We start from the raw sequence: 115,343 nt of genomic DNA, 5'->3' as shown, positions 1-115,343 counted from the left end.
ATGCACAAACACACCAAATCCATGACAACCAAACAATCCGGCGGGGGGCAATCGAACGTGTCTATCGGGAAAGATCAAGGCACATCACAACCATTCCGATTTCGGCCATGTCGGTACTGAAAGGGATTTCGCCCAGCGCCCTGAACAATTTAGGGCCAAAGGAAAAATGCCCAGAAGAGTTGGGTGTCAGCCTGCGCCAAAAAAGCAAAGCCCCGGAGGTTCGCGGCTCCAGGGCTTCTATTTTCGCCTCCATCCCTAAACGGCTGGCGAACGTGGTCGCAGATTATCAGCGGCCCCCGGATGTTTCACTACGACTATTGGCGATAGTGTTCGATCGGCAGCACGCGGGGGAGGGCGGAATGATTTCTGCAACCTTATGCGCCCCATGATCGGCGCGGGCTCCAACGCATTCAAAAGTGCCTTGGTGCGGTAATTATTAGAATCTAACGTATTGTTTTAAAAAGTTACTTTGGACTCCTGGAAGCCAGTGAACGTTACTGGCGATTCCAGGGTTCGAATCCTGCCGTACACCTTTTATTAAGGCGTTGACCCGAGTGAGAGGTTCGCCAACGTGACGAGTCCACTCGCCGCGTTACCCGATAATGTTCGAGGGGCGAAGCACCCGATGTTGCGCTGCTGATCCGGTTTGCTTTTCCAAAGCTGGGAGCCAATCTAAGCGATTAACTGCTGAACAGACCTCGCCAGGGTTGCGACATGTGCAGCCCCCGGCGAACTCGGGGATCAGCACGAAAGGCTTCGCTCAGTCGCTATGCTCGCTCCTCATTCGTATTAGCCATTTCACGACTTCGAACCACATTACGCTCAGCGCGACGATGCCAAATGCGAAAAGCAGCAGTACTGGCGCGGGTGTCACGAATGAGAACAGCTGGGTAACCGGCGGAAAAAACAGCGCTATCGCCAACATGGCCAACGTTGCGAAAGCGATCCAACTGAGCTGGGTGCCAAACGCGCCAGGCCCCACCCAGCGCGTGCGGCCCCATGACTTATTGGTATGGATCAGGGCGAGGTTGGCCAGCGCCAGGACGACGAAGGTCAGTGTTCTCGCAAGCTCATCTTGCTCCGACGCAACCGGCGCAAAGAACCTCATACTTGCATACGTCGCGAGAAGCAGTATCAGTAAGCCAATGCCTTGGCAGAGGCCGCGTATCATCACTGCGCTGTCGAACAACTGTTGCTCCTTTCGACGTGGAGGAGCCTTCATCGCATCCGGCTCAAGCGGTTCGGCCTCGAACACGACCGAGCAGGCGGGATCGATGATCAGTTGCAAGAACAAAATGTGCGCCGGCATCAGCACCATCGGCCAGCCGAAAAGCACTGGAAGCATCGATAGGCCGACGATCGGCACGTGTACGGCCACCACAAACACAATCGCCTTGCGCAAGTTGGCGAAAATGCGGCGGCCATAGCGCACGGCGGTCACCAACGACTCGAAATCATCATTGAGCAAAACCAGCGCGGCCGCCTCGCGTGCGACCTCGGTGCCACGCGCACCCATCGCAACGCCAATATCGGCTGCCTTCAGTGCAGGCGCGTCGTTGACACCGTCGCCGGTCATGGCGACGACATCACCCTGTGCACGGAACGCGCGTACCAGGCGCAGTTTCTGCTCTGGCTGAACACGGCAGAAGATCTGCGTGGTGATCAGTCGTGCAGCCAGCTCAGAATCGTTCAGCGTGGACAGTTCGGTTCCAGTGATCACCGGCGCATCGGTGCCCAGCCCGGCCTGCCTGGCGACCGACATCGCTGTGGCCGGGTGGTCGCCCGTCATCATCACCACACGGATGCCGGCGGCTCGGCACTCGGCAATAGCCTGCGGCACATCTGGACGAATCGGATCTTCGAGCCCGACCAATCCTAGAAACCTGAAGTCGAAGTCGTGCTGTAAACCGGGCAATACCTCGGCGGCGAAGGTCGCCTGTGCGACGCCGAGAACGCGAAGCCCGTCTGCCGCCATCGCCAGCACCTGAGCCGCAATGCGCGCGCTGCGAACGGGATCCATATGGCACAAATCGACGATTGCCTCGGGCGCTCCCTTTGCAGCAATGAGTCGCTCTCGTTGATTCGGCGATTGCCACACCCGCGACATTGCCAGCATCTGAGGTGACAAGGGATAGTCGTCGATCAGCGTCCAGTCGGCGTGAAGGTGCTCGGTGAGCGCCAGCAGGCTCTGCCCGGTCTCGCCGATGGCCGACTCCATCGGGTCGAAAGCATGGCGGTGGCTGGCGAGAACCGCGTACTCAAGCACACCATGGAGTGCCTCCTGCAAAGGCGTGCCGCCGTCAGTACCATCTCTGGCGACTTCATACTCAGCCTCCTCGGACCAAAGGCGCCTGACCGTCATTCTGTTAGCCGTCAGCGTACCGGTCTTGTCGACGCATAAGACGGTGGTCGCACCGAGCAATTCGACGGCAGGGATGCTACGCGCTAACACCTTCTCACGGGCGAGTCGCCAGGCGCCGAGGCCTAGAAAGAGCGTCAGTACAACCGGCAACTCCTCCGGTAGGATTGCCATCGCCAGCGTCAGGCCCGCCAGCATCCCATGCAGCCAGTCACCGCGCAGCAGCCCGAAAGCGATAGCGAGCGCCGCCGCCAGCGCCAGGCCTATGACAGCGACCCGCTTGACCACACGACGCGTTTGCTGTTGTGTCGGGGTGGGTTCCACCTCGATGTCCGCCAGTGACTGGCCAATCCGGCCCAGCGCACTGCGCTCGCCGGTGGCGGTGACACGTCCCTGGGCGGTGCCGCACGTGACCAATGTGCCTGAAAATGCCTGCGCAAGGGTCGCATTCATTGGCGGCGGCGCTGGATCACCAAGTGTATGAGACTGCGGCGCGACCAGCTTGCTGACTGGCATGGATTCTCCGGTCAGCAAGGACTCATCAATTGATAGGTTGGCGCATGTTGTCAGTTGCAGGTCAGCGGGTACGCGATCACCTTCAGCCAGCATTACAACATCGCCAACGACCAGGTCCCGCGAGGGAACGCTGCACTCTTTACCTTCCCTTAGCACTTTAGCCCTTGGGCTGGAGAGGTCCCGCAACGCATTCAGGGAGCGTTCACTGCGCCGCTGTTGGACAAAGCTGATGCTCATCACGACGAAGACAAAGCCCAGCAACATCAGGGCTTCCTGGACATCGCCCAGCACCATATACAAAGCGCCGCACGCGACCAGCAGGAGAAACATCGGCTCGAAGGCCACGTCACACATCAGGCGCAAGGCGCTGCGTCGGCGGGAGGCGGGGAGTTCGTTCGGCCCGTCCTGCGCCAGACGTTGCTGCACCTGCGCCTCGCACAAACCCTCAAGCGGCGTCTGCGAACCTGAATGAGGTAGCTCAGCGTTCACAGCGCGGCCGTTATGAGTGGGTGATCGTGACTCGAATCAAGGGGGGGCAATGGGGCAATGTGTGTCATCAGGTTCTGTACCCCCATGGCGCTGCGATACCTGCAGGCTGGCTCTATAGCAATGTGATGCCCTGCCTCGAGGCTTGTAGTCGTATCGACCTCGAGGCATGCGTCTAAGACCATCATGTAATCCGTCCTACAGGTACGCTAGCACAACGTTGCTTTAAATATTGCGGCATTCGCCGCTCTCGATAAGGGAGCTCCAAGAACGCCTGAATCAGTTCGGCCCTTTGCGGATATCCAGGCTCAGAGCGTGCCGTTTTCATCGTGCAGTTGGGACTTTAGATGTATGCGAAACATCGATGTCCAGCTCATTTCACGCGTCCGGCTGTCTTGTATAAACCTGAATTGTTACAGAAATGGAAAATTACTTTCACGGGAAACGAGGTCATTCCATCGGCGGGAAAGTGTTATAAGTTTTTCACCTTAGGCTCTGCCCTGTACTAAAAATAAACCGTTATAAAACGGTACCTTGCGCTGCGCAGTCAATGCGTTGCGACTTAGAAACCTTCTCATCTGCCATCGACTTATGACTCTTCGCTTTTGACGGCCTGACTTCAGGGGAGACCCTGCTGACTGTGCGTTGAGAGACGAGGCAGCTCTATTAAAAACAGGGGAACAAACAATGTCTTTTAAGTGGAATTTGGTGGCGCTGACGGTCTCGCTGGGTGTTAGTCAACTAGCGTCAGCCGCGGGTGTGGAGGACCAAGCGACTGCCAAGGGGTTTGTTGAAGGCAGTAGTTTGAACCTGCTGCTTCGCAACTTTTATTTTGATCGTGACGGTAAGAATTCGGCGGGCGACAAACAGGATTGGTTGCAGGTGATGCAAGGCAACTTCTCCTCCGGCTTCACCCAAGGCACCATCGGTTTTGGTGTAGATGCTTACGGATACTGGGGCGTGAAGCTGGACGGTGGCAAAGGCAATGCAGGCTCTGGCAACTTGCCGGTCGACAGCAACGGCCGGCCGGAGAATGACTTCAGTAGTGCAGGCGCGTCGATCAAGGCACGGTTCTCCAAGACTGAGCTGCATTATGGCAACTTGCAGCCCAACAACCCGGTCCTGGCCACGGCGGGTACTCGCGCCACGCCTCAAACGGCGACTGGCTTCAACCTGTTGAGCAGCGAAATTGAAGGGTTGAACCTCGACGCCGGGCACTTCACCAGCAGTAACGGTCCGACCACGACCAACAATAGCCACGAATTGTATGCCGGTTATGCCAACATACCGGCCAAGAGCATTGACTACCTCGGTGGCAAGTACACGCTGACCGATAACTTGTCCATGAGCGTGTTTGCCTCGGACCTCAAGGACGTCTGGCATCAATACTACGGTAATGCCAACTACACGATTCCGTTCACTGCCGATCAATCATTGAACCTGGACTTCAACATCTACCGCACCACCGACTCCGGCCAGTCCAAAGCCGGCTCCATCAACAACACCACTTGGTCGTTGGCGGCGGCGTACTCTTTCCTGAGTGCTCATACCGTCACACTGGCGTTCCAGAAGGTTCACGGCGACACGCCGTTCGACTATGTGGCCGTGGGTAATAACAAGTCGGGTGATCTGGCCGACTCCATCTTCCTGGCCAACTCGGTTCAATATTCTGACTTTAACGGCCCAGGCGAAAAGTCCTGGCAGGCCCGTTACGACTTGAACATGGCGACTTATGGCGTGCCAGGGCTGAGTTTTATGACGCGCTACCTCAACGGTGACAATATCGACGGCACGCACATGCCGGTCGGCAGCGCCTACCGTGCCTATGGTTATGGTGCTGACGGCAAGCACCATGAAACCAACTTTGAAGCCAAATACGTGGTACAGAGCGGCCCAGTCAAAGACTTGTCGATGCGCGTGCGTCAAGCCTGGCACCGCGGTAACGCTGATCAGGCGGAAGGGGATTACAACGAAACCCGTCTGATCGTGGATTACCCAATCTCGATTTTCTAAGCGGACGATCGCCGGTCAAGCCCGGAAGACGCAACGCATTGACGGCCAGTTTCAGTTCTGCTGAAACTGGCCGTTTTGTTTGTATAAAGCGCTTGATGTCTGGGCTTTGCACGGCAAGGTTGAGGTCGCCGATTTTGGCGCCTGAACCTGTGGATCGTTGCGCGGTTGTGTTGGTTCGGGTGCCGACCGACCCTGAGGTCGCTTTGGTCTGCCCCATTGCGGCTGGTCTGCTACCAGCATCATTGTTTAACAATTAATGTGAAAATAATGCAATAGAACGAGTTGAGAGTACTTCCCATACTTAAGCAACTTAGTTGGTTTTGAATCGCGTGGAGTGTGAAAATAGTGTGATATTGATGTGAAGGGATTGCGTACTTGTAAGTGTGTTTGCGAAGAAAGCCGATAAGGCAAAAGCAATCTGTAGATTTGAATGAAAATGTCTTTTGCTCTATGTCTTTAGATGGGCTGTTGAAGGGGGCGGTGGGCACCGGTTGATAGATGGTTTATTCAGCCAGGCCAGGTTTATCTCTTCAGTTTCAACCCATTTTGCGCCAGGGTTTCGAGTGCAGGTCTTGAATCCTATACAGCAACCGTCGTTGTCGATCAAAACGTAATGTTTATAACGGTAATGTGGCGCGAATAGACCAAAACAGAACGCCATGATCGGGAACCTCATTCAAAATAGCTAAGTATATTTTGCAGTTTAGATCCGATACCTCAGGGATGTAACGATCTGGCAGGCTGCAGGCTCATCAATTTTATGTTTTTGTTAATTGTATTCAATCTCGTTTCTGCTGGTTCAAGCGATAGGTGATGCCGGCGTCACTTCGGTCGTTGAACCGGCGTTGAGCGCCAGAGTCCCCATTTCAATCTAAACAGCAGACGTCTGAAAGGAAGCGGTATTTCAGCGTATGGGCTTTGCAGAGCGTGATTTTAAATATTGAAAGTCACTTATTTTGTATTTTTGACTAAGCCACTCGGTACTAGATCCTGATTGGGTAATCCTGCCGATCGCGATACGGCATAGGGTGCTCGAAGTTGTGTCTTTGCGAAACGCATTAACATGCACTGGGGGCTTCTCATGTCATTCCGGGTTTTCTGTTGCCCAATCCTGCACTTTTTCGGATTTTTCGGATCTATCTCTATCCCAGCCATACTCATACTGCGTGTGGACATAAGAACTAGACCTGGTGCCGATGGATCATACGTTCCCGCCTCTTACCTGCCGATGGATGAACCGCCCGCGCTGGCTCGTCCTCGTGTTTCTGCTCTGCACCACCGCCTGCAGCCAGCAACAGGGGCGCGATATCGCCAGGCAATTCAGCAATGGCAAGCCTGATGAGTTTCTCCAGACCAGCGTCGACCGCATGGCCACCCTCGGCATGCGCGATAACCTGCAAAGCCTGTATTTGCTGATGAACAAGCTGTACCTGCGCAACCCCAACCAGTGGCGGCAGTCGGGTTACCTGGACGCGGTGAGCGCGGCGCGGGAAATCCGTTCGGCCATCGAAAACCGTCAACCGCTGCCCGCCCTGGGGGATCGTCGCGATCTGGCGGCCCTGAGTTACTCCTTGAGCCCCGAGTTTCGCGGCGATCGGGTCGGGGCGTTTATCTATGCGATTGGCAGCATGCTGGTGACTGCACATGGCGGGCGCACCCGGTTCTATATCTCTGACACGATCAACCCGCAATTCGTCAGCAACGCGGCGCGCAATATCGAAAAGGCCACCTGGCTGCTCAGCCAGCGTCAGGATGCCAATGGCGTGCTGCTGCTGTTTTCCAACGAGATCTCGGAGGAGGGCAGCAACCTCAGTTTCGCCGTCGAGTTCGGCAAGATCGTCGCGCGGCTCGACCTGCTGACCCAGATGCTCGATGAGCGCTACCGACGCATTGGCGTCAATTACGCGCAAAGCCTGTTGCTGATGAATTTTCTGCCGGTGCAGTGAGCGTTAGGACCGTTGAGTGCGGTGTTTCCGTTTCCTCTGTAGGAAGTGCCCTATCTTGCACTGCACTGCTTGAAACGCCCATCTGTCGGCAATAGCCTCGGACTTTTCTTAAATATGAGGCCCTACCTTGGGTAAGCGAAAAACGGTTTGGCCCACGGATCGCGAAATCCGCCTGCGATTTATCCTGTTTGCGGTGATTGACGCCGCGAGTGCGCAAGGCGTTTCTGCCGAGCTGTTGTTACCGGCACACAAACTGCTGCAGGAGTCGCCGACCGAAGCGCAATTTCGCGACGCCCTCAACAGCATTCTGACGACCGACGAAATGTACGGGTTCCGCTTTCCGGCGGGGTCGGAGGCGGATGACTTCATGCGCGCGCTGGCGTCCGCCGCGGGCTAGGAGACAGGTAGTTTTTTCAGGGGCCGGGAAGGCTCTGCGCCGTGAATAAGGCGTGACCTGGCGAGCGTCCCGGTCTTCCCATCACAGTTCGCGTGCGAGGCCTTGCCTTCACGCCCCCGCATTCCAAGGACTCGCCCCATGTTGCTGCGCCAACCCCCGCTGCTTTTTGCTGCCCTGACCCTCAGTTCCCTTGTGCAGGCCGAAGACCTGCAACTGGCGCCGGTCGAAGTCACCACCAGCGAAGCCAGCGCGGCTGAAGTGGCGCAGGCGCAGCTCAAGCGCGTGCCCGGCGGCACCAATTACATCGACATGGGCAGCGTGCAACAGGGGCGGGTGAGCACCAACGAGGACGTGTTCAAGTATCAGGCCGGGGTGTACGCCAAGGCGGCAAATAATGAAGGCGTCAAACTCTCGATCCGTGGCTCGGGCCTCAACCGCAGCCCCGGCGCCCATGCTTCCGGGTTGTACGAGACGCTCGACGGTTTGCCGCTGACAGGCCCCGGCGGTACGCCCTATGAACTCAAGGACCCCTTGTGGCAAAGCCGCGTCGAGGTGCTGCGCGGTGCCAACGGTTTTGATCAGGGCGCGCTGGCCCTGGGTGGGGCGGTCAATTACGTGACCCACACCGGCTACGACGCGCCCAAGCTGCAAGTGCGCTACGAAGCGGGCAGTCGTGGTTATGCCCAGCGCGAGATCAGTTCGGGCCAGGTGCTGGGGGATGCCGACTATTACATCAGCCTCACCGATTCCGAATCCGACGGCTATCAGCAGCAGAGCGCCGGCACGGGCAAGGGCGTCGCGGCCAACTTCGGCTACCGTTTCAACCCGAACCTGGAGACGCGCTTTTACTTGCGCTACCGCGAAACCACCAACGACACGCCAGGCAAGCTCACGCGCTACCAGATCAGCCATGATCCGCGTGCCGCCAACAGCCTCAACGCCGCCCGCGATTCAAAACGCCTGCAACCGGGCTCCACCTGGATCGCCAACAAGACCACGTTGCAGCTCGACGACAACGCGCGGCTCGAAGTCGGCCTGGCCTATCACGACTACCCGATGGACCTGCGCGAGGGCACCAATCGCCTGAAAGTCGCCTACACCGATATCAGCGGCACGCTGAACTACATTCGCCAGGACACCCTGTTCGGTCACGACAGTAAAACCACGATCGGCCTGCGCACCACCCAGGCGATGCCCAACAATGGCGCGTCGGAATACGTGCGAATTCCTGTCGGCAATACCGCAGGCTATGCCCCCGGCACCAAGACCCGCGACTACAGCTACCTGGGCTCCGACACGGTGCTGCATATCGGCAACGACCTGGAACTGGTCCCGGACCTGTGGCTGACCACCGGCCTGGCCGCGATCTACACCCGCCGCGAAACCCAGGTGACCTATCCCGACGGCCAGGCGCCGCTCAGTCAACATGACTGGGACTATGCGCCGCGCATCGGCCTGCGCTATGACTTCACCCCGCAATTGCAGGTGTACGGCAACCTGAGCCGCTCGGTCGAGCCGCCGCATGCCTGGTCGATGATTTGGGGTTCCAACAAATACTTCGGGCCGGGCAGCGGCCCGGCCACCGGCCTGCAACGCGAAGGTGTGAGTTTGAAAAACCAGACCGCCACCACCCTGGAAGTCGGCGGCCGTGGTGACGCGTGGTTCGGCCAATGGGACCTGGCACTGTACCGCTCGGAAGTGCGCCACGAGTTGCTCACCGTTGAAACCCAGGCCCAGACCCCCACCAGCAACGCGATCCTCGCCGAGGCCAACGCCAGCCCCACGGTTCACCAAGGTGTCGAACTGAGCCTGCTCAGTCCGCTGTGGGACGGCGGCGGCAGCGGTAAGCTCGCCCTGCGCCAGGCTTACACCTTCAGCGACTTCCACTACCGCAACGACGACCGCTTCGGCGACAACACCTTGCCGGGCATTCCCAAGCACTACTACCAGGCACAGTTGCGCTACAGCCATCCGACCGGTTTCTACACCAGTCTCAACACCGAGCATTCCTCGCGGGTGGCGGTGGATTACGCCAATTCCTACTACGCGGCGGCCTATACCTTACTCGGCGCCACGTTCGGCTACGACGCCCCGCAGCAGGACTGGCAAGCCTGGGTCGACCTGCGCAACCTGACCAACCGCCGCTACGCCAACACCGTCACCCCGGGTTATGACGACAAGGGCCTGGACGCCGCCCGCTCCACGCCCGGGGACGGTCGGGGCATCTACACCGGCGTGTCGTGGAGCTGGCGCTGAGACACCGACAACAGGCGCTCGACTTGCGCGTGCTCCCACGTACTCATCAATGCCACTGGGTTGGTGCCATAGCGTTGCCAGCTGTCCAATGAGCCATGCCGTCCATCGGGTGAGCGGCAGTGCTGGCACCCCACCAGCACCGTACCTTGGGTCAGCAGCACCATCCGCCAGCCGTCGGTTTCCACGCTCACCGTGTCATCCGCTGCCGCGCAGGCGCTGATGACCCGCGTTTCCAGGGCCATATCCTTGAGCACTTGATAAGCCTCCCGTGCAGAAACGGTGGCGGCGGTTGCGGTCATCGGCGGTGTCCTCGTGATGGAGCGGCGCAGTGTCGCGTGCGGGCGAGGCGGTTTCAAGCCTGAGGGCAGCGGTCGATTGCTGCCCGGGTTTCAGTCATTGCCTTGGCGCAGGCGCTTGTACAGGGTGTTGCGGCTCACGCCGAGTTCCCGCGCCAGGTGGGAAATATTCCCGCCTGCCGCTTTCAAGCGCCGCGTCAGGTCAATGCTGTCCTCCAGAGGCGCGCTGTCGGGCAGCGGCGCCGTCACGTTCAGATCGACGAAGAAGTCGTCCGGCAGATGCTCCGGGCGGATCGGCTGCTCCTCGGCCATGGCCAACGCCACCTGCAACACACTGCTGACCTGGCGCAAATTGCCCGGCCACGGGTGCTGCTCGAACAACGCCAGCACCTCGGCGCTCAGCCCGGCCCATTGCTTCGGTTCGCGGTGTTGCTGCCACAGTTGTTGGAACAACGCCCGCTTGTCAGTGCGCTCGCGCAGCGGCGGCAACTCCAGGGTCAGCCCGCCAATGCGGTAGTACAAATCCTCACGGAAGCGCCCGGCCTGCACCTGCTCGCGTAGCACATGGTTGGTGGCGGAGATGATGCGCAAATCCACCGGGAACAACTCGCTGCTGCCCACCGGTTGCACGCAGCGTTCCTGTAAGACCCGCAGCAAGCGGGCCTGGGTCGGCAGTGGCATATCACCGATCTCGTCGAGAAACAGCGTGCCCTTGTCGGCCTTGCGGATCAGGCCGACGCTGCCTTTTTGATTGGCGCCGGTGAAGGCGCCTTTTTCGTAGCCGAACAGTTCCGATTCCACCAGCTCAGCGGGAATCGCCGCACAGTTCACCGCGATAAAGGCCTGTTGGCTGCGCGAACTGGCCTGGTGCAGGGCTTTGACGAACACCTCTTTGCCCACGCCGGTTTCACCGTGGATCAGCAGCGGAATGTCCTTTTCCAGCAGGCGCTCGGCCTGGCGCACAGCTTTTTCCACGCGCACATCGCCAAAATGCAGGGTCTTGAGGCTGATCGGTGCGGCTTGCGGCGGCGCCGGTTCGCTGAAAACCCGCGCGTGTACCGGCATCTGCTTGGGCCGCTTCAATAAACACTGGAAGCGATTGCGGCCGGCCGCCTGCAAGGAGAACGGCAAACCCTCCGGCTGATTCAGTAACTCCAGCATCGACACCTTGAACAAGCGGTCGATCATCACCCGCGACAGGCTGATGCCCAGCAGGTTGTCGGCGCGGCGGTTGGCCGATAACACCTGGCCGCTTTCATCAAAGATCAGCAAGCCCGCCCATTGGCTGTCGAGGTTGTTCAGCCCGGTGTTGAAGGTCAGCTGGAAATGCTCGCCGCGAAACAGGTTGAGGATCAGCCGGTTTTCCACGGTCTGGCTCATCATCTTGACCATGCCCAGGGTGTGAGAGGGCGGCAGGTAGCTGTCGCTGGACACGTCCAGCACCGCGATGATTTCGCGCTGGGCGTCGAAGATCGGCGCCGCCGAACCGGTCATGAAGCGATTGGCCTTGAGGAAGTGTTCATCGTGTTCGATATGCACCGCCTGGGCACAGGCCAGCGCGGTGCCGATGGCATTGGTGCCGCTGGAACGCTCCATCCAGCTGGCGCCGGGGCTGAAACCACGGGCCAACTTGGGGTCGATAAAGCGCTGGGTGCCCCACGACGTCAAAACCTGGCCCTGGTTGTCGGCCAGCATGATCAGGCAGTTGGAGTTGCTCAGGATGTTCTCGTAGTAAGGCAACACTTCCTGGTGGGTGGTCTGCACCAGGGAATGCTGGCTCTCCAGCAATTGGCTGATGCTCTCGGCGGGCAGTTGGTCAAAGCTGGGTGGGCTCTGGTGGTCCAGGCCGAATGCGCGGCAGCGGCGCCAGGACTCCTGGATGAGGGTGTCGTGAGTCAGCGGTTCGGCCATGGAGACCTTCTTTTTATTGTTTTTGGGTCTTGCGCAATCTAACGGATGTCACCCGGTCGATGTGGGAGGGGGCAAGTCGAATCGTCGCACCGCCCCTCCCGCATGTGTTCTGCGTTGTTCAGTCAATCGGGTTCAAACAGTGTTGTTCAGAACTGTTCATTGTCAACCCGCTGAGTGTTCAGTTGTTCAGTCCGAATTGTTCATTTTTGTTCGCTCCCGAACCTCGCTTTCAGGGCATTTCCTTGTGGATCAAGCACCTGCTGCGGTTGGCACGAAACTCGCTGTGACCACTGGCCAGATTCATTCCAATAATAAAAAAGGGCGTGTCATGTCATTGACCCTGGAACATGTCTCCCGCGTCATCGAAGGCCAGACCTGGATCGACGACGCCAACCTGCGTTTCGAGGCCGGCTCCTTCAATGTGCTGCTCGGTCGCACCCTGTCCGGCAAGACCAGCCTGATGCGCCTGATGGCCGGCCTGGACAAGCCCGACAGCGGCCGCATCCTGATGAACGGCGTGGATGTCACCGCTAAACCGGTGCGCCTGCGCAACGTGTCGATGGTGTATCAACAGTTCATCAACTACCCGACCATGACCGTGTTCGAGAACATCGCCTCGCCGTTGCGCCAGGCCGGTGTGTCCAACGAGATGATCCAGAGCAAGGTGCTGGAAACCGCGAAGATGCTGCGCATCGAGAAGTTCCTCAAGCGCCACCCGCTGGAGCTGTCCGGCGGCCAACAGCAACGCACGGCGATGGCCCGCGCGTTGGTGAAGGATGCCGAACTGATCCTGTTCGATGAGCCGTTGGTGAACCTGGACTACAAACTGCGCGAAGAGCTGCGTCAGGAAATGCGCGAGCTGTTCAAGGCCCGCCACACCATTGCGATTTACGCCACCACCGAGCCCAACGAAGCGCTGGCACTCGGCGGCACCACCACCATCCTCCACGAAGGCCGGGTGATCCAGAGCGGCAAGGCGGCCGAGGTCTATCACCAGCCGCAGACCGTATTGGCCGCCGAGTTGTTTTCCGAACCGCCGATCAACCTGATGCCGGGCAGCATCCGCGGCAATGAAGTGAGCTTCGCCAATTTCGTACACTTCCCACTCAATGTTGACCTGCGTCCCATCGGCGAGGGCGAGTTCCGCTTTGGCGTGCGCCCCAGCCATATCAGCCTGGTGCCCAGCAACGACGACGACCTCGAACTGGCGGTGACCGTGGAAGTCGCCGAGATCAGCGGCTCGGAAACCTTCCTGCATGTGCGCAGCGAGCATTTCCTGCTGGTGCTGCACTTGCCGGGGGTGCATGAGTACGACGTCGACGCGCCGATCCGTGTGTATATCCCCACCCATAAACTGTTTGTGTTCGATGGCCAGGGCCGCTTGGTCCAGGCCCCCGGACGCCGTGTCGCGAGGGTTGCCTGATGGCTGAGATCCATTTGCAGAACCTGGCGCACAGCTACAGCCCTACGCCGACAGGTCCCGAGGACTACGCCATTCGGGAAATGAACCACGTATGGGAGCAGGGCGGCGCCTACGCCTTGCTCGGGCCTTCGGGCTGCGGCAAATCAACCCTGCTCAATATCATCTCCGGCCTGCTCAGCCCGTCCGAAGGGCACGTGCTGTTCGACCATAAAGTGGTCAACGAGCTGACCCCGGAAAAACGCAACATCGCCCAGGTGTTCCAGTTCCCGGTGGTGTACGACACCATGACGGTATTCGACAACCTGGCTTTCCCGTTGCGTAACCAGGGCATGGCCGAGGCGAAAATTCACAGCAAGGTGCAGGAAATTGCCGAAGTCCTCGACCTGCAAAGCCTGCTGAGCAAAAAGGCACGCAACCTCACCGCCGACGAAAAACAGAAAGTCTCCATGGGCCGGGGCCTGGTGCGCGACGACGTCTCGGCGATCCTGTTCGATGAACCGCTGACGGTGATCGACCCGCACCTCAAATGGAAACTGCGGCGCAAGCTCAAGCAGATCCACGAGCAGTTCAATATCACCATGGTCTACGTGACCCACGACCAGCTGGAAGCCTCGACCTTCGCCGACAAGATCGCGGTGATGTACGGCGGGCAAATTGTGCAATTCGGCACGCCGCGGGAGTTGTTCGAGCGGCCGAGCCATACGTTTGTCGGCTATTTCATCGGCAGCCCTGGGATGAATCTGATCGAAGTGCAGGCCGAGGCCGGCGGAGTGCGCTTTGCCGACACCCATCTGCGGTTGTCCGAGGCCGTGCAGCAACGCCTTGCCGACACGGCCTACACGACCTTGCAGGTGGGGATCCGCCCGGAATTCATTCATGTGTGGGATGAGCATAATCCTGACGCACTGCAAGCCGACGTCACCCATATTGAGGACCTCGGCACCTACAAGATCCTGACCCTGAACCTGGACGGCGCCACCCTGAAAGTGCGTCTGGCCGAAGACAAACCGGTGCCCGAAGGCACCGCCTCTATCAGCTTCCCCGCGCAGTGGCTGATGCTCTACGCCGACGATTACCTGCTGGAGGTGCGGCCATGAACAAGGTGCAGAACAACAAGGCCTGGTGGTTGGTGTTGCCGGTGTTCCTGCTGGTGGCATTCAGTGCGGTGATCCCGATGATGACGGTGGTCAACTACTCGGTGCAGGACATTTTCGACCAGTCCAGCCGCTATTTCGTCGGCGCCGACTGGTACAAACAGGTGCTGCTCGACCCGCGTCTGCACGACTCGCTGCTGCGCCAGTTCATCTACTCGGCGTGCGTGCTGCTGATCGAAATCCCGCTGGGCATCGCCATCGCCCTGACCATGCCGACCAAGGGCCGCTGGTCGTCGCTGGTGCTGATCATCCTCGCCATTCCGTTGCTGATTCCGTGGAACGTGGTGGGCACCATCTGGCAGATTTTCGGCCGCGCCGATATCGGCCTGCTCGGCTCTACCCTCAATGCGATGGGCATCAGCTACAACTATGCGGCCAACACCATGGACGCTTGGGTCACGGTGCTGGTGATGGATGTCTGGCACTGGACCTCCCTGGTGGCGCTGCTGTGCTACTCGGGGCTGCGCGCTATTCCAGATGTGTACTACCAGGCGGCGCGTATCGATCGGGCGTCGGCCTGGGCGGTTTTCCGACATATCCAGCTGCCGAAGATGAAAAGTGTGCTGCTGATCGCGGTGATGCTGCGCTTCATGGACAGTTTCATGATCTACACCGAGCCCTTCGTACTGACCGGTGGCGGGCCGGGTAACGCCACCACGTTCCTCAGCCAGACGCTGACCCAGATGGCTGTCGGCCAATTCGACCTAGGCCCGGCCGCGGCGTTTTCCCTGGTGTACTTCCTGATCATCCTGTTGGTGTCCTGGCTGTTCTACACCGCCATGACCCATTCCGACGCCAACCGCTGAGGCCACCAACATGAGCAAGCGCAAAGTCATACCGCTGCTGATCTACATCCTGTTCCTGCTGGTGCCGATCTACTGGCTGCTGAACATGTCCTTCAAAAGCAATACCGAAATCCTCGGTGGGCTGACGCTGTTTCCGCAGGATTTCACCCTGGCCAACTACAAGGTGATCTTCACTGACCCGAGTTGGTACACCGGCTATCTCAACTCGTTGTACTACGTGAGCCTGAACACGCTGATCTCCTTGAGCGTGGCGCTGCCGGCGGCGTATGCGTTCTCGCGCTATCGCTTCCTGGGCGACAAGCACCTGTTTTTCTGGCTGCTGACCAACCGCATGGCGCCGCCGGCGGTGTTTCTGTTGCCGTTTTTCCAGCTGTATTCGTCCATCGGCCTGTTCGACACGCATATCGCGGTGGCCCTGGCGCACTGCCTGTTCAACGTGCCATTGGCGGTGTGGATTCTTGAAGGCTTCATGTCGGGTGTGCCCAAGGAAATCGACGAAACCGCCTACATTGACGGCTACTCCTTCCCCAAGTTCTTTGTGAAGATTTTTATCCCATTGATCGGCTCCGGTATCGGCGTGACGGCGTTTTTCTGCTTCATGTTTTCCTGGGTCGAACTGCTGCTCGCACGCACCCTGACTTCGGTCAATGCCAAGCCCATCGCGGCGGTGATGACCCGCACCGTCTCGGCGTCGGGGATCGACTGGGGCGTACTGGCGGCGGCGGGGGTGTTGACCATCCTGCCCGGCATGCTGGTGATCTGGTTTGTACGCAACCACGTGGCCAAGGGCTTTGCCCTCGGCCGGGTCTGAGGAGTCGATGATGGAATGGATGGCCTGGACCACCCCCACTGCGCTGTTCTTTGGCGGTATCGCCCTGATTCTGGCGGGCATGACCACTTGGGAATTGCGCGCGCCGAGTATCCCTCGGCGCGGGTTTCTGCCGATCAGCACCACCCGTGGTGATCGTTTGTTTATCGGTCTTCTCGGTAGCGCCTACCTGCACCTGCTGGTGATCGGCGTAACCGACTGGAGCATCTGGGTGGCGTCCGCGCTCTCCCTTGTATGGCTGTTGTGTGTGATGCGTTGGGGCTAGTGCGGATGCCTCTATTCCCTGTAGGAGCGAGCTTGCTCGCGAAATTCGTCAACGATAACGCGGCGTTTCTGGGCGTGCGCGGTGTCTGGGCGTTTTTCGCGAGCAAGCTCGCTCCTACAAGGGGTGTGTGGTGTTTGTAGTCCCTTTTGAAATCAACCAGGAGGTCTCTATGTTCGATAAAAACAATAAGCTGCGACATAGCATTTCATTGGCCGCCGTATTGGCCCTCAGCGGTTTGAGTGCCACGGCCTGGGCCGATGCGTATGAAGAGGCGGCGAAAAAATGGATCGGCAGCGAGTTCAAGCCGTCGACCCTCACGGCCGACCAGCAGCTCGAGGAACTCAAGTGGTTCATTAAGGCCGCCGAACCGTTCCGTGGGATGAAGATCAACGTGGTGTCGGAAACCCTCACCACCCATGAGTACGAATCCAAGGTGCTGGCCAAGGCCTTCAGTGAAATCACCGGTATCAAGCTGACCCACGACCTGCTGCAGGAAGGCGATGTGGTGGAAAAGCTGCAAACCCAGATGCAGTCCGACAAGAACATCTATGACGGCTGGGTCAACGATTCCGACCTGATCGGTACGCACTTTCGCTACGGCAAAACCGAATCCATCACCGACCTGATGGCCAACGAAGGCAAGGACTTCACCTCGCCGACCCTGGATATCAAGGACTTTATCGGTATCTCCTTCACCACCGCGCCGGACGGCAAGATCTACCAGTTACCCGACCAGCAATTCGCCAACCTGTACTGGTTCCGCGCTGACTGGTTCGAGCGGCCGGAGCTGAAAGCCAAGTTCAAGGAAAAATACGGCTACGACCTCGGCGTGCCGGTGAACTGGTCGGCCTATGAAGACATCGCCAAGTTCTTCAGCGAGGACGTCAAGCAAATCGACGGCAAGCGCATCTATGGGCATATGGACTACGGCAAGAAAGACCCGTCCCTCGGCTGGCGCTTCACCGATGCCTGGTTCTCCATGGCTGGTGGCGGCGACAAGGGTTTGCCCAACGGTTTGCCGGTGGACGAGTGGGGCATTCGCGTCGAGGACTGCCACCCGGTGGGCTCCAGCGTCACCCGGGGCGGCGACACCAACGGCCCGGCTGCGGTGTTCGCCACGCAAAAATACGTGGACTGGATGAAAGCCTACGCACCGCCGGAAGCGGCGGGCATGACCTTCTCCGAATCCGGCCCGGTGCCGTCCCAGGGCAACATCGCCCAGCAGATCTTCTGGTACACCGCGTTCACGGCCGACATGACCAAGCCGGGCCTGCCCGTGGTCAACGCCGACGGCACGCCGAAATGGCGTATGGCGCCGTCGCCCGTCGGGCCTTATTGGGAAAAGGGCATGAAGAAGGGTTATCAGGACGTGGGTTCCTGGACCTTCCTCAAGTCGACGCCTGAGAAGCAGAAGCTCGCGGCCTGGCTGTACGCGCAGTTCGTCACCTCGAAAACCGTGTCGCTGAAGAAAACCATCGTCGGCCTGACGCCGATCCGTGAGTCGGACATCAATTCCCAGGCCATGACCGACCTGGCGCCGAAGCTTGGCGGCCTGGTGGAGTTCTACCGCAGCCCGGCCCGGGTCGAGTGGACCCCGACCGGCACCAACGTGCCGGACTATCCACGCCTGGCGCAATTGTGGTGGAGCAACATTGCGGCGGCGGCCAGCGGCGAGAAAACCCCGCAACAGGCGCTCGACAACCTGGCCAAGGAGCAAGACGCGATCATGACGCGCCTGGAGCGCTCCAAAGTGCAACCGGTGTGCGGTCCGAAAATGAACCCGGAACGTGACGCCCAATACTGGTTCGACCAGCCCGGCGCGCCGAAGCCGAAACTGGCCAACGAGAAACCCAAAGGCGAAACCGTGGCCTACGGCGACCTGCTCAAGCAGTGGGAGGCGGCGCGTAAATAATCAGTTCAGGCAAACGCGGTAAGCACTGTAGGAGGGGGCGTGCCCCCGATAGCGGTGGTTCAGTCAATACATGTATCGACTGGCGCAATCGGGGGCAAACCCCCTCCCACATTTTGATCTTCATCTGCCAGGGGAATCTGCCGGTTCCCCGACAAACCGTTTGGCCAGAAAGCCATACAACAGATACCCGAACGCCAGCACCAGCATCGCGCCAAACACCGCCTCTTCACCACAGGCATAAATTGCATACAGCGAATACCCCACAGACACCAGCACCACCAGCGTATTGCGCGCCTGCACCGTTGCGCTGGCGTGTGCCTTGTACATCATCACCATCAGGCCGGTGAGGGCGGTCACGTAGGGCAGCAGGTTGGTCACCACGGCCAGGTTCACCAGTTTGCTGAACTGCGCGCTGGCGCTGGGCGAGATGGTCGACAAGGCAATCAGGCTTTGCAGCGTGGCACACGCCAGCAGCCCCAGCACCGGTGCATTCGCGGCGCTGATGCGGCTGAAAAAACGCGGAAACAGGCGTTGGTCCGCCGACATCTTGGCTGTTTGCGCCAGGGTGAATTGCCAGCCCAGCAACGAGCCGATACAGGCCACCACCGCCAACGCCATGATCAGCTTGCCGACCCAGGGGCTGAACATCTGTGCGTAAACCAGTGCGAACGGTGCGGAGGACGCCGCCAGTTCGGCATTGGGCACGATGCCCTGGATCACCGCAGTCGACAGCACGTACACCACCGCCACCCCAAGCGTGCCGAGCAGGCAGGCCAGGGGCACGGTGCGGTTGGGGTTCTCCACCGCGTCGTAGCCTTGGGCGGCCGACTCCATGCCAAGAAACGCCCACAGGGTCAGAGGAATACTCGCACTGACGGCGTCCCACAGGTGCCGTTGGTGTGGGTTCCAGGCGGCCGTGAACACCTCGGGCTTGAAATAGAACCAACCGATCACGCAGAGCCCCGCCACTGGAATGATCACGCCCCATACCGTGACCACTCCGATGCGCCCGGTGATGCGCGGGCCGCCGAAGTTGGCCACGGTGGTCAGCCAGATCAGCGCCAGGCTGCCGACGAACAACGGCCCCGGCCCGCTGCCCAGCCACGGAATGAACGACGACAAATAACCCACCGCCGAAATCGCAATCGCCACATTGGCAATGATCAGCGACAGAAAATACAGAAACGAACACAGGAAAAACCCCGACTTGCCGTGGGCCTCCTCGGTATACGCCGACATCCCACCGCTGCGGGTACAGAACAGCCCGCATTGAGCGAAGCCGTAGGCGATCGCCATCGAACCGAGCGCAGTGACGACCCACGACAGCAGCGAAATCGCGCCCAGTTGCGCCATGCTGGCCGGCAACATGATGATCCCCGAGCCCATCATGTTGATCGCTACCAGGGTGGTCAGGCCCAACAGGCTCATCTTCTTGCTTGGTGCGGCCATCCGGAACTCCTTGTGATCAACGCAAAACCTGAACTGTGCTTTCGCTGCGCCAACCCTGCGCGGCGGCAGTCGGGCGACATCGTCACGCGCAGGATGCCCGTCTCGGTGCGACGGTGTTCGGCTTTGGTGGTGAAGGCGCGTTATTCGATCGAGCGGCTATTCATCGAGGGCCATGCTGATCCCACTGATGAAACTTGCGCAAGGAAAAAGCCGAAATAGGCAGAATTGGCGTAGGGACAGCGGCGTCCCAGGGTAGGACGCTCGCTACTGTGCTCACTCAACGGTTCGATTTATCACCCCGACGCCTGAGCCGCACATTCAAGGGCGGCTCAAAGGGAGGGATCAGGCCATGGCCTGCGGTTGGATGCGCAGTTCGCCCTCGACATCCTTGGCCAACCCACTGGCCAGAAACAACGGGGCGAGGCGCTTGTGCAGCTGTGGCTCGACAAACTCTTTCACCGTCGGCAATGCCAGCACACCACTGAGCGGCAACTCCGCCTTGGTGTACGACAGCCACGCCTTTTTCAACATCAACAGCACATCGCTGCCGGCCGTCGAGGCAAAGCGGCGGTGGGTGGGTTTGGTGTCGAGGTTGAAGGTGTGCTGGAACTCATAGCCGGTTTCCTCCCCGCCAGCGGCAGCACAGCGCACGCAGGTGCAGGGGCCGTCGCCGAATGCGTTGCGCAGGTAGGCGTTGAAGTCCATCACGGGTTTGAGTGACAGACGCTTATCCACCTCGAACAGGTCCCCGGTCATTTTTTCGTCAGTGTTCAACGTCCAATTCCTTGCTGGTAGGCGGCTTTTCAAAGCGCGGCACAATAGCAGCCAAGCACGGTTTTGGGGACTATTTGCATCACATTAGCGCCGGACGCCGGCTTGCCGGCCGCGGTGTTGACCCTGCCAACACTGTGGTCGCCGGCAAGCCAGATGATGGGCAAGAATGAAATTCTTACAAGCTACCATCAGCCGGCGCCCGCTCGTGCTGGTATGAATTGCTTGGGTTTAAAGGTGAATTGTTGGTGGAGCGCATGCTCGATCTACCGAGATACGCTATGTTTTTTGCGATGACTACATCTATACGAGTTAGTCAACTAAACTACGCGAAATTTCGTCGGTGACGATTTTCCCAGCGCTACCTTAAGGAGCTTTCGTGGCCCTCTATCTCTCTCACCTTCAGTTCAGCAATATCCGGGGTTTCAAAAATTTCTCCTTGTCGTTCGATGCTGGAAAGAAGCACCGGCAATGGACCATCTTGATAGGCGATAACGGTCACGGTAAGACCACCATACTGCGCGCTATTGCCCTAGGGCTGGGCGACGAGGTGACTTCTAGCGAACTGTTAGCGCTCCTACCCGGCCAATTCATCCGAATGAATAAAAGAGGGACCTATACCTCGTCGAGCGAGATTATTGTCACTTTGCGGGACAGCGAATCGAAGCAGCTCATCACCATCACCACGGAGTTGAAATTAGACGAGCACGGTGGTGTCCGCATCAGTAAAAATGTAAACGAGTCTGCATTCAAATGGAGCGATATATTTGTCTGCGGTTACGGCTCCAATCGAGGAATTGGTGGCCGAATGCACAGTCAATATGCCTTACGAAACTCTCTGCTAACACTGTTCAATGACAGGGCGGGACTCTTGGAGCCGGAGTCAATACTCCGGGATTTTGCACTCATGGCTGCCCAGCGAAAAAGGGGAACAGATGATCCAATGAAAGAGATGAAGAGCTATCTCTGGAAATTGTGGGGGCTCAACCCGAATCACGCCTTGGACATATCCGCGGAGCAGGTAGTCATACACGGCCCTTGGGGCGGAATGCCATTTCATGCTCTGGGCGATGGTTATAGGGGTACCGGTAGTTGGCTATTAGACCTCATGGGAAACTGCGTCAAAGCTGGCCGCTGGAATTCTCCACAAAAACTGGCCGGCATTGTGCTGCTCGACGAGATGGACGAACACCTGCATCCCAAATGGCAACGAACACTGGTTCCCACATTGCGGCGCCTTTTGCCCAATATTCAGTTCATCACCACTACCCATTCCCCATTGGCAATCGTCAATACACGACCCGGTGAGCTGTTTGCGACTCGGCTGCACAATGCAGTAGCGGAACTAATTCCTGACTCGTTACCGTCGCCTGACGGTCGTGGCGCCAATGAGCTTCTTCTCGGCGAATGGTTTGGATTAACGTCGACACTAGATAGCGCTAGCGAGAAACTGCTAAAGCGCTATCGTGATGCTTTCCAAAACGGAGATCAGAAACTACTAGAGGAGCTGGAACCCAAGGTTCGCCAGCGCATAAAGTCGTTCCTCCCATCTCAATTGGACAATAAAGCGCAAGAAGATTTGGATAAACGACAGCGCTCCCAGGTCGATTCACTGACTCCAGAGCAAGAAAAAAAGCTGGTTGCACAGGCTGCGCGCAAGCGACTCGATACGCTGAGAAAATCGAAATGATTGGCCTGAAAGGAAGGCATCCAAAGGCGCCTGCCAGCCTTGAAAGCCTTAGCAAACCAACCGCTAAAGCTCTTCTGGCCCGCGCTAAAAATATTCCCATCCCGATATTCAAAGAACAGGACTTCCCGAACTATTGGGGTAGACATAAGCATCACTTTATTCGGCCACAATACAACGGTAAGTGTGCCTATTGCGAAACTCCGATAGTTTCTGGAAGTCCGGGTGACGTGGAACACTTCCGCCCTAAGGCTTATTGCCAAAGCCTAGGTCCCGCCAAAAGCCGTGACGATTATGGCGGTCAACCTCCTGGTAGGGTAAACGCGGGGCCTGCAACCGAGGGATATTGGTGGCTGGCATATAAATGGAGCAACTATCTCCTGTGCTGTAACCGCTGCAATTCCAGCTGGAAGAAAAACCAGTTCCCTGTAGCGGCGAACAGATCGCGCCACGGCCAAAAACTATCCGCAGAAGGAGCGTTGCTCATCAACCCTTTCGTCGTAGACCCTGAACCTCATTTTCAGTTTGATGCAGTAACAGGGCAAATTCGAGGATTGACCCCACGAGGTGTGGCTACAATCGACGTTTGCGGGCTGGACCGCCGCTCGCTCGAGATACAGCGGGCGACCAAAGGGGCCAAACTGAACAAACGATATCGCGAATATCTTGGGGCCTTGGATCAGGGCAACGTTCTTGCGCAAAACAACGCAATGAGAGCCTTGATAGATGAATGCCGCAGCAAAGAACCATTTGCTGCAGTCGCGCGATACTTCGTCAAGCAACACCTAAAGATAAGCTATTACGATTTATTGGAAATGAAGCGAAAGCGACTGATCTAAGAAGTATTTCGATATCCCGCATGTGCAACGAGAGCCTAGAGTGAGCATCCCGTAGTCTCCCGTTGATAAATTGGTATGAGAATCCAACTGAGTTACGGCAAGCCCGCCGCCATCCTCAATCGGCGGAAAACTTCAAGATGGTGCGCTGGGTGTAGGTCTGCCCGGGGTCCAAGCGTGTCGAGGCAAACGTCGGTTGGTTCGGCGCATCGGGAAAGTGCTGGGTCTCCAGTGTGAAACCGCTCCAATGCAGGTAGGTTTTGCCTGCCTTGCCCTTCACCGAGCCATCGAGGAAGTTGCTGGTATAGAACTGCACCCCAGGTTCCGTGGTGTAGAGCTGCAGACGGCGGCCGGAGGCGGGGTCGTACACGTCGGCGGCGAGTTGCTTGATGTCGCCTTGGGTATCCAGCGCCCAGTTGAAGTCAAACCCGCCCTGTTTCGGCTCGGCGAATTTGAGTTGCGGATGCGCGTCCTTGATGTGCTGGCCGATGGCGGTGGGCTGGAGAAAGTCCATCGGCGTGCCCTTGACCGGTGCCACTTCGCCGGTGGGAATCAAGGTGGCATTCACCGGCGTGTAGTGGCTGGCGTGCAAGGTCGCCACCTGCTTGAGGATGTCGCCGTTGCCCGCGCCGGCGAGGTTGAAATAGCTGTGGTTGGTGAGGTTGAGCACCGTCGGTTTGTCGGTGGTGGCCTTGTAGTCGATGTGCAATTCGTTGTTGTCGTTGAGCCGATAGGTGACTTCGGTGGTCAGGTTGCCGGGAAAGCCCATCTCGCCGTCCTTGGACAGGTAGGTCAGGGTCACGCCGACCGAATCCTTGTCCTTGACGGGCTTGGCTTGCCACACGCGCTTGTCGAAGCCCTGGGCGCCGCCATGCAGCGAATTGGGACCGTCGTTGAGCGGCACCTGATAACGCTTGCCGTCGAGCTCGAACGCACCGCCGGCCAGGCGATTGCCGAAGCGGCCAATGGTCGCGCCAAAAAACGCCGTACCGCGCTGATAGCCCTGCACATCATCGAAGCCGAGCACCACGTCCTCGACCTTGCCGTGCTTGTCCGGCACTTTCAGCGCCTGCAACACGCCGCCATAGGTGATGACCGTGGCTTGCATGCCATGGCTGTTGCGCAATATGTACTGCTCGACAGCGGTGCCGTCGTTGGTTTTCCCGAAGGGTTTGTGTTCACTGGACAGACCGGCGGCCTGCGCGCCACCGCTGGCGATCAGCATGGACAAGGCGAGGCCGGACAACAGGTATCGAGGGTGCTTCATGGTCGAACTTCCTTTTGTTGTTTTGAGTGGAATAGTTCTACTAATGTGCGATATTTTGTCGGTGAGGCCGCAAATTTATAGCCTTAAACGCCGATTTCGTAAAATAAAATAAGACTAATTGATCGAGGCAACCTTGATATGAGTACTGAACAGGCCGTTTATCCCGACCTCAAGGGCAAGACCGTATTGATTTCCGGAGGCGCTTCGGGGATCGGCGAATTCATGGTGCGAGCCTTCGCCGGGCAGGGGGCCAAGGTGGCGTTCGTCGACCGCGCGCAAGGCCAGGGCGAGCGCCTGGCCGCGTTGTTGAGTGCCCAGGGGCACACCGTCGAGTTCGGTCACTGCGATATCACCGACGAGATTGCCTACAAGGCCGCGATTGCGCGCTTCGAATACGCCCTGGGGCCGATCACCGTGTTGGTGAACAATGCCGCCAACGACGTGCGTCATACCCTGGAGGAAGTTGATTCGGAGACGTTCGACAAGCTGATCGCGGTCAACCTCAAGCACGCCTTTTTTGCCGCCAAGGCTGTGGTGCCGATGATGAAACGTGCGGGTGGCGGTTCGATCATCAACCTGGGCTCCGTTGGCTGGATGATGGCCTCCGCCGGCTACCCGGTGTACGCCGCCAGCAAGGCCGCCGCCCACGGCATGACGCGGGCGCTGGCGCGTGAGCTGGGCCCGGACCGTATCCGCGTCAATACGCTGGTGCCGGGTTGGGTGATGACCGAAAAACAATTGACGATGTGGGTCGACGACGCCGCCAAGGAACTGATCAGCCGCAGCCAGTGCCTGCCTGGCAGCGTATTGCCGGAACACATCGCCAGCATGGCGCTGTTTCTCGCCTCGCAGGCGTCAGCGATGTGTTCGGCGCAGAACTTCATTGTCGATGGCGGCTGGGTGTAGCTCCGGTCACTCGATGGGGTAGCGCTTGAAGGCCGGGTGCTGCTCCAGGCGTTCGGCGTGGCGTTGCACATGGGGGAACGCATCCGCCTTGACCACCGAGGCCACGGTGAACTGGCTGAAGGACCAGGCGACCGCCACCGTCAGCGAGGCCTGGGTCAGCGCTTCGCTGTCGGCCTGGCTCAGGTGTTTGTCCAGCAGCGTATACGCGGCCAGCAATTGCCCGCTGACGCGGTCGAGCCACGGCGCATGCTGCTTCTCGGCCGGCCGCAGGTTGTGTTCATAGACGATCTGCACGCTTTTCTCACAGGCCGCCAGGGCCAGCCCGAGCAACTGCAAGTCCTTGGCGCGTGCCGCGGGGGGCTGCGGCAGCAGCTTTCTGTCAGCTGGCGCGAGGGTTTCGAGGTAATCCAGGATCAGGCTGGAGTCCATCAACACGGTCCCATCGTCCAACACCAGGGTGGGCGCCTTGACCACGGGGTTGATCCGCGCGAATGCGTTGTAGGTGCTGAACACGGACAAGGGCTCATGCACAAAATCCACCCCGTACAGTTCCAGGGAAATGGCCACGCGACGTACATAAGGCGAGTCCAGCATGCCGACCAGTTTCATAAAGCCTCCTTGGTAATGGGTAGTTGGCAGGATTGGTTAATTTAGGTAACTTTAAAGCGGCTGTAGGTCCTGCAATATCGATTATTTTTACCGTAAAAGGTTAGCTTAGCTTACATGAACGCATTTCCTCCCTTGACCTGCCTGCGCAGCTTCGAAGCCACCTCGCGATTGGGCAGCGTGACTTTGGCGGCGAGGGAACTGCACGTCACCCACTCAGCCATCAGCCAGCAGATCAAAGTGCTGGAAGAACTCGTCGGTCTGGCCCTGTTCGTGCGCGAAGGTCGCGGCCTGCGGGTGAGCGAAGACGGGCGCCTGTACGCCTTGCAGATTCGCAAGGCGCTGGGAGATATCGCCGAAGCCACGCGCTTGATCCAGGCCCAACCCAAGACCGATGAACTGGTGGTCGCGGTGCTGCCCTCGTTCGGCTGCTCCTGGCTGGTCCCACGCCTGCCGACGTTCCAGGCGTTGTACCCGCATATCCGCATTCGCTTGCAAGCCAGCCTGAGCATTTCCAACCTGCATCAGGAATCGGTCGATATCGGCATCCGCATGGGCGAGGGCGATTGGGACGGCGTGGAGCAGCGGCTGTTGTTTCACGATGAAGTGATCGCCGTGGCCGCGCCTCATTTCAATCACGGGCAGTTGCCGCAGACACCAGAGCAGATCGTCGACAGCCCGGTCATCCATAGCACCGAGTCCTGGCTGCCATGGTGCGAGGCGGCGGGCGTCGAGATGTCCGGCGAGCACGCCGGCTTATGCAGCAATGACTCCAACCTGATCCTGGAGGCGGTGCGCCTGGGGCAGGGCATCGCCCTGGAGCGGCGCAGCCTGGTGCAGGACGCCATCGCCCGTGGCGAACTGGTGCAGCTCGGCGATATCAGTGTGCCCTACGCGTATCCCTACTGGCTGGTCTGGCCGCCCCGCGAAGGTTCGCACACCAAGCAGCAGGCGTTTTCCCAGTGGTTGTTCAAGGAAGTGGACAGCTACCTGGGGCAATTGAAAGGCGTTACCGATAAGTGTCCACCCAGCGCTCAAGGATGAAGGCTGGGTTGTGACGCAACCCCAACCTTTGGTTTAGTCTGGGTCGATTCGTTGACCTCAAGCACATCAGGAGTCGTGAGCATGACCGAATACGTACCCCCCAAGGTCTGGACCTGGGACACCGAAAGTGGCGGCACATTCGCCAGTATCAACCGGCCCATCGCCGGGGCGACCCACGACAAGGTACTGCCGGTCGGCAAGCACCCGCTGCAGCTGTACTCGCTGGCCACGCCCAATGGGCAGAAAGTCACGATCCTGCTCGAAGAGCTGCTGGCCCTCGGGCATACCGGCGCGGAATACGACGCCTGGCTGATCAAGATCGGCGACGGCGACCAGTTCGGCAGCGGCTTTGTCGCGGTGAACCCGAACTCGAAAATCCCCGCCTTGCTCGACCGCAGCGGCGCCACGCCGATTCGCGTATTCGAGTCCGGCGCGATCCTGCAGTACCTGGCGGAGAAATTCGGGGCGTTCTTCCCGACCGAACCTGCGGCCCGCGCCGAGTGCCTGTCGTGGCTGTTCTGGCAGATGGGCAGCGCGCCGTACCTGGGCGGTGGCTTCGGGCATTTCTACGCCTATGCGCCGAGCAAGATGGAGTACCCGATCAACCGCTTTGCCATGGAAACCAAGCGCCAACTGGATGTGCTCGACAAGCGCCTGGCCGTGAGCGAGTACATTGCCGGTGACGACTACACCATCGCCGACATCGCCATCTGGCCCTGGTACGGCGGCCTGGTCAAAGGCCGCCTGTATGACGCGGCGCAGTTCCTTTCGGTGCAGGATTACAAACATGTGCTGCGCTGGGCCGATGCAATCGAGGCGCGCCCGGCGGTGCAGCGTGGACGACGGGTCAACCGGGTGTCCGGGCCGCTCGAAGAGCAACTGCCGGAGCGGCACGATGCGCGCGATTTCGAGCGCTGAGGTCGATGAGGCTCAGCTCAACAACCCGGTGCTGACCGCCACGATCAGGAAGATCCCCAGCAGCGCGCGGTAGATCACGAACGGCCAGGTGGAGAACCGCTCCAGGAACTTCATCAGGCCCCAGATCGCGAAGAACGCCGAGACGCTGGCGACTACCAGGCCAAACAGCAAGTGCGGCCAGGCATGCACCGGCATATCGGCGTGCAGCAGCACCCACAGCTCCTTCAAGCCGGCGAGGGCGATCGCCGGCAGGCCCAGCAGAAAGGAGAAACGCGCAGCCTCTTCACGCTTGAAATTGAGGAACAGCGCGGCGGTCAGTGTGGAGCCGGAGCGCGAGACCCCGGGAATCAAGGCGCCAATCTGTGCGATACCGACGATCAACGCATCGCGCAGGCGCATTTCGCTCACCTCCCGTGTATGCCGCGCACGCAGTTCGGCCGCCGCCAGCAACACTGCCATCACCACGCAGGCGATGCCGATCACCATCAGCCCGCGCAGCGGCGAGTTACAGGCATTCAAGGTCGACGACAACGCCAGGCCGGCAATGCAGATCGGAATGGTCGCCAGCACAATCGCCACCGCCAGCTTGAACCACTGATTGTTGTAGTCACCCTGGCGCACCGCGCCAATGCTGCCGGTGACCACCTGGCGCACATCGCGCCAGAAGTAACTGACCACCGCCGCCAGCGCCGCCAGTTGCATCGCCGCCGAAAACGCCGAGCCCGGGTCTTGCCAGCCGAGCAGGGCGGGGACCACACGCATATGGGCGGTGGACGACACCGGCAACAATTCGGTAATGCCCTGGATCACGCCCAGGATGAAAATCTGCAGGTAATCCAGGGAGGCGAAGCCCACATCCAGGCCGGCGGAACAGACGTTGGTCAAAGTACATGTCCTTGAGAAAAAAGAGGCAGCCGGCGAAGTTTATTCGAAATGTTTCGAAGGTTCGGACGGGGCGGCAGCTATTTGCAATCGGTTCAGCAAGTAGAAAGGTTCATGCCGCTATTGGACTGGGGCAGCGTTTTGTGAACAATGGCGCCCTGCGTTTTTTCACCGAGAGCCTCATGCCTGAAACCACCGTCGAATTGATCCAGACCGGCCCGGAAGCGTCCGAGCTGATCCGCAATCTGTACCAGTACTACGCCTATGAGTCCTCGGACTGGGAGCAGGAAGATGTCGAGGCGGACGGCCGTTTCTACATCCATGACGAACACCTGAACCGCTATTGGCACGACCCGCAGTGGAGCGCCAACCTGCTGCTGGTCGACGGTTATATCGCCGGCTTCCTGCTGATCGAAGGCAGTGAATTGCCGGGCATCGATGCCCTGGAACTGGCCGACCTGTTCATCCTCAAGCGCTACCGGCGAAAGGGCATCGGCAGCGCGATCGCCACCCAGGTGCTATGCAGCGGCGCGGCCAACTGGCTGGTGCGCTTCTATGACCAGGATGAAGTGTCCCAGGCGTTCTGGCGCACCGTGCTGGATAACCTGCCACGCCCGGTGCAGACCCTCGAACTGGACGATGATCCGCAACTGACCAGTTACCTGATCACGCGGGCGTCGTTGCACTAAACGCTGCGCTCGCTGAAAAAAGCCTGCTGCATGGCCTGGGGCGGCTGCCCGAAGGCACGCAGAAACGCCTGGCGCATGCGCTCGCGGTCGCCGAAGCCGGTTTCGCGGGCGACCACCTCGACCGGGTGGCGGCTGGTTTCCATCATCGCCCGCGCCGCTTCCACCCGCAGGGATTCGATGGCCTTGGCCGGTGTCTGCCCGGTTTCTTCGCGAAACACCCGGCTGAACTGGCGCGGGCTGAGCCGTGCGACATCGGCCAGGGCTTCCACCGACAGGTCGTGGGTCAGGTTCTCGCGGGCATAGGCCAGGGCCAGTTGGATTCGGTCGGATTTGGGGTCCAATTCCAGCAACGCCGATAACTGCGACTGTTCGCTGCCCCGACGCTGGGCAATCACCAGCTTGCGCGCGATACGCCGGGCGAGGTCGCTGCCCAGGTCGTTCTCCACCATTGCCAGCGCCAGGTCGACCCCAGCGCTCATGCCGGCGCCGGTCCAGATCTGGCCGTCGACGATGAACAGTTTGTCTTCTTCCAACTGAATATCCGGGTAGCGCTTGCGAAACGCCGGTGCGTGAATCCAGTGAGTGGTGGTGCGCTTGCCCGCCAATAACCCGGCCTCGGCCAGCACGAAGATGCCCATGCACAGCGAGGCGACACGCCGCGATTGAGCGGACGCGGCCTTGACCAGCGCCAGCAGGTTGGCCTCCGGCAGGCGAAATTCCAGGTAGCCGCTGACGATCAGGGTGTCATAGCCCTGCGGCCGGATCGGTGTGGTGTTCACCGAGAACCCCTGGGACGTCATCACCGCGCCGCCGCTTTCCGACACCAGGTGAAACTCGTAGGCCGGCTCGCCGCGCAGCAGGTTCGCGCACTCGAACACCGAGCCCAGGCTGAGGCTCAGGGACTGGAAGTTCGGGTAAACCATCAGCGCAACGCTATGCATCGCCATACTCCAACGCGGGCGGGAGGGGCGATTGTCGGCGCGTGCCGGGAAAACGGCAACCGGGTTCGGCGCATGTCCGCAATCCTTGCGGATATGACATTGTGGGCGCCCGGCCCGGCTCCTAACATTCACCCCATGCACTAGACGACTGGTCTAATCGGACGGAGTGAAGCATGCACAGCGCCAGCAAAAGTCCACGGCAGACCATTCTCGACGCGGCGCAATCGATTGTCGGCGCCAAAGGGTTTTCTGCGGTGGGGTTGAACGAAATCCTGCAAGCCGCCGATGTGCCCAAAGGTTCGTTCTATCACTACTTCCACTCCAAAGATGCATTCGGTGTGGTATTGCTCGACCACTACTTCGATCACTACGTAGAGGGCATGACGCAACTGTTCGAGCAGCCCGGGTTGTCCCCGCGCGCCAAGTTGATGCGCTATTGGCAAGGCTGGATCGACAACCAGACCGGCTGCACCAACGCGGGCAAATGCCTTGCCGTCAAACTCGGTGCGGAAGTGTCAGACCTTTCAGAACCCATGCGCTTGGCCCTGGATCGCGGCACGTCGAGGACCATCGCCTTGCTTGCCGGCGCGATCGGGCGCGGCGTCGAGGACGGTTCGCTGACAGTGGCGCAAGCCCCGCAAAGCCTGGCCCGGAGCCTGTATGCGTTATGGCTGGGGAGCAGCGTCATGAGCAAGATCACCCGTACATCCGCGCCGTTTGATCAGGCGCTGCTGCTGACCCGACAGCTGTTGGGTTGCCCTGACACACACTGACCTTAACCCTATCGAGGCACTGGAACATGAAAGTATTAATGGTACTGACCTCTCACGACCAGCTGGGCGATACCGGGCGCAAGACCGGTTTCTGGCTCGAAGAATTTGCCGCACCGTACTACGTGTTCAAGGACGCCGGCGCCGATGTGGTGCTGGCGTCCCCGGCCGGCGGCCAGCCGCCACTGGACCCGGCGAGCGATCAAGCGGATGCGCAGACCGAACAGACCCGCCGCTTTGCCGCCGACCCGGCCGCGCAGCAGGCCCTGGCCAACACCGTCAAGCTGGACACGATCAACACCGCCGACTTCGACACCGTGTTCTATCCAGGTGGCCACGGCCCACTGTGGGACCTGGCGGAGTCGCCGGTGTCCATCGCCCTGATCGAGGCGTTCGAGCGGGCCGGCAAGCCCATCGGTTTTGTCTGCCACGCACCGGGTGCCTTGCGCCACGTCAAGGCGGTCAATGGTGAGCCGCTGGTCAAGGGCCGTCGCGTCACTGGCTTTTCCAACGCGGAAGAAGCCGCGGTCGGCCTGACCGATGTGGTGCCGTTCCTGATCGAAAACGATTTCAAGGCACTGGGCGGCAAGTATGAGAAGGGCGCCGATTGGCAATCCTTTGTGCTTGAAGACGGTTTGCTGGTCACCGGGCAGAACCCTGCCAGTTCCAGCGCTGTTGCCAAGGCCCTGCTGAAGCTCACCGCATAAGTTAATCAACGGTTTTAAACCTGCATGGATTGGCGGCTCTCAAGAGCCGCCAACGGTTTCGCTCGTCCTGAATTTGGAATCTTTCAAATGACCCACAGTGTTTTAAGTACCCCGATAAAACTCGGGCATCGCACCTTGGCCAACCGCGTCGTCCTGCCACCGCTGACGCGTCAACGCAGCGCGCAACCCGGCGATGTCGCCACCGAGCTGATGGCCGAGTATTACCGTCAACGCGCCTCGGCCGGTTTCATGGTCAGCGAGGGCACCCAGATCGAGCCGCGTGGCCAGGGTTACGCCTGGACGCCGGGCATCTACACCCCGGCGCAGATCGACGGTTGGCGCACCGTCACCGACGCGGTGCATGCCGAAGGCGGGGTGATCTTCGCCCAGCTCTGGCATGTGGGCCGGGTGTCCCACAATGCGTTGCAGCCTGACGGCGCCGCGCCCGTCGCACCGTCCGCGCTGCAGGCGGAACAGGCGAAGGCGTTCATCGCCACCGGGCCTGGCCAGGGTGAACTGGTCCAACCGCCCGTGCCCCGGGCCTTGACCACCCTTGAGGTCAAGGCATTGGTCGGGCACTACGCACAGGCGGCACGCAATGCGTTGGACGCCGGGTTTGACGGGGTGGAGATCCATGCGGCCAACGGTTACCTGGTCAACCAGTTCATCTCGGCCCACGCCAACCAGCGCGACGACGAGTACGGTGGTTCGCTGCACAACCGTCTGCGTTTTTTGCGGGAGATTGTCGAGGCTGTGAGCCAGGTGGTCTGCCCGCAGCGCCTGGGCGTGCGCTTTTCGCCGTTGTTCAGCGGCACCGATCAGGACCGCGTGTACATCGGCCTGGTGGAAGACGACCCGCACCACACCTACCTGGAAGCGATCAAGGTGCTGCAAGCGGCGGGCATCGCCTATGTCTCGATTGCCGAAGCCGACTGGGACAACGCCCCCGACCTGCCCGACACGTTCCGTCAGGCCGTGCGTGACACCTTTACCGGGCGGATTATCTACGCCGGGCGTTACACCGCCGAGCGCGGTGCGCGGTTGGTCGACGCGGGGTTGGCCGACCTGATTGCGTTCGGGCGGCCCTTCATTGCCAACCCGGACTTACCGCAACGGCTCTTCAATGGCTGGCCGTTGAATCCGCTGCGGGCGGAGGGGATGTATGGTGGCAATGAAGTGGGCTATATCGATTACCCGGTGCATGCCCAATAGGTCATTTCTTGTGCGAGCTGTCGGGCCCTGCCAAGGCCCGACAGTGACGGCATCAGGCGTCACGCCACCTGCAACACAATCTTGCCGATATGATCCCCACCTTCCATCCGGGCATGGGCCTGGGCGGCGTCGGTGTAGGCGTAGACCTTGTCGATGATCGGCAGGCAACGCCCGGCGGCCAGCACAGGCCATACCTGTTCGCGCAGCTGTTCGGCGATCATGGCCTTTTCCTCGCGGGTGCGGGGGCGCAACAGTGAACCGGTTATCACCGCGCGTTTGCCGAGGATGGTCAGCAGGTCGACGTCATGCGCCTTGCCGCCGCCGAGAAAGCCGAGCATGACCAGGTGACCGTCCATGGCCAGGGCCTTGAGGTTATTGTTCAGGTACGAGGCCCCCATGATGTCGAGGATTACATCAACCCCCTGATCGGCGGTCTTCTGCGCGATGACGTCGGCGAAGTCCTGCTCGCGGTAGTTGATCGGTTCGGCGCCCAGCTTGGCGATGGCGGCGCATTTGTCGGCGCTGCCGGCGGTGGCGAAGGCCTCGATACCGAATTCGCGGCAGAGCATCAGCGCGGTGGTGCCGATGCCACTGGTGCCGCCGTGGATCAACACGCGCTGGCCTTTATGCGCGCCAGCGAGGCCGAACAGGTTGGACCACACGGTGAAGAACGTTTCCGGCACGGCGGCGGCTTGAATCCAGTCCATGCCCTCGGGGATCGGCAACGCCTGGCTGGCGGGCACCGCGCAAAACTGGGCATAGCCGCCGCCATTGGTCAGGGCACACACCTTGTCGCCAATGGCGTATGCGCTGACGCCGTCGCCGAGCGCCACCACTTCACCGGCCACTTCCAGCCCCGGAATCAGGCTCATGCCGGGTTTCAGCGGGTACTTGCCGGCGCGTTGCAAGGCGTCCGGGCGATTGACCCCGGCCGCCTGCACACGGATCAGGATCTCGCCGGGGCCCGCCACCGGTACGGCGACCCGCCGCGGTTGCAGGACGTCGGGGCCGCCGGGCTGGGTGATTTCGATCAGGGTCATTTCGTGCGGGAGCGTCATTCGAGAGTTCCTGTGGCGATGAGCGTATGGGTTGGGACCGCCTCTGACGGGCGGCGGTTCAGCAGGATCATGCCCAGTTCCAGCAGCAGCGCGACCACGATGGCCCCGGCCGCGATCATGAACAACAGGGCATGCTGGCCGCCGCTGCCGTTGAACAGCGCCGAGTAGGCAAAGCCTGCCAGCGCCTGGAACGTGGCGAAAGATACCGTAGCGCGGCTCCAGGCGAGCTGTTGATGGTGATGGTTGGGCACCAGCTCATGAACCCGCGCCAATGCCAGCGGCACGATACCCGGCGGGAACGAACCGAGGATCACCGCCAGCAGCGCCAACGCGGTGAACGAACTGGAGATCGGCAGCAGGCCGACCGCAATCGCCTGCACCGCCAGCACCAGGCGGATGCTCAGGCGCGCACCGAGCTTGTCGGCGAGAAATCCATACGTGACCGGGCCGACAATCGCCCCCAGGCCGTACATAACCCAGATCATCGCCCCGACGTGCGGCCCGGCCCCCAGGCCACGGGCGACGTAGTCCACCAGGAACACCATGGCTGGCACCAGCCCGGCGGCCATGAACGCGTATTGCCCAAACAGCAGGTATACGCCCGGCGGGGTCGCGACGGATGCGTTGGCTTGCGGTGCCGCTTCATGCAGGGTGCCCGAAGGCCAGCCGAACCAGCTCGCTGCCGTCAATACCAGCGCCAACAGGCCCAGGCCGAACCACGTCTGTTGCAAACCCAGGCTCAACAACGGCGGCACAATCGTCCCGGAGCCTGCAATGCCCAGGCCGATGCCGAGGAAGATCGCGCCGCTGGCCAGGCCCCGACGCGCCGCGGGTACGTGGGGCAACACCGTCGCCGCCACCAGCACCATGATCGCGCCCCCGGCGATGCCCGACAGCAGGCGCCAGGCGAAGAACCAGAGCAACGACAAGGGAAAGCCACAGGCAAAGAACGCCAGGGTCACGGCCACCATCATCAGCCGCAAGGCGGCCGTGTTCGAGGTGCGCCGGGCGAGGGGCCGTCCGATCAGTGCGCCGACCAGGTAGCCCACCAGGTTGGCGGCGCCGAGGTACACCACGTCACTGGCGGCAAACCAGTGAGCCTGGATCAGCGAGGGGATCAGCGGGGTATAGGCGAAGCGCGCCAGGCCGATGCTGACCAGGCTGGCGCACAGGCCGGCGAAGATCGGTAACCACAGTGCGCGGCGGGGCGGGGTGTGAGTGTCGGGCATGACGGCGGTCCTGAGGGTTTTCTCTGGCGCTCAGCATAGCCCCGTTGCATGATGCAATAACGCTGCGAGTATGCGGCGCATCGATGCATATATGCAGCATAAGGAGAGGGCATGAATTGGGACGATGCACGGGTCTTCCTGGCGGTGTGCCGCGAGTCGACCTTACGTGGCGCGGCGCGGGTGCTGGGGGTCGACCAGGCCACCGTCGGCCGACGGATCAACGCGCTGGAAAAGTCCTTGAGCGCCACCCTGTTCCTGCGCACCTCCGAAGGCTACGCGCTGACCGCCGTCGGCGAAGCCGCCCTGCGCAGCGTGGAAAAAATGGAGCGCTCGGCCCTCGAGCTGGAGCGCCAGATACAAGGCTTGGACGAACGCCTGACCGGCACCGTGCGGGTCAGTACCACCGACTCGTTGGCCATCGATTTCCTGATCCCGGCGATTGCCCGCTTGCACGAGCAGCACCCCGACGTGCGCGTGCATCTGGACGCGTCCACCCAGTTTCTCAGCCTGGCCAAGCGCGAAACCGACATCGCCGTGCGTAACATGCGCCCGGACAGCCCTGACCTGATCGCGCGGCGTATCGCACGTTGGCCGGTTGGGTTGTTTGCCTCCCAGGCTTATATCGACCGCCACGGCGCACCGGAGCCCGGCAGCCTGTTCGAAGGCCATGATCTGGTGGTGTACCACGCCTATCTGCAGAGCCAGAAGGACATGACCCTGGTCTGCGAACCCCTGGGCCGCGGCCGCATCGCGGCCACCCTGAGCTCCGGCCTGCTGGTGCGCCGTTCCATTGCCGCCGGCATCGGTATCGGTGAAATGCCGGTGTGTACCGGCGAACGCGACGGGCTGGTGCGTCTCTGGCCGGAGCGCACTCGGCCGATGCCTTACGACGTCTGGCTGGTGACCCACGCCGACCTGCGCCACACCGCGCGGGTGCGGGTGGTGATCGATGAAATCGTCGCGGGGTTTGCCGGCACCGGGGACTGAGGTCAGCACACGCTTGCAAGCTCGCCGGCATCTTTGCGCACACAATCGGCGGCAGTCATCTCACGGACAGGTCGCTTATGAACGAATCAAGAAATCAGGATGTGGGTCTGCTGTTTCTGCGGGTCAGCGGCGCACTGTTTCTGTGTTGGGTGCATGGCATGCCCAAACTGCTCAATTACAGCGAGCAATTGAAACTGATCGAAGACCCGTTTCACCTCGGCGCTCACGTTACGTTGCTGCTGGCGATTGGCGCCGAAGTGCTGTGCCCGCTGTTGATCATCGCCGGGGTGCTGGTGCGCCTGGCCTGCCTGCCGATCCTCGCGGTGCTGTTGATCGCGATGCTGGTGGTGCACCCGGAGTGGACGTTGCTGGAAGGGCAGTTCGGCTGGCTGCTGTTGATCATTTTCACCAGCGTGCTGATCGCCGGGCCGGGTCGCTTCACCCTCGGTCAGCGTTTTGCCTGAGCAAAAAAAGGCCGGGCAAGCCCGGCCAAATAAGGAGAGCGGGGTCTAAGCGGTTCAGCGGTTCAGGAACGCCAGCAGGTCTTCGTTCAATGCCTGGGCGTGGGTCACTGCAAACCCGTGCGGCGCGTCTTTGTAGACCTTCAGCTCGGCACCCTTGATCATCTCGGCCGCTACCTTGCCGGTGGTTTCGAACGGTACGATCTGGTCGCCATCGCCGTGGATCACCAGGGTCGGCACGTCGATCTTGGCCATGTCCGGGCGGAAGTCGGTCTCGGAGAAGGCGGTGACGCAATCCACGGTCGACTTGAGCGATGCCAGCAGGGCGATCTGCAGGGTTTGCGTCAGTACGCCGGCGGAGACTTTCTGACCTTTGTTGATGCCGAAGAACGGCAGGTTGAAATCAGCAATGAACTGCGCCCGATCCTTCAGCAGGCCGGCCTTGATACCGTCGAACACATCGGTGGGCACACCCTGCGGGTAGTCCGGTTTCTGACCGAACAGCGGCGTCACCGCGCCCAGCAGCACCAGGCCGGTGACACGGGCACTGCCGTGGCGGGCGATGTAGCGCGCGACGTCGCCGCCACCCATGGAAAAGCCGACCAGGGTTACGTCCTTGAGGTCCAGGTGTTCGATCAGTTGGGCGATATCGTCGGCAAAGGTGTTGTAGTCGTTACCGCTCCACGGCTGATCCGAGCGCCCGAAACCCCGGCGGTCAAACGCAATGGTGCGAAAGCCGCGGCTGCTCAGGTATTCCATCTGGTATTCCCACATGTCGGCATCCAGCGGCCAGCCATGGCTGAACAACACGGGTTTACCGCTGCCCCAGTCCTTGAAGTAGATCTGGGTACCGTCTTTGGCAACGAATGTGCTCATGGAAAACTCCTTGGTTGAGGAACGAAAAACGTCAGGATCACTATTGCCCCAAACCGGGCAACGGGCTTGTATGGGTGTGCTTGCTTGGGTTCACCAACTGAACTTGAGCTCTACCCCCAAATAATTACTGTCGTCGCCTCCGGCATCGCGCAAGGTCCGGCCGACTGCGTAATGCACCGCTTCAACCGCGCCGCTGAGGTTTGGCGTAAATACATAGTCGGTACGCAGTTGAGCGTAAGCGCCGGTCCAGCGATCACCCTGGCCTGCGGTGCCGGCGACCGGCAAGTTCGGCTGGGTGTAGACCGCGTCGCTGGTGGTCTGCCGCCAGAGCAGGCCGACGGCGGTCTGCACGCTCAGCTTGTCGACAGGCTGAACGGTGATCGAGGGCTTGACGTGAATCAGGTTGCTGTAGCCCGTATAGCCCGCCAGGGAAAAATAGTAGCCGTTGGGAAACAGCGGGTTGAAAGTGCCGAGGGTGCCGTCGCCGGCTTTACGGTCGCCCGAGGCAATATCCAATTGCAGGCCGATGCGTGGTTTCCACGCCAGGCTATCGAAGGTGTATCCGGTGCGGCTGCCGCCGGCCCAGGCGCGAATGTCCTTGTGGCCTACCGAGCCGCTTTGCAGCATGGCTTCGATGTCCCAGTCGAAACCCTGGGCCGCCCCGCCCAGGCGTGCGTCGACGAAATGCCGGGTTTCATCGCCGTCCGCATCCAGATAGTGCGCGGCGCTGCGCTCATACACGCCGTAGTAGGCTGACAGTTCATTCTTGCCGCCTACCAGTCGCTCGACCCGCAGCATATGAAAGCGCGCATCGCTGTTGGATGTGTCGTCGAAGTGCCGCCCGTCCTGATACTGCACCGGCTGGCTGGCGATGCCGATAAAGCGCCACTGACGGGTCTCCCAGTCGGCCCACAGCGCATCAAAGGATTGCCGCACATTCGGGCCGTCCCGCGACGAGATGAAACGCTGCAAGTCAAAGGCAAAGTCCTGGCGGCCGATACGGCTCTTGAAGGTGCCGGCGTCGAAGGTGTTGATGTATTCGGCGAAGGCCAGGCGCAGGTCCACGCGGTTCTGATCGGCGCCGCCGATCGTGGTCTTGTCGTAGGCCCGCACATCTTCGAGTTGGGTGAACACACGCCAGTTTTCATTCAAGTGCAGGTCAGCATGGACCTGGAAGCGTTGGAGCAAGTAGCTATCACGGGCCACATTGTGTACGCCAAAACCGCTGGCATCGTTCATCTCGAAGCGCTCGCGCAATGTTGCGCCGAGGGACAGGTAGGTGAATGGGTTGGCGCTGGACAGCGGGAGGTACTTCAAGCTGTCCAGTGGCTGCGTGCGCAGCGCCGGATCGCTGAGTACGGACCAGTCTTCCTGCCAGCGGTTGGTCTTGATCGCCGGTCGCGTGGCCAACTCGTCTGCATGGCCACTGCTGGCGAGCAGCGGCCACAGCACAGCCAGGCCCCAGCCGGTGCGTCGAGTCATTGGCATGGGCTCAGTGCACCGTATTGAGCTGGTGAATTTCCGCGATATAGCCGCCCGGGAATTCAACCAGCGCGCTGCGCCGGTTTTTACTGGTGAAGGCCGGCACCAGCACTTTGGCACCCGAGCCGGTGGCTTTACCGAGCGTGGCGGTCAGGTCCGCCACTTGGTAGCCGGTGGTTTCATGCCCAAACGGGTAGGGCAGTTGGCCGTTAGTGACCAGCACCGTCATGCGTCCGAACGGCGATTCGATCTCGACGCGCCGGTAGGTGCCGCTGACCTGGCCCACGTCGACCGCGGATGCGTGCTTGTCATCGGCCAACACCTTGCCATGGGAGAAGCCCAGGAACGACCGGATGAACGTGTCGGCCCGATCGGCGGAGAGGTAAACGCGGTTTTCCGGTAGGGTCTGGAACGCCGCGTAGTCTGGGGTCTTGGTGTGCCAGTAGAGTTGCATGTTCACACCACCTGGCCATTGGATCACCGCGTCCCGGCCAATCGGGTCGGGAAAATCGCTGACGATCACCGCCGCACCGTTGTCCCGGGCGGCTTTGAGCGCTGCGTCCATGTCCTTGACCAGATAGCCGTTGCGCTCCTGGCCGAACGGATGCGGGATGGGGGTGGTGAAGCCAAACAGCGACACCGTGCCTGCTGGCGTCTGCAGCAACTGCGAGGTGGTGCTGCTGGGCACCGGCAGCACATTCACCACCACCTGGGGCGTGCTCCTGCCGCCGAAAGTGGCGAGGAAGCTCTGGGTGAAACGGTCCACATCGGCCGGGGCGACGTACACATGGCTCGTGTCATATTGCGGTGCCACGGCGACCGCTGGCGTCGCCGCAAAGGCGCAGTTCATCATGGCGCCGGTCAACAGCGTCAATGCCAGCGATACCGTTCTCACTTTTTTGTACATGCCTACTCTCCCGCCTTTTTGGAAAGTCAGGAGATTAGGGGGTAGGGCAGCCAAGCGAATTGTATGGGCGTGCTCGGTTGAGCGGTTCAGCCTTGATGGCCTGTCAGAGGTTCAAGGCCGTTGCGGTTTGACCGACGTCCCGAACGTATTGCCCATGCGAATGCTGGTCGCCGCCGGGGTGGACAGTCCCACCTGATTCGGCGGCCGCTTCTGCACCGGTACGTTCTGCGCCTCGCGGTTTTTCTGCGCCGCCTTGGCCGCGTCCGCGTTGTTGCCCATCTGCTGGCCCAGGCAGCCATAGTCGGGAGCCTTATAGCCATCCACCGTCACCTCGGTGCAGCCTTTGGCGGCGGTTTCGGCGTGGGCGAGCAGGGGCAGCGCGGTACACAGCAACAGGCTGGCGAGGGTGGGGAGTCGCTTCATGGGGCCTCCTGGCGGGCCTGGGGAATTGGGCCGATAAGGCTTGAAAGTGTAGTGCAGCGGGTTTCCCATCACCGTGATGTTTTTTTTGCTATCACCGTAACATCAGGTTCATAAACTGGCCTCAGGATGACGGTTTTCAAGGACACGTCGGCCGTGCAGCGATGCAGAGCGGGGGGTGAACAGTGGGGCTTGCGGCGCGCCATCGGTGCCCTGGCCTTGCTGTTGCTGCTGGCGCTGGGTACCCCGGCGAGGGCAGAGCCGCCGCTGTTGATACTGGACCTGCCGGCACAAGATCTGGAACACGCACTGCAAGCGTACAGCCGCGCCACTGGCATGGCGGTGCTGGTCGACCGTGAACTGACGCGGGGCCGGCGCTCCATCAGCGTGCGCGGGCGCTTCACGGCGCAGGAGGCTTTGGCGATGTTGCTGACGGGGAGTGGCCTGATGGCGCGCTATGCACGCAGTGACGCGTTCACCTTGCAACTGCCCGAGGTCAGCCAACCCCCTGCCACCCGTGGTGCATCGGCACGCAACGCAGCACGGATCAACAACAGCTATGCCGCGGCGTTGCAACAGGCGATCGAAACCAGCCTGTGCCGTTCGCCGTTGACCCACCCCGGCAGCTTCAGAGCGCTGGTGCAGGTCTGGGTCAGCCCTCAGGGGTTGATCGAATACAGCCGGTTGGTCAGTTCCACCGGCGATGAACAACGCGATGAAGCCCTGGTGCGCAGCCTGGGCGCTGCCCGGGTCGAACGCCCGGCGCCGAGCTCGCTGCGCCAGCCGGTGACTTTACTTTTGATGCCCGACACAACAGGAACGCGCATGGAATGCACAGCAGGGAAAGGAGCCTGGGGCGGATGAAAGATTCCGGGCACAGCACGATGGTCAGCCTGTTCCTGGCGTCCTACGAGGAGTTCAAGGTGCGTCTGCGCAAGCGCCTGGGCTCGGAGGACCTGGCCAACGATGTGCTGCACGAAACCTACCTGCGCGTCGATCGCATGGACATGCCGCCGAACCTGGCGCAGCCCAATGCCTACCTGTACCGCATGGCCTTGAACATCGCCGCCGATCGCCGCGAAGCCGACGCCCGGCTGTTGACCGGCAGCGAAGTCGAAGAGCTGCTGCAAAGCGCCGATGAAGCCCAGGACCCCTCGCGGGTAGTGGGCGGGCAGAAAGAAATCCAGTCCCTGGTCAAGGCGCTCTACGAACTGCCGGCGCGCCGTCGCAAGATCCTCATCGCCGCGCGCCTGGAAGAAGCGCCGCACCTGGAAATCTCCCAACGTTTCGGCATTTCCACGCGCATGGTCGAAAAGGAAATCAAGGCCGCCCTGGGCCACTGTGCCAAGCGCCTGGAAAGAAAAGTGATCCAGCGGTTCGGTCCCGGGGCCGGAAAACCGTCTTAGTGTTGAGTCCCTGATAAATCCGTGAGTATTTGCGCGCTTGAACATTTTTAGCCTCTCCACCGCCCGGGCAACCCCCGCCAGCCCATTGCACGATGAAGCCCGCGACTGGCTGCTTCTGCTGACCTCGGGTCGGGCCACCGTAGCCGATGCCAAGGCCCTGAAAGCGTGGTGCGCCCAGAGCCCGGAGCATGCCCAGGCGTTCGAGCAGGCCAAGACGTTATGGCGGCAAGTGGGCACAGCGGCTGAACAGGCGCAGCCCCCGCGCCATTTTGGCCGGCGAGCCTTCCTCGGCGGCGCAATAGCGGCGTCGGCGGCGTTGGTGATGGTGGGCGTCGGCGCCCCGGGTGGGCTGGCCGGCTTGACCGCGGACTATCGCACTGCGGTCGGCGAGCAGCGCCAGGTACTGTTGAGCGACGGCGTGAGCCTGGAACTCAATACCCAGACGCGCATCAGCCGGGTGGGGCAGGGGATCGAATTGCTCGAAGGCGAAGTCGAAGTGCTCGCCCATGTGGCCCAGCCGCTCAAGGTCCAGGCCGGCGCTGGCTGGGTCAGTGCGGCGCAGGCGCGGTTCAATGTGCGGCATACCGATCGCAACGTGTGCGTCACCTGTATCGAAGGGTGGCTGTCGGTGGATGTCGCCGGACGCACTGTACACATGGAGAGTGGCCGGCAACTCACCTATGGCGCCGCCGGGATCGGCGCGGTGGAGACGGTGGACGCCCAGGCGGTGGTGGCTTGGCGCGAGCAGGTGCTGGTGTTCAACAACGCGACGCTGGCGACGGTGGTGGACGAGATCAATCGCTACCGGCCGGGGATGCTGGTGTTATTGAACAAACAACTGGGCCAGCGCCGGGTGCAGGCGCGGTTCAGTTTGCAGCAGTTGGCGGGGGTGGCGTTGTTGATTCGTGATGCGTATGGGGCGAAGTGTACGGAATTGCCGGGGGGGGTGGTGTTGTTGAGTTAGGTTGACCGGGCATTTTTTTTGGATTGGGTTGGATTGAGTACATATCCGTTATTTAGGTTACGGCGGCTTATGGTTCCGGTCCGTACAAAAAGCCCCAAAGTAACCAAAGGGCTCTTGCCCCACCACTTGGTGCCTCGCCTAAGATCAAAAGCCAAAGCGAGGCGGCCTTATAGCTGACCTGATCCTGGAAGCCGAACCGGGTCAAAAATGTGGGAGGGGGCTTGCCCCCGATAGCAATATGTCAGCCACTACATGCATGACTGACCCACCGCTATCGGGGGCAAGCCCCCTCCCACATTTGGATCTCCATAGATCAGATAGACCTTGCTCTGCTTTTGATCTGCTTTTGATCTTGATCTTAGGCTCCCCGTAAAACCACGCTGGCCGAACGCAGGTATTACGCAGCGGGTAAACCGGCAGGGATGCCGGTTTAGCCGTCCCGGGCCATGGATGGCCCGTGACGGCGGCCCGCGGAGTAATGCCTGCGTTCGGGCACACCGAGCCTAGGCGAGGTGCCGAGTGGTGGGGCAAGAGCCCTTTGGTTACTTTGGGGCTTTTCCAAAGTGACCCGCTGTAAGAGCGGAACCCTAAGCAGCCGTTACCAAAAAAACGGATATGTACTCAACCGCCGCCATTACCGAAAAAACGAATATGCACTCAGCCGCCACCATTACCGAAAAAACGAATATGCCCCCATCACCCACCCCTACCAAAGCGGCCCCACCACCTGCCGATACCGCTCCACCCCCTGCGCCGTCTGCCGCACCAGGCTCACCTCCAGCCCCAGCGGATCTTCCCGCCGATTCCCGCTCAACTGCCGCCAGCCCTTGTCCGCCTCCCAAACCCGCACCTGCAGATCACTGACCCCGGTCAACACCACCACCCCATCCTTAGCCGCCGGCAACGGAAAGCGATCCCGCGCCGGTGCGGCTGCGCGGTACAGGCTGTCGCCCTTGAGCCACCACCGCACCCGTTGCAGCCCATCCGCCGCGACCGGCGCGCTGCGGATCACGTCCAGGCGAAAGCCCTTGCTGTCGGAACTGCGCACCGTCACCGCCGCCAACCCGCTGGGCTTGGTTTTATCGGCTTGCAGAGAAGCCGGCACGCTCAGCTCCACGCTGGCGCGCATGTTGAGATCGCGCTGCAACTGGTTCAGCGCCCGCAACAACGCCTCGGTCTGTTCCGTGCTGGCCTGCAAGTGCTGATCCGCACGGGTCACGCTGTCGAGGCCGCGCCAGGCGATGAGGCTGACCAGCGCCATCAGCATGATCGCCACCATCACCTCAATCAGCGTGAAGCCTTTCTGCGAGGCACTCATGGCTGGCTCACCACGCGCATCAAACCGGCGGCATCACGTTGCAGGCTGAGGCGGTGTTGCCCGTCGGACAGCTCGACCCGCACCGGCGGGTTGATCCATTCGGCGTCGAGCACCAAGGTTTGCCGGGGCTCGATCGTGACCTGCATCGGCGTGCTCTCCCATAGGCGCGGGCGCAGTTGGGCGTCGCCCTGGAATGACTCCACGCCGAGGCCGTCATCGCTGCGACGGTTGAAGCGGAAACCCTTGGCGTCCGCGCGCCAGGTGATCGGCCGCCCATCGGCGCGGGCTTCGGCCTGGGCTACTTGCAGCAACTGACTCAAACGCTCGGCATCCTTGCGCAGCAGGTGCAGCGGGTCGGGCTTGATGGTCAGGCTGATGGCGGCGCTGGCAATGCCGATGATCACCAGCACCACCATCAGTTCGATCAGGGTGAAACCTTGCTGTTTCATGGGGCGGCACCTGGAAAGCTGGCGAGGTTATGAAATAAAAACGTGCGAATTGGCCTGTAGGCTGATGCCACGGACAAACAGGAGGTCCACCCATGGCACTTGCCCTTCGTTTTTCTCCCGCCCTCGGCGTGCAGGCACTGGCCGTGGTTGCCGCGTTGGCCGGCGTGGCGGTCTGGACGCCGTTGCTGCTCACTTCCGCCGAATCCCACACGCCGCCGGTGGCCGCCGAGGTGTTGGCGGCGCGCAGCGATAACCCGGCGTTGCAGTGGTTTTCCACGGCGCCGACGGCATTGCAGGTCAAGGTCTCGGGGGTCTTGGCCGGAGCGCGGGGTGCGGTGGCGATCCTCAGCCTCAACGATGGCCCGCCGCGCAGTTTTCTGCTCGGCGAGCGCCTCAGCCCCGGCGTGCGCTTGACGGCCATCGCGGGTGACGGTGTCGAGATCGAACGCGGCGGCGAGAAGGTGCGCGTGCAGCTCGACACGTTGCCGCAGGCGCCCGCATTGCCACGCCTCACTCGGCCTTGACCTGCGGCCTGGCCAGGGTCGTCGCCAGGCGCGCCAACGGCGGCGCCTCGCGGCTGGCGTCCCGCACCTGCACATCGACCTGCACCAACTGACTGTCGGGGCTGTTGCTGAGGGTCTGCTCGCAACGCAGTTTCAAGCGGCCCTGATCGCACGCGAAGGTCTTCTTACCGCTGCTCAACCGCCCCTCCAACTGCAACTCCGCCAGCCGGCTTTGCGCCGCCAGCATCGCCATCGACTTGTCGCGCAACAGGCCGTTGCTCTGGGTCATCAACCCGGCCACGCGCACGGCCGCGGCCATGGCCACCGCGATGATCGCCAGCGCCACCAGCACTTCAATCAGGGTAAAACCTCGCTCGTTGCGGTGCCTGCGCATGGCGTTCTCAAAGCCTGGAAACAGGTGCGCAGCCTAGCGCTGGCAGTTGACCGATTGGCGACCGAAACTCCCGAGGATTTTCAATACGACTGACATGTGTTCTTGCAACACTGCGCCCCGAAATGCACTCAAGCCAAGGAATGTCGAGATGGATATCGCACGCCTAACATCCCCACTGCCAGGCCCTCGCGGCCAGCGTGGCTTCACCCTGATCGAGATCATGGTGGTGGTGGTCATTCTCGGGATTCTGGCGGCGATGGTGGTGCCCAAGGTACTCGACCGTCCGGACCAGGCGCGGGCCACCGCGGCGAAACAGGACATCGGCGGGTTGATGCAGGCGCTGAAACTCTATCGCCTCGACCACGGCACTTACCCGACGATGAACCAGGGCCTCAAAGTGCTGGTGGAACGCCCGGCGGATGCGAAAAACAGCAACTGGCGCGCCTACCTCGACCGTCTGCCCAATGACCCGTGGGGCCGTCCTTATCACTATCTCAACCCAGGCGCCAACGGCGAGGTCGATGTGTTCTCCCTGGGCGCCGACGGCCAACCGGATGGCGACGGCGTGAATGCCGATATCGGCTCCTGGCAGCTGTAAGGCGCGCGATGAAACGGGATTCGCCCGCAGCGGCGAAGCAGCGCGGCATGGCGATTATCAGCGCGTTACTGATCGCGGCGGTGGTGGCGGTGATCGCTGGCGCCATGCTCACGCGCCAGAGCGTATTCACCCGCAGCGTGGAGGCCGAGCAATTGCGCATTCAGGGTCAGTGGCTGTTGCAAGGTCGCCTGGAACACAGCCGCCTGTTGCTGTGGGAGGCGCGCCAGAAGGACGTGCTGACGCGCCTCGATCAGCCGTGGGCGCGGCCCCAGGGTGGGGCGTTTGAAGGGCGCCTGGAGGACGAGCAGGGCAAGTTCAACCTGCGCAACCTGGTCAATCGCCAGCGGCTGGACGCCGAACAACTGCAAGCTTTCGAGCGCCTGTGCCGCCTGATTGACATCGACCCGGCCGTGAGCCGACGTATCAGCCGGCGAGTGATCGCCTCCTATGATCAACGTACCGACAAGACGCTGCTGCCGGCGCGCTACCCGATGCTGCGCAGCCTGGATGACCTGAGCGGTATCGAAGGGCTCGACCCGCTGCTGCTGCGACGCCTGCAGACCTTCGTCGGCGTGCTGCCCGGCAATACCTGGGTCAACGGCAACACCGCCAGTGCCGAAGTGCTCAGCGCGGTGGTGCCGGAACTCAGCCTGGCCCAGGCCCAGGCATTGGTGGCCGAGCGCGACAGCGGGCACTGGTTTATCAACCGTGGCGATTTCGTCAACCGCCTGCACCTGCCCCAAGTGGCGGTGGACAGCGTGCAGGTGGGCATTACCAGCGAGTGGTTTCGCCTGCAGGGCCAGGTACGCCGTGAACAGCGCCGGGTAACGATCGACGCGTTGTTGCATCGCCCCGAAGACCGCCGGCCCCAGGTGATCTGGTCGCGGGTGGGCGCATGAAACGCCTGCGGATCGGCTTGCCGCCACTCGATCAACTGACGGTCGACAGCCAGGTGCAATTTGCCTGGCTGGAGCGTGGCGCCGTGGTGAGCGAGGGTTGCGAAAGCCTGCAGCAGTTGGGCCGGTCCAAGCCGTCGGTGGAGTGCTTTCTGCACCCCGCCGACAGCCTGTCGACCAGCCTCGAGCTGCCGCCGCTGGCCGCCGCCAAAACCGCCGCCGCCGTGGCCTGTGCCGCACAGGCGTTGATCCTCGGGCCGGTGGAGCAGATGCAGGTGGCCCACGGCCCGCGCGACAGCGATGGGCGCGTGCAGGTGGCCTGGGTGTCCAAGGCCGGGTTGGAGCGCCTGGGCCAGGTGTTGGCGCAGGGCCAGTTCAGGTTGCGCGGCCTGTACCCGGCGCCGTATGCCTTGCCGCTCGGCGCCGCGGCCATGCACGACGGTTATTTGCTGACACGCCATAGCCTGCACCAAGCGGCGGTGCATCCGCTCGGGCAACAGGTGTTGGATCAAGGGCTGGAGGTGCCGCTGGCGCCGGAGGCGCAACGCTGGAGTGGCGCCGTGCCTGGCTGGGGCTTGCACGGCTGCCTCAACCCACCGGCGAGCGGTGGCTGGGGCAGGGCGCTGGCCGCTGTCGCCCTGGCCACTGCCGTCTGGACCCTGGGCCTGAACCTGTACGCCGCGCGCCAGGCGGGCGAAGGCCAGCAGCTCAAGGCGCTGCTGAGTCAGCAGGTGCGCCAGGCCTTCCCCGAATTACCGGTGATCCTCAACCCCTTGCAGCAGGCCCGCCAACAGTTGGCCGCCCGCCAAACCGGCGCCGCCGCCGACCCCGCCCAGCGCTTTGGCAGCCTGCTGCAAGTAGCCGGCAGCAGCCTGCCGTTCATGGTCGGCAACGTCGACAACCTGAGCTTCGAACAGGGCCGCTTGCACGTGGGCTTGCTGGCCGACAGCCGTAGCCCGACGGCGCCGGGCGATGGGCAAGCGGCGCTGGCCCAGGCCGGGTTTAGCGCGACCCGCGATGAGCATGGCTGGACGTTGGGCCCGGTGGAAACCGCCGAAAAACCGGGAGCCGCCGATGAATAAGTGGCGCCGTCTACGCAGCCAGGCCCAGGCGTTCTGGAGCGGCCTGCCCCTGCGCGAACAACGCATGCTCAGCGGCGCCGGCCTGGTGCTGGCAGGTCTGTTGACCTGGCTGGTGCTGATTCAGCCGCCCTTGAAGACGATCGCGTATTGGCAGGCCGAAACCCCCAAGTTGCGCACCCAGGCCGCCACCTTGCACGCGCTGTTGCAGGGTGTCGCGGCGCCGCGGCCCGCCGATGCCGCCACGCTGCAACAGGCCCTGGACAGCGCCGGCCTGCAAGGTCGTTACCAGTTGCAGGCGCTGGATGCCGGCGCCTGGCGCCTGAGCTTCGACAACGCGCCGGCCGATGCGGTGATGGACTGGTTACTGGGCAATCCCCGTTCGTTTTCCCTGGAGGTGTCCGAGGCGCGCTTGCAGCGTAGCGCGGACGCTATCGACAACTCGGCCGGCACTGTGTCCGGGACCGTTCGCATGGATCAGGCGCTTGGCGCTAAGGAAGCTTCATGAAGTGGTCAGTCCCCAACCCTGCGCCTTTTCGCAAGGTCGCGCCGCTGCTGTTACTGGCCTTGAGCGCGTGCAGCAACACCCCGTCGCCGACCAAGCCGTTGCAGGTGGACAGCGAACTCGGCCAGCCCCTGGCCGACACCCGGCGTAGCAGCGAGAGCGTGCTGGAGCGCCAGCGCGAGCCGGCGCCCAAGCCCCGCGTCCAGCACCCGCTGACCAACAGCGCCCGTGGCCACGCGCCGGCTGCGGTCAAGACGCGCAACCCACTGGGCGATCAGCCGGTGCAGTTGAATTTTGTCGATGCCGATATCCAGGCGGTGGTGCGCGCGCTGTCCCGTGCCACCGGCCAGCAGTTTCTGGTCGACCCTCGAGTCAAAGGCAACCTGACCCTGGTCAGCGAAGGCCAGGTGCCGGCGCATCAAGCCTACGACATGCTGCTGGCTGCGCTGCGCATGCAGGGCTTCAGCGTGGTCGACGTCGGCGGCGTGGCCCAGGTGGTGCCGGAGGCCGATGCGAAGTTGCTCGGCGGGCCGATCTACAGCGCCGGCAGCAGCGGCATGCAGACCCGCACCTTTCGCCTGCAATACGAAAACGCGGTGAACCTGATCCCGGTGCTGCGCCCGATCGTGTCGCCGAACAACCCGATCAACGCCTACCCGGGCAACAACAGCATCGTCATCACCGACTACGCGGAAAACCTTGCGCGGGTGGCGCAGATCATCGACGGCATCGACACCCCCAGCGCCATCGACACCGACGTGGTGATGGTGCAGAACGGCATCGCCGTGGACATCGCCGCCATGGTCAGCGAACTCCTGGAAACCCAGGGCGCCGACCAGACCCAGAAGATCAACGTGATCGGTGACCCGCGCTCCAACTCGATCATCATCCGTTCCGGCAGCCCCGAGCGCACCGAGCTGGCGCGCAACCTGATCTACAAACTCGACAATGCCCAGAGCAACCCGAGCAACATGCACGTGGTCTACCTGCGCAACGCCCAGGCCGGCAAGCTGGCGCAGTCGCTGCGCGGCTTGCTCACCGGCGAGAGCGAGTCCGGCGTCAGCGACGAGGCGCGGGGCAAGCTCAGTGCCATGGGCGGCAATGCCCAGAGCACCCAGGGCAACAGCACCGCGCAGAACAGCAGCGGCACGCCCACCGGCAGCGGCGTGCAGGCCGGGTATGGCCAGGACAAACCGGCGACCGGCAGCAGCCCCAGCGATCAGAACACCGCGTTCAGCGCCGGCGGCGTGACGATCCAGGCCGACGCCACCACCAACACCTTGCTGATCTCCGCGCCGGACCCGCTGTACCGCAACCTGCGCGAAGTGATCGACATGCTTGACCAGCGCCGCGCCCAGGTGGTGATCGAAAGCCTGATCGTCGAAGTCAACGAAGACGACGCCAGCGAGTTCGGCGTGCAGTGGCAGGCCGGCAACCTCGGCGGCAAGGGCGGTTTTGGCGGGGTGAACCTGGGGGGCAGCGGGGTGAATGGCACGTCGACCAGCAAGACCAGCATCGATGTGCTGCCCAAGGGCCTGAATATCGGCCTGGTCGATGGCAGCGTCGACATCCCCGGGATCGGCAAGGTGCTCGACCTCAAAGTGCTGGCCCGCGCCTTGAAGAGCAAGGGCGGCACCAACGTGCTGTCGACACCGAACCTGCTGACCCTGGACAACGAAGCCGCGAGCATTTTTGTCGGGCAGACCATTCCGTTCGTCACCGGCAGCTATGTGACGGGCGGCGGCGGCACCAGCAACAACCCGTTCCAGACCGTGCAGCGCGAAGAAGTGGGGCTCAAGCTCAACGTGCGCCCGCAGATTTCCGAAGGCGGCACGGTGAAGCTGGATATCTACCAGGAAGTCAGCAGCGTGGACGCGCGGGCGTCGGTGGACGCGGGCACGGTGACCAACAAGCGGGCGATCGATACCAGCATCCTGCTGGACGACGGGCAGATCATGGTGCTCGGCGGGTTGTTGCAGGACGGCTACAGCCAGAGCAATGACGCGGTGCCGTGGCTGTCGGATATCCCGGGGTTGGGCGCGTTGTTTCGCAATGAAAAGCGCAGTGTGAACAAGACCAACCTGATGGTGTTTTTGCGCCCCTACATCATTCGCGACAGTGGCGCGGGGCGCAGTATCACGTTGAACCGCTATGAGTTCATGCGCCGCGCCCAGGGAGGCTTGCAGCCGGAGCGCAGTTGGGCAATGCCGGATGTGCAGGCACCGCAGTTGCCGTCGGTGGAGAAGGCGATTCCGGGGGCTGGGCCGAGGGCGGTGATCAGGGCGGTGCCGGCTCGTGATTGATATTGAGCGAGTGCAGATCCGGGGCTTCGCTAACGGCGGCTTATGGTTCCGCCCTCACGGCGGGTCACTTTGGAAAAACCCCAAAGTAACCAAAGGGCCCTTGCCCCACCACTCGGCACCTCGCTTGGGCTCGGTGTGCCCGAACGCAGGCTTGCGTGGTTTAAGATCAAAAGCGGCTCGCTTCGCATCGTGTTTACGCGGGGGGGCGGTGTTTTTTCATGGCCTGGATTTGTGCCACAACTCCGCTGCAATCAATGCAGTGCCCAGACGGGTGCAGTCGGATTTGACTGAGAATTCCTGGGCACTCACCGCTTCAAAATGTGGGAGGGGGCTTGCCCCCGATAGCGGTGGTTCAGTTACAGATGAATTGACTGACACACCGCTATCGGGGGCAAGCCCCCTCCCACATTTACAGTGCGCGGCGGCCCGCCGTGAGGGCGGAACCATAAGCCGCCGTTACCGCATCAACGGATATGTACTCAATCCAAAAGGGTCAACCCCATGAGCCTGCTGCCCTACGCCTGGGCCAAATCCCAACGCATCCTCCTGCGTCCCGGCGAGGCCGGCCTGCTGCTGACGGTCTGCCCGTCGACCCCCGGCTGGTCGATCAGCGAAGTGCAACGTCAGTTCGGCCAGAGCCGCCTTGAACAGGTGCGCGACGACGAACTCGACGGCCTGCTCGCCAGCGCCTATGCCGACACCGGCAGCGCCGCTGCGGTGGTCGGTGCCGCCGAAAACGAAGTCGACCTCGACCGCCTGATGCAGGACATGCCCGAGATCACCGACCTGCTCGACACTCAGGACGGCGCGCCGGTGATCCGCATGATCAACGCCTTGCTGACCCAGGCCGCCCGCGATGAGGCCAGTGATATCCATATCGAACCCTACGAAACCCACTCCGTGGTGCGCTACCGCGTCGACGGCACCCTGCGCGACGTGGTCTCGCCGCGCAAGGCGCTGCATGGCGCGCTGGTGTCGCGGATCAAGATCATGGCCCAGCTCGACATCGCCGAAAAACGCCTGCCCCAGGACGGCCGCATCGCCCTGCGCGTGGCCGGGCGGCCGATTGATATCCGCGTGTCGACAGTGCCCACCGGGCATGGCGAGCGCGTAGTGATGCGCTTGCTGGACAAGCAGGCCGGGCGCCTGCAACTGGAGACCCTGGGCATGGAGCCGCAACTGCTGGCGCGCCTCGACACGCTGATCCGCCAGCCCCACGGCATCGTGTTGGTCACCGGGCCCACCGGTAGCGGCAAGACCACCAGCCTCTATGCCGCGCTGGCGCGGCTGGATGCGAGCACCAGCAATATCCTCACTGTCGAAGACCCGGTGGAGTACGACTTGCCGGGCATCAGCCAGATCCAGGTCAACGCCAAGATCGACATGACCTTCGGCCTGGCTTTGCGTGCGATCCTGCGCCAGGACCCGGACATCATCATGATCGGCGAAATCCGCGACCTGGAGACCGCCCAGATCGCCGTGCAAGCCTCGCTCACCGGCCACCTGGTGCTCGCCACCCTGCACACCAACGACGCGGTGTCGGCGGTCAACCGCCTGATCGATATGGGCGTCGAACCGTTCCTGCTGGCGTCTTCACTGTTGGGCGTGTTGGCCCAGCGCCTGGTGCGGCGCCTGTGCCCGCACTGCAAGCAGGCAGACCCGGCCGTGCCGGGCACCTGGCGCCCGGTGGGCTGCGCGCAGTGCAACCAGATCGGCTACAGCGGGCGTACCGGTATCCATGAATTGTTCTGCGTCGACGACGAGGTGCGCAGCCTGATCCACCAGGGCGCCGGCGAGCAGGAGCTGCGTCTGGCGGCACGCCGCGCCGGCATGTTCAGCATGCGTGAAGACGGCGAGCGCTGGGTGCGCAGCGGCACCACCGCGGCCGAAGAAATCCTGCGCGTAACACGGGACGCCTGATGAATCGCTATCGCTATGAAGCCGCCGACGCCAGCGGCAAGGTCGAGGCCGGGCACCTGGAGGCGGACAGCCAGAGCGCGGCGTTTGCCGCGTTGCGCAGCCGTGGCCTGACCGCGCTTCTGGTGCAGGTCGAAGGCAATCAACAGGCCGCGGGCGGCAGCAGCCTGTTCAGCGCCAAGCTGTCGGACAACGACCTGGCCTGGGCCACGCGGCAACTGGCGAGCCTGCTCGGCGCCAGCCTGCCGTTGGAAGCGGCGCTGAGCGCGACGGTGGAACAGGCCGAGAAAAAACACATCGCCCAGACCCTGGCCGCTGTGCGCGCCGATGTGCGCGGCGGCATGCGCCTGGCCGATGCCCTGGCGGCACGGCCACGGGACTTTCCGTCGATCTACCGTGCGCTGATCGCGGCGGGGGAGGAGTCCGGCGACCTGGCTCAGGTGATGGAGCGCCTGGCCGACTACATCGAGGAGCGCAACAACCTGCGCGGCAAGATCCTCACCGCATTCATCTACCCCGGCGTGGTGGGGCTGGTGTCCATCGGCATTGTGATTTTCCTGCTCAGCTACGTGGTGCCCCAGGTGGTCAGCGCGTTCTCCCAGGCGCGCCAGGACCTGCCGGGGCTGACCCTGGCGATGCTCAACGCCAGCGACTTCATCCGCGCCTGGGGGTGGCTGTGTTTTGCCGGGATCGTCGGCAGCTTCTGGGGCTGGCGCCTGTACCTGCGCGACCCGGTGGCGCGCTTGAACTGGCACAGCCGCGTGCTGCGCTTGCCGCTGATCGGGCGCTTTGTGCTGGGCCTGAACACCGCCCGATTTGCCTCGACCCTGGCGATCCTCGGCGGTGCTGGCGTGCCGCTGTTGCGCGCCCTCGAAGCCGCGCGCCAGACCCTGTCCAACGAGCGCCTGAGCCAGTGCGTCAACGACGCCACCGCCAAAGTGCGCGAGGGCGTCAACCTCGCTCCGGCGCTGGCGGTGGAGAAGGTGTTCCCACCGGTGCTGATCCACCTGATCGCCAGCGGTGAAAAAACCGGCTCACTGCCGCCCATGCTCGAACGCGCGGCGCAGACCCTGTCGCGGGACATCGAACGCCGTGCCATGGGCATGACCGCGTTGCTCGAGCCATTGATGATCGTGGTGATGGGCGCGGTGGTGCTGGTGATCGTGATGGCGGTGCTGTTGCCGATCATCGAGATCAACCAACTGGTGACCTGAATGTGGGAGGGGGCTTGCCCCCGATTGCGATGGGTCAGTCTATGCATCTTTGGCTGACACTCCCTCATCGGGGGCAAGCCCCCTCCCACATTGGACCCTACCTGTTCAGTTGATTTTGGGGTGGGCCGATACCGCCAGCCCGCAACCTCGGGTTCATCGTTTCGTCACAGCCAAACCCCTCGCCGCAGCCTACGCCGCCTTGACGAAACCCCCACTGAAACCGCGCTGTCACCTGCCTCCAAACCGCTCAAAACCATGACCAAAACACCCGAGAATCTTTTTAAAAATCAAGCCCTTCCTCCCGAGGTTTTTTCCCTTAGCTGTCATCGGAAGCTGCGAAATTCTCTAGCCATGGCCTCACCCCCAGCCACCCCCGGAACACGGCTTGGGACCGAAGCCATGGCGTCATGCAAGAGCCATCTACCTCAAACGTACAAACACGACGAAAGGAGATTCTTCATGTTTAAGCGCACTATGATCGCGGCCTCTTTGGCAGTTGCAGCACTGGCTTCGGCCCAATCCATGGCCGCAGTGGTCGGTGGCGGGGCCACCTTGCCGGAAAAACTCTACGGCAGCACTGCCACATCGACGACGGCTACCGGCATCCTCTCTGCCAGCATTCCAGGTTTTAGCCCCTACATCGGTGTAGGCAGCGGCGACGGCAAGAAGGCGTTCTTCGGTAACGATTCGACCAAGCTGAAATTGGCCTCGGGTATCACCGTTGACTATGCCGGTAGCGATTCGGTGGTGAGCGCCGCGGAACTGGCTGCTTACAACGCTGATACCGTTAAAGGCCGCGCCGCCTATGGCCCGCTGGTTCAAGTCCCGGCTGAAGCCACTTCGGTGACCGTGCCTTACCACATCGACGGTAAAACCTCGCTGCAGCTCACCAGTGCTCAGTTGGCTGATATCTTCGCCGGCAAGATCACTAACTGGAAAAACGTGCAATTCAACGGGGCTGCCGGCCCAGACCTGCAGATCAAAGTGGTCTACCGTCAGGAAACCAGCGGGACCACCGAGATTTTTACCAACCACCTCAAAGCGGTAAAACCCGCGTCGGTACCGAATGTCAGCAACAGCTTCGTCACCGCCATCGGCTTTGACCCAGCCACCAGCGCTCCGGTCGGTTCAAGCTACCTCGCTGTAACCGGCAGCCAAGGTGTCGCCACCGCGATCACCAATAACAACGGCGCCATCGGTTACGTCAGCCCTGACTACGCAGCGTTCAACAGCGCCGCCGCCGTTGCCTCGGTCAATGGCTTCCTGCCGACTGAAGTGAACGTTCAAGCTTCTCTCGATACTATTGCGCCACCGACCGTCGGTTCCGCCGCCGCCACCGACCCGTTGAACTGGGTCCCCACGTTTGCCAACCCGACTGCGGGCTACCCCATCGTCGGCTACACCAACCTGGTCTTCAGCCAGTGCTACAAAGACACCGCTGACAACACCCGCATCCAGACTTTCCTGAAACGTCACTACACTGGCGTGAACAACGCGGCTATCAGCAGCCACTCGTTCATTCCGTTGTCCACCACCTGGCAGAAAGCGGTCTACGACAACTTCGTTGCCACCACCAGCTCGCTGCGCATCGGCGACACCAACACCTGCAACGGTATCGGTCGTCCGCTGTAACACCCCGTCTCGACAGGGTTGGCCCCACAACCGGCAATGACTTCGCGTCATTGCCGGTTTTGTCGTTGTGCATCGCGACCCGCCAGTTGAACCGCGTTGTATGAACATTGTGTGACATCAGTTCGGTCGCACCCCTCGGCAACCGCCTTAAGCAATAACCACAACACGTGCCCGCGCAGTGTTCGCGCGCCCGTCGTTCGCCTGCCCCGTCAAAAGGACCTGTAAGTGATGCGTTCCCGTCTGAAGCTGCCTGCCAACCGCGCTGCCAACGTGCCTGCCACTGCCGGTCAACCGGTGTTGCGCCTTAAACCCCTGGCCCATGTGATCGCACTGCTGGTATTTACCGGCGGTGCCCACGCGGCGCAGCCCCAGGCGTTCAGTTCGGGTTGGTTTGCCGCCAAGGGCGTGACGCAGGCCGATGGCGGCGCACGCCCTGGCGCGACGTCACCGGGAACGCCGCCGCCGTTGGCCCAGCAACAGGTGCTTGGTCAGCAGTTGCAACGCTCCTTTCAGACCCTCAACACCAGCGTCGCCGCAATTGCCGCGCAACAGGCGGCGCAGGCCGCTGCCCGCAATAACGCCAGCGCGGGGCCGGAGACGATCCATAACGGTCTGGGCGGCAACGGCTTGAATGTGGTGATCGGCGCGGATGGCAAGCCGCTGTTTGTCAACGCCGAGGGGCCGGTGCAAACCGATGCTAACGGCAAGACGCTGGTCTCGATCAAGCAAACGGCCGATAAGGCGATCCTCAATTGGGACACCTTCAACATCGGTCGCAACACCACCGTGCAGTTCCAACAGAACAGCGATTGGGCCGCGCTCAACAAGGTCAACAACAGCACGGCGCCGAGCCAGATCCAAGGGGCTCTCAAGGCTGACGGCACGGTGCTGATCCTCAACAGCAACGGCGTCGTGTTCAGCGGCAGCAGCCAGGTCAACGTGCGCAACCTGGTGGCTGCCGCCACGGGCTTCAGCGATGAGCAATTCACCGCCAAGGGGCTGTACAGTTCAAGCAACAGCGCGCCCGGTTTCACCCAGGCCGCCGGCAAGGTGACGGTCGAGCGTGGTGCGCAGATCCAGACCCAGGTGCCCGCCACCTCCACTGCGGGCGGCGGTTATGTGCTGTTGCTCGGCAAAGAGGTGGAGAACGCCGGGACCATTTCCACCGCGCGAGGCCAGACCACCCTGGCGGCGGGCGACAGCTTTGTGATCAAGAAGGGCTACAGCACCGATGGCAATGTTGCGTCCACCACGCGGGGCAATGAAGTCAGCGTCACCGGCAGCGGCAAGGTCAGCAACAGCGGGCTGATTCAGGCCTCTACCGGTGACATCACCCTGGCTGGCCAGCAGGTGTTGCAAAACGGTGTGTTACTCGCCAGTTCGTCGGTGGAAGCCCGGGGTACCCTGCATGTAAAGGGCACGGGCAACAACGCTAGCGTGACCCTGGGCGAGGGCAGCCTCAGCGCGATTTTGCTCGACAGCAGCAGCGCCCTCGACAGCCAGCGCGCCGGGCTGATGACGCCGTCGCTCGATCAGAACGGCAACATTGTGCCGGCCGATACCTACCGCCGTGACCAGTCCCTGGTGGAAATCACCAGCGACGGCACGGTGGATTTTCGCAGCGGTTCCGTGACCCTGGCCACTGGCGGCCAAGTCGGTATCAAGGCTGCGCAGCGCACCCTGGTGCGCGACGGCGCGGTGATCGACGTGTCCGGCGCCACCGGGGTCAAGGTGTCGATGGCGTCCAATAGCGTCAAGGTCAATATCCAAGGCAACGAGCAGCGCGATGCGGCGGTCAATCGCGACGACAAGTCCCTGAATAACAACGATGTGTGGGTGGATGTCCGCGACTTGATTTTTGTCGCGGCTGGCACCAATGGCTATGCCACCGACCGCTGGTACACCGCAGGCGGCCTGCTGGAAGTGGGCGGTTATTTGGGCACCCGTAACCACGGCATTGGCGAGTGGATGGCCCAGGGCGGTACGGTGACCTTCAGCGGTAAGGACGTGGTGACCCAACAGGGTTCGCAGATCAACCTGTCCGGCGGCACCCTCGATGTGCAGGCGGGCAAGGTCCAGCAAACCTGGCTCAAAGGGCCGGACGGGCGTTTGTATGAACTGTCCACCGCGCCGGGGGACTTGCTCTACAGCGGGATTTACAAAGGCTATGAAGACCACAGCCAGCGCTGGGGCGTGACCGAGTATTACTACAACCCTTTGATCGCCCCGCGTGAGCGTTCAGAAGGTGCCTACACCGTGGGGCGCGATGCCGGACGCTTGGTCGTCAGTACCGCCAGTGCGGTTCTGGAGGGCCAGGTTGTGGGTGACACCTATCAGGGCGAACGCCAGACCCAGGCCGCGCAAAAAGGCCTGGACGGTTATTTGCAATCGCAAAAAGCCGTGGCCCGCGGTGCCCAATTCGTGGTCGGTAGTTACGTGCCGTATTACGTCAAGGACAGCGCCACGTTGCAGTACGCCCTGGGGGCGGATGCCGGCACCGTGAAAAACGTCGTGCTCGGGCAGCGGGCGGCGGCTATCGCCGCAGGTCTGGACTTGACCACCGCACTGCCGGCTGATCGGGTGTCCACGCTCTATCTGGACACCGATGCCTTGAACGCGACGGAGCTGGGCGCGATCAAAATCGCCAGCACCGGTTCGATTCTGGTCAACAGTGCGCTGGAGGTGGCCGCAGCCGGCGACATCACCCTGTTTGCTCCGAAAATCGAGGTCAATGCCAACCTGACCGCGCATTCCGGCAGCCTGCAGTTGGGTAACGTACAAACGCAGATCACCCCCGCCGGCAAAGTCGATGTGACCCTCGGCGGGCGTGGCAGCCTGACGGTGAACAATGGCGTGTCCCTGGATGCCAGCGGCTTGTGGAGCAATCAGCGGCTGGGCACCGGCGATGGCAGCCGTTTGCCCTATCTCAACGGCGGCAGCGTGGCGTTGCGCAGTAGCGGTGATATGACCCTGACGGCAGGTAGCCAGGTCGACGTGTCATCCGGCGCAGCCCTGGATGCCAAGGGCCAGCTCACTGGCGGCAAGGGTGGTGACCTGACGCTCGCGGCCAACGCCAATAGTGGCGACAGCCGAGGCAGCCTGGCCCTCGACGGTGAGTTGCTCGGGTACGGGGTCAATGGCGGCGGGCGCCTGAGTGTGCAGGCCGGCCAGGTGCTGATCAGCGATTCGGCGGTTGCCCCAGGTACCGGGACGTTGCAGCTCGGCAGTGGGTTCTTCAATAAGGGCTTTGGCGCCTATGACATCACGGGCAATGAAGGTCTGGTGGTCGCCGATGGCACCCAGCTTGCCGTGACAACCCCGGTGTACCGCCTCAATGACAACGCACAAAGCGTGGCGAGCGGTGCAGCGCCACGCACTGCGCTGGAGATCTGGACTCCGCCGCAGTATCAGGAAAACCCCACCAAGGGCCTGTTGACCCCCCGCAAAGGCGCGAGTGTGAGCTTGCAAGCCGGTACGTTGTTGTCGACAGCGGCGCAGATGGCGTCGGCGCAACTGCGCATCGGCCAGGGCGCGCGGATTGAGGTTGATCCGGGTCAAGCGATCAGTCTACGCAGCATCGGCCAGTTGACCGTGGATGGCAGCCTGAATGCCTGGGGTGGCAGCATCACGCTGGGCGCTGTCAGCGTGCAACCCAACGTGGCCGATGGCGTTGAAAACCAGGGCCATGGCCGTTCGATCTGGATCGGTGAACACGCAGTACTGGACGTGGCCGGGCGGGCGTTCACCGCAGTGGACAGTCTCGGCCGGCGCTACGGTACGGTCGGCCAGGGCGGCACTATCGTGATTGGCGGGGTGATCGACCCGGCCACTGGGATCGCCTCCGCCGCCAACTTGTTTGTGGTGGTGCGCGAAGGCGCGCGCCTTGACGCTTCCGGCAGCCAGGCGGTGCTGGACCTGGACGGTGCCGGCCCGAGCGTGATCGCCAGCCGTGGCGGCAACATCTCCCTGGCATCCAACACCGGCGTGTACCTCGACGGTACGCTCAAGGCCGGCAGCGGTGGTGCCGGTGCGGCGGGTGGTTCCCTGAGCCTGGCCTTGGAAACGCCGCTGTACGCCGAATCGGCCGCGGCTCGCGTGCGGCAAGCCCGTGAATTGATTGTCAGTGCCGCCGATCCGGGCGTGCCATTGCCCGCCGGCAGCACCCCCGAATCGGCCGCGGGCAGCCTGGTCTACGGTCATGGCCGGCTTACGGTCAGCCAGGTCGACGCCGGCGGCTTCGATAACCTGTCGCTGTTGAGCAATGGTCTGATCAGCTTCGACGGTGACGTGTCCCTGCGTCTGGGGCAGAGCCTGAGCCTGTATTCCGGGGCCATGGCGTTGACGGATGGCGCGCCCCGACAGTCCCAGGTGCTCCTGGCGGCGCCTTATGTACGCCTGGCCGGGGTTGGCAACAACAGCCAGGGCAGCGACGGCGCCGTTCGTCCGACGGTCCAGGGTGGCGTTTCCACGCAGGGTACAGCCGGGCTCTTGAGGGTTGAAGCGGCAAACGTACTGGATGTGCGTGATAGCCTCAACTTCGGTGCCCATGCCGAGCGCTCCAAGGCGTTGGCCAACGGCATTGACCGACGCGCCTTCGATCAGGCCCAGTTGGTCAGCCTGGGGGATATGCGCTTTCTGGCCCGCAGCGCGAACAATACTAAAACCGCCTTGACCACCCAGGCCGACTTGAGCCTGACGGCGGCGCAGATTTACCCGGCTACGGGGGCCGTTGCCGAGGTCACGGCCGGCTACACGGGGCCCAACAGCGACTTTGACCCGACACGCACCTTGCGCATCGGCCGGGTCGGCAGTGAGGCCCCGGCGCAACCTTATTCAGTGTTTGGCAGCTTACTGCTGAGTGCCTCGACCATCGAACAAGGCGGCGTGTTACGGGCGCCCATGGGCGTGCTGACCCTGGGCATGGATGGCGGCATCGTCCGTTCCACCAAAGTGATCAACCTGTTGCCTGGCAGCCTGACCTCCGTCAGCGCCGGTGGCCTGGTGCTGCCGTATGGCGGGACAGTCGACGGCGTGACCTGGCAGTACAACGGCAAACAGGTGGAGTTGCTGGGCGTCGGCGGCACCTATAACACGGGCAGTCTGGCCGTTGGTATGCAATTGGTCGGGCGCTCGCTGAATGTGCAGCAGGGCGCGGTGCTGGACCTTGCCGGTGGCGGCGAGTTGCTCGGCGCGGCGTTTGTCTCCGGGCGCGGCGGCTCCACCGATGCGCGCTACAACCCGTTGGTGCAAATCGGTGCGGACGGGCGCTTTACCTTGCCGGGGCTGGCTACCAACCCGATCTATGCGATTGTTCCCGGCGCCCAGCCGGGAGTCGCGCCCAGCGGTGGCGAGCCGGGTGCGACCCAGCCGCTGGTGGGGCAACAAATCAGTATCGGTGCCGGGGTTCCAGGCTTGCCGGCGGGGACCTACACCTTGCTGCCGTCTAGTTACGCCTTGTTGCCGGGGGCGTTTCGGGTCGAGATCAACGGCTTGGCAACGGCGTTTGCCGCAGGTTCGATGCCGAACGCTTCGGCCATGAATAACGGTTCCTGGTCAACCGAGGGCTTCCTGTCGATTGCCCACACCGGCATTCGCGACAGCCTGTCGAGCCAGGTGATCGTCACGCCGGCGGCGGTATTGCGCCGGTATTCCCAGTACAACGAAACCCGTTACGCAGACTTCGTGCGCGCTGACGCTGCGCGCCTGGGCGTCCCGCGTGCGGCCCTTGAAGCCGACGCCAAAACCCTGAAGTTGCAACTGATCGCCGGTCAAAAAGACGTGGGGTTCACCTTTGATGGCGAGGGGCGTTTTAAACCCGCGGAGGGTGGATTCGGTGCCACTGTAACGGTGCAGGGCGACGCTATCGAGGTGATTTCTGACACTGCCCAAGCCAGTACCACGCCGTCGACAGTGGCGGTACGCGCCAGCGATTTGAATGCCTTGGGGGCCGCCCGTTTGGTGGTGGGCGGCTTGACGACGGTGATGTACGGCCAGGGTGGTAATTTTGTCGGGTTCGACACAGGATCCAGCGCGAACTCGGTGGTTGTGCGTCAAGGTGCGAGCTTGGCGGCGCCGGAAGTGTTCTTGATGACGGGTACGTCCTCGGGCGCCATTGAGATCGAACAAGGTGCGTCGATCAACACCCTGGGGCTCGGCAAGGCTGCCTATGACTCGGATGATGGTTTTATCTATCGACCAGGCGCTCATAGTGTCCTGGCAGTGTCCAATGGGCGCTTGCAGATGCTGGCCCCAACCGCTGGCGACAATAATAGAGGACCAGGCAGCATCCTGATCGGCCAGTGCAATCCAGGGGCTTGCAGCGGTGAAACGTCACTGTATTCCGAGGGCTCGATTGCCTTTGCCACCACCAACCGCTTTGCCTTGGGTGACGGTGTGCGCTACGGCACCCGTCATCTGGCGCTGGCGGTGGGTGGGATCAACGTCGGCAGCCCGGAGGCGTTGGCTGAGGCCGCCGCGCGCGGCGTGTTGCCGTCGGGCTTGACCCTCAATCAGCAAGTGATGGATCGCCTGTTGCGCGGCGATACCTCACGCGGCGCACCGGCCCTGAAAAGCCTGGCACTGACAGCTGGGCAATCCTTGAACTTCTATGGCAGCGCCACCCTGAGCACCCTCGACAGCTCGGGTAAGTCACTGCTGGATGAACTGTTACTGACGACTCCGGCGATCTATGGCTATGGCAACGCGGCGGATGTGGCGTTGATCCAGACCGGCACCTTGGTGTGGGGAGGCGATACCAGTGCGCCGCCGGCCGTGATCAACCAAGGTGCGGGCACCGGCAGCGGCACCCTGGAGCTGCAGGCTCGGCGCATCGAATTTGGCTATGGCCGCAATGCCCAGCCCGATGGCCTGACCGAGAATGGCCGCATGACCCTGGGCTTTGCCAATGTCCACCTCAACGCCGACGAACGCATTACGGCCAACCACAAAGGCAGCCTGGCGGTGCATCAGTCCCAGGGCGCTTATGAAGCGGGCAAGGGCTTTGCCTACAGTGGCGGCAACTTGACCATCACCGCGCCGCTGTTGACCGGTGAAGCCGGTTCGGTCAACCGGATCACCGCCGGTGGCGCAGTGACCGTAGTGGCCCCGGCCAACGGTGCGGCCCCGGCGGATGCGACGGCCATCGACGCGTTGGGCGCCGAGTTATTGCTGTCCGGGCGCAGCGTGGCGGTCGATACGGCGGTGGTGTTGCCCAGCGGCAAGCTGACCCTCAGCGCCGATGAAGCGCTGACCCTGGGCGCCTCTTCGCGTCTGGACCTCAGTGGTCGCACCGTGCGGAACAACGACGTGAGCAAATACAGCTGGGGCGGTGACGTCAGCCTGGAAAGCCGCCACGGCAACATTTATCAGGCGGCAGGTGCGCTCGTCGACCTGTCAGCCCGATACAACCAAGGTGGCCTGCTCAAAGCCGTGGCGGTGGACGCCGGAGCAGGGCAGGTCGACTTGCAAGGGCAGATCCGCGCCGGTAGCAGCGGCTATTACGATGCCGGTGGCACCCTGGTACCGTACCAGGCGGGCGGGGTGGACATTCGTGCGCAGCAGATGGGGGATTTCGCCGCGTTGAACCAACGCTTGAACCAGGGACAGGTGTGGGGTTCGCGCAGCTTCCAGCTCAAGCAGGGCAACCTGGTTATCGGTGATGAACTCAAGGCCAATCAGGTCAACGTCTCGGTGGATAACGGCAGTTTGACGGTGGTGGGCACTATCGACGCCAGTGGTGAGCGGGTCGGCAGTATCCGCCTGGCCGGCAAGCAGGGTCTGACCCTCGCCGGCAGTGCGGTGCTGGATGCCCACGGTACGGCGTTGCGGGTCGACAGCTACGGCAAAATCATCGATGCGCCGAACCGGGCGATGGTTGAACTCAACAGCGGTGACGGTCAATTGACCTTGGCCGATGGCGCGCGTATCGACGTGCGCCACGGCACGGCTGCGGTCCTGGGCCGTGGCCCGGGGCAATACGACGGCCTGGCCCGTGGCACCCTGGAACTGAATGCCCCCCGGCTGAATGCCAATGATGTGGCCATCGATGCGCGCGGGCGCGTCGATATCCTTGGCGCTCGCTCCATCGCGCTGAACGCCGTTGCCCGTTACACCGATGCGCCGCCCGGCGTTGAGCCGTCGGCCAGTGGCCGGCCGTATCAGGTGATCGATCAGGATTATCTGAATAAAAAACACGCGCTCAGTGAAACCTTTATCAACAATGCCTTGAACAACCTCGGGTTGACGCAAGGCAAGCTGGCGGGCTTGAACAACAGCCGCTACGCCGACGCCTTCCACCTGCGCCCAGGCGTGGAAATCGTCGCCGAAGGCGATCTGGTGGTCAGTGGCGACCTGGACCTGTCGGGCATGCGCTATGCCAGCCTCAACCGCAATACGCCGAAGACGTTGGTGTATGGTTCTGGCGAGGTCGGCAGCCTGGTGGTGCGTGCCGGTGGCAACCTGGACGTCTACGGCAGCATCAACGACGGTTTTGCCCCGCCGCCGCCCACCCCGGACGACAACGGCTGGGTGCTGACCCCCGGCCTGCAAGGGTTCGGCAGCGATGTGATCGTGCCCGGCCCTGGTGTGGTGCTGGCAGAGGGCAGTGCATTCCCCACTGGCAAGACCCTCAACTACTCGTTACCGATCCAGGCCACCACGCTGGCGCAAGGCACTGTGCTGCCGACGCAGGGCATCCTCGATGCGCCACTGACCCTGCCGGCCAATACCGTGTTGAGCGCGGCGGTGCGCGACAGCGCCGGCAACCTGCTGTATGCCGCCGGCACGTTGTTGCAACAACCTGTGGTGCTCGCTGCCGGTACACGACTGGACGCCGGCACCGTATTGGCGGGCGCTGCCGCCCTGCGCGCGATGACCTGGCCGGCCGGCGTGCCGTTACCCAGCCGAGGGGTGCTGATCGGCAGTGCGACCGACGGTGTTTTGCTGGCTGTGAACCTGGCTCTCAAGGTTGGCGCGCTGATTCCTTATGGCACGGACGTCAAACTGCCGAACGGCGCGATATCGGTGCCGTTGCGCACCGTGACCGGCGCCACGGCACGCCAGAACTGGGCTGTGGCGCCGATGTTGGCCGAAGGCTCGCAGTCGTGGTCGTTGCGTCTGGTGTCCGGTGCTGATACCCAGGCGGCCGACACGCGTTCTATCCAGCCGGCCTTTGCCGGCGACCTGACCCTGGCGGACACGCACTACGGCATTTACGAGACTCACAGTAAAACCATCATCCCGGGGCAACCGGCCCGGCCAGGCGGCGCCTGGTACTGGAGTGACTTTGCCGCCGAGCTGTTCGGCGTCACGGCGGGTACTCCGGTGCTGGAGTCCGAGTGGGCTTCTTGCCCGGACTTGTGCGTGCGCGTCAACTACGTGTGGAGCGACTTAGCCGAGTTGTTTGGCTTTACTCCCGGGGCGCCGGTGTCACCCGAAAACGAAAGTATGTGCGACGCAGATCTGTGCGTTTCCTTGGGCGAACCCACTCCAGCAATCCCTGAACAGGTGATCGTCGGTCCGGTCAAACTGGTTTCACCCGTGAGTCAGCATTTCAGTGTGCTGCGCACCGGCACCGGTGATCTGGATCTGATCGCTGCGGGCAACGTCTCAATGCAATCGCCCTACGGCGTGTACACCGCAGGGGCGTCCAGCGCGTCTCGCGCAGGTGGTGCCGCCGCCGACTTCAACCAGGCTCGCGTCACCGCTGAGGATGGGACGGTGCTGGGCAGCGCGGCCAAGGCGTATGAAGCCTTGGTCGATGAAAGCAGCGCCAGCCCTTACGCCGCCTGGTACCCCGACGGCGGCGGCAACGTGTTGCTGCGCACCGGCGGTAGCCTGACGGGCGCTGTCTGGACGTCGATGCAAGATAGGCCAATGGACAATGACGGTCGCAGCCAACTCAACAGTGCGAACCTGGGCAACTGGTTGTGGCGCCAAGGCACAGGCAGCACGGCGGGTGTCACCCCGATACCGACCAGTTGGTGGATCAACTTTGGCACTTATATAAAGGGCAAAAGCGGCACTGCCAACCGGTATTTTGACGACGCTGCACAGATAGACCAGCTGCCACGCCTGGTGGGGTTCACCGGTGTCGGCACGCTGGGCGGCGGCAATCTGACCCTGGACCTGGGCAGCGATGGTGGCATGCAGACGCGCCGTGGCTCCGTGGATGGCTTGAGAGCACCGCGCAGTGAAGGCCTGGTGTTGGCAGTGGGGAGTACCGGGCGGGTGGTGGACGGTCAATTGCTGTTGACGGGGGGCGGCGACCTGGATGTACGCATGGGAGGCGATTTGAACCCTGGGCTGGACGCTCGTGCGACCCGCAGTAATACCGCCAGCTTGCAATCAGTCGACTATAAGGCACAAACACTCAGCCTCAATGGCGTGCTGACCAACCTGCGTGGCGCCTTGAACCTGCAGGCAGGCAGCCTGGGGGGCATTGCCTTGAACTACGGCAGTATGCGTAACGATCAGGATGTCAAGGAAAGCCGAGCCTACTCGCCGTACACCGCAAGCCTGGGCACGGCCACGGGCGGGATCACCTTGATGCTGGGCGACGCCACGGCCACGCTGTCGACGCGAGGTGACCTGGTGTTGGCGGGGACCGGCGACCCTGGACGCGTCTCTACCGAAAATACCCAAGCGTTCAGTTACAACGGTAGCGCTTATGGCAATGGCACCACATGGTTCTCATTATGGACCGAGCGTACCGCCATCGACTTGTTCTCCGCAGGTGGCAGTTTGACGCCTAGCGTGCAGAGCATGTCGCTGAGCGCCAATGGCCAGCTGAATCCTCTGCCCGAGCAAAACTACTCCAGTTCGGACGGGCGTTTCATCTTCCCCTCCAAGCTCGGCGTGGTAGCAGCCAATGGCAGTATTTATCTCGGCGCATCCGCGCTGGGTGCTGGCCCGCTGCCTAACAATCCCGCTTATTCGCTGTTATTGGCGCCGTCGAGCAAAGGACGATTGGCCATGTTGGCCGGGGACTCAATTTACGCCAGCGGTTATGCGGTCAACCAGTCGGGTGACAGCCAGGGTGCTATACCGACGCCGTTCGCGCCAGCCTTTGTCGGCAGGAACGGGTTCAGCCTGGTCGTCAACAACCTGGGCAGTGACGCGATACAGGACGACCTTTCCTTGTTCGCCTTCCGCAGCGCGACTGATCTTGCGCGTCCGGCTTCCCAGGCAGAGCCGGCCAGGTTTTATGCCCAGCAGGGCGACATCGTAGGGTTGCGCAGCGGTGAGATCCTGACATTCGGCAGCCCGCGTCAAGGCCAGGTCCGCTATGAGTCCGCAGGCCCGGTCTGGATGCGGGCGGGGCGCGACATTGTCAGTTCAGGTACCGATATGGGCTCGTCGACGGTGCTTCCTAAACTGTTGGGTTACAACGGCGATTACTTGGGTGAAAGCCGCGGCAACCTGTTCGTTCACAGCCGCCCTGAGGACGTGTCAGTGGTTTCCGCCGGGCGCGACATTCTCTACAGCAGCTTCAACGTCGCCGGCCCCGGCACCCTGGAAGTCAGTGCCGGGCGCAACCTGTTGATGGCCGACAAAGCATCCATCACCAGCCTGGGACCGGTGGCGGTGGGCGACTCCCGTCCGGGGGCATCCATCGTGCTGGAAGCCGGGGTCGGGCTCAACGGCCTGGATTACCTGAAGTTCGTCACGCCCTACCTGGACCGCGCCAATCAGGCGGTCGAGGGTGTCGCGCTGGCCGCGCAAGCCGGCAAGGTGGCGAAAACCTACGAGGCCGAACTGTTGCAATGGCTCAACGAGCGCTACGCCTTCAGCGGCGATGCCGAGCAGGCGCGGGCGTACTTTGCAGGCTTGGGCCCCGAGCAGCAACGCATCTTCGCCCGTTCGGTGTACTTCGCTGAAGTGCGCGAAGGTGGTCGCGAATACAACCTGGCCGCTGGCCCGCGTTCCGGTAGCTTTGTCCGCAGCCGCGCGGCCATCAACGCACTGTTGCCGAGCAAGGACGTGGCGGGTAACCCGATCGTGTACAACGGCGACATCACCCTGTACGGCGGTGCCGGGGTGCATACCCTGTTTGGCGGCAATATCCAGATGCTCAGCCCGGGCGGGCAGCAGGTGTTCGGGATTGAAGGCAACGTGCCGCCGGCCAGTGCCGGGGTCCTCACGCAGGGTGCCGGGGATATTCAATTGTATTCCCGGGGCAGCATCCTGCTTGGCCAGAGCCGGATCATGACCACCTTTGGCGGGGCGATTCTCGCCTGGTCTAACGAAGGCGACATCAACGCCGGCCGTGGCTCGAAAACCACCGTGCTGTACACACCGCCCAAGCGGCTCTATGACACCTGGGGCAACGTGACCTTGTCACCCAGTGTGCCAAGCGCCGGTGCCGGTATTGCCACCCTGGCACCGATTGCCGAAGTGCCGGCCGGTGACATCGACCTGCTGGCTCCGGCCGGCACCATCGACGCGGGCGAGGCGGGCATTCGGGTCTCGGGCAACGTCAACATCGCCGCCTTGCATGTGGTCAACGCGGCGAACATCCAGACCCAGGGCAAGTCGTCCGGGGTGCCGGTGACGGCCACCGTCAATACCGGCGCCATGACCTCGGCCAGCGCGGCGGGGGCGGCGGCGTCCCAGGCGGCGGAAGACGCGGCGCGCAGCCAGCAGGCGGCGGCCAAGCAGGGCAGGGCGTCGATCGTGACGGTGGAAGTGTTGAGCTTTGGCTCCGAGCCGGTGCAGCGCGAGCCGCAGGAACAGCAGAAAACCTCGGAGTACAACCCCAACAGCCCGGTGCAGGTGCTGGGCGCGGGGCCGTTGAGCGAACAGGCGCGTGCGCGGTTGACGGATGAGGAGCGCAAGCAGATCACGTTGTAGGTGGAAGGACCTCTCGATGTACGTTTGGGGCAATCAGTGATTGCCCCGTTTTTTTTGCTGTTGGCGCGGCGGCCTAATAGCAGGCTGGTGTTTCATGGCTAACTCGGCTGGAAGGTGGGAGGGGGCTTGCCCCCGATGGCGGTGGATCAGTCATGCATGTAGTGACTGACACACTGCCATCGGGGGCAAGTCGAATCGTCGCACCGCCCCTCCCACATTTTGATCTCCATAGATCAGATATCTCCATGGATCAGAACCCAAAGAACCGGACATGTAGCCGATCACCCCCCTCCCCAAAAAATGCCCCCCACTCAATCCAAAATGAAGCTTTCGTGACAAAAGTTCGGTAGTGCCCGGCCACGCCCGTCTTGCCTATGTAACGCGCTGGAGGCGGCCACAAGTCGTCTCCCCAGCCGTCAGCAGGACGCCAGGAGTGGGGCACATGGGAACTATGGAACGTTACTCGAAAGTCGGCATGCAGGAGCTCGATCAGCGCCTGTCGAAGATCGTCGAAGCCGCGCGCAAGAAGCCGGTTTCGGTGTACCGCTACGGCGCGCCCTGGGTGTGGATCGTTTCGCAGGACGATTGGCAGGGCGCTTTGAAGGAAGTCTCCAGCTACATCCCCGCCGGCCATTCGCTGGTGTTGTTGCGCCCGCAGATCGATGCGGTGTTCGACCGGCACCACGACCTGCTGCAGCCCGCACCCGGGATGCAGATCGCGCCGCGCACCGTGTTGCAGATCCTGCTGCTGCAATTGCTGTACTCCGTGCCCAGCGAACAGCAATTGCACGAACAGCTCAATTACAACCTGCTGTTCCGTTGGTTCGTCGGCCTCGACCTGCACCAGAAGGTGTGGGGCATCCAGGTGCTGCAGCGCGATATCGCCACCCTGTTGAGCAACCCGCGGGCGGTGCAATTGATCCAGACCGTCATCGGTGAAGTGTTTTGTGGCGCCTTGCTGCACATGCCGGAGTTCTCGTTGAACTTCGCCTTGTTGCACACCTGGCTGGCACGGCACAGCCAACTTTCGACAACCCGCAATTGAGCAGGCCAAACGCCGTGCAATCGGCGAGGGCGCAACATTTTAGATATTTAGGGGGCTGTGTGGAGCATCTGTTCAAGTCAACGCTGGCGCTGTGTTGCCTGGCGCTGGGCACCTTGGTGCAGCCGGCGCTGGCCGAAGAGGGCGATGCCCCGGCGCGCCGGGTGGACGTCAACGAGTACTTCGTGCGCGGCAATACCGTGCTCGATGCGGCAACGATCGAAGAGGCGGTGTACCCGTTTCTCGGCCCGCAAAAGACCCTGAACGATATCGAAGGCGCCCGCGACGCGCTGCAGAAGATCTACCAGGCGCGTGGCTACCAGTCGGTGTTTGTGGAGCTGCCGGAGCAGAAGGTCGATGACGGCATCGTCTACCTGCAAGTCAGCGAAACCAAGGTCGGCCGCGTGCGGGTGGTGGGGGCCAAGCATTACTCGCCGGTGGAAATCCGCGAGGAAGTACCGGCGCTCAAGGAAGGCGCCGTGCCGGATTTCGCCAGCGTGCAAACCCAGCTGGCCGGGCTCAACCGCAGTGCCGGGCGCCAGGTCACGCCGCTGGTGCGCGAGGGGCAGCGCCCCGGCACGATGGACGTCGACTTGCAGGTGGAGGACCAGAACCCATGGCACGCCAGTATCGGCCTGAACAACGACTACAGCGCCGACACCGAGAAGCTGCGCTCGGTCGCGACCCTGGGCTACGACAACCTCTGGCAACTGGGCCACAGCATCTCGCTGACGTATTTCACCGCGCCCCAGGACAGCTCGAATGCCAAGGTCTGGTCGGGTTCCTACAGCGCGCCGCTGGATGAGCGCTGGACCGTGCAGTTTTCCGGTTATCAGTCCGACAGCAACATCGCCACTATCGGCGGCAGCAACGTGTTGGGCAAGGGCCATTCCTACGGGGTGTCGGCGATCTACAACCTGCCGCTGGACGGGAACTGGGCCAACTCGTTCTCCTTCGGCATCGACTTCAAGGACTTCGACGAACAGCTGAAATTCGGCGCCAGCAGCGACCAGGTGCCGCTCAAGTATGCCCCGTTCACCTTTGGCTACAACGGCTACCGCTACAGCGAAAAATCCCAGCTGGGCCTGGGCTTGAACCTGGTCGTCGGCACCCGCGCATTCTTTGGCTATGGCAGCGACGCCGAAGAATTCCGTGCCAAGCGCTGGGACTCCAGCCCGAGTTTCGCCGTGCTCAAGGGCGATGCCAATTACACCTACACCTTCGCCAACGACTGGCAGTCGGCGTCCAAGGCCGGCTTCCAGTTGGCCTCGGGACCGCTGGTGTCCAACGAGCAGTATTCCGCTGGCGGCGCCACCTCGGTGCGCGGTTACCTGGCGGCGGAGCGCACGGGGGATGAGGGGTTGCTGCTCTCCCAGGAGCTGCGCACACCGTCTTTGGCCAAGTTCCTCGGCAGTTATGTGCAGGAGTGGCGCTTCTACGCGTTCGCCGAAGGCGCGCGCCTGCGTCTGCACGACCCGCTGCCCGAGCAGGAAGACGAATACAGCCTGGCCAGTGTCGGCCTTGGCACCCGCGCCAGTTTGAGCAAATGGTTGTCCGGCAGCCTGGATTGGGGCTACCCGCTGCTCGACGGACCAAACACCCAGAAACAGGACTCGCGACTGCACTTCAGTGTGCAGGCGACCTTCTGACCCTTTTTCCCGGAGATTCTTCCCATGCAACGCCTATTCCTGAGCCTGTTGATCTGCCTGGGCTTCGCGCTCCCGGCCACCGCCCATGCCTGGTGGCAGGACGATTGGCACTATCGCAAACAGATCAGCGTGGACACCACCGCCCAAGGCGCCGCGATCAACCAGGCCCTGGGCCGCACCGCGCTGCTGGTGCGCCTGCACACCGGCAACTTCACCTTTGACGGGGTCAAGGATGATGGCAGCGACCTGCGCTTTGTCGGTGCCGATGACAAGACCGTGTTCAACCACCAGATCGAAAGCTTCGACCCGCTGATGGGCATGGCGCTGATCTGGGTCGATGTGCCCAAGGTCGAAGGCGCTCAGCGCCAGGACCTGTGGATGTACTACGGCAACCAGAAGGCCCCGGCCACCGCCAACGGCCAGCTGACCTTCGACCCGAATTACACCGCGCTGTATCACTTTGACGGGGCCAGCGGCACACCGCCACGGGACACCACCGCCTACGCCAACACCGCGCTGAATGCCACCGGCAGCAGCATCGACGGTGTGGTCGGGCGGGCCTTGCAGTTCAGTGGCCAGCCCTTGCTGTTGCCGGCCAGCCCGTCGCTGCAACATGCCGCCGGTGGTGCCTTCACGTTCAGCGCCTGGCTGCGCCTGGACCAGGCCAGCGGCGAACAGATCGTCCTCGCCCGGCGTGAGGCTCCGCATAGCCTGTTGCTCGGGTTGAACCAAGGCATGCCGTTCGTGGAAATCGACGGCCAGCGCGCCGTCTCGACCCAGCCGCTGAACCCCGGTCAATGGCAGCACCTGGCGTTCACCGCCGAGGGTGAAAAAGTCACGCTGTATGTCAACGGCCGCGAAACCGCGAGCCTGGCGGTGGCGATGCCGGCGTTCAATACACAACTGGCGATCGGCGCCGATCTGCCGGAAGCAGCCGGCCCGCACTTGCCGTTTGCCGGGGCGATGGATGAGCTGCGCCTGTCCAAGGTGGCCCGCCCGGCGACCGTGTTGCTGGCCGATGCGAGTGCCCAGGGCGCCGAGTCGAAACTGGTCGCTTACGGCGTGGATGAAGAACAGTCGGGCTACGGTTTCGGCAGCCTGGGCTTTCTGCTCAACGCGGTGCCGATGGATGCCTGGGTGATCATCCTGGTGCTGGTGGCGATGATGTTCCAGTCGTGGGTCATCATGATTCGCAAGAACCGTATGGTCAGCCGTGTGAGCAGTGCCAACGAGGCGTTTCGCGAGCAGTTCGCGCAGATCGGCACCCGCCTGGAAATGTTCTACGACGACAACGTACTCGCCGAACGCCTGACCCACTCTTCGCTGTGGCGCCTGTACTGCGTGGCGGTCAAGGAGATCCGCACCCGCCGCGCCCAGGGCGCCGACACCTCGTCGGTGTCGGCGGCCACCATCGAAGCCATCCGTTGCTCCATGGACGGCGTGCGTACCCGCGAAAACCAGGCGCTCAGTTCCAAACTGTCGACGCTGTCCAACGCCATCGCCGGCGGCCCGTACATCGGCCTGCTGGGTACGGTGCTGGGCATCATGGTGGTGTTCCTCGGCACGGCCATGGCCGGCGACGTGAACATCAATGCGATCGCCCCGGGCATGGCGGCGGCCTTGCTGGCCACGGCCATGGGCCTGTTCGTCGCGATCCCCGCGCTGTTCGGCTACAACCGCCTGATCACGCGCAACAAGGAAGTCAGCGCCGACATGCGCGTGTTCGTCGACGAGTTCATCACACGCCTGGCGGAGATGCACGGCGAGAGCCAGTTCAGTGAAACGGCGCACCGCGTGCCGCACCACGCGCCGGTTTCGGCCTGAGGAGAATCGCCATGGCTTCCGTAAATGCCTCCCACGACGATGACGACGATGCCGCCGTCGACAGCATCAACATCACGCCCCTGGTGGACGTGCTGATGGTGGTGCTGGTGATGTTCATCCTCACCGCCACCGCCCAGGTCTCGGGCATCCAGATTCATCTGCCCAAGGCCAGCGCCTCGGTATCGCTGTCGGAGGCCAAGACCAAGGCCATCTCCGTCAACGACGGCGGCCAGGTGTTCCTCGATGCCTACCCGGTCACCCTCGGCGAGCTGGAGGAGCGCCTGCGCATCGAGAAAGCGCTGAACCCGGATTTCCCGGTGATCGTGCGCGGCGACGCCACGGTGCAGTACCAGAAGGTGATCGAGGTGCTCGACCTGCTGCGGCGGTTGGAGCTGTCCCAGGTCGGGCTGGTCACCGGCAAACCGAGCCAGGGCTGAGTCATGACCGCACAGATCCCGATGCCGCCGTTGCCCGTGAAGAACAAGCCGCCGCTGCGCCCGCTGAAGTGGGGCGCCGGCCTGCTGCTGGGCGCCGTGGCCGCCTGGTTTCTCTGGCAATGGGCCAATGACATGAGTGGGGTACGCCGCGAAGCACCCAAGGTGCCGACCATTATCCCGTTGCCGCCACCGCCGCCACCGCCGCCGGAAAAACCCAAGGAACCCGAGCCCCAGGTGGAAGAAAAAGTACCCGAACCGGTGCCCACGCCGGAGCCCGAAGAGGTGAAGCCGGCGGAAGAAGCACCGCCTTCGCCGGCCGACGACTTGGCCAACCCGATGCAGATCGATGGCGATGCGCAGTCCGGTAACGACGGCTTCAACATCGGCGCGGGCAAGGGCGGCGGCATGGCCGGTTCCGGCGGTGGTGGCCTGGGTACCGGCACGTACAAGCAATACCTGGCGGGGGTGTTTCAACGCCTGCTGAGGGAAGACCCGGAGTTACGCAAAAAGGCCTACGCGGTACAGGCGGATGTGTGGTTGAGCGCCGAGGGCCAGGTCACGCGTGTGGAGCTGGCCAAGTCCAGCGGCGACCGCGAGACCGACGCCCAGGTGCTGGCGGCGTTGCGTGTACCGCATGCCGCGCAACGCGTTCCAGCCTCGGTGAGCATGCCGGTGCGCCTGTCCCTCAAGGGTCGGCGTCCGGATTGATCGAACCCATTTTTTGCAGTTTTTTACAGGAGTTGCTTACGAATGATTTCCCCCGTGAATCGCCTGACCCTGGCGGTCGGCATGGTCATCGCGACCCTGGTCGGCCAGGCGACGGCCGCCCCGGTCGCCCCTTCGGAAAACGTCACGATCAACCTGATCCGCCTGCTGGTACAGCAAGGCGTGCTCACCCAGGACACCGCCAATGGGCTGATCGCCCAGGCAGAAAAAGAGGCCCAGCAGGCACGCCAGGCCAATGCCGCGCCGGTGGTCGCCAGCGGCCCGACGGCGGCGCCTGGCGACGTGCGCGTGCAGTACGTGCCGCAAGCGGTGCGCGACCAGATCCGCGATCAGGTCAAGGCCGAAGTCATGGCCACCGCCAAGCAGGAAAACTGGGCCCAGCCCAATACCTTCCCGGATTGGGTCTCGCGCATCAGCTTTGATGGCGATATCCGTCTGCGTGACGAGTCGCGCTATTTCTCGGGTAACAACAGCAATGAAATCCTCGATTACGCCAAGCTCAATGAGAACGGGCCTTACGACGTCAACCGCAACTCCAACACCAAGTTGCCGCCGCTCCTCAACACCCGTGAAGACCGCGAAAGCCTGTTCCGCCTGCGTGCGCGCCTGGGCATGAAAGCGGTGATTTCGCCGGAATGGACCGCCGGCATTCGCCTGGGCACCGGCTCTGACAATAACCCGGTGTCCACTACCCAGACCCTGGGCGGTGGCTTCGGCAAGAAGGACATCTGGCTCGACCAGGGTTACCTGAGGTGGAAAACCACCGACTACATGACCTTGACCGGCGGGCGAATCGCCAATCCGTTTTACGCCACCGACATGATGTATTCCAACGAGCTCAATTTCGACGGCGTGGCTGCGATCTTCAACCACAAGCTCAACAACGAGTGGGGTCTGTTCGGCACCCTCGGTGCATTCCCGGTCGAATACACCGCGGATGCCGCCAGCAGCAACGGCAAGGACAAGGAAGACAGTCAGACCAAATGGCTGTTCGGCGGGCAAATCGGCGCCGATTGGAAGATCAACCGCGGCAACAGTCTTAAGCTCGCCGCGGCCTACTACCAGTTCCAGGACATCCAGGGTGAGCGCTCCAGCCCTTGTTCGCCGTGGGCCGGCGCCCCCGGTTGCGACACCGACGGCACGCGTGTGGCCTTTATGCAAAAAGGCAACAGTGTGTTCCTGCTGCGTAACAACACCACCAACCCGGCTGACCCTGTCAGAACGCCAGACCCGCAGTACGTAGGCTTGGCGTCCAAGTTCGACGTGCTGGACCTCAACCTGGTCTGGGACAGCGAACTGCCCAGCGACTTCAAGTTGCGCACCCAAGGCAACTACATCCGCAACCTGGCCTACGACAAAGGCGAAATGCTCAAGCGCAGCGAAGGCCAGATCGTCAACAACATCAATAGCAAGGGCCAGTTTGAAAGTGGCGGCAACGCCATGATGGTGCAGTTCACCCTCGGCAGTGCGCTGGAGATGCGCAAACGTGGCGATTGGAACGTGCTGGCCGGCTACAAGTACATCCAGCCTGACGCCTTGCCCGACGGTTTCAACGACTCCTCGTATCACCTCGGCGGCACCAACGCCAAGGGCTACTTCATTGGCGGCAACTACGGCATCGACAAGAACATCTACGCCAGTGCGCGTTGGTTGAGCGCGTCGGAAGTGTATGGCGCGCCGTTCGAAGTCGATGTGATGCAACTGGAACTCAACACGCGCTTCTGATGCGCAGGGAGATGCCCCATGAACACGCGAATATGCGCGCTGCTGTTGCTGCTGGTTACCACCGGTGCTTCGGCCGAAGGCATGGAAGAGCGCCTGCGCACGCAACTGCGCAGCACCACCCAGCAGTTGCAGGCGTTGCAAAGCGAGCAGGCCCAGGCCAGTGCCGCGCGCCTGGCGGCGGAAAACCAGGCCAAGCAGGCCCAGGCGCAAATCAAGCAATTGACCGCCGAGCTGGAAAAGGCCCGTGGCGTGGCCGAGCAACTCGCCGGCCAGCAACAGAACCTGCACAGCCAGGCGCAAGCCCAGGCGGCGGCGAGCAACGAGCAGATCGGCAAGTTCAAGAAGGCTTATGACGAACTGCTGGTGTTGGCCAAGGGCAAAGAAACCGAGCGCGCACGCCTGCAGGCGCAACTGAGCGAACGTGACACACAAGTGCAGCAATGTTCAGCCAAGAATCAGCAGATGTACGGCGTGGCTCAGCAGTTGCTTGCGGCCTACGAAAAAATCGACGTGGCCGAGGTGATGAGTATTCGCCAACCCTTCGCCAGCGGTGCGCGGGTCAAGTTCGAGGAACTGGCCCAGGGGTTTGGCGACGATCTGTACAAGACCCGCTTCGATGCGCCCCAGGCGGGCGTCAATCATTGATCCACAAGGAAGAGCAGACCATGAACGAATTGATCACCAGCGTCACCGCCCAGAGCCTCACCGAGTTGCTGCAAGAGGCCGGCTACCGGGTCAACCAGAGCGAGCAGAACGGCATCGTGCAACTGCTCAGCGCCAGCCAGGGCATCGGCTTTGCCGTGCGCTTCGGCAACCCGGCGACGGAGCCGGGCAGCTACGTGGATTTCACCTACAGCTGCGCGCTGCGCGTGCAGGGCGACCTGCCCGAAGGCCTGGCCCAGGTGTGGAACGCCTCGCGCCGTTTTGCGCGGCTGTCGGTGCAGGGTGAATTTTTGCTGATGGAAATGGACGTGGTGGTGGCCGGTGTCGGCGCCACGCACCTGCGCAGCCAGTTGGAACTGTGGGACCGCCTGCTGCAGGAATTTATCGTCTACCTGCGTGAGTACAGCCAGCACGCCGCGCAGTTGCAGGCCCAGGCGGCGGCTGAACCTGTGGCTGAAGAGGTACCGGTGCTGTGAAGAAGCGAACCGTGGTTGTCGGCGCGGGGGCGCTGACGTTGCTGGTGGTGGCGGTGGGGTTGAGCCTGCGACCGGGCAGCGACCCGGTCGCCGCTCAGCAACCGGCGCCTGTCGTCACGTCCTCGCCCAACGAGCGTGGCGCGCCGGCGGTGGCACGCCTGGGCAACCAGCAGATCGACGTGCCTGAACTGAAAAGCGTGCTGGCGAGCCTGCCGGCCGAATCCCGTGAGCAACTGCGCGGCAACCGTGGCGCCCTGGAGGGCTGGCTGCGTTCGCGCCTGGCGCAAAAGGCCGTGCTCGAACAGGCCGACGCCCAGGGCTGGCGCCAGCGCCCGGAGGTGGAGCAACAGACCCGCGCCGCCACCGAACAGATCGTGTTTCGCGACTACATGCTCTCGGTCAGCCAGGTGCCGGCCGACTACCCCAGCGCCGCTGAATTGCAGCAGGCCTACGACGCTGGCAAAGCACAATGGATGACGCCGCCGATGTACCGGGTCAGCCAGATCTTCCTGGCGCTGAATGACCCGCAAAGTGTCGACGTGGTACGTCGCCAGGCCCAGGAACTGAGCCGCAAGGCCCAGGCCGCGCCGGGGGATTTTGCCGCCCTGGCCACGCAATACTCGCAAGACCCGGACACCGCCCAGCGCGGTGGCGACTCGGGCTTGCAGCCGTTGCAGCAACTGGTGCCAGCGGTGCGCGAAGCGGTGTCGCGGCTCAAGGTCGGCGCGGTCTCGGAGGTGGTGCAAAGCCCGGCGGGGTTCCATGTGCTCAAACTCACCGCCCAGCAACCGGCGCGCACCGCCACCCTCGACGAACTGCGCGAGCGCCTGACCCAGGCCCTGCGCGCGCAACGCCAGGAACAGATCGCCAAGGCGTACCTGGAAGGCATGCTCAATACCGCGACCTTGAGCATCGACGGCGCGCAGTTGAACCAGGTGCTGGAGTAACCCGCGTCAACCGCATTGGATGCACAAGACCTACAAGACAGGGAGTCTCCCATGGCATTTCTAGAACCGTCTGGCCCCCAGGGGCCTGCACCCTATCGCGAGCCGAGCCAGTCCCGCAGCGCCTGGTTGGCCCTGGCCAACGACATCGAGCCGGAGGTCGCGCGCTACTTTCTGGTGAGTGCGCGCTGCGGCTGTTTCATGCAGGCGGCGCGCAGCCTGAATATCAAGGCGACGCTGCTGCGCAAACGCCTGGCGCAACTGGAGGAACAGCTGCGCCACGTGTTGTTCAGTTTTCAGGGCAACGGCCTGGTACTCAGCCGCGATGGTCAACTGCTGCAGGCGCAATTGATTGCCCTGGCCCATGCGCGGCGCCTGCCGGTGGTGGAGCAACCGCTGATTCGCCTGGCCGTGGCCGAGCCGATCCTGCACGACATCCTCGGGCGCGACCTGATCGCCTTGCTGCGCCGCAACGCCAGCGTGCGCCTGGAAATCATCTCCATCGACAGCCAATTGTCCCTGCAAGCGGTGGACGTTGACGTGGTGCTGTGGCTCTCCGACGCCGATGGCCCCACGCCCGGCCCGAGTTTCCCCACTGCGCCGCCTCAAGTGCTGGCGCGCTTGGAGTACCTGCCGCACATCGCCAAGCGTTACTCGCGGCTGACAACCCGCCCCGACAGTGTCGAAGACCTGGATGACTACATGCTGGTGCAGTGGCAGCCGGATGGGCAGGTGAACGCCTTACAGCCATGGAACACGGTGGTGGCACAGCGCCTGGCCGCGGTCGTGCAGGTGCATGCCTATTCGTTGATGCTCGAGATGATCCGCTGCGGCGCCTGCATCGGTTTGCTGCCGCGCTACATGGGCAGCTTCGACCGTGGCCTGGTGGCCTTGCCGGGATTGCTCGCCGAGCCCATGCAGCGCCAGGTGTGGCTGGCGGTGAAAGCGCAGGTGCAGCATGCCGAGGCGGTGCAGATGATCGTCGAGTTGATCACCAGTACGTTCGAGGGGCGGCGGGAGTGGTTTGATTAGTGCAGGATCCGGCCCCGGACGTTGCGTGATCGCCCCAACTGCGCCAGTCTTGGCGGCCTCATCCTTCCTGTAGCTGCGATCCGCGATGCAAGCCACCCGTTTGACTCTGATCTGCCATGCCGTCACGCCGTTGCAAAAGCGCGGCTGCTTTGCCGATGACGAATCGTTGGCGATGGATTGGCAAAACGCGGCGTTATCCCTGGCCGGTCGCTTCAAGAAAAACGTGCGGCTGCGCTGTGGGCCCGAGGCGCGAACCCGTCAGACAGCGAGCTTGTTCGGCGATCGGGCGCAGATCGAAGAGGCCTTGCGCGATGGCGATGTCGGGCACTGGAAAGGCCAGGACATCGCCGCGCTCGACAGCGCCGAACTGACGACCTGGCTCACCGACAGCGCGAGCGCACCCCACGGTGGCGAGTCGGTGGATCGGCTCTGCGCGCGCGTCGCGCAGTGGATGCAGTCGCTGCAGACCGAATCCGGCCATGTCGTGGCCATCACCCACCCGTTTGTCATCCGCGCCGCGATGCTCTACGTCATGCAGTTTCCCGTCGCGATGTTTTATCGCATCGATGTGGAGCCGCTGTCTTGCACGGAGCTGCGTTTCAACGGCGTCTGGCGCCTGCGCCTGGAAACTCACGCCTGAGTGCGTGAACATGGCAAAATCCACGCCCCGCAATGAGAGCAACCCATGAAACGCATCCTGATCATCGGCATTGGCGCCGGCAACCCTGACTACATCACGATGCAGGCCGTGAAGGCGCTGAACCGCACCGACGTGTTTTTCCTGATGGACAAGGGCCAGAGCAAAGACAAGCTGATCGACCTGCGCCGTGAGATCTGCGCGACCTACATCACCGAGCCCGGCTACCGCTTCGTCGAGGCCGATTGCCCCGAGCGGGTGCGCGGGGACATCGACTACACCCGCGCCGTGCAGGACCTCAACCGCGATAAGCAGCAGACCTTCGAGCGCATGATCAACGAAGAAATGGCCGACGGCGAAGTGGGGGCTTTTCTGGCTTGGGGCGATCCGGCGTTGTACGACAGCACCATCCGCATTCTGCAGGCGATCCTGGCCAGTGGCCGCTGCGTCTTTGAATTCGAAGTGATCCCCGGCATCACCAGCGTGCAGGCCTTGGCGGCCCAGCACAAAGTGCCGCTGAACCGCATCGGCCGCTCCATCGAGATCACCACCGGGCGCCGCTTGGCGGCGGGGCAGGCGAGCGATGCCGACACCCTGGTGGTGATGCTCGACGCCGAAGACTCCTACCGCAGCGTGGCCGATCAGGATCTGGACATTTATTGGGGGGCCTACCTCGGCACGCCGGATGAAATCCTCATCAGCGGCAAGGTGAGTGAAGTCGCTGAAGACATCCAACGGGTGCGCAAGGCTGCGCGTCTGGCCAACGGCTGGATCATGGACACTTATTTGCTGCGCAAACCCTGAGGTCGATCTCCATGTTCAAACTGTTCGCGCTGGTGCTGACCCTGGTGGCCGGTGCCGCCCACGCCGATTCCGACCTGCACACCGACTTGCCGTTGTTGTACCTGGAACAGACCCAGGGCGATGCGCGCAACCAGCCGCTGGTGATTTTCCTGCACGGTTTTGGCAGCAACGAGGAAGACCTGTTCGGCATCAAGGATGCGCTGCCGTCCACCTGGACCTACCTGTCGGCGCGCGCGCCGATGCCGGTGGACGCCCAAGGGTTCCGCTGGTTCACCAAGACGCCGGGTGACGGCGATTACGATGGGATGACCGACGACCTGCAGAGCAGCGCCACGCTGATCAAGGCGTTTGTCGCCAAGGCTACCGTCAAATACCACACCCAGCCTGACCGGGTGTTCCTGGTGGGGTTCAGCCAGGGCGCGATCATGTCTTACGAGGTGGCGTTACGTGACCCTGAGTTGGTGCGCGGGATTGCGGCGCTCAGTGGCAGCGTGTTGCCGGTGCTCAAGGCGCAGCTCAAGCCGGATGAGCGATTGGGCCAGTTGGCGATTTTCATCGGCCACGGCACGTTGGACCAAGCGCTGCCGTATGCCTCGGCGACGCGGGCGAACGAGGTGTTGTCGGGGTTGGGGCTCAAGCCGCAGTTTCATACTTATCCGGGCATGAACCACACCATCAGCGCAGCGGAAGTGCAGGACTTGAAGGCCTGGCTGGAAACCAATGTGAAGTGAACACCGCTAAAAATGTGGGAGGGAGCTTGCTCCCGATAGCCGTGTGTCAGCCAACACATGCATGACTGATGCACCGCCATCGGGAGCAAGCCCCCTCCCACAGTTGATCGGTGTGGTTTTAACGGTCGGTTTACTTGCCGCCGGTGATCAGTTTCACCAACTGCGCATGTCCCTTCACATCATCCGCCCGCGAAATCGCCTGGATCACCAGTAAGTGATTGCCGGAACCGCCGAGGAAGGTGGAGTTCAAGGTTTTGCCGCCGCCTTGGGTGGCCGTGCTGTCCACCTGGCGCAGGCCGAGGCCTTTGAAGGTCAGTTTCTTTTCGTTCTGTTTCTTGAAGTCGGGCAGGGCGGCGCTCTGGTCCTTGACGAAGCCGGCGACTGCGCCGTCGAGAAACTGCGGGTCATTATCTTTAATGGTCACCCCGTCGTTGCGCACGGTTTCGGCGACGATGACCACACTTTTCGTGGTTTGGTTCGCGTACATCGTACCTTGGGTATCCCCGGTGCCGTCTGCTGCCTTGCCGGCTGGCAGGGTGTCGGCGACATAGGCCTTGGGCAGGTCGAAGCTGAACTTGCCGCCCAAGGTGGAGATGGTCTGATCCGCCGGCTTGGCCGCGGCGAATACGCTGCCGGCGCTAAGCGCCAGGGCCAGCAGGACGGCGGTCTTGGTGAAAGTGGCCATGAAGAAACGCTCCGGTAGATGAACGAAATTGCGCCGTATTCTGTCAGAAAATTCGCAAGATCGTTCATCCGCACCATCACACCTTGTCGGACTCTTCCTCAAGACGGTCCATTTCAAACAACCGCGCCAGTTCCGCACGGGCTTCCTGGGCGGTCTGCATGACCTTAGCCGCATCGTCGTACACCGCGTGCTGGGCGGCGAGGACCTGCAGGTCGTGGTTCTTGAACCGGGTGATGCGCGCGTCGGCCTGGGCTTGGCTCAGGCCGAGACCCACCAGGGTGCGGCGGCTCATTTCCAGGCTGGAATAGAAGGTTTCGCGCACCGGTGACGCGTCGAGGTCCACCAAACGGTGGACGTGCTGGCGGTTACGGGCGCGGGCGATGATCTTCATGTGCGGATAGAGGCTGCGCACCAGTTCGGCGGTTTTGATGTTGATCTCCGGGTCATCCATCGCGATGACGAAGAACTCCGCCCGGTCGACCTTGGCCGCGTGCAGGATCTCCGGACGTTGCGGGTCGCCGTAGAACACCGGCATGCCGCCGAAACTGCGGGTCAGCTCGATGGTTTCGACCGAGGTGTCCAGGGCGATAAACGAAATGTTCTGCGCGCGCAGGATTCGCGCGACGATCTGCCCCATGCGGCCCATGCCGGCGATGACCACGCGCGGCGCATCGCTTTCGATGGTGCGGTATTCCTCGGGGACTTCCACGGGTTTGACCTTGGGCTTGAACAGCTTCGGGCAGACCAGCAACAGCAGCGGCGTCACGGCCATCGACAGGGTGATGGTCAGCACCAGGATGTCGTACAGGTGCGGTTCGAACAGGCCTTGGTCGCGGCCGATCTTGAACACCACGAAGGCGAATTCACCGCCTGCCGCCAGCACCACGCCCAGGCGCAAGGCGCTCTCGCGGTTGAGATCGCCCACCAGCCGGCCGACGGCATACAGCAGCGGCAGTTTCAAACCGATCAACAGCAGGGTCAGGCCGATCACCACCAGCGGCGAGCTGAGCAGCAGGCTGAGGTTGGCGCCCATGCCCACGCTGATGAAAAACAGGCCGAGCAGCAGGCCCTTGAACGGTTCGATCTGGGATTCCAGTTCGTGGCGGTATTCCGAGTCCGCCAGCAGCAGGCCGGCGAGGAACGCGCCCAGGGCCATGGACACGCCGACCAACTCCATCAGCCAGGCGGTGCCGATCACTACCAGCAACGCGGTGGCCGTGGACACTTCGCGCAGGCCGGTCTTGGCGACGACGCGAAACACCGGGCGCAACAGATAGCGCCCGCCGATGATCACCACGGCGATGCTGCCGAGGATCTGCAACACGTGCTGCACGCCCTGGGCCTGGGTGCTTGGGTGATCGCCCCCGGCCAGCAACGGCACCATGGCAATCAGCGGGATCGCCGCAATGTCTTGGAACAGCAGAATCGCAAAAGCCAGGCGCCCGTGGGGCTGGTTCAGCTCCTTGCGCTCGGCCAGGCTTTGCAGGCCAAAGGCGGTGGACGACAGCGCCAGGCCCAGGCCCAGCACGATTGCGCTGTTCCACGACTGGCCGAACAGCCACAGCGCGACCCCGCCCATCACCAGGCCGGTGAGCAGCACCTGGGCCAGGCCGACACCGAATACCGCCTTGCGCATCACCCATAAACGTTTTGGCGACAGCTCCAGGCCGATGATGAACAGCAGCAGCACCACGCCCAACTCCGAGAACTGCGCGACGCTTTGCGGGTTGCCGATCAGGCCCAGTACCGACGGGCCGATGATCACACCGGCGAACAGATAGCCCAGCACCGCGCCCAACTGCAGGCGCTTGGCCAGGGGCACGGTCAGCACGGCGGCGAGCAGGAACACCACGGCTGCTTGTAACAGGTTGCCTTCATGGGGCATTGCGAACTCCAAAATCTTTAAAGCCAATCAACAGGTGGCTATTAGAGCGCTTTTTACATGTCGATAATTGTGTTTTTGCAGTGTGGGATCGTGCTGGGCAGGTGATTTTTTGCTGGGCGACTGCGTTCTCGCGGGCGTGTCTTTCACTGGCTGAGTGTTTTTCCACGCGCACTGGCGGGCGTGCGGTACAACCCCACGGCCAGTCCCGTGATGATGAGCGCAATCGAGAGCAGGTTGGGCGTGGATATGCGCTCGCCGATGATCAGCATCGAACTGGTCATGCCGAACACCGGAATCAGCAGGGACAGCGGCGCTACGGTGGATACCGGGTATGCCTTGAGCAGTGAGTTCCAGCCCCAGTAGGCAAAGTGCGTGGCCAGGTAGACCTGGAACAGGATGGAACCCGCCGCCGTCAGGTCGAGGTTGGCGCCCACGTTGGCGAACGCTGCGCTGCCGTGCAGCCACCAGGCCATGAGCCACAGCGGAATCGGTGGGAACAGACTGGCCCACACCATGAACGAGAAGATCTCTTTCACGCCCGATTGCTTGATGATCACGTTGCCGACACTCCAGGCCAGCGCGCTGAAGACGATCAACAGAATACCCAGCAGCGCGTGGTCGCCGTGTTGCGTCGCGATAATCCCCGCCAAGCCGGTCATCGCGAGCACGGCGCCGAGCACTTGGGCCCTGCGGATTTTTTCCTGGAACAGCACATAGCCCCAACCCATGCTGAAAAACACGCTGAGTTGGATGATCAGCGAGGCGATTCCCGGGCTGACGCCGACCTGAATGCCGTAGTTGATCACGCCCCACATCCCCAGCCCGAAGATAAGCCCGTAAGCCGCCACATAGTGGAAGCGCACGGCGGGGCGCTTGATGAAAAACACCAGCGGCAGGGCGGCGAGGGCAAAGCGTATGCCGGTGAGGACAAAGGGGTCGATTGCACGCAGGCCCAATTTTGTCAGGGGGAAGTTCACCCCCCAGACCAACGTAACCAGCACAGCAAGCACCAGGTGTTTTTTCTGCATGGGGTTTCCTTTTAGGCAGAGTGCAGCTTCAAAGGCGTCGATGTTAGGCGGCAGGGCAATGGCCCGCTTGCTATGTCAGGTCAACTTTTGACAGAATCGGGTCATGATGCCGACTTTTGATTCCGACAGCCCCGACGCGCTGGTGACGCTGCGCGAATACCCCTCTGGCACCGTGTTTGCGCGGCACACGCACCCGCGAGGTCAGTTCGCCTACGCTTCCACCGGCGCGCTGAAAATGTTTACCGACCTGGGCAACTGGGTGGTGCCGCCGCAGCGGGCGATCTGGGTGCCCGGCGGCGTGCCCCATGAAATGCAGATGCGCGGCGATGTGGTGATGCTCAATACCTACCTGGACGCCGGCGCCGCCGCACGGGCGGGGTTGCAGGCACGCTGCCAGGTGTTTGAAGTGTCGCCCCTGCTCAGGCATCTGTTGCAGGCGGCGCTGGCCATCGAGCCTTCGACCTTACCCAATGCCAGGCAGGCCTGCGTGCTGACGCTGCTGATCGACGAGATCGGAGCGATGCCCGAGTTGCCCCTCAGCGCGCCGTTGCCCCGCGAGCCACGGCTGGCGAGCGCCTGCCAGCGTTTTCTGGAGGCCCCTACGCAACACACTTCGATTGACGAAATGGCCGCGTGGTCGAGCATGAGCCGGCGCACCTTTACCCGTCATTTCCTTGAGAGCACGGGCATGACGTTCGTCGCCTGGCGCCAGCAAGTCTGTCTGCTGGAAGCCACTGCCCGGCTCAGCCACGGCGTGTCCGTCACCGAGGTGGCGTTTGAGTTGGGCTTCAGCAGTGCCAGCGCCTTCACCGCGCTGTTCCGGCGCAACCTGGGCGATACCCCGGCGCGTTATCTGACTAAATCAAAGGCCGCGTCGTTGTTCTGAGGGGGTTGTGGCGTCCGCGCCCGTCAGGATTCACCTTCCTGCGGCTCGCCCTTTGTTACTATCGGCGTCCTTCGTCACCAGGAGTCACCGGCCCATGCAGCACCAGTGGGATGAAATGCACCGTACCCGCAAGCCTACGTTCGTACTGTGCGGCGAGCCTCAGGGGGACGTGCTCAATCTCTATGTTCACGGTTACTCGGCGTTCTTCAACCGGCAGCAACTGGGCAACTTCACGGCGCAACTGGCAAGTATCGAAGGTTCGACCAACCTGATGCTGTTCTGGCCGGCCGGGCATTTTCTGGAAAACCTGTTCGCACCGTTCAAGGACGTGATCACCGCGATGCTCGGCGGCGGCGGCCTGGGAGCGGCGACGGTAGGGGTGGGCAAGGCGATCGGGTATTTTCTCGACCATTACAAAAGTGTCGAGGCGCGGGTGGATGAAGTGGCCCGCAGCCTGTTGCCGGAATTGGCCGAATTCCTCCACGGCGAGTCGCTGCAGGTGCGGCGCATCAACCTGATCGGGCATTCCCTCGGCGCGCGCATCCTGGTCAAGAGCGTGTTGGCCAACCCCGACACTGCGCGCGAACTGCCGTTGAACCATTTGCTGTTGATGGGCGGGGCGATCTGTACGTCGAGCCCTTGGGATGAAGTGTGTGCAGCGCTTTCGGGGCGGGTGATCAATTGTCACTCCAGTAAGGATTGGGCCCTGGCGATGAAACCGGATACCGAGCGTTGCATCGGTCGCTACGCCATCCCGATCACGCCCGCGCTCAAGGCCAAGGTGACCAACGTTCACCTGGCCAGCTTCGATCACGCGGCCTATTGGCCGCAGTTGCAGACGGTGGTGCAGTACACCGACCTGCTGCAGGAGCGACGCGGCATGATCCGCGCCGACCAGCGCAGTAGCGAGGTGCGCTTTGCCGAAGAAGATGACGAACTGTTCCCGGTGCTGGTGCGGGCGCGCCCGGACGAGCTGAAGTTCCTCGCCGAATTGATCGCGCAAAAGCGCAGTGCCTCGATTGATGCCACGGTGCGCGAGCCGCTGAAGTTGGCCATCGAGTTGCAGCGCATGGGCGGCGACAGCTTCATGAACCTCGCCCGGGGGCACGGCGTGGGGTATCGCCAGATCGCCGAGGATGTGGCGCAGCGGCTGGGGATCAGGTTCGATGAACCGATGGAGACCGTCGTGCTGGCGGACATCGAAGCGCAAGTCGCGGAAAAACTCATCGAACAATACAAGGACAAACTCAGCCACGCCGACCGACAGGCGTTCGACGCCGAGCTTCAGGCGGCGGCGCAAAAGGAGCAGGGCCTGTTCCATCGCATCGATGTCGGCCGTTCGGCCGCTACGGCGTTGAGCGGTACGGCGTTGGCGGGGCTGACCGGGTTCATCCTGCGGCGCGGCGCGGCCACGGCGATTCCGCTGGTGGGCCAGGCGCTGGCGGCGGCGATGTTGCTGGTGAGCGGGGTGCGTGCATTTTCCGGCCCGGCTTATTCGATCACGACCTTGGCGGTACTGGTGATCGGGGTGATCCGCCAGCGCATGGAGCGCGAAGCGTTGAACCAGGAAATGGACCTGGTGGTGCAAGTGGTCGAAGCGTTTGACCTGCCGCGGGACACGGTGATGCGAACGGTTGCATCCGACTGATAAGCTACGGGCTTGTCTAGAGTGTTTGCCTGGGATACTGCGTGAAATTCAGCCTGCCGAAAATCGCTACCGCTCCGTTTTGCCCGCCGGAAGTGGCTGGCTCTGTCATCGTCGACCCCAAGGCGTCGTTTTTCAAACGAATGCTGATGTTTGCCGGCCCCGGCTTGCTGATTTCCATCGGCTACATGGACCCGGGCAACTGGGCCACGGCGATCGAGGCCGGCTCGCGCTACGGCTACAACCTGCTGTTTGTGGTGCTGCTGGCCAGCCTGGCGGGCATGGTGGTGCAGTGCCTGTGCTCGCGCCTGGGCATCGCCACCGGCAAGGACCTGGCGCAACTGTGCCGCGAACGCTACAGCCAACGCTCGGCCCGCACCCAGTGGGTGCTGGCGGAAATTTCCATCATCGCCACCGACCTCGCCGAAGTGCTCGGCTGCGCCCTGGCGTTTCACCTGCTGCTCGGTGTTTCGTTGACCACCGGCATTGTCATCACCGCGTTTGACACGCTCTTGGTGCTGGCCCTGCAAAACCGTGGTTTCCGCCGCCTGGAAGCGATCATGCTGGCGCTGGTTGCCACCATCGGCGTGTGTTTCTTCATCGAGCTGGTGCTGATCAAGCCCTATTGGCCGGACGTGTTCAGCGGCTTTGCGCCGTCGTTGTCGGCCATCAGCGATGCCGCGCCGTTGTACCTGGCGATTGGTATCCTCGGTGCCACCGTGATGCCGCATAACCTCTATCTGCACAGCTCGATCGTGCAAACCCGGCTGATCGGCAAAGACCTCGCCAGCAAGCAGGACGCGGTCAAGCTGGCGCGTATCGACACCATCGGCTCCCTGGCCCTGGCCTTGCTGGTCAACGCCGCGATCCTGGTACTTGCCGCCGCTGCGTTCCATAAAACCGGGCATACGGATGTGGTCGAGATCCAGGACGCCTACCATTTGCTCGATCCTCTGGTCGGCGGCGCCTTCGCCAGCATCCTGTTCGGCATCGCCTTGCTGGCTTCCGGGCAGAGTTCCACGTTCACCGGCACCATCGCCGGGCAAGTGATCATGGAGGGCTACCTCGACCTGCGCATTCCTTGCTGGCAGCGACGCCTGATCACCCGTGGGCTGGCGCTGATCCCGGCGTTCGTGGGCGTGTGGCTGATGGGCGACGCGGCCATTGGCAAATTGCTGATTCTCAGCCAGGTGGTGCTCAGCCTGCAGTTGCCGTTTGCGTTGTATCCGCTGATTCGCATGACCGGCGACGCGCGACTGATGGGCCCGTTCGTCAATCGCCTGCCGACGCGCTTGCTCGCGTGGTTTCTGTTTGCGCTGATCAGTGGCGCGAATGCGTGGTTGATCGGGCAGTGGTTGTTTTGATCCAAGGCCCGCGGTGCTGGGGCGATCTACACCAGGACCGCCAGCGATGTGTATTGGGCAACCTGCGGATCGGCCGTCAATAGCTTCATTGGTTCGCTCAGGGCGGTTGCAGCGATGAGCCGATCGAAAGGGTCTTTGTGATGAGGCTCGAGATCCTTGACCGCAATGGCGTGTTCTGACGTGATGGGGAGTTCGACGAAACCGCTTTGCAGGCAGCACTCACGGACTTCATCCAGATCGACAGTGAGTTTCCCCAGGCCGACCTTGATCGCCAGTTCCCAGAATGTGGCGGCACTGACGTAGATCTCTGCGGCATGTTCAATCAGCTTTCGGGCTTTGCTGGAGAGCTTGGGGTCATCGTTCAACGTCCACAATAGGATGTGGGTATCCAGCAGCACTCTCATGAATGAGTGCCCTGGAACGCCGCGATGAGGTCGTCGGACAAAGGCGCGTCGAAGTCATCCGGAATCACCAGCTTGCCTTGCATGGCGCCAATTCGGCGACCTTTGGATTTTCCAACAGGGACAAGCTGCGCCATCGCTCGCCCATGCTTGGCGATGGTGATGATTTTGCCGGCAGCTGCCTCATCAACCAGTTTTGACAGCGTGTTTTTGGCTTCGCCCAACGGCACTGTAATCATGGGGCTCTCCGCATATTTTGGCCAAATATAGCCAGAACTGCTGGCGCTATCAAAGACAGCCTGACCGCTGGTTGACGCCAACCGTTTTGAGCGCGACGGGTTGCGGTATATGACATCCATGGCATTGCTCCAAACAAGGATTTCGTCGAAGTCTGTCGCAGCGTGCCGGGCTTAGGAATAGTGGCCCGAAAAATCGGAATGGACCTACTTTAACCGCGAGGCGTTTTCCCCATGAGCGTGCTGATCGACCATTTCGGCTGGCTGGGCCACCCGGCCATCGAACTGTCGGGCAGCCGGATCGTGGCAATGGCCTGCCTGGCGCTAGCGCTGGTGTTCATGTACCGCAGCAACGCCCGCACCGACTGATGGGAGGAACCATCCGCGCCGGCCCGCAGTCACTGCTAAAGGTGTCGGCGCCCGCCGCACCGGGACGACCATGACGAAGGAGTCTGACCATGCCAGATACAACCTGTGCCTGCCCACACTGCAAATGTGTGCTGGGAGTGGAGGCGGTGATGAAAGACGGTAAGGGCTATTGCTGCCAGGGCTGTGCCGAACACCATGCCCATGGTGAGCCATGTGTGGCGCCGACGGGCTGCGAATGCGCCAAGTCGGCTAAAGGCTGAGCGCGGTAAAAATTCGCTCGGCTTGTCGGGCGCTGGTCATTACCATGGCCGCTCACCCTTGCCGGATGTGTTCCCCATGGCCCTGGCCACGCCCCCCGACCTCAGTGATCACGCCGTGCCCGTGCAACCGCTGGCGCGGACCTACCCGCGTGGTTGGTATGTAGAGCCCCATCGGCATGACTGGGGCCAGTTGCTCTATGCCATGAGCGGGGTGATGTGGGTCGAGACGCCACGCGAAGCGCTGGTGGTGCCGCCCCAACGCGCCGTCTGGCTGCCGCCGGGCGTGGAACACGGGATACGCGTGGTCTCGGATTTGCAGATGCGCAATATCTACCTGCGCCCGGCGTTGGCCGCGACGCTGGACAGCCAGGTGCAGGTGATTGACGTCGGCGGGCTGCTGCGCGAGTTGATCGTCACCCTGGTGGAGCAGGGCGACAGTGGCGATGCCGGCTATTACGACGCGGTGGTCGGCCTGGCCCTGCTGGAGCTGCAGCGCGCACGCCGCGCGTCAATCCGCATCGCCATGCCGCCGGAGGCCGACCGCCGCCTGGTCAATGCCTGCCAGGCGGTGATGGCGGCGCCATCCCTGGCGATTCCCTTCGAGCATCACGCCGAGGCCGCCGGTGCCAGTGTGCGGACCTTGGCGCGGCTGTTCCAGAACCACCTTGGCATGGGCTTCGCCGAATGGCGCCGCCAGGTGCAACTGGCCACGGCGGTGGCCGAGTTGATCCAAGGCCAGTCAGTCAGCGCGATCGCGCGGTCCCTGGGTTACTCACCCAGCAGTTTCAGCGACATGTTCCGTCGTGAACTCGGTGTGGCGCCGTCGCAGTACTGCGGTTGAAGGTTTGGCCGAAATCCTGAAGCACTTGGCCGATGAGGTGGGCGGTGGCTTCCTACACTAAGCGCCATCCAACCACCAGGCGCTGCCCCCATGAGTTACTTGATCTCCCTTGCCATTGGCCTCTTCGTCGGCGTGATCTACGGTGCGCTGGATTTCCGCTCGCCCGCGCCGCCGGCCATCGCGCTGGTAGGCCTGATGGGCATGTTGCTCGGCGAAAAACTGTGGCCGATGGGGCGTCAGTTGGTCAGTGGTTGGTTGTCCTGAATGTCCTTTCCCCTTTGATGGATGCCGCTCATGAAAGCGCTGCAATTTTCCGCCACCGGCGACCTCTCCACCCTGCGTTTCGTCGACGTCACCACCCCGGTGCCCGCCGCCGGGGACGTGCTGGTACAGATCAAGGCCGCCGGTCTCAACCCCAGCGACGTGAAGAATGTGCTCGGTCGCTTTCCCTACACCACGCTGCCGCGCATTCCCGGTCGCGACTTCGCCGGCGTGGTGGTCGAAGGCCCGCAGGAATGGGTCGGGCAGGCGGTCTGGGGCACCGGACGTGACCTCGGTTTCTTCGCCGACGGTTCCCACGCCCAGTACCTCACTGTGTCGGCCAAGGGCGTGGCGCACAAACCCAGCCACCTGAGTTTTGCCCAGGCCGCCAGCCTCGGTGTGCCGTACACCACCGCGTGGGACGCCCTGCAGCGCAGCGCGGTCGGCGAGGGCACGCGGGTGCTGGTCATCGGTGCGAACGGGGCCGTCGGCAGTGCGGCGTTGGCCTTGGCGAAAATCCTTGGGGCGCAGGTACTGGCGGCGGTGCGACGCCCTGAGCAGGCCGAAGTGTTGCAGGCGCAAGGTATCGCCGCGATTACCCTGGGCCAGCCGGAGGATTTGGGCGCGCAGGTCAATGCCGTGTTCAAGGGCGGCGCCGATGTGATCTTCGACACCACGGGGTTCTGGTTGCCCGCCGCCGTGGCGGGGCTGGCGCCGTTCGGGCGCATCGCGATCATCGCCGCGCCGGTCGACGGTCAGGTGCAACTGCCTGCCCTGGCCCTGTATCGCAAGGGCGGTTCGGTGGTGGGGATCAATTCGTTGCTCTACAACTGCGAACAATGTGCGGTGATGCTGGAGCAGTTCGGGCACTTCTTTGACGAAGGGTTGCTGCCGCTGCCGAGCGGCCTGCGCGAAGTGGCGTTGGCCGAGGGTGTGAAATGCTTCGAGGAGGTGAATGTGGGCAGCGCCGATAAGATCGTCTTGCTGCCCTGACGCGCTTGAACAGGTGGGAGCAAACCCGCTCCCACCGGTGGTTTTTGACTAGGCGTCGGGCACGCCTTTTTCCCACGCCGACCAGTGCTTCAGGATCGCCTGGACCAACGGGTTGCCCGTGCGGTACAGGTTCTCCAGCGCCGGCACGAAGCCGCCCTGGTCCGCATATTTGAGCAGGTTATCCACCTCGCTGTAGCCCGGATAAGGTCGGTCGAAATCCGACCCGGCGCGCACCACCGCCAGGCGCTGGATATCCACCAGCCCTTCGCGACTGGCGCGCAGCAGGGCTTCATAGGTGGAGTTGTCTTCCTGCTGGGTGGTGCAGTATTCGCCTTGGTTGTCGGTGAGCAACCGCGTCCAGACTTCGGCGCGCTCGCTCAGGCGCGTGCCGGAGAACCAGGTGTTGCCCGCCAGGGTGTCGCAGCGGGTGACTTGCGGCGGTTGGTTGGCCGGTGCCGCAGGGTAGTGTTTGCGCCAGGCGCTGGATTCCGGGCTTTCCGTCAGCTCAACCTTCTGCGACAGGGCAAACGCCTTGGCCTGCAGTTTCGGGTTCAGCTCGAACACTTCGGTCTTGTAGTCCAGCGGCGGTTTTTCGTTCGGACCCTTGGTGTTGATACCGATGTAGCCGGTCGGCCAGTCTTTGGGCGCGTCCCGCGAATCGATTTCCCACTGGGTGCCGAACTCCACCAGGTAATGCGCCCAGGCGGTGGTGCCGAGGGTGCCGTGTTTGGGGCTGATGCCAGCAATCCCGGCGATCAGAAAGTAGCTCTGGCGCAGGTCGAACTTGGGTGACAGCGCCAACGCCAGGGTGGAGGCGGCGGCGTTGGTCTGGCCCATGCCGGTCACCAGCAGGCAGACGTCTTCGGTATTGCAACGAATCACCGGGTATTCGGCAGACAAGCCCGGCACGCGGACTTCCTGCTTGAGCGCCAGGCGATCGATCCAGGTTTGCGCCTCGGGGGCGAACATGGTGATCAGCATCACCTTGGGCTTGATCGGCGCAGGCGCCTGCGCCAGTACCAGGTGGGGCAGCAGCGCCAGGCCGACGGCCAGCGAGACACGGGTAAACAGACTCATCTAAAACTCCTTGATCAGAATTGGTAGCCTACGCCGGCGTAGTATCCCCAGCCGTTGGAGCGGGCGCGGAAGTTACCGTCGCCGAAATTCAGCTCGCTGCCATCCTCCCAGTTACCGCCGTTGTGAAAGTAACGACCGACCAGAGTGAAGCGCAGGTGGGTGAACGAGTACAGCAGCACGTTGGTCGCCACCAGCGCGTTGGCGGTGCGCGCCGGGTTGTCCTTGTGCAGGTCCGAGCCGAAATCGTAGTTGGTGAAGCCGATATAGGTCAGCGAGGCGCCGTTGTCGAACGTGTCGATGGGCACAATGTACTTCATCTGCGCGCGGTAGCCGTCCCATGCGTATTCATTGCTGGCGCCATAGTTTTCCCATTGGTAACGCCCATAAAAGTTCGCCGACAGGTTGACCCGCGAGTGGGTGTCGATGTCGGTGCCGAGGCCGCTGTATAGCGTGTTGGCACGGTTGGCGGTGTTACTGCCGTGGTCGTAGATCCAGTCAAAGGCCACGTACCATTCCTTGAACGGGCCGATGGCCAGGCTGCGCCCCGCCAGGTAGTCGATGGAGATCCGTGGCTCGTGCTCCATGAACAGCGGCGAGCCATGATCCCATGCGCCTTTGTCATTACTGTTACCGATGCCGAGAATCTTCGGCACGTCGATATAACCGTACAGCTCGAAGGGACCCTTGCGGCCGAAGTACTCGTATTCCAGGTAGACGTCATCGGCCGGCTTGGGGCCGAAGCTGATGTCTTTGCTGCCGATCAATGTCAGGTCCTGGTTGAACCAGTCCGACAGGTACACGCCTTTTTTCGCCGGGCTGGCTTCAGGGCTCAGGGTTTCGCCCTGTGCTGAGTCATCGACGGGTTGTTCCTGCGCCAGAATGGGCGGGCTGAGTACTCCCGTAACGGCGCTCAATAGCAGGGAAACACCAAAGGAAGCGGAATGCCTTGAGGTGGAGTGCATTGAAAATCCCTATTCAGTTGCGGTTTAGACCCGATTCTTCGGGTTGAGGTGAACTTGGCGGCCAAGTTCGTTCCGCAAACGTTTGCACAAGCTGTACCAACTTTACTCAATGGGCTGAATAGATTGGGAAAAATCCTAATTAATCGACCATTTGGTCAGTATTGACGCGGTGTCATTTTTTCGCTGCGCTGGAACAGGTGCATGGCCGTTTCGCGCCGATATTCGCTGGGCGTCTGGTGAATTTCGATGCGAAAGTGCCGGTTGAAATTGGACAGGTTGGCGTAGCCCACTTCAAAGCAGATCGCCGCCACGGACAGCTCGCTTTGCAGCAACAGCCGGCACGCCCGCTGTATGCGGAACTTGCGCATCAGGTCGATAAAACCGTGACCGGTGTTGCGCTTGAAGAAGCGTGAGAAGCCCGCTTCGCTCATCTCCAGTTGCCGGGCGATTACCGACAGGCGCACATCGCCGGTCAATTCGCGCATCAGGTAGTCGAACGCCTTGTTGATGCGCTCGGCGCTGCGCGCGTCCAGGGTCGGCGCATAGCACGGGCTGGCCAGGGCCTGCACCTGCGGCGGCGGGGCGTTCTTGAGGGTGTCGAGCAGTTGCAGGAACAGGATCAGGCGTTGCAGGCCGTGGGCGCTGCCGATGTCTTCCAGCAGGCGGGCCGCTTGCACAGCGGTTTCGCCGCTGAATGCCAGGCCGCGCCGGGCCTGTTCGAACAACGGCTGCACGTCGCCGAGTTCCGGCAGGGTCTTGCGCAGGGCGAGGAGGGCGCTGCCGTCGAATTGCAGCACCACATCGCGGCCGTTCAGGTGTTCGCCGGGGGCCAGGTCGCCGATCCAGTCGTGGGGCAGGTCCGGGCCGATCAGCGCAACATGCCCGGCACCGAATGCGCCGATGTAATCGCCCGCCACCAACTTGCCGCTGCCTTGGCGGATCAGGTGGATCTCGAATTCCGGGTGGTGATTCCAGCGCGCCAGTTCGTAGGGGTAGTCATGTTCGAACCAGCGAAAACAGTGTTCCGGCTCGGGCAGGATCACTTCGAGTTCCGCGGGGCGGTGTTCGAACAACTCGGCGCGGCTGATGGGCATGGTGATGCCTCTTGTACTTGGGGAATTGCGCCAAAATACGCGTGTTGGCGACAGCCGCGCTACCGAAGCTTTCGCCCGATACTGATACTTTTTTGATCCCGGGCCTGCGGTTAAAAAAGTATCGGTCGGGCATTCGCCACGGGTTTGTGAGGGCCCGGCCAAGCTGCTGTAATCGGCCCTCGACCATAAAAACAAGCGGTGGACACCGCCGAGCACGAGATCAAACGCGCCGGTTATCCCCCATCAATGCCCGAGGGACACGCACCCCATGAAACGACTGGAAGGTAAGAGCGCGCTGATCACCGGATCGGCGCGAGGCATCGGTCGCGCCTTTGCCCAGGCCTATATCCATGAAGGCGCCACGGTTGCCATCGCCGATATCGACCTGCAGCGGGCCCAGGCCACAGCAGCCGAACTGGGCCCGCAGGCTTACGCGGTGGCAATGGACGTCACCGACCAGGCGTCGATCGACGCCGCGATTGCCGCCGTGGTGGCCCATGCCGGCCAGCTGGATATTCTGATCAACAACGCGGCGCTGTTCGATCTGGCGCCGATTGTCGACATCACCCGCGAGAGTGTCGAGCGGCTGTTCTCGATCAACGTCGCCGGCACCCTGTTCACCCTGCAGGCCGCGGCCCGGCAGATGATCCGCCAGGGCCACGGCGGCAAGATCATCAACATGGCCAGCCAGGCGGGGCGGCGTGGCGAGCCGCTGGTCGCGGTGTACTGCGCGAGCAAGGCGGCGGTGATCAGCCTCACCCAATCGGCGGGGCTGAACCTGATCAAGCAGGGCATCAACGTCAACGCCATCGCCCCGGGCGTGGTCGACGGCGAGCATTGGGACGGGGTGGACGCACTGTTCGCCAAGCACGAAGGCCTGGCGCCGGGCGAGAAGAAGCAGCGAGTAGGCGACGAGGTGCCGTTCGGACGCATGGGCACCGCTGAAGACCTCACCGGTATGGCGATCTTCCTCGCGTCGAAGGACGCCGACTATGTCGTCGCCCAGACCTACAACGTCGATGGCGGGAACTGGATGAGTTAGGTCATACACCGATCAACATGTGGGAACGAGCATGAGGCTGCGATAGCGGGCTGTCAGCCAGCAAAACTGTCAGCAGTACCGGCCCCGTCGCAGCCTCGCCGGGGCTCGACACCTCCCACAGTAGATCGCCATGTCAGCCCGCAGCGCGGTCTCCTTGTGGGAGCTGTCGAGCTTCAGCGAGGCTGCGATAGCGGGCTGTCAGCTAGCAAAAAAGTCAGCAGTACCGGCCCCGTCGCAGCCTCGCCAGGGCTCGACACCTCCCACAGTAGATCGCCATGTCCGCCCGCAGCGCGGTCTCCTTGTGGGAGCTGTCGAGCTTCAGCGAGGCTGCGATAGCGGACGGTCAGCCAGCAAAACTGTCAGCAGTACCGGCCCCGTCGCAGCCTCGCCAGGGCTCGACACCTCCCACAGTAGATCGCCATGTCCGCCCGCACCGCGGTCCCCTTGTGGGAGCTGTCGAGCTTCAGCGAGGCTGCGATAGCGGACGGTCAGGCGCCAAAAATATCAGCAGTACCGGCCCCGTCGCAGCCTCGCCGGGGCTCGACACCTCCCACAGTAGATCGCCATGTCCGGCCGCAGCGCGGTCCCTTTGTAGGAGCTGTCGAGCTTCAGCGAGGCTGCGATAGCGGACGGTCAGGCAGCAAAAAAGTCAGCAGTACCGGCCCCGTCGCAGCCTCGCCGGGGCTCGACACCTCCCACAGTAGATCGCCATGTCAGCCCGCAGCGCGGTCTCCTTGTGGGAGCTGTCGAGCTTCAGCGAGGCTGCGATAGCGGGCTGTCAGGCGCCAAAAATGTCAGCAGTACCGGCCCCGTCGCAGCCTCGCCAGGGCTCGACACTTCCCACAGTAGATCACCATGTCCGGCCGCACCGAGGTCTCCTTGTGGGAGCTGTCGAGCTTCAGCGAGGCTGCGATAGCGGACGGTCAGGCAGCAAAACTGTCAGCAGTACCGGCCCCGTCGCAGCCTCGCCGGGGCTCGACACCTCCCACAGTAGATCACCATGTCCGCCCGCAGCGCGGTCTCTTTGTGGGAGTTGTCGATTTCCATTTCAACCCATGCCGGGGTTTCCTCGCTGGCGAGCAGGTGCCCGGCGCGAGGTTCAGTGTGATGTGCCTTCGGCAAATTCGACTTTGTTGCCCACGTTGTACTTGCCCGACGGTTTGTTCATCGGGATGCGCTTGATCTCCTTGAGTGTCTGGCTGTCATAGACGATCAACGCCCCATCGTTGGCCCAGATGCTCAGCAACAGGTAGCGGCCGTCGCGGGTGAATTCCACGTGGGCGGCGGTCTTGCCCGGCATTGGGCGTAGGGTGTGGGCGATTTCCAGGGTCTGTTTGTCGATCAGGTGAATCGCATCGTTGTCCGGCCCGAAAAACACATCGCTCCACACATAGCGCGAATTGGCATGGCTGCGCATGAAAAAGCCCGGGCCGAGGGTGGGGATCTGCTTGATCAGCTTCCAGGTCTTGAGGTCGATCACCGAGATTTGCCCCTTGCTGATATTGGGCGTGGCAAACACCCACTCACCGTTGCGCTGCCAATACGTCCCCGAGCCCAGGTGCGGCATGCCGGACAGTGGGATGTCGGTGACCACGTGGCCGGTGTCCAGATCGATTACCTGGCCGCCGCCGGCCTTGCGTGAGGTGGCGACCAGTTGGCGATAATCCGGGGAAAACGAAAAGTCATCGAGCACGTCCTGGGCCTGGATGCGCCGCGGTTCGAAGCTGGGTCGGGCGGCGGCATAGGACAGTTCCCAGACTTCATTCACGTCCTTGAGTGCCACGATAAAGCTGTTGCGCGGCGGGGCGGTGTACACCGCGCTGACCCGCGACGCGGTGTCGAGGGTCTTGACCAGCGACAGGTCGCGGGCATCCAGCACCACCAGGTTGCCCGGCAGGTAATTGCCCACCAGCACCCAGCGCCCGTCCTTGCTCACCGCGAGGTTGCGGGTGTTGAGCGCCACGCGGGTTTCGGCGATCAGCTTGAGGTTGTGCAGGTCGTACAGGCTGATCCAGCCGTCGCGCGAGGCGAAGTACACAAAGCGCCCATCGGGGGAAAATTTCGGCCCGCCGTGGACCGCGAAATGGGTCGGGAAGCGGTCCAGCACGGCAAAGGTGTCACCGTCGAGAATGTCGATGTGATGGTCGCCGGACTCCACCACCACAAACAGGTTGAGCGGGTCGGCGTGATGCTGAGGCGTAGTCGGCAAGCGGCTCAGGTCTGCCAGCAGGGTGTGGCTGTTATGGATGTCCTGCTCGTTCCAGGTCGCCGGTGTGGCAGGCGGTTGCTGCAGGAAATTCGCCAGGCCGTCGATCTGCGCAGCGCTCAACTGTGGTGCAAACGCCGCCATCTGACTGGCCGGGCGCCCTTGCTCGATGACCTTGCGCACTTCCTCCGGCTTGATCCGCCCCAGGCTTTCCGGCAGTAACGCCGGGCCGCTGGCGCCGATGCGGTTGACGCCATGGCAGCTCGCGCAGTGACGCTGGTAGTCCTCGGCCGGCGTGCCGTGGGCGGCGGCGGCCCAGAGCAAGGGCAGCAGTAGCAGGCGTTTCATACCGCCACCGCTTCGCGGGCCGGCGACAGGCTGGCGGGGAAGTGCAGGGCGGCTCCGGCGAACAGGTTGACCACATGGCCGATCACCGTCAGGGTCGGCACACCGGGTTCGCAGTCGGCGGCCATCGTCGGCAACTGGCGTAGGGTGCCACGGGCCACCTGCTGGTCGGCTCGCGCGCCGTTGCTGATCAGCGCCGCTGGGGTGTCCGCCGGCAGGCCCGCCGCCACCAGGTGTTCGGCGATCAGCGCGAGGTTCGACAGGCCCATGTAGAACACCAGCGTCTGGCTCGGCTCGGCAAGGCTGGCCCAAGGCAGCTTCAACGCGCCGTCGCGTTGCAGGTGCCCGGTGACGAAGCGGCAGGAGTTGACCAGATCGCGGTGGGTCAGGGGGATGCCGGCATAGGCGCTGCACCCGGACGCGGCGGTGATGCCCGGCACCACCTGGCAGGGCACGCCTCGGGCCAGCAGGTATTCCAGCTCTTCGGCGCCACGGCCGAAGATAAACGGGTCGCCGCCCTTGAGGCGCACCACCCGTTGCCCCTGGTCGGCCAGTTCGGCCAGCAGTTCGTTGAGTTGATCCTGGGGCAGGCTGTGACAGCCGCTGGCCTTGCCGACGTAATGGCGCGCGCAGGTCAGCGGGATCAGCGCCAACATCTCGGCGCTGATCAACCGGTCGAAGACCACCGCATCGGCCTGCATCAGCAGGCTCCAGGCCCGCAGGGTCAGCAGGCGCGGGTCGCCGGGGCCGGCGCCCACCAAGGCGACTTCGCCGGGGTGGAAGGGGCTGTGCAAACTGGCAGGTAAGGTGGTCGGAGTGTGCATGAGACGTCCTTGATACATCATCAGGTAGGCTGCCCCCGGTTGTGTCACCGGGTGGTCGAGCAAGGGATCAGGTTGCGAGGCTGCAGGGCGATCTCGGCGTCGCTGAGGTGGCAACCCGGATCGGGGCCCCAAAGGTCGCCGTTGGCCCAGGCGCGGGTGCGTGTGTTGCCGTTGCAGATCGGCAGCCAGCGACACTCGGCACACCGCCCGCCGATGGTCCGCGGGTGTTCGCGCAGGCGCAGCAGCAACGGGTCGGGCCGGTCCAGCCAGAGCTGGCGGAACGTGGTGTTGCGCACATTGCCCACCGAGTGCTGCCACCAGTACGTGTCGGGGTGTACCTCGCCGGTGTTGTCGATATTGGCGATGCCGCTGCCCGACGCATTGCCGCCCCAGCCGTGCAGCAGGTGTTCCAGCTGCGGATAATGCTCGGGCAGATGCTGGTGGACCCACTGCAGCAACAGCACGGCGTCGGCGTCGTTGTTGCCGCTGACGAAGTCACTGTCGACGCCGTTTTCGATGTCGTGCCAGGCCTGCTGGAAAATCAGCGTCATCGCATCGCGGCTCATCTGCCGGTGCGCGTCCAACTGCCGGCTGCGTTTGCCGCGCCCGCTGTAGTTGAGGTGCGACAGGTAGAACTTCTGCACATCGTAGTCACGCATCAGCGCCAGCAGTTGCGGCAACTGCCCATGGTTTTCCTGGGTCAGGGTGGTGCGCAGGCCCACGCGAATGCCGGCCTCGCGGCACAGACGGATGGCGTGCATCGAGCGCTGGAAGCTGCCCTGCAACTGGCGAAACGCATCGTGGGTCGCCTGCAGGCCGTCAATGCTGATGCCCACGTAGTCGAAGCGCGCGTCGGTGATCTGCTGGATATTGTGTTCGTCGATCAGCGTGCCGTTGCTCGACAGCGCGACGAAAAAACCTTTGTCCCGGGCATAGGCGCTGAGCTGGAACAGGTCTGCGCGCAGCAGCGGTTCGCCGCCCGACAGAATCAGCACACGCACCCCGGCCGCGTGCAAATCGTCGATCACCTGGAGCGCCGCCGGGGTGTCCAGTTCATCGCGGAACACGCTGTCGGCGCTGGTGGCGTAACAGTGTTTGCAGGTGAGGTTGCAACGCCGCAGCAGGTTCCAGATCACCACCGGCGGCCGCTCCTTGCCGGGCGGCGAGGTGCGGGGCGGCGGGCATTTTCCGGCCAGGGTACGCAGGTACTGACTGATCCGTAGCATAGGACGCTCCTTCTAAGGTGCCGGCGTCAGGCGCAGGCCGGTTTTTTTCAGGATGCGGCTGCTCACCAGCATCTCGTCGCCGCGGCAGGCATCGCCGAGCAGGAACCGCAGGTGTTCGCGGTAGCTGTCGATTTCCTCGCGGCTACGCCCATGCACCATGGCGAACAGGTTGTAGGGCCAGTCGGGACGGCGCGGGCGGCGGTAGCAATGGCTGACAAACGGCTGCGCACCGATCAATTCGCCCAGGCGCGGCATCTGCACGTCGGCCACGTCCCACACGGTCATGCCGTTGTGGCGATAACCCAGGCGGTAATGGTTGGGCACGGCGGCGACACGCCGGATCGCGCCTTCAGCCTGCAGGTGCTTGAGCAAGTCGAGGGTCGACTCGACGCTGATGCCCAACTGCTCGGCGAGCCAGGCCCAGGGATCGTCCAGCAGCGGCAGGCCACCCTGGGTGAGGGCGACCAGGCGCAGGGCCAGGTGGTGGTCAGACCGGGAAATACAGACCGACATGGTAGGTTTGCTCCTTCGGCAGATTGAGCACCGCCAACCCCGTCAGGGTCTCGATGCGGGACAGCGTGGCGGCCAGTTCGGCCTCGGTGCCGCAGGCCAGCACGAACCACATGTTCCAGCGGTGTTCGCGGCGGTAGTTGTGGGCCACCTGGGGCAGCGCGTTGAGTTGTTCGGCGACCGCGTCAAAGCGCGCGTCGGGTACGGCCAGCGCGGCCAGGGTGAAGGCGCCGCCGAGGCGCTCGACATCGAACATCGGCCCGAAGCGCGTCAGCACCCCGTCTTCGAGCAGGTCGTGCAGGCGGTCGAGCACTTCACTCGGGTGGCTGTGCAGTTCCTGCGCCACCTGCCGCCAGGGTTCGCGCACCAGCGGCAGGCCGTGTTGCAGGCGATTGATCAGGCGCCGGTCGAGATCATCCATGGGCCCATACCTGCGACGACGGCGGCGTAAAGCGCCCGCCGCATTGCTTGAAGGCGTGGGTGCTGAACAGCAACTGGTGCGGCAGGTCACTCAGTTGCTGCTGTTCCAGCATCCGCTGGATATGCGCCGTGACCTCCTCGCGTTCGCGGCCATGCACCATGCAGAACAGGTTGTAGCGCCACTGCGGCAGGCGGCGTGGGCGCTGGTAACACAGGTTGACACCGGGCGCGCGGCCCAGGCGGTTGCCCACTTCGTCCACCAGCGCATCGGGCACGTCCAGCACCAGCATGGCATTGGCGACAAAGCCCAGGGCGCGGTGATTGAGCACCAGGCCGACACGGCGGAACAGGCCCTGGTCCTGCCATTGCTGCATCTGCTGCAACACCTGGTCGTGATGCGCGCCGATCTGTTCGGCGAGGTTGTCGTAGGGCCGCGAGACAAGAGGCAAGCCGCGTTCCAGGCATTGGCGCAGGTCGAGCATTTGCTCTTGGCTCAGCGGGATGATCACGGATGCGCTCCCAGGGAGAACCCGAGGTCGATGCGATAGGCGGTGAGCATCGGCAGATCCAGGGGAATGAGGCCGGTGTCTTGTTCCAGCTCGTCGAGGATCTGTCGCAGGTGCTGACGGTGTGGGCCGGTCAACACGAACCACAGGTTGTACTGATGCTCGCGCGCATAGTTGTGGTTGACTTCCGGGTACTGGCTGACGCGCCGTGCCACCTGTTCCAGGCGTTCGACCGGCACCGCCAGGGCAGCCAGGGTGCTGGCGCCGGCGCGGGTGTGTTCGAACACCGGGCCGACCCGCGACAGCGAACCGGCCAGTTCCAGGCGGTGCAGGCACCTCATCAATTGGGCCTCGCTGCAGCCCAGCACCTGGGCCATTTCGCGATAAGGTTCGGCGCACAGCGGCATGCCGTGCTGGTAACGTTCGATCAATTGACGGCTAAGCAGGTCAAGGTCCATCTCAATACCCCATTTTTTGCGCGCGGCTGCTGAAGAAAATTCCACTGGGACTCAAGGCCGGCAAGGTCTTGAGCAAGGTCATGCGGTACGGGTCCCAGACCTGCACCTGCTCACCGTCGCGCACCGACAGCCAGAGCTGTTCGCCACGCCCGGTGAACTCCATGTGCAGCACCCCGGGACCGGGGCGCAGGTCGGCCACCACTTTGTGGGTCTCGGTGTCGATCACCTGTACGCGGTCGTTGTCCGGGTAGGCGAAATTGACCCACAGCTGGCGCCCGTCGGGGCGTGCGGTGACGAAAATCGGTTGGCCGGCGACGTCGATGGCGGCGGTCTGCTGCCAGCTGCGTGCATCCATCACCAGCACCTGGTGATGGCCGACGGCGGGCACGAAGGCTTGGTTGTCGGCCACGGCCCAGCCTTCGAGATGGGGCATCTTGTACACCGGCAGTTTTGCCTGGCCGCGCCCGTAATCCGCGAGCACGCGTTTGACCCCGTGCTCGGGATGCCACAGGTCGAGCTGGGCCATGCCGTCCTCACCGAACAGCCCGGCCATGTAGTAACGGCCATCGGCAGTGATTAGCGCGTCGTAGGGTTGTTCGCCGATGCCGCGGAACCGGGTGATCTGCGGGGTGTTGCTCTGGCTGAAGTCGGCGCTCCAGATCTCGCCGGTGTCGAACAGGCTGAACACGAAGCGCTGGCCGGGCGCATCCACCAGGCCCACCACCCGCGAGCGTTTGCCGCCGGCCAGGGGCGTGGCGGGAATGTCGGCCAGCTGGGCCAGGGTCTGCGCATCGAACACCTTGACCCCGCCGGGTTGGTAGTTGGACACGGCAATCAGGCGGCCATCCTGGCTGATGGCGCCGCCGATGCTGTTGCCACCCTGGATGATGCGTTTTTCAACGCGTTGGCGCAGCAGGTCGACTTTGGTCAGGCCGCCATCGCGGCCGAAAATGTAGGCGTAGCGCTGGTCGCGGGAAAACACCGCCGAGGCGTGGGACAGGTCGCCCAAGCCGTCGATCCGGCCCAGCTCCGTCATCCCGCTGGTCTCGATGATTTGCACACTGGCGCTGGCGCGTTCGATCACCAGGCCCAGGTCGCCAGTCCCGCGCAGCGGTGGTTGGGCACAGGCACCGAGCAGCAGGCACAGCGATAGAAGAGTGGGGCGCATCATGGTGCGGGGCTTCCTTGCAAGAGGCGTTCGACCAGCCAGGCGATCTCGCTGGAACTGAGCAACGGCGCCCAGCCGGGCATCGCGCGGGCAGGGCGGCCGTAGGTAATGGTGGCGGTCAGGCTGTCGCGGCTTTGCCCGGCGAGGGCCGCCGGGGTGAGGGGCGGGCCCAGGCCGCCGGTGAGGTACAGGCCGTGGCAGGCGCCACAGTCCTGGGTCAGCAGGTGTTCGAGGCGGGCGGCGTCCGGTGTGGCCAGCGCCCACGTGGGAATCAGCAGGAACAGCGCCATGGCCGTACCGATCATCGATGCATTCATGGCGCGCTCCTTGTGCTTATTTCAAGGTCAGGACCCATTCGGCCAAGACCTTGGCTTCGTCTTCCGTCACCATATTCGGTGGCATCGGAACCGGCCCCCAGTTGCCTTGGGTGCCGTTTTTGATGTGGCTGGCGAGGGTCACGGCGGCGTCTTTCACCCCGGCGTTCTTGGCCGCGACGTCCTTCAAGGCCGGCCCCACCAGTTTGCTGTCAACCATGTGGCAGCCGACGCAGGGTTTGCTGCTGAACAAGGCCAGCCCGTCTTGGGCGAAGGCCGGTTGCAGACTGAATGCGGCGGCACAGGTCAGCAGTGCGAGGAGAGTATTTTTCATCGGAAGTCCTTGTGTTGATGGGGCTCAATAAATGTCGTGTTGGGTGTTGTAGACGTTGAATTTTCCGGTTGGGGTGATCAGGCGCTTGTCCTTGATAACAGCTTTGAGCTTCAGGGACTTGTCGTCGATCACAACCAGCGCCGATTCCTCGGTCTGGCCGTTCCACACCGAGAACCACACCTCGTCGCCGGCCTTGTTGTATTCCGGCTGCACCACGCGCAGCGCGCCTTGCTTGATCCCGGCGTATTCGGCGATCGGCAGCACCGTGTAACCCTTGTCCAGATGGTCGATGTCAAACACCGCGGCCGACTGGCTGAGCTTGGCGTCGGGGTTGAGGGTGGTGTCGACATACAAATGCCGGGAGTTGGGATGGGTCTTGATGAACAGCGAGCCGCCGCCCTGGCCCTTGAGCGATTCCACCTGTTTCCAGGCGTATTGCGGGTGTTTGATCGGGTCGGTGCCGATCACCGAAATACCGCCGTCGCCCAAGTGGCTGGTGGCCCAGACCGGCCCGTAGGTAGGGTGTACGAAGTTGGCGCCACGGCCTGGGTGCGGGGTCTTGCCGACCTCGACCAAGGCAGTGAGCTTGCGTTCCTTGGAGTCGATCACCGCGACCTTGTTCGAGTTGTTGGCCGCCGTCATGAAGTAGCGGTGCGTGCTGTCCCAACCACCGTCATGCAGGAACGGTGCGGCGTCGATGGTGGTGATGGTGAGGTTCTTGATGTCCTGGTAATTGACCAGCATCACCTTGCCGGTTTCCTTGATGTTGACGATGAACTCCGGCCATTCGTGGGAGGCGATGATCGCCGCGACACGGGGCTCGGGGTGATATTCCTGCTTGTCGACGGTCATGCCGCGGGTGGACACGATCTGTTTGGGCTCCAGGGTCTCGCCGTCCATGATGGTGAACTGTGGCGGCCAGTAGGAACCGGCGATGGCGTACTTGTCTTCGTAGCCCTTGAATTTCGAGGTCTCCACCGAGCGCGCCTCGATGCCGACCTTGATCTCGGCGACCTTGGTCGGTTCGGCGGGCCACAGGTCGATCATGTCGATCTTGGCGTCGCGGCCGATCACCAGCAGGTAGCGGCCCGAGGCGGAGATCCGCGAGATGTGTACGGCATAACCGGTGTTGATCAGTTTGACGATTTTCTTGCTGTCGCCATCGATCAGCGCAATCTTGCCGTCGTCGCGCAGGGTGACGGAGAACAGGTTTTCCAGGTTCAGATCGTTCAGCTGTTTCTTCGGACGGTCTTCGGGCTTGACCAGCACTTTCCAGGTCTTGAGGGTTTCGGCCATGCCCCATTCCGGCGGGGTTGGCGCGGTGTGCTGGATAAAACTGGCCATGTGGCTGATCTGGGTTTTGGTCAACGCATTGGAGGTGCCCCAGTTCGGCATGCCGGCGGGGGAACCGTAGGTGATCAGCGCTTCCAGATAGGCCTGGCCACGGGCCTGGGTGATGTCCGGTGTCAGTGGTTTGCCGGTGGCACCCTTGCGCAGCACGCCGTGGCAACCGGCGCAGCGCTCGAAGTAAATCTGTTTGGAGGTGTCGAAGTCGGCCTGACTCATGTCCGGCGCGCCGGCGGTTTTCACTTCGGCCGGCTGGGGTGCGCCATGGGCGCTCAAGGGCAGTGCCAAGGCCAACGCGCAACTCAGTGCGGCGAGGCTCAGGGTGAAGGGTTTTCTGTTGCGAGTCAGCATTCCATTTACTCCTCAGGCGGGACCTTTGCGTTGCCTCGCAACACGGTGCGGGGCGCAGGTTCTTCGTGCGGGGCCAGACTAGGGGGCAGCACCGCAAACTTCGCTTGATCACGATCAAGTTTGTCTCGGGCGGTGCTTGCCAGGTTGTCGCAGGCGCCCTTAGCGTGGCCATCAAACCCGCTGTGGATGCCTGTCATGACTGAGCCCTTCTACCAACCCCTGGACAATGAACACCTGCTGTTCGAACACGCCTGGCGCCACCGCATGCCGGTGCTGATCAAGGGCCCCACGGGCTGCGGCAAGACCCGTTTCGTGCAGCACATGGCGCATCGTCTGAACTTGCCGCTATACACCGTTGCCTGCCACGACGACCTGAGTGCCGCCGACCTGATCGGCCGTCACCTGATCGGCGCCGAGGGCACCTGGTGGCAGGACGGCCCGCTGACCCGTGCCGTGCGCGAAGGCGGCATCTGCTACCTGGACGAAGTGGTCGAGGCGCGCCAGGACACCGCCGTGGTGCTGCACCCGGTGGCCGACGACCGCCGCGAGTTGTACCTGGAGCGCACCGGCGAAGTGGTCAAGGCGCCGCCGTCGTTCATGCTGGTGGTGTCTTATAACCCCGGTTACCAGAACCTGCTCAAGGGCATGAAACCCAGCACCCGCCAGCGTTTCGTCGCGATGCGCTTCGATTACCCGGCCGTCGAGGGCGAAGCGCGCATCGTGGCGCGCGAGGCCCAGGTGGACCTTGCCCTGGCGACCCAGGTGGTGCGCCTCGGCCAGGCCTTGCGCCGCCTCGATCAACATGACCTGGAAGAAGTGGCCTCCACGCGTCTGCTGATTTTCACCGCGCGCCTGATCGCCGCCGGCATGCCCATTCGCGAAGCCTGCCTGGCATGCCTGGCCGAGGCGCTGACGGACGACCCGCACACCGTGACCGCCTTGATGGACGTGGTCGATGTGTACTTTGCCTGAACCGCGCCGCCTGCCGGGCGACCTGGCGATGTGGTTTTTCATCCTCGCCGAGTTGTCGGTGTTCGCGATTCTGATCCTCGCGTTCGCCGTGACCCAGGCGCTCAAGCCCGAGGTGTTTGCCGAAGGGCGCGCGCAACTGGACACCTCCACCGGGCTGGCGATGACCTTGAGCCTGTTGACCGCCGGGCTGCTCGCGGCGTTGGCGTTGCAGCAGGTGCGATTGCAGCGCTGGCGGCGCGGTGCCGGCTTGTTCGTCGCGGCGCTGTTGGTGGCGCTGGTCTACGTGGCGATCAAACTCACCGAGTACGCCCACCTCGGCGCTGCCGGGCTGGGCCTGGAGCACAGCACGTTTTTTACCTTGTACTGGCTACTGACTGGGTTCCATTTCCTGCATGTGCTGCTGGGCATGGTGATTCTCGCGTGGCTGGCGCTGGGCTGCTGGCGCGGCGGGCTGTCGGTCGGCGGGCTGGAGTCGGGGGTGCTGTATTGGCACATGGTGGACCTGGTGTGGGTGGTGCTGTTTCCGTTGGTTTACGTGATTGGATGAGGTACCGATGTCCATTTCCCAAGGGCTGATCGTGTGTTGGGCCACGTTGGTCGTGCTCAGCGTCGGCACCGTGCTCGCCGGCGGCTCCGGGCTGTGGCTGGCGGTTTTGCTGCTGGCGGTGGTCAAGGCGTGGCTGATTGCCGATGGGTTCATGGAGTTGCGGCATGCTCCCAGGTTTTGGCGCGCTTTGGTGCTGGGCTGGCCGGTGGTTCTGGTGTTGGTGGTGGGGCTTGTCTAGGCTCGGGGCGCCCAAGATCAAAAGCCAAAGCGAGGCGGCCTTATAGCCGACCTGATCCTGGAAGCCGGGCCCGGTCACGTGTGGGAGCTGGCTTGCCTGCGATGGCATCGCCTGGGTGGACCTGATGGACTGAGATGTCTGCATCGCAGGCACCTCCGCTCCGCCTGCTTTGGGAAAATTCTTACGCCTCCCTCGGAAAGTCTCACCTGAGCAACACGTTAGTCGCGTGATTTGATTCCGGCCTTTTCAGGCAGGGATTGCTGGTCATGACTGACGCGTTTTGGGCCGCCCGCGAAGGCGACGCGCTGCTGCACACCTCAATGATGGCCGATGTCCTCGGCGGTGTGCTGGAAGTCGCCGCCTATGCCGCCATCACGTCCGTGGGCTGCCTGGCCGCTGGCGCGCTGATTGCCGCAGCGACCGGCGTGACCATTGCCACAGGTGGCGTTGGATGCGTCGCCCTGGGACTGGCGGTCGGCGCGGTGGTGGGGATCAGCGCCGGGCTCTCGGGGGCTGACGTGAAGATCTCCAGTTGGTGCGAAACCGCCGCCAACTGGGTTTTTCCGCCGGTGATCGAGGCCTTTATCACCAGCGGCTCAAACGACGTTTTCATCAATGGCAAACCAGCGGCCCGGGCCGCCGGACAGATGATGGCTGTGCCGATCGCGCCCAGTGAGCCACCGGCCCCCCGTTTTCTGGACATCGCACAGGGATTTTTCTCACAACTGTGGCGCCCGACGGTCGCCATGCCCGCTGCCGGTACCGTGCCGTGTGCGCTGGACACGGTCGCCTGCACCAAGCACCCGCCCATGCCCGAGCAATTTATTGCCGAGGGTTCCAGTTCGGTCTTCATCAACGGGCAACCGGCCGCACGCAGCGGTGACCGCAGCACGTGTGACGCCAAGATCGGCAGCGTCGAGGGGCTGATTTCTGCCGATGTGCGTATCGGTGGCGACCCCGTCGTGGTGCGCGAAATTCGCAGTGGCAAGACACCGGGCGTCGGCTTGGCGATTGCCGCGCTGCTTGCGCTACGCGGCAATGTGAAAGGCTTTTGGAGCAAATTGCCGTGCCTGGCCGGCGGCGCGCTGGCGGGCGGGGCCGTGGCGTATGGAACCGGCAAGCTCGCCTCGGCACTCAACAGCGCGGTCAACGGTTCGCCCAACCCGGTGCATAGCCCGACCGGGGCCAAAATCCTCGGCGCCGAAGAAGAACTGGACTTCGTCCTGCCAGGCCTGCTCCCCATCGACTGGCAGCGCTTCTACAGTAGCCTCGATCAACGCCACGACGGCCTTTTCGGCGCCGGCTGGAGCGTTGCCTATGAGGTCGCCGTCGAGATCGATCAAGATGAACACATCACCTACATCGACGAACAGGGGCGCCGCGTAGACATCGGCTACATCCCGTTGTCAGGCGGCGCCTTCAGCCCCGGCGAAGGCCTTGCGGTCAGGCGCAGCGCCGACGGCGCCATCCTGATCGAAAGTATCGACGGCCTGTATCGGCTCTTCGAGCCCGACCCTCTGAACTCCTTGCGGATGCGCCTGCATTTGCTGGGTGATCGTAACGAAGGGCGCATCTTTCTGGATTACGACGTCCAGGGGCGCCTGTGTCGCCTGCGCGACAGCCATGCGCTGATGCATGTCGACGTGAGCTACACCGTCGAGCATCCGCGGCGCGTGAGCCATATCGAGCGCCGTTACCTGCATCGGCAACATTTTGCTGGGCGCAGCGACGTGCTGGTCAGCTATCGCTACGACACCCACGGCGACCTGGCTGAAGTCCTCGACGCACAAGGCACGAGCCAACGACGTTTTGCTTACGACCGCGCGCGGCGCATGGTCGAACACCAACTGCCGAGTGGCTTGTGTTGCTTCTACCAATGGCGCGCAGTGCCCGGCCCGCACGGTGAAGAATGGCGCGTCAGTCGGCATTGGACCGATGCCGGCGATGCATTCACCTTCGACTACGACCTCGATGCCGGTATCACGCGCGTCACCGATGGCCTGAAACGGGTCAGCACCCGCTATTGGAACCCGCAGTACCAGATCACCCGCTACGTCGATAACCTGGGCCATGCCTGGCAGTTCGAATGGAGCGAAGATCGCCAATTGCTCGGCGCGATTGATCCGCAAAACGGCCAATGGCGCTTCAGTTACGACGAATCCGGCAACCTGAGCGCAGTGACCGATCCACTGGCCAGGATCAGCAACACAGAGTGGCTGGCGCATTGGGCATTGCCCGAAGTGGAAACCGACCCGGAGGGTAACCGTTGGCATTGCCGCTACGACCGGCATGGCAACTGCATCGAAGAGATCGATCCGCTGGGCAACCGCACCCGCTATGTCTACGACGATTTCGGCCAGCCGGTGCAGATCATCGATGCCACCGACAAAATCCGGAAGCTGCACTGGGACGAGTGGAGCCAACTGATCGAGGAAGTGGATTGCTCGGGCCACGCCACCGGCTACCAGTACGATGCGTTCGGCAATGTGCTGGTGCACACCAATGCTGAAGGTGAGTCGGTGCGCTATCAGTACAGCCGGCAAGGGTTGTTGTTGGAATGCCGACTTTCGGACGGGCGCCTTGAGCATTTCCAGCGCAACGCCAGTGGTTATCTGACGGGCTATGTCGACCCCGCCGGCAACACGTCCCGCTATGCCTACGACCGGCGCGGCCAGGTCAAACAGCGCTGGGACGCGCACAACCGCTGCGTCAGCTTCGATCACGACGCCTACGGGCGACTGCTGAAACTGACCAATGAAAATGGCGAAAGCTATCGCTTTGAGTGGGATGCGGCAGACCGTCTGGTGCAGCAACAAGACCTCGACCACAGTCGGCGCTGCTATGCGTATGACCCGCTGGATAACGTCGTCGCCGTCGGTTACCTGCCGGGAAGGGAAGGCGAGCCGGTAGACGCGCTGACACACCAGTTCCAACGCGACCCGCTCGGGCGCCTGGTCAGCAAAGTCACCGCCGACGGCACCACCGTTTATAAGCACGACCTGAACGACCAACTGGTCGCGGTCACCTTCACCGCTCTCGACGGTCGCGAGCAAGCACTTGGCTTTAGCTATGACGCGCTGGGGCAACTGCTTGAAGAACACAGCTCGGCGGGGTGTCTGCAACACCATTACGACGAATTGGGCAACCTGACTCAAACCCACTTGCCTGACGGACGCTGGCTCAATCGCCTGTACTACGGCAGCGGTCATCTGCATCAGCTGAATCTCGACGGCCACGTCATCAGCGACTTCGAACGCGACCGCCTGCACCGCGAACTGCAACGCACTCAGGGTCAACTCAGAACAAATACCGACTATGACCGCAGTGGCCGGGTCCGCTCACGCCAGCGTCGCAGCATCGAACAGCCGTGGCAGTTGCCGCCCCTGGTCGAAACCCATTACAGCTACGACGCCAGCGACAACCTGATCGGACGCCGCCGTACCGACCGCCAAGAGCACCTGGCCTACGACAGTAGTGGACGTATCCTCGTCAGCCAACAGATAGGCCGGATCGAAACCTATGCCTACGATGCGGCGGCCAACCTGCTCGACGGGCCACAACAAGGCGGCCTGGTACGGCATAACCGGCTGCTGACGTATCAAGACAAGCGCTATACCTACGACGCGTTTGGGCGAATGGTTGAAAAGCGCAGCGCTGTGCGAGGTTTGCAGCGTTTTGCCTACGACGCCGAAAGCCGGTTGGTTGAAGTGCGTAATGAAAACGGCGGCGTGGTCAGGATGGTCTATGACCCGCTGGGGCGGCGCATCGGTAAAACTGAACACGACAAGAATGGCGTTTGCCTGGGAGAAAGCCGTTTCGACTGGGATGGACTGCGTTTATTGCAGGAACATCGTCATAGCCAGACCAGCCTTTATCTCTACGATGGCGACAGTTATGAGCCACTCGCCAGGGTCGACAGTAAAGGTGAATACCAACGCGTGCGGTATTACCACAACGACCTGAACGGCTTGCCGGAGCAACTCACCGAGGCCGACGGCCACGACATCTGGCGAGCGACTTATCGGGTGTGGGGCAATACGCGGGAGGAGGTGCGGGAACCTTACTTCATTGAAGAGCAGAATTTGCGGTTTCAGGGGCAGTATCTGGATCGGGAGACGGGGCTGCATTTTAATACGTTTAGGTTTTATGATCCGGATGTGGGTCGCTTTACAACAACCGACCCTATTGACTTGATGGGTGGGTTCAACCTTTATCAATACGCTCCTAATCCTTCGGGATGGATAGACCCATTGGGTTGGGCATGCTCCGCTGCACAGCGACGGCAGAATAAGGTCAATGGTTTAGCAGCGGAGAACCTGGTTTATCAGAGGCTCATGAAAAACCCTAATGTTACCGTGCTCGGTAGGCAGGTTTATGTAAGAACGCCAGGCGCAGGGCGGGGCCGCTACGTAGATATTTTAATAAGAAATAACAAAACACAAAAAATCATTTCTGTCGAAGTTAAATCAGGCCGTGCAATACGCTCTAAAGCCCAGCTTGCAAAAGATAAAGTCATCACTAATGGGCAGGGGGTATTTGGGCATTCCGGGAAAAAAGCAACAGGTGTTACTGTGAGTGAGGCTAGGGTGCCACTATGGAGGCTGCCGTAATGATTGGAAGTGTCGAGAATATGTTGAAATTACTGACCTCAGGTATAGCTGAGACGTTTGAAAACCATGGGTTCACGCAAAAAAAAGACCGTTTTTTTGAAAAAACCGACAATAAGGGTCGAATCAGGCGCTACTCAATGGGGCTTTCCAAGCAAAAAGGATGGTTTTCTCTCCACTTGACGCTGCAGCTTCTCGATCCGACACTGATGGTGCATGTGAATACAGTCCTTGAAAAGGCACTGAGAGATGACAAGTTCGAGTATCCGGAAAGTTGGTCGAAATCAATTATAGAGAAATCTATAAAAACTCGCACATCCAATCAGGTTGTCGCCGAACTGACCGATTGGCGGATACTGAAGGAATCCAGCGAATCACTTCAGCACTTCAATGAGAGGTTTTCGATATGGCTATATTCATTCGAAACTCCGGATGAAAAGCCGGGCTGGAAAGAGCAGTTACTGACCAGCGTTGAGTTAGCACTCAAGTGGTTTGATGAAGTAGATTCAAATGAATGGATTCGCTCCAATACCGTGTACCCTGCTCTATACTTACTCGCTACTGAGGGGCTCAAGCAGAGAGTTGAGGAGCACTACAAGGCGGCGTTAAAATCGCTTGAAGATCCGCATGAGGTCGAGCTTTTTTATCGATATTTAGTTTAAAGGTAACACAAGCACACCCAGACCAGCCTCAATATTTACGAAGACGAAGGCCATGTCCTCCTGGCTCGCATCGACGGTAGTGGGGCGCTGTAGAAAGTCCGCTACTACCCACCGATCTCAACGGGCTGCGTGAACAACTGACCGAGGTCGACGGCCACGACATCTGGCGGGCGACTTATCGAGTGTGGGGCAATACGTTGGAGGAAGTGCGTGAGCCATATTACATTGAAGAACAGAAATTGCGGTTTCAGGAGCAGTATCTGGATCGGGAGACGGGGCTGCATTTTAATATGTTTAGGTTTTATGATTCGGATGTGGGGAAGTTTACCACAATCGACCACATTGACTTGATGGATGGGTTAAATTTTTCCGACAAAAGGAAAGGTGCATAATACAAAGATGCTATTTTTGACTTCTTCACACAACACCAGGGGCTAAAGTAGTGACTCAGTTCTTAACCATTGCCTACAACTTAAGCGCTATAGATAATCACGCATACTTTTTTGATGGAGCACCTGATAGTATTTTTTGCAAAACCTGTGGTTGCTGCATTGATCAAAGCTATCTGCCTAGAGAACTGAAAACACCAAACAAGGCTGATATTGGTGCAACTTATGATGGGCGCTTCATCGCGTCGCTACGTTTCAAGGAATACATCGAAAATTTAAAATTGAGTGTTGGATTTTCATTAGTCAATGAAAAAAATCAGCTATTCATGATGCGGCCTCAAAAAATCATCAAATACAGTGCTCAACAGTTGGAAAATCTCTGTAGTACGTGTGGTCAATATTTTGACTGTGTGGTTCCCATCCCGAGTTTCTATCAAGAAACTGGGAAGCGTCTAGAATATGGAATGTTTTTCACAAGTATTGGCTTCGGTAGCGGGAAAGAAAAAAGCCCGGCCATTATTCTCGGCATCGAAACCGCACTTGAAATAAAGAGCGCAATAAAATCATTAAAATTAAGAGGCGCTGATATTAGTGAGGTTCTTATGCCTAATGACTAAGACTATCACTCAGCGCTTATCGCCCAGGCGCGTAAGACGGGATAGGTCTATTTGTTATTTAGTCTGTTTATTTTTCGGCCACTTAAGCTAGTGCAAAAAGGCATAAATAAGACGGTTCTGAATTGCATGAATTCCTCACGCGCATGCTCGAAGGCAAGGCGCTGGCGGGTGTGCGGATCAGTAGCCGGGATAATGAATTGCACTACGACTTCAGCGACACCGAATAACGACTGTTGGAATGCGGTTTAAATGTGGGAGGGGGCTTGCCCCCGATGGCGGTGAATCAGTCACCGAATGCATCAACTGATACACCGCCTTCGGGGGCAAGCCCCCTCCCACATTTGAACTCGGTTTCTTCAGTTATTTAGTCATTTTCGAGACGCCCGATGCTATTCAACCAAACCTCACGCCTGGCCAAAATCACCAGCCCCCTCGGGCCGGACGTGCTGTTGCTCAATCAAATGGGTGGCGGCGAAGAGTTGGGTCGGCTGTTCGCCTATGAGCTGCAACTGACCTCCCTGGACGCCAACATCGACCTCAACCAGTTGCTCGGCAAGCCGATGAGCGTCGGCGTGCAACTGGCGGACGGCGGCGAGCGGCACTTTCACGGCATCGTCGCGCAGTGCAGCCAGAGCATCGACCAGGGCCAGTTCGCCAGCTACCAGGTGACGCTGCGCCCGTGGCTGTGGCTGCTGAGCCGCACGTCAGACTGCCGGATTTTCCAGAACCTGAGCATCCCGCAGATCATCAAGCAAGTGTTCCGCGACCTCGGCTTTTCCGACTTCGAAGACGCCCTGAGCCGGCCGTATCGCGAGTGGGAATACTGCGTGCAGTACCGCGAGACCAGCTTCGATTTCGTCAGCCGCTTGATGGAACAGGAAG

At 62.2% G+C, this 115,343-nt stretch carries 101 protein-coding genes and 3 pseudogenes; 67 read left to right on the top strand and 37 right to left on the bottom strand.

Annotated elements, in window-relative coordinates; all coding sequences use genetic code 11:
- Positions 1-107 precede the first annotated feature (107 nt).
- A complete protein-coding gene (locus tag TU80_RS32645; RefSeq protein ID WP_156422907.1) occupies positions 108-389 on the top strand; it encodes a hypothetical protein in 282 nt (93 codons plus the stop codon).
- Between the two features lie 371 nt (positions 390-760).
- On the opposite strand, the gene TU80_RS10105 is transcribed toward TU80_RS32645, so the two are convergent.
- Complete coding sequence (locus tag TU80_RS10105; protein WP_082643826.1) at positions 761-3,364, bottom strand: cation-translocating P-type ATPase; 2,604 nt, start codon at positions 3,362-3,364, stop codon at positions 761-763.
- A gap of 684 nt (positions 3,365-4,048) precedes the next feature.
- Here TU80_RS10105 and TU80_RS10095 point away from each other — a divergent pair.
- The 4 genes from TU80_RS10095 (at position 4,049) to TU80_RS10080 (ending at position 9,973) form a co-directional block, all read left to right on the top strand.
- Positions 4,049-5,374, top strand: coding sequence for an OprD family porin (locus TU80_RS10095; RefSeq protein ID WP_057004399.1), 1,326 nt, complete (start codon positions 4,049-4,051; stop codon positions 5,372-5,374).
- A 1,232-nt stretch (positions 5,375-6,606) separates the two neighbouring features.
- Positions 6,607-7,320 (top strand): hypothetical protein, encoded by a 714-nt coding sequence (locus TU80_RS10090; RefSeq protein WP_017846714.1) that lies wholly within the window; start codon positions 6,607-6,609, stop codon positions 7,318-7,320.
- Between the two features lie 127 nt (positions 7,321-7,447).
- Positions 7,448-7,717 carry a hypothetical protein gene (locus tag TU80_RS10085; RefSeq protein WP_017846713.1) on the top strand — a complete coding sequence of 90 codons (270 nt, stop codon included), beginning with the start codon at positions 7,448-7,450 and terminating at the stop codon, positions 7,715-7,717.
- A gap of 138 nt (positions 7,718-7,855) precedes the next feature.
- Positions 7,856-9,973 carry a TonB-dependent receptor family protein gene (locus tag TU80_RS10080; RefSeq protein ID WP_057004398.1) on the top strand — a complete coding sequence of 706 codons (2,118 nt, stop codon included), beginning with the start codon at positions 7,856-7,858 and terminating at the stop codon, positions 9,971-9,973.
- On the opposite strand, the gene TU80_RS10075 is transcribed toward TU80_RS10080, so the two are convergent.
- Entirely contained in the window at positions 9,943-10,272 is a 330-nt protein-coding gene (locus TU80_RS10075) for a DUF7693 family protein (protein ID WP_057004397.1), read from the bottom strand. The genes TU80_RS10080 and TU80_RS10075 overlap by 31 nt on opposite strands.
- 90 nt (positions 10,273-10,362) lie before the next feature.
- Positions 10,363-12,180 (bottom strand): sigma-54-dependent Fis family transcriptional regulator, encoded by a 1,818-nt coding sequence (locus tag TU80_RS10070; RefSeq protein WP_057004396.1) that lies wholly within the window; start codon positions 12,178-12,180, stop codon positions 10,363-10,365.
- A 328-nt stretch (positions 12,181-12,508) separates the two neighbouring features.
- On the opposite strand from TU80_RS10070, the gene TU80_RS10065 reads away from it, so the two are divergent.
- The 6 genes from TU80_RS10065 (at position 12,509) to TU80_RS10040 (ending at position 18,569) form a co-directional block, all read left to right on the top strand.
- Positions 12,509-13,603 carry an ABC transporter ATP-binding protein gene (locus TU80_RS10065; protein ID WP_057004395.1) on the top strand — a complete coding sequence of 365 codons (1,095 nt, stop codon included), beginning with the start codon at positions 12,509-12,511 and terminating at the stop codon, positions 13,601-13,603.
- Entirely contained in the window at positions 13,603-14,700 is a 1,098-nt protein-coding gene (locus TU80_RS10060; RefSeq protein WP_057004394.1) for an ABC transporter ATP-binding protein, read from the top strand. Before TU80_RS10065 ends, TU80_RS10060 begins: the two co-directional genes overlap by 1 nt.
- Positions 14,697-15,563, top strand: a complete 867-nt coding sequence (locus tag TU80_RS10055; RefSeq protein WP_005789024.1) for a carbohydrate ABC transporter permease — start codon at positions 14,697-14,699, stop codon at positions 15,561-15,563. Before TU80_RS10060 ends, TU80_RS10055 begins: the two co-directional genes overlap by 4 nt.
- Before the next feature lie 10 nt (positions 15,564-15,573).
- Complete coding sequence (locus TU80_RS10050) at positions 15,574-16,374, top strand: carbohydrate ABC transporter permease (RefSeq protein ID WP_017846707.1); 801 nt, start codon at positions 15,574-15,576, stop codon at positions 16,372-16,374.
- Between the two features lie 10 nt (positions 16,375-16,384).
- Positions 16,385-16,657 carry a DUF2160 domain-containing protein gene (locus TU80_RS10045; RefSeq protein WP_010567825.1) on the top strand — a complete coding sequence of 91 codons (273 nt, stop codon included), beginning with the start codon at positions 16,385-16,387 and terminating at the stop codon, positions 16,655-16,657.
- 169 nt (positions 16,658-16,826) lie between these two features.
- A complete protein-coding gene (locus tag TU80_RS10040) occupies positions 16,827-18,569 on the top strand; it encodes an ABC transporter substrate-binding protein (RefSeq protein ID WP_057004393.1) in 1,743 nt (580 codons plus the stop codon).
- Positions 18,570-18,689: 120 nt separating this feature from the next.
- On the opposite strand, the gene potE is transcribed toward TU80_RS10040, so the two are convergent.
- Positions 18,690-20,018, bottom strand: a complete 1,329-nt coding sequence (gene potE, locus TU80_RS10035; protein ID WP_057004392.1) for a putrescine-ornithine antiporter — start codon at positions 20,016-20,018, stop codon at positions 18,690-18,692.
- 12 nt (positions 20,019-20,030) lie between these two features.
- On the opposite strand from potE, the gene TU80_RS32640 reads away from it, so the two are divergent.
- Positions 20,031-20,237 carry a hypothetical protein gene (locus TU80_RS32640; RefSeq protein ID WP_134939526.1) on the top strand — a complete coding sequence of 69 codons (207 nt, stop codon included), beginning with the start codon at positions 20,031-20,033 and terminating at the stop codon, positions 20,235-20,237.
- A gap of 123 nt (positions 20,238-20,360) precedes the next feature.
- Here TU80_RS32640 and TU80_RS10030 read toward each other — a convergent pair whose 3' ends face one another.
- Complete coding sequence (locus TU80_RS10030; protein WP_057004391.1) at positions 20,361-20,792, bottom strand: hypothetical protein; 432 nt, start codon at positions 20,790-20,792, stop codon at positions 20,361-20,363.
- A 376-nt stretch (positions 20,793-21,168) separates the two neighbouring features.
- On the opposite strand from TU80_RS10030, the gene TU80_RS10025 reads away from it, so the two are divergent.
- Together TU80_RS10025 and TU80_RS32635 are read left to right on the top strand one after the other, a co-directional pair.
- Entirely contained in the window at positions 21,169-22,479 is a 1,311-nt protein-coding gene (locus TU80_RS10025; protein WP_057004390.1) for an AAA family ATPase, read from the top strand.
- Positions 22,476-23,315, top strand: coding sequence for an HNH endonuclease family protein (locus tag TU80_RS32635; RefSeq protein ID WP_134939525.1), 840 nt, complete (start codon positions 22,476-22,478; stop codon positions 23,313-23,315). The genes TU80_RS10025 and TU80_RS32635 overlap by 4 nt, the downstream gene beginning before the upstream one ends.
- Positions 23,316-23,430: 115 nt before the next feature.
- Here the strand turns inward: TU80_RS32635 and TU80_RS10015 are convergent, their stop codons facing one another.
- A complete protein-coding gene (locus tag TU80_RS10015; RefSeq protein ID WP_057004388.1) occupies positions 23,431-24,579 on the bottom strand; it encodes an aldose epimerase family protein in 1,149 nt (382 codons plus the stop codon).
- A 138-nt stretch (positions 24,580-24,717) separates the two neighbouring features.
- Here TU80_RS10015 and TU80_RS10010 point away from each other — a divergent pair, with 138 nt between their 5' ends.
- Complete coding sequence (locus TU80_RS10010) at positions 24,718-25,485, top strand: SDR family NAD(P)-dependent oxidoreductase (RefSeq protein WP_017846701.1); 768 nt, start codon at positions 24,718-24,720, stop codon at positions 25,483-25,485.
- Positions 25,486-25,491: 6 nt separating this feature from the next.
- On the opposite strand, the gene TU80_RS10005 is transcribed toward TU80_RS10010, so the two are convergent.
- Positions 25,492-26,094, bottom strand: a complete 603-nt coding sequence (locus TU80_RS10005) for a glutathione S-transferase family protein (RefSeq protein WP_046383026.1) — start codon at positions 26,092-26,094, stop codon at positions 25,492-25,494.
- Positions 26,095-26,208: 114 nt separating this feature from the next.
- Between TU80_RS10005 and TU80_RS10000 the strand changes: the two genes are divergently transcribed.
- Together TU80_RS10000 and yghU are read left to right on the top strand one after the other, a co-directional pair.
- The gene (locus tag TU80_RS10000; RefSeq protein ID WP_057004387.1) at positions 26,209-27,135 is read left to right on the top strand and encodes a LysR substrate-binding domain-containing protein; all 927 of its coding nucleotides are present in this window, start codon (positions 26,209-26,211) and stop codon (positions 27,133-27,135) included.
- 81 nt (positions 27,136-27,216) lie between these two features.
- Positions 27,217-28,053, top strand: a complete 837-nt coding sequence (gene yghU, locus TU80_RS09995) for a glutathione-dependent disulfide-bond oxidoreductase (RefSeq protein ID WP_046383028.1) — start codon at positions 27,217-27,219, stop codon at positions 28,051-28,053.
- Positions 28,054-28,065: 12 nt separating this feature from the next.
- Here the strand turns inward: yghU and TU80_RS09990 are convergent, their stop codons facing one another.
- Positions 28,066-28,938 carry an undecaprenyl-diphosphate phosphatase gene (locus TU80_RS09990; RefSeq protein WP_017846697.1) on the bottom strand — a complete coding sequence of 291 codons (873 nt, stop codon included), beginning with the start codon at positions 28,936-28,938 and terminating at the stop codon, positions 28,066-28,068.
- A gap of 179 nt (positions 28,939-29,117) precedes the next feature.
- Between TU80_RS09990 and TU80_RS09985 the strand changes: the two genes are divergently transcribed.
- The gene (locus TU80_RS09985) at positions 29,118-29,624 is read left to right on the top strand and encodes a GNAT family N-acetyltransferase (protein ID WP_026139989.1); all 507 of its coding nucleotides are present in this window, start codon (positions 29,118-29,120) and stop codon (positions 29,622-29,624) included.
- On the opposite strand, the gene TU80_RS09980 is transcribed toward TU80_RS09985, so the two are convergent.
- The gene (locus TU80_RS09980; protein WP_046383029.1) at positions 29,621-30,565 is read right to left on the bottom strand and encodes a GlxA family transcriptional regulator; all 945 of its coding nucleotides are present in this window, start codon (positions 30,563-30,565) and stop codon (positions 29,621-29,623) included. The two genes, TU80_RS09985 and TU80_RS09980, sit on opposite strands and share 4 nt — an antisense overlap.
- A 173-nt stretch (positions 30,566-30,738) precedes the next feature.
- On the opposite strand from TU80_RS09980, the gene TU80_RS09975 reads away from it, so the two are divergent.
- From TU80_RS09975 to TU80_RS09965, 3 genes are all read left to right on the top strand, one after another.
- Positions 30,739-31,338, top strand: coding sequence for a TetR/AcrR family transcriptional regulator (locus TU80_RS09975; RefSeq protein WP_057004386.1), 600 nt, complete (start codon positions 30,739-30,741; stop codon positions 31,336-31,338).
- A 26-nt stretch (positions 31,339-31,364) separates the two neighbouring features.
- A complete protein-coding gene (locus tag TU80_RS09970; protein WP_057004385.1) occupies positions 31,365-32,042 on the top strand; it encodes a type 1 glutamine amidotransferase domain-containing protein in 678 nt (225 codons plus the stop codon).
- Between the two features lie 87 nt (positions 32,043-32,129).
- Positions 32,130-33,254, top strand: a complete 1,125-nt coding sequence (locus TU80_RS09965) for an alkene reductase (protein ID WP_057004384.1) — start codon at positions 32,130-32,132, stop codon at positions 33,252-33,254.
- A 59-nt stretch (positions 33,255-33,313) separates the two neighbouring features.
- Here the strand turns inward: TU80_RS09965 and TU80_RS09960 are convergent, their stop codons facing one another.
- The gene (locus TU80_RS09960) at positions 33,314-34,312 is read right to left on the bottom strand and encodes an NAD(P)H-quinone oxidoreductase (RefSeq protein WP_057004383.1); all 999 of its coding nucleotides are present in this window, start codon (positions 34,310-34,312) and stop codon (positions 33,314-33,316) included.
- Entirely contained in the window at positions 34,309-35,541 is a 1,233-nt protein-coding gene (locus TU80_RS09955) for a YbfB/YjiJ family MFS transporter (protein WP_057004382.1), read from the bottom strand. Before TU80_RS09955 ends, TU80_RS09960 begins: the two co-directional genes overlap by 4 nt.
- Positions 35,542-35,652: 111 nt before the next feature.
- On the opposite strand from TU80_RS09955, the gene TU80_RS09950 reads away from it, so the two are divergent.
- Positions 35,653-36,528, top strand: a complete 876-nt coding sequence (locus TU80_RS09950; protein WP_057004381.1) for a LysR family transcriptional regulator — start codon at positions 35,653-35,655, stop codon at positions 36,526-36,528.
- A gap of 77 nt (positions 36,529-36,605) precedes the next feature.
- Positions 36,606-36,992, top strand: a complete 387-nt coding sequence (locus TU80_RS09945; RefSeq protein WP_026139987.1) for a DoxX family protein — start codon at positions 36,606-36,608, stop codon at positions 36,990-36,992.
- 54 nt (positions 36,993-37,046) lie between these two features.
- Here the strand turns inward: TU80_RS09945 and TU80_RS09940 are convergent, their stop codons facing one another.
- From TU80_RS09940 to TU80_RS09925, 4 genes are all read right to left on the bottom strand, one after another.
- Entirely contained in the window at positions 37,047-37,865 is an 819-nt protein-coding gene (locus TU80_RS09940; RefSeq protein WP_057004380.1) for an alpha/beta fold hydrolase, read from the bottom strand.
- A gap of 90 nt (positions 37,866-37,955) precedes the next feature.
- Positions 37,956-39,347, bottom strand: coding sequence for an alginate export family protein (locus tag TU80_RS09935; protein WP_026139986.1), 1,392 nt, complete (start codon positions 39,345-39,347; stop codon positions 37,956-37,958).
- Between the two features lie 10 nt (positions 39,348-39,357).
- The gene (locus TU80_RS09930; protein WP_057004379.1) at positions 39,358-40,254 is read right to left on the bottom strand and encodes a hypothetical protein; all 897 of its coding nucleotides are present in this window, start codon (positions 40,252-40,254) and stop codon (positions 39,358-39,360) included.
- A gap of 111 nt (positions 40,255-40,365) precedes the next feature.
- Positions 40,366-40,677 carry a hypothetical protein gene (locus TU80_RS09925; protein WP_046383038.1) on the bottom strand — a complete coding sequence of 104 codons (312 nt, stop codon included), beginning with the start codon at positions 40,675-40,677 and terminating at the stop codon, positions 40,366-40,368.
- A gap of 216 nt (positions 40,678-40,893) precedes the next feature.
- Between TU80_RS09925 and TU80_RS09920 the strand changes: the two genes are divergently transcribed.
- From TU80_RS09920 to TU80_RS09910, 3 genes are read left to right on the top strand one after another with little or no spacing between them, the layout of a single operon-like run.
- A complete protein-coding gene (locus TU80_RS09920) occupies positions 40,894-41,538 on the top strand; it encodes a secretin and TonB N-terminal domain-containing protein (protein ID WP_046385246.1) in 645 nt (214 codons plus the stop codon).
- On the top strand, positions 41,535-42,080 hold the full coding sequence (locus tag TU80_RS09915; RefSeq protein ID WP_017846682.1) for an RNA polymerase sigma factor: 546 nt from the start codon (positions 41,535-41,537) through the stop codon (positions 42,078-42,080). The genes TU80_RS09920 and TU80_RS09915 overlap by 4 nt, the downstream gene beginning before the upstream one ends.
- A 37-nt stretch (positions 42,081-42,117) precedes the next feature.
- The gene (locus tag TU80_RS09910; RefSeq protein ID WP_057004378.1) at positions 42,118-43,044 is read left to right on the top strand and encodes a FecR family protein; all 927 of its coding nucleotides are present in this window, start codon (positions 42,118-42,120) and stop codon (positions 43,042-43,044) included.
- A 706-nt stretch (positions 43,045-43,750) separates the two neighbouring features.
- Here TU80_RS09910 and TU80_RS09905 read toward each other — a convergent pair.
- Positions 43,751-44,362: a type II secretion system protein GspJ gene (locus TU80_RS09905; RefSeq protein WP_046383039.1), complete on the bottom strand. Its 612-nt coding sequence runs from the start codon at positions 44,360-44,362 to the stop codon at positions 43,751-43,753.
- Entirely contained in the window at positions 44,359-44,811 is a 453-nt protein-coding gene (gspH, locus tag TU80_RS09900) for a type II secretion system minor pseudopilin GspH (protein ID WP_057004377.1), read from the bottom strand. The genes TU80_RS09905 and gspH overlap by 4 nt, the downstream gene beginning before the upstream one ends.
- A gap of 92 nt (positions 44,812-44,903) precedes the next feature.
- On the opposite strand from gspH, the gene TU80_RS09895 reads away from it, so the two are divergent.
- On the top strand, positions 44,904-45,335 hold the full coding sequence (locus tag TU80_RS09895; RefSeq protein ID WP_046489241.1) for a type II secretion system protein N: 432 nt from the start codon (positions 44,904-44,906) through the stop codon (positions 45,333-45,335).
- On the opposite strand, the gene gspI is transcribed toward TU80_RS09895, so the two are convergent.
- Positions 45,322-45,708: a type II secretion system minor pseudopilin GspI gene (gene gspI / locus TU80_RS09890; protein WP_017849134.1), complete on the bottom strand. Its 387-nt coding sequence runs from the start codon at positions 45,706-45,708 to the stop codon at positions 45,322-45,324. The two genes, TU80_RS09895 and gspI, sit on opposite strands and share 14 nt — an antisense overlap.
- A 148-nt stretch (positions 45,709-45,856) precedes the next feature.
- Here gspI and gspG point away from each other — a divergent pair, with 148 nt between their 5' ends.
- The 22 genes from gspG (at position 45,857) to TU80_RS09780 (ending at position 81,391) form a co-directional block, all read left to right on the top strand.
- Positions 45,857-46,306, top strand: a complete 450-nt coding sequence (gene gspG, locus TU80_RS09885) for a type II secretion system major pseudopilin GspG (RefSeq protein WP_057004376.1) — start codon at positions 45,857-45,859, stop codon at positions 46,304-46,306.
- Positions 46,307-46,314: 8 nt separating this feature from the next.
- Positions 46,315-47,205, top strand: a complete 891-nt coding sequence (gene gspK, locus TU80_RS09880) for a type II secretion system minor pseudopilin GspK (protein WP_156422906.1) — start codon at positions 46,315-46,317, stop codon at positions 47,203-47,205.
- Complete coding sequence (gene gspL, locus TU80_RS09875; protein ID WP_057004375.1) at positions 47,202-48,284, top strand: type II secretion system protein GspL; 1,083 nt, start codon at positions 47,202-47,204, stop codon at positions 48,282-48,284. The genes gspK and gspL overlap by 4 nt, the downstream gene beginning before the upstream one ends.
- On the top strand, positions 48,277-48,789 hold the full coding sequence (gene gspM, locus TU80_RS09870; RefSeq protein WP_057004374.1) for a type II secretion system protein M: 513 nt from the start codon (positions 48,277-48,279) through the stop codon (positions 48,787-48,789). Before gspL ends, gspM begins: the two co-directional genes overlap by 8 nt.
- On the top strand, positions 48,786-51,089 hold the full coding sequence (gene gspD, locus TU80_RS09865) for a type II secretion system secretin GspD (protein WP_057004373.1): 2,304 nt from the start codon (positions 48,786-48,788) through the stop codon (positions 51,087-51,089). The genes gspM and gspD overlap by 4 nt, the downstream gene beginning before the upstream one ends.
- A 501-nt stretch (positions 51,090-51,590) precedes the next feature.
- On the top strand, positions 51,591-53,009 hold the full coding sequence (gene gspE, locus TU80_RS09860; protein ID WP_057004372.1) for a type II secretion system ATPase GspE: 1,419 nt from the start codon (positions 51,591-51,593) through the stop codon (positions 53,007-53,009).
- Positions 53,009-54,220, top strand: coding sequence for a type II secretion system inner membrane protein GspF (gene gspF / locus TU80_RS09855; protein ID WP_017849141.1), 1,212 nt, complete (start codon positions 53,009-53,011; stop codon positions 54,218-54,220). The genes gspE and gspF overlap by 1 nt, the downstream gene beginning before the upstream one ends.
- A 459-nt stretch (positions 54,221-54,679) precedes the next feature.
- Positions 54,680-55,852, top strand: a complete 1,173-nt coding sequence (locus TU80_RS09850) for a substrate-binding domain-containing protein (protein WP_046383046.1) — start codon at positions 54,680-54,682, stop codon at positions 55,850-55,852.
- Between the two features lie 228 nt (positions 55,853-56,080).
- Positions 56,081-68,701: a filamentous haemagglutinin family protein gene (locus TU80_RS09845; RefSeq protein ID WP_082643825.1), complete on the top strand. Its 12,621-nt coding sequence runs from the start codon at positions 56,081-56,083 to the stop codon at positions 68,699-68,701.
- A gap of 451 nt (positions 68,702-69,152) precedes the next feature.
- On the top strand, positions 69,153-69,746 hold the full coding sequence (locus TU80_RS09840; protein WP_017849144.1) for a transposase: 594 nt from the start codon (positions 69,153-69,155) through the stop codon (positions 69,744-69,746).
- Positions 69,747-69,805: 59 nt separating this feature from the next.
- Positions 69,806-71,392, top strand: a complete 1,587-nt coding sequence (locus TU80_RS09835; protein ID WP_046489230.1) for a ShlB/FhaC/HecB family hemolysin secretion/activation protein — start codon at positions 69,806-69,808, stop codon at positions 71,390-71,392.
- Between the two features lie 24 nt (positions 71,393-71,416).
- Positions 71,417-73,216, top strand: coding sequence for a DUF2341 domain-containing protein (locus TU80_RS09830; RefSeq protein ID WP_057004371.1), 1,800 nt, complete (start codon positions 71,417-71,419; stop codon positions 73,214-73,216).
- 11 nt (positions 73,217-73,227) lie between these two features.
- Positions 73,228-73,653: an ExbD/TolR family protein gene (locus TU80_RS09825; RefSeq protein ID WP_017849147.1), complete on the top strand. Its 426-nt coding sequence runs from the start codon at positions 73,228-73,230 to the stop codon at positions 73,651-73,653.
- 3 nt (positions 73,654-73,656) lie between these two features.
- Positions 73,657-74,361: an energy transducer TonB family protein gene (locus TU80_RS09820; RefSeq protein WP_057004370.1), complete on the top strand. Its 705-nt coding sequence runs from the start codon at positions 73,657-73,659 to the stop codon at positions 74,359-74,361.
- A 42-nt stretch (positions 74,362-74,403) separates the two neighbouring features.
- Positions 74,404-76,104 carry a putative porin gene (locus TU80_RS09815; RefSeq protein ID WP_057004369.1) on the top strand — a complete coding sequence of 567 codons (1,701 nt, stop codon included), beginning with the start codon at positions 74,404-74,406 and terminating at the stop codon, positions 76,102-76,104.
- Positions 76,105-76,122: 18 nt separating this feature from the next.
- On the top strand, positions 76,123-76,749 hold the full coding sequence (locus TU80_RS09810) for a hypothetical protein (protein WP_017849150.1): 627 nt from the start codon (positions 76,123-76,125) through the stop codon (positions 76,747-76,749).
- 20 nt (positions 76,750-76,769) lie between these two features.
- Positions 76,770-77,243, top strand: a complete 474-nt coding sequence (locus tag TU80_RS09805) for a YbjN domain-containing protein (RefSeq protein WP_046383052.1) — start codon at positions 76,770-76,772, stop codon at positions 77,241-77,243.
- Complete coding sequence (locus TU80_RS09800) at positions 77,240-78,190, top strand: peptidylprolyl isomerase (protein WP_057004368.1); 951 nt, start codon at positions 77,240-77,242, stop codon at positions 78,188-78,190. Before TU80_RS09805 ends, TU80_RS09800 begins: the two co-directional genes overlap by 4 nt.
- A gap of 51 nt (positions 78,191-78,241) precedes the next feature.
- Positions 78,242-79,219 carry a LysR family transcriptional regulator gene (locus tag TU80_RS09795; RefSeq protein ID WP_046383054.1) on the top strand — a complete coding sequence of 326 codons (978 nt, stop codon included), beginning with the start codon at positions 78,242-78,244 and terminating at the stop codon, positions 79,217-79,219.
- 85 nt (positions 79,220-79,304) lie between these two features.
- A complete protein-coding gene (locus TU80_RS09790) occupies positions 79,305-79,859 on the top strand; it encodes a histidine phosphatase family protein (protein WP_057004367.1) in 555 nt (184 codons plus the stop codon).
- Positions 79,860-79,904: 45 nt separating this feature from the next.
- Complete coding sequence (gene cobF, locus TU80_RS09785) at positions 79,905-80,660, top strand: precorrin-6A synthase (deacetylating) (RefSeq protein ID WP_057004366.1); 756 nt, start codon at positions 79,905-79,907, stop codon at positions 80,658-80,660.
- Between the two features lie 11 nt (positions 80,661-80,671).
- The gene (locus tag TU80_RS09780) at positions 80,672-81,391 is read left to right on the top strand and encodes an alpha/beta hydrolase (protein WP_057004365.1); all 720 of its coding nucleotides are present in this window, start codon (positions 80,672-80,674) and stop codon (positions 81,389-81,391) included.
- A gap of 130 nt (positions 81,392-81,521) precedes the next feature.
- On the opposite strand, the gene TU80_RS09775 is transcribed toward TU80_RS09780, so the two are convergent.
- The 3 genes from TU80_RS09775 to TU80_RS09765 all read right to left on the bottom strand — a co-directional run bounded on the left by TU80_RS09775 (position 81,522) and on the right by TU80_RS09765 (position 84,989).
- Complete coding sequence (locus tag TU80_RS09775) at positions 81,522-82,076, bottom strand: DcrB/PsbP domain-containing protein (protein ID WP_017849157.1); 555 nt, start codon at positions 82,074-82,076, stop codon at positions 81,522-81,524.
- Between the two features lie 76 nt (positions 82,077-82,152).
- Positions 82,153-83,961: a monovalent cation:proton antiporter-2 (CPA2) family protein gene (locus TU80_RS09770; RefSeq protein WP_046383058.1), complete on the bottom strand. Its 1,809-nt coding sequence runs from the start codon at positions 83,959-83,961 to the stop codon at positions 82,153-82,155.
- 143 nt (positions 83,962-84,104) lie between these two features.
- Positions 84,105-84,989, bottom strand: coding sequence for an EamA family transporter (locus tag TU80_RS09765; RefSeq protein WP_057004364.1), 885 nt, complete (start codon positions 84,987-84,989; stop codon positions 84,105-84,107).
- A 103-nt stretch (positions 84,990-85,092) separates the two neighbouring features.
- Between TU80_RS09765 and TU80_RS09760 the strand changes: the two genes are divergently transcribed.
- The 3 genes from TU80_RS09760 to TU80_RS09750 all read left to right on the top strand — a co-directional run bounded on the left by TU80_RS09760 (position 85,093) and on the right by TU80_RS09750 (position 88,884).
- Positions 85,093-85,875 (top strand): AraC family transcriptional regulator, encoded by a 783-nt coding sequence (locus tag TU80_RS09760; protein WP_057004363.1) that lies wholly within the window; start codon positions 85,093-85,095, stop codon positions 85,873-85,875.
- Positions 85,876-85,969: 94 nt separating this feature from the next.
- Positions 85,970-87,523, top strand: coding sequence for a DUF726 domain-containing protein (locus TU80_RS09755; RefSeq protein ID WP_057004362.1), 1,554 nt, complete (start codon positions 85,970-85,972; stop codon positions 87,521-87,523).
- A gap of 41 nt (positions 87,524-87,564) precedes the next feature.
- A complete protein-coding gene (locus TU80_RS09750; RefSeq protein WP_046383062.1) occupies positions 87,565-88,884 on the top strand; it encodes an Nramp family divalent metal transporter in 1,320 nt (439 codons plus the stop codon).
- A gap of 26 nt (positions 88,885-88,910) precedes the next feature.
- Here the strand turns inward: TU80_RS09750 and TU80_RS09745 are convergent, their stop codons facing one another.
- Positions 88,911-89,288 carry a type II toxin-antitoxin system VapC family toxin gene (locus TU80_RS09745; protein ID WP_046383063.1) on the bottom strand — a complete coding sequence of 126 codons (378 nt, stop codon included), beginning with the start codon at positions 89,286-89,288 and terminating at the stop codon, positions 88,911-88,913.
- On the bottom strand, positions 89,285-89,644 hold the full coding sequence (locus TU80_RS09740; protein WP_227778671.1) for a type II toxin-antitoxin system Phd/YefM family antitoxin: 360 nt from the start codon (positions 89,642-89,644) through the stop codon (positions 89,285-89,287). Before TU80_RS09740 ends, TU80_RS09745 begins: the two co-directional genes overlap by 4 nt.
- Positions 89,645-89,755: 111 nt before the next feature.
- Here TU80_RS09740 and TU80_RS31465 point away from each other — a divergent pair.
- From TU80_RS31465 to TU80_RS09730, 5 genes and pseudogenes are all read left to right on the top strand, one after another.
- A pseudogene (locus tag TU80_RS31465) lies at positions 89,756-89,890 on the top strand (DMT family transporter); the annotation flags it as partial.
- 89 nt (positions 89,891-89,979) lie between these two features.
- Entirely contained in the window at positions 89,980-90,150 is a 171-nt protein-coding gene (locus TU80_RS31460) for a metallothionein (protein ID WP_079444133.1), read from the top strand.
- Positions 90,151-90,226: 76 nt separating this feature from the next.
- Positions 90,227-90,991 (top strand): AraC family transcriptional regulator, encoded by a 765-nt coding sequence (locus TU80_RS09735; RefSeq protein WP_057004361.1) that lies wholly within the window; start codon positions 90,227-90,229, stop codon positions 90,989-90,991.
- Between the two features lie 90 nt (positions 90,992-91,081).
- Complete coding sequence (locus TU80_RS31455; protein WP_017849167.1) at positions 91,082-91,255, top strand: DUF1427 family protein; 174 nt, start codon at positions 91,082-91,084, stop codon at positions 91,253-91,255.
- 30 nt (positions 91,256-91,285) lie between these two features.
- Positions 91,286-92,245, top strand: a complete 960-nt coding sequence (locus TU80_RS09730; protein ID WP_057004360.1) for a quinone oxidoreductase family protein — start codon at positions 91,286-91,288, stop codon at positions 92,243-92,245.
- 48 nt (positions 92,246-92,293) lie between these two features.
- On the opposite strand, the gene TU80_RS09725 is transcribed toward TU80_RS09730, so the two are convergent.
- From TU80_RS09725 to TU80_RS09715, 3 genes are all read right to left on the bottom strand, one after another.
- Positions 92,294-93,322, bottom strand: coding sequence for a purine-nucleoside phosphorylase (locus TU80_RS09725; RefSeq protein WP_046383067.1), 1,029 nt, complete (start codon positions 93,320-93,322; stop codon positions 92,294-92,296).
- A 14-nt stretch (positions 93,323-93,336) separates the two neighbouring features.
- On the bottom strand, positions 93,337-94,284 hold the full coding sequence (locus TU80_RS09720) for a nucleoside-specific channel-forming protein Tsx (protein ID WP_057004359.1): 948 nt from the start codon (positions 94,282-94,284) through the stop codon (positions 93,337-93,339).
- Positions 94,285-94,439: 155 nt separating this feature from the next.
- Complete coding sequence (locus TU80_RS09715) at positions 94,440-95,378, bottom strand: AraC family transcriptional regulator (RefSeq protein ID WP_057004358.1); 939 nt, start codon at positions 95,376-95,378, stop codon at positions 94,440-94,442.
- Between the two features lie 268 nt (positions 95,379-95,646).
- Between TU80_RS09715 and TU80_RS09710 the strand changes: the two genes are divergently transcribed.
- On the top strand, positions 95,647-96,420 hold the full coding sequence (locus TU80_RS09710; protein ID WP_017849171.1) for an L-iditol 2-dehydrogenase: 774 nt from the start codon (positions 95,647-95,649) through the stop codon (positions 96,418-96,420).
- A 1,099-nt stretch (positions 96,421-97,519) separates the two neighbouring features.
- Here the strand turns inward: TU80_RS09710 and TU80_RS09705 are convergent.
- Genes TU80_RS09705 through nirS form a run of 11 tightly spaced genes read right to left on the bottom strand, consistent with a single transcriptional unit; the run spans position 97,520 to position 106,429 of the window.
- Positions 97,520-98,974: a cytochrome D1 domain-containing protein gene (locus TU80_RS09705; RefSeq protein ID WP_057004357.1), complete on the bottom strand. Its 1,455-nt coding sequence runs from the start codon at positions 98,972-98,974 to the stop codon at positions 97,520-97,522.
- Entirely contained in the window at positions 98,971-99,795 is an 825-nt protein-coding gene (gene cobA, locus TU80_RS09700; protein ID WP_017849359.1) for a uroporphyrinogen-III C-methyltransferase, read from the bottom strand. The genes TU80_RS09705 and cobA overlap by 4 nt, the downstream gene beginning before the upstream one ends.
- 44 nt (positions 99,796-99,839) lie before the next feature.
- Complete coding sequence (nirJ, locus tag TU80_RS09695) at positions 99,840-101,021, bottom strand: heme d1 biosynthesis radical SAM protein NirJ (protein WP_017849358.1); 1,182 nt, start codon at positions 101,019-101,021, stop codon at positions 99,840-99,842.
- A 12-nt stretch (positions 101,022-101,033) separates the two neighbouring features.
- Positions 101,034-101,534 carry a siroheme decarboxylase subunit beta gene (ahbB, locus tag TU80_RS09690; protein ID WP_017849357.1) on the bottom strand — a complete coding sequence of 167 codons (501 nt, stop codon included), beginning with the start codon at positions 101,532-101,534 and terminating at the stop codon, positions 101,034-101,036.
- On the bottom strand, positions 101,509-101,952 hold the full coding sequence (locus TU80_RS09685) for an Lrp/AsnC family transcriptional regulator (protein ID WP_046383070.1): 444 nt from the start codon (positions 101,950-101,952) through the stop codon (positions 101,509-101,511). Before TU80_RS09685 ends, ahbB (TU80_RS09690) begins: the two co-directional genes overlap by 26 nt.
- Entirely contained in the window at positions 101,945-102,433 is a 489-nt protein-coding gene (gene ahbB / locus TU80_RS09680) for a siroheme decarboxylase subunit beta (RefSeq protein ID WP_057004487.1), read from the bottom strand. The genes TU80_RS09685 and ahbB (TU80_RS09680) overlap by 8 nt, the downstream gene beginning before the upstream one ends.
- Positions 102,434-102,456: 23 nt before the next feature.
- Positions 102,457-102,915, bottom strand: coding sequence for an Lrp/AsnC family transcriptional regulator (locus TU80_RS09675; protein ID WP_057004356.1), 459 nt, complete (start codon positions 102,913-102,915; stop codon positions 102,457-102,459).
- A 1-nt stretch (position 102,916) separates the two neighbouring features.
- Entirely contained in the window at positions 102,917-104,086 is a 1,170-nt protein-coding gene (locus tag TU80_RS09670) for a cytochrome D1 domain-containing protein (RefSeq protein ID WP_057004355.1), read from the bottom strand.
- Complete coding sequence (locus tag TU80_RS09665; RefSeq protein WP_017849352.1) at positions 104,083-104,400, bottom strand: c-type cytochrome; 318 nt, start codon at positions 104,398-104,400, stop codon at positions 104,083-104,085. The genes TU80_RS09670 and TU80_RS09665 overlap by 4 nt, the downstream gene beginning before the upstream one ends.
- Positions 104,401-104,416: 16 nt before the next feature.
- A complete protein-coding gene (locus TU80_RS09660; RefSeq protein ID WP_046383072.1) occupies positions 104,417-104,731 on the bottom strand; it encodes a c-type cytochrome in 315 nt (104 codons plus the stop codon).
- A gap of 24 nt (positions 104,732-104,755) precedes the next feature.
- Positions 104,756-106,429, bottom strand: coding sequence for a nitrite reductase (gene nirS, locus TU80_RS09655; RefSeq protein WP_046383073.1), 1,674 nt, complete (start codon positions 106,427-106,429; stop codon positions 104,756-104,758).
- A 195-nt stretch (positions 106,430-106,624) separates the two neighbouring features.
- On the opposite strand from nirS, the gene TU80_RS09645 reads away from it, so the two are divergent.
- The 9 genes and pseudogenes from TU80_RS09645 to TU80_RS09615 form a co-directional block, all read left to right on the top strand.
- Positions 106,625-107,401: a CbbQ/NirQ/NorQ/GpvN family protein gene (locus TU80_RS09645; protein WP_017849348.1), complete on the top strand. Its 777-nt coding sequence runs from the start codon at positions 106,625-106,627 to the stop codon at positions 107,399-107,401.
- Entirely contained in the window at positions 107,385-107,948 is a 564-nt protein-coding gene (locus TU80_RS09640) for a cytochrome c oxidase subunit 3 (RefSeq protein WP_057004354.1), read from the top strand. The genes TU80_RS09645 and TU80_RS09640 overlap by 17 nt, the downstream gene beginning before the upstream one ends.
- A 7-nt stretch (positions 107,949-107,955) precedes the next feature.
- Positions 107,956-108,186 (top strand): cytochrome C oxidase subunit IV family protein, encoded by a 231-nt coding sequence (locus tag TU80_RS09635; protein WP_057004353.1) that lies wholly within the window; start codon positions 107,956-107,958, stop codon positions 108,184-108,186.
- 266 nt (positions 108,187-108,452) lie between these two features.
- Entirely contained in the window at positions 108,453-112,796 is a 4,344-nt protein-coding gene (locus TU80_RS09630; RefSeq protein ID WP_057004352.1) for an RHS repeat-associated core domain-containing protein, read from the top strand.
- Positions 112,796-113,455 (top strand): hypothetical protein, encoded by a 660-nt coding sequence (locus tag TU80_RS09625; protein WP_057004351.1) that lies wholly within the window; start codon positions 112,796-112,798, stop codon positions 113,453-113,455. The genes TU80_RS09630 and TU80_RS09625 overlap by 1 nt, the downstream gene beginning before the upstream one ends.
- A gap of 6 nt (positions 113,456-113,461) precedes the next feature.
- A pseudogene (locus TU80_RS09620) lies at positions 113,462-113,820 on the top strand (RHS repeat-associated core domain-containing protein); the annotation flags it as partial.
- A 77-nt stretch (positions 113,821-113,897) separates the two neighbouring features.
- Positions 113,898-114,461, top strand: a complete 564-nt coding sequence (locus tag TU80_RS32630) for a hypothetical protein (RefSeq protein ID WP_132849944.1) — start codon at positions 113,898-113,900, stop codon at positions 114,459-114,461.
- A gap of 128 nt (positions 114,462-114,589) precedes the next feature.
- Positions 114,590-114,688 (top strand): annotated as a pseudogene (locus tag TU80_RS33920) (hypothetical protein); the annotation flags it as partial.
- A 159-nt stretch (positions 114,689-114,847) separates the two neighbouring features.
- Positions 114,848-115,343 (top strand): type VI secretion system Vgr family protein (locus TU80_RS09615; RefSeq protein ID WP_134939315.1); only part of this gene is annotated, 496 nt, incomplete at its 3' end.

It is taken from the genome of Pseudomonas veronii, from assembly GCF_001439695.1.
GTDB classification, from domain to species: domain Bacteria; phylum Pseudomonadota; class Gammaproteobacteria; order Pseudomonadales; family Pseudomonadaceae; genus Aquipseudomonas; species Aquipseudomonas veronii.
Note: the sequence above shows the minus strand (reverse complement) of the source record. Positions and strands in the feature narration are given on the sequence as shown.

What these genes read in the sequence shown, in the direction of transcription:
- TU80_RS32645 (WP_156422907.1), top strand. Translation starts at nt 108, where the DNA reads ATGTCGGTACTGAAAGGGATTTCGCCCAGCGCCCTGAACAATTTAGGG.
- TU80_RS10095 (WP_057004399.1), top strand. Translation starts at nt 4,049, where the DNA reads ATGTCTTTTAAGTGGAATTTGGTGGCGCTGACGGTCTCGCTGGGTGTT.
- TU80_RS10090 (WP_017846714.1), top strand. Translation starts at nt 6,607, where the DNA reads ATGAACCGCCCGCGCTGGCTCGTCCTCGTGTTTCTGCTCTGCACCACC.
- TU80_RS10080 (WP_057004398.1), top strand. Translation starts at nt 7,856, where the DNA reads ATGTTGCTGCGCCAACCCCCGCTGCTTTTTGCTGCCCTGACCCTCAGT.
- TU80_RS10075 (WP_057004397.1), bottom strand. Translation starts at nt 10,272, where the DNA reads ATGACCGCAACCGCCGCCACCGTTTCTGCACGGGAGGCTTATCAAGTG.
- TU80_RS10070 (WP_057004396.1), bottom strand. Translation starts at nt 12,180, where the DNA reads ATGGCCGAACCGCTGACTCACGACACCCTCATCCAGGAGTCCTGGCGC.
- TU80_RS10065 (WP_057004395.1), top strand. Translation starts at nt 12,509, where the DNA reads ATGTCATTGACCCTGGAACATGTCTCCCGCGTCATCGAAGGCCAGACC.
- TU80_RS10060 (WP_057004394.1), top strand. Translation starts at nt 13,603, where the DNA reads ATGGCTGAGATCCATTTGCAGAACCTGGCGCACAGCTACAGCCCTACG.
- TU80_RS10055 (WP_005789024.1), top strand. Translation starts at nt 14,697, where the DNA reads ATGAACAAGGTGCAGAACAACAAGGCCTGGTGGTTGGTGTTGCCGGTG.
- TU80_RS10050 (WP_017846707.1), top strand. Translation starts at nt 15,574, where the DNA reads ATGAGCAAGCGCAAAGTCATACCGCTGCTGATCTACATCCTGTTCCTG.
- TU80_RS10045 (WP_010567825.1), top strand. Translation starts at nt 16,385, where the DNA reads ATGGAATGGATGGCCTGGACCACCCCCACTGCGCTGTTCTTTGGCGGT.
- TU80_RS10040 (WP_057004393.1), top strand. Translation starts at nt 16,827, where the DNA reads ATGTTCGATAAAAACAATAAGCTGCGACATAGCATTTCATTGGCCGCC.
- potE (WP_057004392.1), bottom strand. Translation starts at nt 20,018, where the DNA reads ATGGCCGCACCAAGCAAGAAGATGAGCCTGTTGGGCCTGACCACCCTG.
- TU80_RS32635 (WP_134939525.1), top strand. Translation starts at nt 22,476, where the DNA reads ATGATTGGCCTGAAAGGAAGGCATCCAAAGGCGCCTGCCAGCCTTGAA.
- TU80_RS10015 (WP_057004388.1), bottom strand. Translation starts at nt 24,579, where the DNA reads ATGAAGCACCCTCGATACCTGTTGTCCGGCCTCGCCTTGTCCATGCTG.
- TU80_RS10010 (WP_017846701.1), top strand. Translation starts at nt 24,718, where the DNA reads ATGAGTACTGAACAGGCCGTTTATCCCGACCTCAAGGGCAAGACCGTA.
- TU80_RS10005 (WP_046383026.1), bottom strand. Translation starts at nt 26,094, where the DNA reads ATGAAACTGGTCGGCATGCTGGACTCGCCTTATGTACGTCGCGTGGCC.
- TU80_RS10000 (WP_057004387.1), top strand. Translation starts at nt 26,209, where the DNA reads ATGAACGCATTTCCTCCCTTGACCTGCCTGCGCAGCTTCGAAGCCACC.
- yghU (WP_046383028.1), top strand. Translation starts at nt 27,217, where the DNA reads ATGACCGAATACGTACCCCCCAAGGTCTGGACCTGGGACACCGAAAGT.
- TU80_RS09985 (WP_026139989.1), top strand. Translation starts at nt 29,118, where the DNA reads ATGCCTGAAACCACCGTCGAATTGATCCAGACCGGCCCGGAAGCGTCC.
- TU80_RS09980 (WP_046383029.1), bottom strand. Translation starts at nt 30,565, where the DNA reads ATGCATAGCGTTGCGCTGATGGTTTACCCGAACTTCCAGTCCCTGAGC.
- TU80_RS09975 (WP_057004386.1), top strand. Translation starts at nt 30,739, where the DNA reads ATGCACAGCGCCAGCAAAAGTCCACGGCAGACCATTCTCGACGCGGCG.
- TU80_RS09970 (WP_057004385.1), top strand. Translation starts at nt 31,365, where the DNA reads ATGAAAGTATTAATGGTACTGACCTCTCACGACCAGCTGGGCGATACC.
- TU80_RS09965 (WP_057004384.1), top strand. Translation starts at nt 32,130, where the DNA reads ATGACCCACAGTGTTTTAAGTACCCCGATAAAACTCGGGCATCGCACC.
- TU80_RS09960 (WP_057004383.1), bottom strand. Translation starts at nt 34,312, where the DNA reads ATGACGCTCCCGCACGAAATGACCCTGATCGAAATCACCCAGCCCGGC.
- TU80_RS09955 (WP_057004382.1), bottom strand. Translation starts at nt 35,541, where the DNA reads ATGCCCGACACTCACACCCCGCCCCGCCGCGCACTGTGGTTACCGATC.
- TU80_RS09950 (WP_057004381.1), top strand. Translation starts at nt 35,653, where the DNA reads ATGAATTGGGACGATGCACGGGTCTTCCTGGCGGTGTGCCGCGAGTCG.
- TU80_RS09945 (WP_026139987.1), top strand. Translation starts at nt 36,606, where the DNA reads ATGAACGAATCAAGAAATCAGGATGTGGGTCTGCTGTTTCTGCGGGTC.
- TU80_RS09940 (WP_057004380.1), bottom strand. Translation starts at nt 37,865, where the DNA reads ATGAGCACATTCGTTGCCAAAGACGGTACCCAGATCTACTTCAAGGAC.
- TU80_RS09935 (WP_026139986.1), bottom strand. Translation starts at nt 39,347, where the DNA reads ATGACTCGACGCACCGGCTGGGGCCTGGCTGTGCTGTGGCCGCTGCTC.
- TU80_RS09930 (WP_057004379.1), bottom strand. Translation starts at nt 40,254, where the DNA reads ATGTACAAAAAAGTGAGAACGGTATCGCTGGCATTGACGCTGTTGACC.
- TU80_RS09925 (WP_046383038.1), bottom strand. Translation starts at nt 40,677, where the DNA reads ATGAAGCGACTCCCCACCCTCGCCAGCCTGTTGCTGTGTACCGCGCTG.
- TU80_RS09915 (WP_017846682.1), top strand. Translation starts at nt 41,535, where the DNA reads ATGAAAGATTCCGGGCACAGCACGATGGTCAGCCTGTTCCTGGCGTCC.
- TU80_RS09905 (WP_046383039.1), bottom strand. Translation starts at nt 44,362, where the DNA reads ATGAGTGCCTCGCAGAAAGGCTTCACGCTGATTGAGGTGATGGTGGCG.
- gspH (WP_057004377.1), bottom strand. Translation starts at nt 44,811, where the DNA reads ATGAAACAGCAAGGTTTCACCCTGATCGAACTGATGGTGGTGCTGGTG.
- TU80_RS09895 (WP_046489241.1), top strand. Translation starts at nt 44,904, where the DNA reads ATGGCACTTGCCCTTCGTTTTTCTCCCGCCCTCGGCGTGCAGGCACTG.
- gspI (WP_017849134.1), bottom strand. Translation starts at nt 45,708, where the DNA reads ATGCGCAGGCACCGCAACGAGCGAGGTTTTACCCTGATTGAAGTGCTG.
- gspG (WP_057004376.1), top strand. Translation starts at nt 45,857, where the DNA reads ATGGATATCGCACGCCTAACATCCCCACTGCCAGGCCCTCGCGGCCAG.
- gspK (WP_156422906.1), top strand. Translation starts at nt 46,315, where the DNA reads ATGAAACGGGATTCGCCCGCAGCGGCGAAGCAGCGCGGCATGGCGATT.
- gspL (WP_057004375.1), top strand. Translation starts at nt 47,202, where the DNA reads ATGAAACGCCTGCGGATCGGCTTGCCGCCACTCGATCAACTGACGGTC.
- gspM (WP_057004374.1), top strand. Translation starts at nt 48,277, where the DNA reads ATGAATAAGTGGCGCCGTCTACGCAGCCAGGCCCAGGCGTTCTGGAGC.
- gspD (WP_057004373.1), top strand. Translation starts at nt 48,786, where the DNA reads ATGAAGTGGTCAGTCCCCAACCCTGCGCCTTTTCGCAAGGTCGCGCCG.
- gspE (WP_057004372.1), top strand. Translation starts at nt 51,591, where the DNA reads ATGAGCCTGCTGCCCTACGCCTGGGCCAAATCCCAACGCATCCTCCTG.
- gspF (WP_017849141.1), top strand. Translation starts at nt 53,009, where the DNA reads ATGAATCGCTATCGCTATGAAGCCGCCGACGCCAGCGGCAAGGTCGAG.
- TU80_RS09850 (WP_046383046.1), top strand. Translation starts at nt 54,680, where the DNA reads ATGTTTAAGCGCACTATGATCGCGGCCTCTTTGGCAGTTGCAGCACTG.
- TU80_RS09845 (WP_082643825.1), top strand. Translation starts at nt 56,081, where the DNA reads ATGCGTTCCCGTCTGAAGCTGCCTGCCAACCGCGCTGCCAACGTGCCT.
- TU80_RS09840 (WP_017849144.1), top strand. Translation starts at nt 69,153, where the DNA reads ATGGAACGTTACTCGAAAGTCGGCATGCAGGAGCTCGATCAGCGCCTG.
- TU80_RS09830 (WP_057004371.1), top strand. Translation starts at nt 71,417, where the DNA reads ATGCAACGCCTATTCCTGAGCCTGTTGATCTGCCTGGGCTTCGCGCTC.
- TU80_RS09825 (WP_017849147.1), top strand. Translation starts at nt 73,228, where the DNA reads ATGGCTTCCGTAAATGCCTCCCACGACGATGACGACGATGCCGCCGTC.
- TU80_RS09820 (WP_057004370.1), top strand. Translation starts at nt 73,657, where the DNA reads ATGACCGCACAGATCCCGATGCCGCCGTTGCCCGTGAAGAACAAGCCG.
- TU80_RS09815 (WP_057004369.1), top strand. Translation starts at nt 74,404, where the DNA reads ATGATTTCCCCCGTGAATCGCCTGACCCTGGCGGTCGGCATGGTCATC.
- TU80_RS09810 (WP_017849150.1), top strand. Translation starts at nt 76,123, where the DNA reads ATGAACACGCGAATATGCGCGCTGCTGTTGCTGCTGGTTACCACCGGT.
- TU80_RS09805 (WP_046383052.1), top strand. Translation starts at nt 76,770, where the DNA reads ATGAACGAATTGATCACCAGCGTCACCGCCCAGAGCCTCACCGAGTTG.
- TU80_RS09795 (WP_046383054.1), top strand. Translation starts at nt 78,242, where the DNA reads ATGGCATTTCTAGAACCGTCTGGCCCCCAGGGGCCTGCACCCTATCGC.
- TU80_RS09790 (WP_057004367.1), top strand. Translation starts at nt 79,305, where the DNA reads ATGCAAGCCACCCGTTTGACTCTGATCTGCCATGCCGTCACGCCGTTG.
- cobF (WP_057004366.1), top strand. Translation starts at nt 79,905, where the DNA reads ATGAAACGCATCCTGATCATCGGCATTGGCGCCGGCAACCCTGACTAC.
- TU80_RS09780 (WP_057004365.1), top strand. Translation starts at nt 80,672, where the DNA reads ATGTTCAAACTGTTCGCGCTGGTGCTGACCCTGGTGGCCGGTGCCGCC.
- TU80_RS09775 (WP_017849157.1), bottom strand. Translation starts at nt 82,076, where the DNA reads ATGGCCACTTTCACCAAGACCGCCGTCCTGCTGGCCCTGGCGCTTAGC.
- TU80_RS09770 (WP_046383058.1), bottom strand. Translation starts at nt 83,961, where the DNA reads ATGCCCCATGAAGGCAACCTGTTACAAGCAGCCGTGGTGTTCCTGCTC.
- TU80_RS09765 (WP_057004364.1), bottom strand. Translation starts at nt 84,989, where the DNA reads ATGCAGAAAAAACACCTGGTGCTTGCTGTGCTGGTTACGTTGGTCTGG.
- TU80_RS09760 (WP_057004363.1), top strand. Translation starts at nt 85,093, where the DNA reads ATGATGCCGACTTTTGATTCCGACAGCCCCGACGCGCTGGTGACGCTG.
- TU80_RS09755 (WP_057004362.1), top strand. Translation starts at nt 85,970, where the DNA reads ATGCAGCACCAGTGGGATGAAATGCACCGTACCCGCAAGCCTACGTTC.
- TU80_RS09745 (WP_046383063.1), bottom strand. Translation starts at nt 89,288, where the DNA reads ATGAGAGTGCTGCTGGATACCCACATCCTATTGTGGACGTTGAACGAT.
- TU80_RS09740 (WP_227778671.1), bottom strand. Translation starts at nt 89,644, where the DNA reads ATGGATGTCATATACCGCAACCCGTCGCGCTCAAAACGGTTGGCGTCA.
- TU80_RS31460 (WP_079444133.1), top strand. Translation starts at nt 89,980, where the DNA reads ATGCCAGATACAACCTGTGCCTGCCCACACTGCAAATGTGTGCTGGGA.
- TU80_RS09735 (WP_057004361.1), top strand. Translation starts at nt 90,227, where the DNA reads ATGGCCCTGGCCACGCCCCCCGACCTCAGTGATCACGCCGTGCCCGTG.
- TU80_RS31455 (WP_017849167.1), top strand. Translation starts at nt 91,082, where the DNA reads ATGAGTTACTTGATCTCCCTTGCCATTGGCCTCTTCGTCGGCGTGATC.
- TU80_RS09730 (WP_057004360.1), top strand. Translation starts at nt 91,286, where the DNA reads ATGAAAGCGCTGCAATTTTCCGCCACCGGCGACCTCTCCACCCTGCGT.
- TU80_RS09725 (WP_046383067.1), bottom strand. Translation starts at nt 93,322, where the DNA reads ATGAGTCTGTTTACCCGTGTCTCGCTGGCCGTCGGCCTGGCGCTGCTG.
- TU80_RS09720 (WP_057004359.1), bottom strand. Translation starts at nt 94,284, where the DNA reads ATGCACTCCACCTCAAGGCATTCCGCTTCCTTTGGTGTTTCCCTGCTA.
- TU80_RS09715 (WP_057004358.1), bottom strand. Translation starts at nt 95,378, where the DNA reads ATGCCCATCAGCCGCGCCGAGTTGTTCGAACACCGCCCCGCGGAACTC.
- TU80_RS09710 (WP_017849171.1), top strand. Translation starts at nt 95,647, where the DNA reads ATGAAACGACTGGAAGGTAAGAGCGCGCTGATCACCGGATCGGCGCGA.
- TU80_RS09705 (WP_057004357.1), bottom strand. Translation starts at nt 98,974, where the DNA reads ATGAAACGCCTGCTACTGCTGCCCTTGCTCTGGGCCGCCGCCGCCCAC.
- cobA (WP_017849359.1), bottom strand. Translation starts at nt 99,795, where the DNA reads ATGCACACTCCGACCACCTTACCTGCCAGTTTGCACAGCCCCTTCCAC.
- nirJ (WP_017849358.1), bottom strand. Translation starts at nt 101,021, where the DNA reads ATGCTACGGATCAGTCAGTACCTGCGTACCCTGGCCGGAAAATGCCCG.
- ahbB (WP_017849357.1), bottom strand. Translation starts at nt 101,534, where the DNA reads ATGTCGGTCTGTATTTCCCGGTCTGACCACCACCTGGCCCTGCGCCTG.
- TU80_RS09685 (WP_046383070.1), bottom strand. Translation starts at nt 101,952, where the DNA reads ATGGATGATCTCGACCGGCGCCTGATCAATCGCCTGCAACACGGCCTG.
- ahbB (WP_057004487.1), bottom strand. Translation starts at nt 102,433, where the DNA reads ATGCTCGACCTGCGCCAATGCCTGGAACGCGGCTTGCCTCTTGTCTCG.
- TU80_RS09675 (WP_057004356.1), bottom strand. Translation starts at nt 102,915, where the DNA reads ATGGACCTTGACCTGCTTAGCCGTCAATTGATCGAACGTTACCAGCAC.
- TU80_RS09670 (WP_057004355.1), bottom strand. Translation starts at nt 104,086, where the DNA reads ATGATGCGCCCCACTCTTCTATCGCTGTGCCTGCTGCTCGGTGCCTGT.
- TU80_RS09665 (WP_017849352.1), bottom strand. Translation starts at nt 104,400, where the DNA reads ATGAATGCATCGATGATCGGTACGGCCATGGCGCTGTTCCTGCTGATT.
- TU80_RS09660 (WP_046383072.1), bottom strand. Translation starts at nt 104,731, where the DNA reads ATGAAAAATACTCTCCTCGCACTGCTGACCTGTGCCGCCGCATTCAGT.
- nirS (WP_046383073.1), bottom strand. Translation starts at nt 106,429, where the DNA reads ATGCTGACTCGCAACAGAAAACCCTTCACCCTGAGCCTCGCCGCACTG.
- TU80_RS09645 (WP_017849348.1), top strand. Translation starts at nt 106,625, where the DNA reads ATGACTGAGCCCTTCTACCAACCCCTGGACAATGAACACCTGCTGTTC.
- TU80_RS09640 (WP_057004354.1), top strand. Translation starts at nt 107,385, where the DNA reads ATGTGTACTTTGCCTGAACCGCGCCGCCTGCCGGGCGACCTGGCGATG.
- TU80_RS09635 (WP_057004353.1), top strand. Translation starts at nt 107,956, where the DNA reads ATGTCCATTTCCCAAGGGCTGATCGTGTGTTGGGCCACGTTGGTCGTG.
- TU80_RS09630 (WP_057004352.1), top strand. Translation starts at nt 108,453, where the DNA reads ATGACTGACGCGTTTTGGGCCGCCCGCGAAGGCGACGCGCTGCTGCAC.
- TU80_RS09625 (WP_057004351.1), top strand. Translation starts at nt 112,796, where the DNA reads ATGATTGGAAGTGTCGAGAATATGTTGAAATTACTGACCTCAGGTATA.